The sequence below is a fragment of the Mycobacterium sp. 852014-52450_SCH5900713 genome (assembly GCF_001667075.1).
Lineage (GTDB): Bacteria > Actinomycetota > Actinomycetes > Mycobacteriales > Mycobacteriaceae > Mycobacterium.
Genome location: NZ_LZIL01000031.1, coordinates 1 through 115,343, shown reverse-complemented (window position 1 = coordinate 115,343; position 115,343 = coordinate 1). Strand labels below are relative to the sequence as shown.

The 115,343-nt window shown below is 69.4% G+C and carries 86 protein-coding genes, 1 pseudogene and 1 riboswitch (1 of these 88 running past the window's edge); of the genes and pseudogenes, 48 read left to right on the top strand and 39 right to left on the bottom strand.

Features of this window, described 5'->3' with window-relative positions; genetic code table 11:
* The 6 genes and pseudogenes from A5773_RS07085 to A5773_RS26745 form a co-directional block, all read right to left on the bottom strand.
* On the bottom strand, window positions 1-508 hold the 5' portion of the coding sequence (locus A5773_RS07085) for a pyridoxal phosphate-dependent aminotransferase (protein WP_066947575.1). It extends 782 nt beyond the left edge of the window; the window shows 508 of its 1,290 coding nt (coding positions 1-508); it begins with the start codon at window positions 506-508; its stop codon lies beyond the left edge, outside the window.
* A 32-nt stretch (window positions 509-540) separates the two neighbouring features.
* A complete protein-coding gene (locus A5773_RS07080; protein WP_067263871.1) occupies window positions 541-3,510 on the bottom strand; it encodes a (Fe-S)-binding protein in 2,970 nt (989 codons plus the stop codon).
* Window positions 3,511-3,694: 184 nt separating this feature from the next.
* Complete coding sequence (locus A5773_RS07075) at window positions 3,695-5,413, bottom strand: Hsp70 family protein (protein ID WP_067790292.1); 1,719 nt, start codon at window positions 5,411-5,413, stop codon at window positions 3,695-3,697.
* A gap of 55 nt (window positions 5,414-5,468) precedes the next feature.
* Window positions 5,469-5,987, bottom strand: a complete 519-nt coding sequence (locus A5773_RS07070; RefSeq protein WP_067263865.1) for a hypothetical protein — start codon at window positions 5,985-5,987, stop codon at window positions 5,469-5,471.
* Between the two features lie 46 nt (window positions 5,988-6,033).
* Window positions 6,034-6,918 carry an N-acetylmuramic acid 6-phosphate etherase gene (gene murQ, locus A5773_RS26750; RefSeq protein WP_067790320.1) on the bottom strand — a complete coding sequence of 295 codons (885 nt, stop codon included), beginning with the start codon at window positions 6,916-6,918 and terminating at the stop codon, window positions 6,034-6,036.
* A gap of 165 nt (window positions 6,919-7,083) precedes the next feature.
* Window positions 7,084-7,761, bottom strand: a pseudogene (locus A5773_RS26745) (BadF/BadG/BcrA/BcrD ATPase family protein); the annotation flags it as partial.
* Between the two features lie 47 nt (window positions 7,762-7,808).
* Here A5773_RS26745 and A5773_RS07060 point away from each other — a divergent pair.
* Window positions 7,809-8,339, top strand: coding sequence for a DUF488 family protein (locus A5773_RS07060; RefSeq protein ID WP_067790317.1), 531 nt, complete (start codon window positions 7,809-7,811; stop codon window positions 8,337-8,339).
* Between the two features lie 13 nt (window positions 8,340-8,352).
* On the opposite strand, the gene A5773_RS07055 is transcribed toward A5773_RS07060, so the two are convergent.
* From A5773_RS07055 to A5773_RS07040, 4 genes are all read right to left on the bottom strand, one after another.
* A complete protein-coding gene (locus A5773_RS07055; RefSeq protein WP_369817333.1) occupies window positions 8,353-8,901 on the bottom strand; it encodes a hypothetical protein in 549 nt (182 codons plus the stop codon).
* 149 nt (window positions 8,902-9,050) lie between these two features.
* Window positions 9,051-9,536 carry a (2Fe-2S)-binding protein gene (locus tag A5773_RS07050; RefSeq protein ID WP_067790286.1) on the bottom strand — a complete coding sequence of 162 codons (486 nt, stop codon included), beginning with the start codon at window positions 9,534-9,536 and terminating at the stop codon, window positions 9,051-9,053.
* Window positions 9,529-10,413 carry a xanthine dehydrogenase family protein subunit M gene (locus A5773_RS07045; RefSeq protein ID WP_067790283.1) on the bottom strand — a complete coding sequence of 295 codons (885 nt, stop codon included), beginning with the start codon at window positions 10,411-10,413 and terminating at the stop codon, window positions 9,529-9,531. Before A5773_RS07045 ends, A5773_RS07050 begins: the two co-directional genes overlap by 8 nt.
* Window positions 10,410-12,749 (bottom strand): xanthine dehydrogenase family protein molybdopterin-binding subunit, encoded by a 2,340-nt coding sequence (locus A5773_RS07040; RefSeq protein ID WP_066947706.1) that lies wholly within the window; start codon window positions 12,747-12,749, stop codon window positions 10,410-10,412. The genes A5773_RS07045 and A5773_RS07040 overlap by 4 nt, the downstream gene beginning before the upstream one ends.
* Before the next feature lie 69 nt (window positions 12,750-12,818).
* On the opposite strand from A5773_RS07040, the gene A5773_RS07035 reads away from it, so the two are divergent.
* The gene (locus A5773_RS07035) at window positions 12,819-13,379 is read left to right on the top strand and encodes an NTP transferase domain-containing protein (RefSeq protein WP_066947597.1); all 561 of its coding nucleotides are present in this window, start codon (window positions 12,819-12,821) and stop codon (window positions 13,377-13,379) included.
* Here A5773_RS07035 and A5773_RS07030 read toward each other — a convergent pair.
* The gene (locus A5773_RS07030; RefSeq protein ID WP_066947709.1) at window positions 13,376-14,824 is read right to left on the bottom strand and encodes an amino acid permease; all 1,449 of its coding nucleotides are present in this window, start codon (window positions 14,822-14,824) and stop codon (window positions 13,376-13,378) included. The two genes, A5773_RS07035 and A5773_RS07030, sit on opposite strands and share 4 nt — an antisense overlap.
* A gap of 283 nt (window positions 14,825-15,107) precedes the next feature.
* Between A5773_RS07030 and dnaK the strand changes: the two genes are divergently transcribed.
* From dnaK to A5773_RS07005, 5 genes are all read left to right on the top strand, one after another.
* A complete protein-coding gene (gene dnaK, locus A5773_RS07025) occupies window positions 15,108-16,967 on the top strand; it encodes a molecular chaperone DnaK (protein ID WP_066947600.1) in 1,860 nt (619 codons plus the stop codon).
* Window positions 16,964-17,611, top strand: coding sequence for a nucleotide exchange factor GrpE (gene grpE, locus A5773_RS07020; RefSeq protein ID WP_066947603.1), 648 nt, complete (start codon window positions 16,964-16,966; stop codon window positions 17,609-17,611). The genes dnaK and grpE overlap by 4 nt, the downstream gene beginning before the upstream one ends.
* 53 nt (window positions 17,612-17,664) lie before the next feature.
* Window positions 17,665-18,843 carry a molecular chaperone DnaJ gene (dnaJ, locus tag A5773_RS07015; RefSeq protein ID WP_066947606.1) on the top strand — a complete coding sequence of 393 codons (1,179 nt, stop codon included), beginning with the start codon at window positions 17,665-17,667 and terminating at the stop codon, window positions 18,841-18,843.
* On the top strand, window positions 18,843-19,226 hold the full coding sequence (locus A5773_RS07010; protein WP_067790280.1) for a heat shock protein transcriptional repressor HspR: 384 nt from the start codon (window positions 18,843-18,845) through the stop codon (window positions 19,224-19,226). The genes dnaJ and A5773_RS07010 overlap by 1 nt, the downstream gene beginning before the upstream one ends.
* Before the next feature lie 77 nt (window positions 19,227-19,303).
* Entirely contained in the window at window positions 19,304-21,868 is a 2,565-nt protein-coding gene (locus A5773_RS07005; RefSeq protein ID WP_067790277.1) for an AAA family ATPase, read from the top strand.
* Window positions 21,869-21,949: 81 nt separating this feature from the next.
* Here the strand turns inward: A5773_RS07005 and A5773_RS07000 are convergent, their stop codons facing one another.
* Window positions 21,950-22,852 carry an aldose 1-epimerase gene (locus A5773_RS07000; protein WP_066947614.1) on the bottom strand — a complete coding sequence of 301 codons (903 nt, stop codon included), beginning with the start codon at window positions 22,850-22,852 and terminating at the stop codon, window positions 21,950-21,952.
* A gap of 2 nt (window positions 22,853-22,854) precedes the next feature.
* Window positions 22,855-24,027 carry an FAD-binding oxidoreductase gene (locus tag A5773_RS06995; protein ID WP_066947617.1) on the bottom strand — a complete coding sequence of 391 codons (1,173 nt, stop codon included), beginning with the start codon at window positions 24,025-24,027 and terminating at the stop codon, window positions 22,855-22,857.
* 69 nt (window positions 24,028-24,096) lie between these two features.
* Here A5773_RS06995 and A5773_RS06990 point away from each other — a divergent pair, with 69 nt between their 5' ends.
* Window positions 24,097-24,750: a TetR family transcriptional regulator gene (locus A5773_RS06990; RefSeq protein WP_082948130.1), complete on the top strand. Its 654-nt coding sequence runs from the start codon at window positions 24,097-24,099 to the stop codon at window positions 24,748-24,750.
* A 5-nt stretch (window positions 24,751-24,755) separates the two neighbouring features.
* Here A5773_RS06990 and A5773_RS06985 read toward each other — a convergent pair whose 3' ends face one another.
* Window positions 24,756-25,181 carry a DUF3060 domain-containing protein gene (locus A5773_RS06985; protein WP_082948129.1) on the bottom strand — a complete coding sequence of 142 codons (426 nt, stop codon included), beginning with the start codon at window positions 25,179-25,181 and terminating at the stop codon, window positions 24,756-24,758.
* Window positions 25,182-25,306: 125 nt separating this feature from the next.
* On the opposite strand from A5773_RS06985, the gene clpB reads away from it, so the two are divergent.
* From clpB to A5773_RS06945, 8 genes are all read left to right on the top strand, one after another.
* Complete coding sequence (gene clpB / locus A5773_RS06980) at window positions 25,307-27,853, top strand: ATP-dependent chaperone ClpB (RefSeq protein ID WP_066947628.1); 2,547 nt, start codon at window positions 25,307-25,309, stop codon at window positions 27,851-27,853.
* Window positions 27,854-27,956: 103 nt separating this feature from the next.
* Window positions 27,957-28,817: a trehalose monomycolate transport factor TtfA gene (ttfA, locus tag A5773_RS06975; RefSeq protein WP_067790271.1), complete on the top strand. Its 861-nt coding sequence runs from the start codon at window positions 27,957-27,959 to the stop codon at window positions 28,815-28,817.
* A 54-nt stretch (window positions 28,818-28,871) separates the two neighbouring features.
* Window positions 28,872-29,645 carry an SDR family oxidoreductase gene (locus A5773_RS06970; protein ID WP_067790314.1) on the top strand — a complete coding sequence of 258 codons (774 nt, stop codon included), beginning with the start codon at window positions 28,872-28,874 and terminating at the stop codon, window positions 29,643-29,645.
* Window positions 29,632-30,177, top strand: a complete 546-nt coding sequence (pyrE, locus tag A5773_RS06965; RefSeq protein WP_067790267.1) for an orotate phosphoribosyltransferase — start codon at window positions 29,632-29,634, stop codon at window positions 30,175-30,177. Before A5773_RS06970 ends, pyrE begins: the two co-directional genes overlap by 14 nt.
* A 1-nt stretch (window position 30,178) precedes the next feature.
* Window positions 30,179-31,087 carry a hypothetical protein gene (locus tag A5773_RS06960; protein WP_067790264.1) on the top strand — a complete coding sequence of 303 codons (909 nt, stop codon included), beginning with the start codon at window positions 30,179-30,181 and terminating at the stop codon, window positions 31,085-31,087.
* On the top strand, window positions 31,084-31,728 hold the full coding sequence (locus A5773_RS06955; protein ID WP_067790311.1) for an RNA methyltransferase: 645 nt from the start codon (window positions 31,084-31,086) through the stop codon (window positions 31,726-31,728). Before A5773_RS06960 ends, A5773_RS06955 begins: the two co-directional genes overlap by 4 nt.
* Before the next feature lie 130 nt (window positions 31,729-31,858).
* Window positions 31,859-33,001, top strand: a complete 1,143-nt coding sequence (locus A5773_RS06950) for an XdhC family protein (RefSeq protein ID WP_082948128.1) — start codon at window positions 31,859-31,861, stop codon at window positions 32,999-33,001.
* 57 nt (window positions 33,002-33,058) lie between these two features.
* Window positions 33,059-33,706: an SRPBCC family protein gene (locus A5773_RS06945; RefSeq protein ID WP_067790261.1), complete on the top strand. Its 648-nt coding sequence runs from the start codon at window positions 33,059-33,061 to the stop codon at window positions 33,704-33,706.
* Here A5773_RS06945 and eutC read toward each other — a convergent pair.
* Complete coding sequence (gene eutC, locus A5773_RS06940) at window positions 33,703-34,482, bottom strand: ethanolamine ammonia-lyase subunit EutC (protein ID WP_067790258.1); 780 nt, start codon at window positions 34,480-34,482, stop codon at window positions 33,703-33,705. The two genes, A5773_RS06945 and eutC, sit on opposite strands and share 4 nt — an antisense overlap.
* The gene (locus A5773_RS06935; protein ID WP_067790255.1) at window positions 34,482-35,888 is read right to left on the bottom strand and encodes an ethanolamine ammonia-lyase subunit EutB; all 1,407 of its coding nucleotides are present in this window, start codon (window positions 35,886-35,888) and stop codon (window positions 34,482-34,484) included. Before A5773_RS06935 ends, eutC begins: the two co-directional genes overlap by 1 nt.
* A 27-nt stretch (window positions 35,889-35,915) precedes the next feature.
* On the opposite strand from A5773_RS06935, the gene A5773_RS06930 reads away from it, so the two are divergent.
* Window positions 35,916-37,037, top strand: coding sequence for a glycoside hydrolase family 76 protein (locus A5773_RS06930; protein ID WP_067790252.1), 1,122 nt, complete (start codon window positions 35,916-35,918; stop codon window positions 37,035-37,037).
* Window positions 37,034-38,983, top strand: coding sequence for an acetoacetate--CoA ligase (locus A5773_RS06925; protein WP_067790249.1), 1,950 nt, complete (start codon window positions 37,034-37,036; stop codon window positions 38,981-38,983). The genes A5773_RS06930 and A5773_RS06925 overlap by 4 nt, the downstream gene beginning before the upstream one ends.
* Here the strand turns inward: A5773_RS06925 and A5773_RS06920 are convergent.
* Window positions 38,942-39,649 (bottom strand): DedA family protein, encoded by a 708-nt coding sequence (locus tag A5773_RS06920; protein ID WP_067790246.1) that lies wholly within the window; start codon window positions 39,647-39,649, stop codon window positions 38,942-38,944. The genes A5773_RS06925 and A5773_RS06920 overlap by 42 nt on opposite strands.
* A 58-nt stretch (window positions 39,650-39,707) precedes the next feature.
* Between A5773_RS06920 and fbaA the strand changes: the two genes are divergently transcribed.
* Window positions 39,708-40,745, top strand: a complete 1,038-nt coding sequence (gene fbaA / locus A5773_RS06915) for a class II fructose-bisphosphate aldolase (RefSeq protein WP_067790243.1) — start codon at window positions 39,708-39,710, stop codon at window positions 40,743-40,745.
* 83 nt (window positions 40,746-40,828) lie between these two features.
* Here fbaA and A5773_RS06910 read toward each other — a convergent pair whose 3' ends face one another.
* Window positions 40,829-41,659: a hypothetical protein gene (locus A5773_RS06910; protein WP_067790240.1), complete on the bottom strand. Its 831-nt coding sequence runs from the start codon at window positions 41,657-41,659 to the stop codon at window positions 40,829-40,831.
* 123 nt (window positions 41,660-41,782) lie between these two features.
* Here A5773_RS06910 and A5773_RS06905 point away from each other — a divergent pair, with 123 nt between their 5' ends.
* Entirely contained in the window at window positions 41,783-42,196 is a 414-nt protein-coding gene (locus A5773_RS06905) for a DUF3151 domain-containing protein (RefSeq protein WP_067263832.1), read from the top strand.
* Here the strand turns inward: A5773_RS06905 and A5773_RS06900 are convergent.
* From A5773_RS06900 to A5773_RS06885, 4 genes are all read right to left on the bottom strand, one after another.
* Entirely contained in the window at window positions 42,193-43,089 is an 897-nt protein-coding gene (locus A5773_RS06900; protein ID WP_067263828.1) for a cation diffusion facilitator family transporter, read from the bottom strand. The two genes, A5773_RS06905 and A5773_RS06900, sit on opposite strands and share 4 nt — an antisense overlap.
* 40 nt (window positions 43,090-43,129) lie before the next feature.
* Complete coding sequence (locus A5773_RS06895) at window positions 43,130-43,903, bottom strand: site-2 protease family protein (RefSeq protein WP_067790237.1); 774 nt, start codon at window positions 43,901-43,903, stop codon at window positions 43,130-43,132.
* A gap of 9 nt (window positions 43,904-43,912) precedes the next feature.
* Window positions 43,913-44,443 (bottom strand): DUF1772 domain-containing protein, encoded by a 531-nt coding sequence (locus A5773_RS06890; RefSeq protein ID WP_066954651.1) that lies wholly within the window; start codon window positions 44,441-44,443, stop codon window positions 43,913-43,915.
* 76 nt (window positions 44,444-44,519) lie between these two features.
* Complete coding sequence (locus tag A5773_RS06885; protein WP_067790234.1) at window positions 44,520-45,152, bottom strand: peptidase M50; 633 nt, start codon at window positions 45,150-45,152, stop codon at window positions 44,520-44,522.
* Window positions 45,153-45,447: 295 nt separating this feature from the next.
* Between A5773_RS06885 and A5773_RS06880 the strand changes: the two genes are divergently transcribed.
* From A5773_RS06880 to A5773_RS06855, 6 genes are all read left to right on the top strand, one after another.
* Window positions 45,448-46,425, top strand: a complete 978-nt coding sequence (locus A5773_RS06880) for a histidine phosphatase family protein (protein ID WP_066954645.1) — start codon at window positions 45,448-45,450, stop codon at window positions 46,423-46,425.
* A gap of 254 nt (window positions 46,426-46,679) precedes the next feature.
* A complete protein-coding gene (locus tag A5773_RS06875) occupies window positions 46,680-47,978 on the top strand; it encodes an adenylosuccinate synthase (protein WP_066954642.1) in 1,299 nt (432 codons plus the stop codon).
* Window positions 47,975-48,613, top strand: coding sequence for a PaaI family thioesterase (locus tag A5773_RS06870; RefSeq protein WP_066954639.1), 639 nt, complete (start codon window positions 47,975-47,977; stop codon window positions 48,611-48,613). Before A5773_RS06875 ends, A5773_RS06870 begins: the two co-directional genes overlap by 4 nt.
* An 85-nt stretch (window positions 48,614-48,698) precedes the next feature.
* Complete coding sequence (gene purT, locus A5773_RS06865) at window positions 48,699-49,901, top strand: formate-dependent phosphoribosylglycinamide formyltransferase (RefSeq protein WP_067790231.1); 1,203 nt, start codon at window positions 48,699-48,701, stop codon at window positions 49,899-49,901.
* A 40-nt stretch (window positions 49,902-49,941) separates the two neighbouring features.
* The gene (locus A5773_RS06860) at window positions 49,942-50,373 is read left to right on the top strand and encodes a rhodanese-like domain-containing protein (protein ID WP_067263822.1); all 432 of its coding nucleotides are present in this window, start codon (window positions 49,942-49,944) and stop codon (window positions 50,371-50,373) included.
* Window positions 50,370-51,596 carry an O-succinylhomoserine sulfhydrylase gene (locus A5773_RS06855; RefSeq protein WP_067790228.1) on the top strand — a complete coding sequence of 409 codons (1,227 nt, stop codon included), beginning with the start codon at window positions 50,370-50,372 and terminating at the stop codon, window positions 51,594-51,596. Before A5773_RS06860 ends, A5773_RS06855 begins: the two co-directional genes overlap by 4 nt.
* Before the next feature lie 8 nt (window positions 51,597-51,604).
* Here A5773_RS06855 and A5773_RS06850 read toward each other — a convergent pair whose 3' ends face one another.
* The 6 genes from A5773_RS06850 to A5773_RS06825 form a co-directional block, all read right to left on the bottom strand.
* On the bottom strand, window positions 51,605-52,984 hold the full coding sequence (locus A5773_RS06850; RefSeq protein ID WP_067263815.1) for an NAD(P)/FAD-dependent oxidoreductase: 1,380 nt from the start codon (window positions 52,982-52,984) through the stop codon (window positions 51,605-51,607).
* 646 nt (window positions 52,985-53,630) lie between these two features.
* Window positions 53,631-54,233, bottom strand: a complete 603-nt coding sequence (locus tag A5773_RS06845; RefSeq protein WP_067263811.1) for a hypothetical protein — start codon at window positions 54,231-54,233, stop codon at window positions 53,631-53,633.
* A gap of 4 nt (window positions 54,234-54,237) precedes the next feature.
* The gene (locus tag A5773_RS06840) at window positions 54,238-54,900 is read right to left on the bottom strand and encodes a TetR/AcrR family transcriptional regulator (protein ID WP_067263808.1); all 663 of its coding nucleotides are present in this window, start codon (window positions 54,898-54,900) and stop codon (window positions 54,238-54,240) included.
* Window positions 54,900-56,048 carry an acyl-CoA dehydrogenase family protein gene (locus A5773_RS06835; protein ID WP_067263804.1) on the bottom strand — a complete coding sequence of 383 codons (1,149 nt, stop codon included), beginning with the start codon at window positions 56,046-56,048 and terminating at the stop codon, window positions 54,900-54,902. Before A5773_RS06835 ends, A5773_RS06840 begins: the two co-directional genes overlap by 1 nt.
* An 11-nt stretch (window positions 56,049-56,059) precedes the next feature.
* Complete coding sequence (locus A5773_RS06830; protein ID WP_067263801.1) at window positions 56,060-57,244, bottom strand: acyl-CoA dehydrogenase family protein; 1,185 nt, start codon at window positions 57,242-57,244, stop codon at window positions 56,060-56,062.
* Between the two features lie 15 nt (window positions 57,245-57,259).
* Window positions 57,260-58,006 (bottom strand): SDR family NAD(P)-dependent oxidoreductase, encoded by a 747-nt coding sequence (locus A5773_RS06825; RefSeq protein WP_067790225.1) that lies wholly within the window; start codon window positions 58,004-58,006, stop codon window positions 57,260-57,262.
* Window positions 58,007-58,075: 69 nt separating this feature from the next.
* Between A5773_RS06825 and A5773_RS06820 the strand changes: the two genes are divergently transcribed.
* The 11 genes from A5773_RS06820 (at window position 58,076) to A5773_RS06770 (ending at window position 80,472) form a co-directional block, all read left to right on the top strand.
* Window positions 58,076-58,438 (top strand): DUF3054 domain-containing protein, encoded by a 363-nt coding sequence (locus A5773_RS06820; protein ID WP_231989208.1) that lies wholly within the window; start codon window positions 58,076-58,078, stop codon window positions 58,436-58,438.
* Between the two features lie 5 nt (window positions 58,439-58,443).
* Window positions 58,444-59,316: an SAM-dependent methyltransferase gene (locus A5773_RS06815; RefSeq protein ID WP_067263794.1), complete on the top strand. Its 873-nt coding sequence runs from the start codon at window positions 58,444-58,446 to the stop codon at window positions 59,314-59,316.
* Between the two features lie 206 nt (window positions 59,317-59,522).
* Window positions 59,523-60,602: a polyprenyl synthetase family protein gene (locus A5773_RS06810; RefSeq protein ID WP_232001811.1), complete on the top strand. Its 1,080-nt coding sequence runs from the start codon at window positions 59,523-59,525 to the stop codon at window positions 60,600-60,602.
* Window positions 60,603-60,679: 77 nt separating this feature from the next.
* Window positions 60,680-62,902, top strand: coding sequence for an MMPL family transporter (locus A5773_RS06805; RefSeq protein ID WP_067263793.1), 2,223 nt, complete (start codon window positions 60,680-60,682; stop codon window positions 62,900-62,902).
* 4 nt (window positions 62,903-62,906) lie between these two features.
* Window positions 62,907-63,428 (top strand): GNAT family N-acetyltransferase, encoded by a 522-nt coding sequence (locus tag A5773_RS06800; protein ID WP_156659579.1) that lies wholly within the window; start codon window positions 62,907-62,909, stop codon window positions 63,426-63,428.
* 320 nt (window positions 63,429-63,748) lie between these two features.
* Window positions 63,749-64,792 carry an FtsX-like permease family protein gene (locus A5773_RS06795; protein ID WP_066954599.1) on the top strand — a complete coding sequence of 348 codons (1,044 nt, stop codon included), beginning with the start codon at window positions 63,749-63,751 and terminating at the stop codon, window positions 64,790-64,792.
* 2 nt (window positions 64,793-64,794) lie between these two features.
* Window positions 64,795-65,886: an ATP-binding cassette domain-containing protein gene (locus A5773_RS06790; protein ID WP_067263792.1), complete on the top strand. Its 1,092-nt coding sequence runs from the start codon at window positions 64,795-64,797 to the stop codon at window positions 65,884-65,886.
* Window positions 65,883-72,764, top strand: coding sequence for a type I polyketide synthase (locus tag A5773_RS06785; RefSeq protein WP_232001809.1), 6,882 nt, complete (start codon window positions 65,883-65,885; stop codon window positions 72,762-72,764). The genes A5773_RS06790 and A5773_RS06785 overlap by 4 nt, the downstream gene beginning before the upstream one ends.
* On the top strand, window positions 72,757-78,078 hold the full coding sequence (locus A5773_RS06780; RefSeq protein ID WP_067790222.1) for a non-ribosomal peptide synthetase: 5,322 nt from the start codon (window positions 72,757-72,759) through the stop codon (window positions 78,076-78,078). Before A5773_RS06785 ends, A5773_RS06780 begins: the two co-directional genes overlap by 8 nt.
* 4 nt (window positions 78,079-78,082) lie before the next feature.
* On the top strand, window positions 78,083-79,108 hold the full coding sequence (locus A5773_RS06775) for an NAD-dependent epimerase/dehydratase family protein (RefSeq protein WP_066954592.1): 1,026 nt from the start codon (window positions 78,083-78,085) through the stop codon (window positions 79,106-79,108).
* On the top strand, window positions 79,105-80,472 hold the full coding sequence (locus A5773_RS06770; RefSeq protein WP_066954589.1) for an FAD-binding oxidoreductase: 1,368 nt from the start codon (window positions 79,105-79,107) through the stop codon (window positions 80,470-80,472). Before A5773_RS06775 ends, A5773_RS06770 begins: the two co-directional genes overlap by 4 nt.
* On the opposite strand, the gene A5773_RS06765 is transcribed toward A5773_RS06770, so the two are convergent.
* The 3 genes from A5773_RS06765 to A5773_RS06755 form a co-directional block, all read right to left on the bottom strand.
* Window positions 80,469-80,807, bottom strand: a complete 339-nt coding sequence (locus tag A5773_RS06765) for a hemophore-related protein (RefSeq protein ID WP_066954586.1) — start codon at window positions 80,805-80,807, stop codon at window positions 80,469-80,471. The two genes, A5773_RS06770 and A5773_RS06765, sit on opposite strands and share 4 nt — an antisense overlap.
* Window positions 80,808-81,024: 217 nt before the next feature.
* The gene (locus tag A5773_RS06760) at window positions 81,025-81,381 is read right to left on the bottom strand and encodes a hemophore-related protein (RefSeq protein WP_066954583.1); all 357 of its coding nucleotides are present in this window, start codon (window positions 81,379-81,381) and stop codon (window positions 81,025-81,027) included.
* A gap of 239 nt (window positions 81,382-81,620) precedes the next feature.
* Window positions 81,621-83,063, bottom strand: a complete 1,443-nt coding sequence (locus A5773_RS06755; RefSeq protein ID WP_066954580.1) for an amidase family protein — start codon at window positions 83,061-83,063, stop codon at window positions 81,621-81,623.
* A 300-nt stretch (window positions 83,064-83,363) separates the two neighbouring features.
* Between A5773_RS06755 and A5773_RS06750 the strand changes: the two genes are divergently transcribed.
* Genes A5773_RS06750 through A5773_RS06740 form a run of 3 tightly spaced genes read left to right on the top strand, consistent with a single transcriptional unit; the run spans window position 83,364 to window position 98,296 of the window.
* Window positions 83,364-85,025: an acyl-CoA dehydrogenase family protein gene (locus tag A5773_RS06750; protein ID WP_066954577.1), complete on the top strand. Its 1,662-nt coding sequence runs from the start codon at window positions 83,364-83,366 to the stop codon at window positions 85,023-85,025.
* Entirely contained in the window at window positions 85,022-92,767 is a 7,746-nt protein-coding gene (locus A5773_RS06745) for a type I polyketide synthase (protein WP_067790219.1), read from the top strand. Before A5773_RS06750 ends, A5773_RS06745 begins: the two co-directional genes overlap by 4 nt.
* Before the next feature lie 12 nt (window positions 92,768-92,779).
* Entirely contained in the window at window positions 92,780-98,296 is a 5,517-nt protein-coding gene (locus A5773_RS06740; protein WP_067263786.1) for a biotin carboxylase N-terminal domain-containing protein, read from the top strand.
* Here A5773_RS06740 and A5773_RS06735 read toward each other — a convergent pair.
* Both A5773_RS06735 and A5773_RS06730 read right to left on the bottom strand, forming a co-directional pair.
* Entirely contained in the window at window positions 98,285-99,034 is a 750-nt protein-coding gene (locus tag A5773_RS06735; RefSeq protein WP_156659577.1) for a 4'-phosphopantetheinyl transferase superfamily protein, read from the bottom strand. The genes A5773_RS06740 and A5773_RS06735 overlap by 12 nt on opposite strands.
* A 22-nt stretch (window positions 99,035-99,056) precedes the next feature.
* The gene (locus tag A5773_RS06730) at window positions 99,057-99,809 is read right to left on the bottom strand and encodes an MBL fold metallo-hydrolase (protein ID WP_067263783.1); all 753 of its coding nucleotides are present in this window, start codon (window positions 99,807-99,809) and stop codon (window positions 99,057-99,059) included.
* 45 nt (window positions 99,810-99,854) lie between these two features.
* Here A5773_RS06730 and fgd point away from each other — a divergent pair, with 45 nt between their 5' ends.
* From fgd to A5773_RS06715, 3 genes are read left to right on the top strand one after another with little or no spacing between them, the layout of a single operon-like run.
* Window positions 99,855-100,868 carry a glucose-6-phosphate dehydrogenase (coenzyme-F420) gene (gene fgd / locus A5773_RS06725; protein WP_067263780.1) on the top strand — a complete coding sequence of 338 codons (1,014 nt, stop codon included), beginning with the start codon at window positions 99,855-99,857 and terminating at the stop codon, window positions 100,866-100,868.
* Between the two features lie 14 nt (window positions 100,869-100,882).
* A complete protein-coding gene (gene pta / locus A5773_RS06720; protein WP_066954559.1) occupies window positions 100,883-102,979 on the top strand; it encodes a phosphate acetyltransferase in 2,097 nt (698 codons plus the stop codon).
* Window positions 102,972-104,129, top strand: a complete 1,158-nt coding sequence (locus tag A5773_RS06715) for an acetate kinase (RefSeq protein WP_156659575.1) — start codon at window positions 102,972-102,974, stop codon at window positions 104,127-104,129. Before pta ends, A5773_RS06715 begins: the two co-directional genes overlap by 8 nt.
* Here the strand turns inward: A5773_RS06715 and A5773_RS06710 are convergent.
* The 5 genes from A5773_RS06710 to glnX form a co-directional block, all read right to left on the bottom strand.
* The gene (locus A5773_RS06710) at window positions 104,118-105,299 is read right to left on the bottom strand and encodes a DUF1501 domain-containing protein (protein ID WP_067790216.1); all 1,182 of its coding nucleotides are present in this window, start codon (window positions 105,297-105,299) and stop codon (window positions 104,118-104,120) included. The genes A5773_RS06715 and A5773_RS06710 overlap by 12 nt on opposite strands.
* A 12-nt stretch (window positions 105,300-105,311) precedes the next feature.
* Window positions 105,312-106,625, bottom strand: coding sequence for a DUF1800 domain-containing protein (locus A5773_RS06705; RefSeq protein WP_067790214.1), 1,314 nt, complete (start codon window positions 106,623-106,625; stop codon window positions 105,312-105,314).
* 75 nt (window positions 106,626-106,700) lie between these two features.
* Complete coding sequence (locus A5773_RS06700; protein ID WP_067790211.1) at window positions 106,701-108,980, bottom strand: serine/threonine-protein kinase PknG; 2,280 nt, start codon at window positions 108,978-108,980, stop codon at window positions 106,701-106,703.
* Window positions 108,980-109,951, bottom strand: a complete 972-nt coding sequence (locus tag A5773_RS06695) for a glutamate ABC transporter substrate-binding protein (RefSeq protein ID WP_067790208.1) — start codon at window positions 109,949-109,951, stop codon at window positions 108,980-108,982. Before A5773_RS06695 ends, A5773_RS06700 begins: the two co-directional genes overlap by 1 nt.
* On the bottom strand, window positions 109,948-111,267 hold the full coding sequence (glnX, locus tag A5773_RS06690) for a protein kinase G-activating protein GlnX (protein ID WP_066954545.1): 1,320 nt from the start codon (window positions 111,265-111,267) through the stop codon (window positions 109,948-109,950). Before glnX ends, A5773_RS06695 begins: the two co-directional genes overlap by 4 nt.
* A 134-nt stretch (window positions 111,268-111,401) precedes the next feature.
* Between glnX and A5773_RS06685 the strand changes: the two genes are divergently transcribed.
* Window positions 111,402-112,034, top strand: coding sequence for an NUDIX hydrolase (locus A5773_RS06685; RefSeq protein ID WP_067790205.1), 633 nt, complete (start codon window positions 111,402-111,404; stop codon window positions 112,032-112,034).
* On the opposite strand, the gene thiE is transcribed toward A5773_RS06685, so the two are convergent.
* Window positions 112,006-112,677, bottom strand: a complete 672-nt coding sequence (thiE, locus tag A5773_RS06680; protein ID WP_067790202.1) for a thiamine phosphate synthase — start codon at window positions 112,675-112,677, stop codon at window positions 112,006-112,008. The genes A5773_RS06685 and thiE overlap by 29 nt on opposite strands.
* Window positions 112,678-112,713: 36 nt before the next feature.
* Window positions 112,714-112,823: riboswitch (TPP riboswitch) on the top strand.
* A 1-nt stretch (window position 112,824) separates the two neighbouring features.
* On the opposite strand from thiE, the gene thiO reads away from it, so the two are divergent.
* The 4 genes from thiO to A5773_RS06660 all read left to right on the top strand — a co-directional run.
* Window positions 112,825-113,838 (top strand): glycine oxidase ThiO, encoded by a 1,014-nt coding sequence (thiO, locus tag A5773_RS06675; RefSeq protein WP_066954728.1) that lies wholly within the window; start codon window positions 112,825-112,827, stop codon window positions 113,836-113,838.
* Window positions 113,835-114,032: a sulfur carrier protein ThiS gene (gene thiS, locus A5773_RS06670; RefSeq protein WP_066954536.1), complete on the top strand. Its 198-nt coding sequence runs from the start codon at window positions 113,835-113,837 to the stop codon at window positions 114,030-114,032. The genes thiO and thiS overlap by 4 nt, the downstream gene beginning before the upstream one ends.
* The gene (locus A5773_RS06665; protein WP_067263770.1) at window positions 114,025-114,783 is read left to right on the top strand and encodes a thiazole synthase; all 759 of its coding nucleotides are present in this window, start codon (window positions 114,025-114,027) and stop codon (window positions 114,781-114,783) included. The genes thiS and A5773_RS06665 overlap by 8 nt, the downstream gene beginning before the upstream one ends.
* Window positions 114,780-115,343: GDSL-type esterase/lipase family protein (locus A5773_RS06660; RefSeq protein WP_232001808.1), on the top strand; the 564-nt coding region annotated here is incomplete at its 3' end. The genes A5773_RS06665 and A5773_RS06660, both read left to right, overlap by 4 nt.

Sequence of the window (115,343 nt, the reverse complement as noted above, 5' to 3'; positions counted from 1 at the left end):
GCACGGGCGTGCCGCCGGCCAACGACGTCGACGCCGTCCACAGCGGGTAGTCCGGCGACGGGATCAATACCTCGTCGCCGTTGTCGAGCAGGGCCTGCAGCGTCATCGTGATCAGCTCGGAGCACCCGTTGCCCAGGTAGACGTCGTCGACGTCGAAGCGGGGGAAGCCTTCGACCAACTCATAACGGGTGACCACCGCCCGGCGCGCGGGCAGGATGCCCTGCGAGTCGGAGTAGCCCTGCGCGTACGGCAGCGCCTGGATCATGTCGCGCATGATCACGTCGGGTGCCTCGAAGCCGAACGGCGCCGGGTTGCCGATGTTGAGCTTGAGGATGCGGTGCCCTTCGGCCTCCAGCCGCGCGGCGTGCTGGTGCACCGGGCCGCGGATCTCGTATAGGACGCCCTGGAGCTTGGACGACTGCGCGAAGACACGCTGCCGGTGGTGCGCGGACGCGTTCAGGGGCAGCTGGTGAGTGGTCACGTCATCAATGGTGCCACTTGTGTCCACCGAAATTTGCTGTCAAGCCGCAAAATCCCAGGTCAGCGCTTACCCGGTGGACGGGCCCCGCGCGCGATACCCAGCCCCTTCACCGGCGGGCCGGACGGTGCGTCTTCGCCGTCGGCCTCCTTTGCCGGCTCCGCTTTCGGCGCCGGCTCGGGCTCGGCTGCTTCGGGCTGGGCCTCGGCCTTGGGCGCCTCGGCGGCCGGCGCGGCCTTCTTGGCGCCGGGTCGTTTCGCGCCCGCGGCGATGCCCAGGCCCTTGACCGGCGCCGCGGGCGCCTTGTCCTCGGCCTTGCCTTCGTCGGCGGCCGCCTTGGGCTCGGCTTGTTCGGGCTGAGCCTCGGCCTTGGGTGCCTCGGCGGCCGGCGCGGCTTTCTTGGCGCCGGGTCGTTTGGCCCCGGCGGCGATGCCCAATCCCTTGGCTGGGGCGGCAGGCGCAGCAGGCGCCTCCGTCTTGGCTTCGGCCTGGGCCGGCGCCGCCTTCTTGGCGCCGGGCTTCTTGGCGCCGCCGGCGATGCCCAGCCCCTTGGCGGGCGCGGCGGGCGCTGCGGACGCGGAGGCCTCGGCCTTGCCGTCGGCGGCGGGCTCGGCCGCCTTCTTACCGGGCTTCTTGGCACCGCCGGCGATGCCCAGCCCCTTGACGGGCGCCGCGGGCGCGGCCTCGGACTTGGGGGCCGCCTCGGCGGGTGCCTCCTCGGATTCCTTGGCCGGTGCCTCGACGGTGGCGGTGGCCTTGGGCGCCTGAGCCGCCCGCTTCTCGGCCTCCTTGGCGGCCGTGCCCTTCTCCGGCAGCGTCGCCTTGTCGTACTCGAGGGACCCGAGCAGCACCTGGGCGACGTCGAGCACCTCGACCCCGCTGCGGCCGGCCTCTTCCTGCCGGTCGTTGACGCCGTCGGTGACCATCACCCGGCAGAACGGGCAGCCGGTCGCGATGGTGGCGGCCCCGGTGGCCAGTGCCTCGTCGACGCGTTCGTGGTTGATCCGCTTGCCGATGTGCTCTTCCATCCACATCCGCGCGCCGCCGGCGCCGCAGCAGAAGCTGCGCTCGGCGTGGCGCGGCATCTCGGTGAGCGTCGCACCCGCGGCCCCGATCAGCTCGCGCGGCGCCTCGTAGACCTTGTTGTGCCGGCCCAGGTAGCAGGGGTCGTGGTAGGTGATGTCTTGGGAGACGGGGGTCACCGGCACCAGCTTGTTGTCGCGGATCAGCCGGTTCAGCAGCTGGGTGTGGTGCAGCACCGAGTAGTTCGAACCCAGCTGCCGGTATTCGCGGCCCAGGGTGTTGAAGCAGTGCGGGCAGGTGACGACGATCTTGCGGTCGACGGTCTCCACGCCCTCGAACACCCCGTCCAGGGTCTCGACGGCCTGGGCGGCCAGCTGCTGGAAGAGGAACTCGTTGCCCGAGCGGCGCGCGGAGTCGCCGTTGCAGGTTTCGCCGGTGCCCAGCACCAGGTACTTCACCCCGGCGACGGCCAGCAGTTCCGCGACGGCCTTGGTGGTCTTCTTGGCCTTGTCGTCGTAGGCGCCGGCGCAGCCGACCCAGAACAGATACTCGAAGCCGTCGAAGCTGTCCACGTCCTCGCCGTAGACGGGAACGTCGAAGTCCACCTCGTCGATCCAGTTGGTCCGGTCGGACGCGTTCTGGCCCCACGGGTTGGACTTGGTTTCCAGGTTCTTGAACAGCACCGACAGTTCCGAGGGAAACTCCGATTCCATCATCACCTGGTAGCGGCGCATATCGATGATGTGGTCGACGTGCTCGATGTCCACCGGGCACTGCTCGACGCACGCGCCGCAGGACACGCAGGACCACAGCACGTCGGGGTCGATGACGCCGCCCTGCTCGGCGGTGCCGACCAGCGGCCGGGTGGCCTGCTCCGGGCCGGAGCCCATGACGCGGCCGAAGCCCGACTCGGGGACGTGGTGCGCCTCGGCGTGCTTCTCGCCGGCCAGTTCCTCGCCGATCCCGCCTTCCGGCGTGTTCTCGGCGGGCGATTCCTTATCTCCGAGGATGTAGGGCGCCTTGGCCATCCAGTGGTCGCGCAGGTCCATGATGACGAGCTTGGGAGACAGCGGCTTGCCGGTGTTCCAGGCCGGGCACTGCGACTGGCAGCGACCGCATTCGGTGCAGGTGGCGAAGTCCAGCATGGCCTTCCAGCTGAAGTCCTCGATCTTGCCGCGGCCGAACTCGGCGTCGTCGGGCGGGTTTTCGAAGTCGATCGGCTTGCCGTCGGCCTCGATCGGCAGCAGCGGGCCAAGCCCGTCGGGCAGCCGCTTGAAGATGACGTTGATCGGCGCCGTGAAGATGTGCAGGTGCTTGGAGTGCAGCACGATGATGAGGAAGCCCAGCATGACGGCGATGTGCAGCAGCAGGGCCGTGGTCTCGATGATCTCGTTGGCCGGCTGGCCGAGCGGGCGCAGGATCGCCCCGAAGAGCTGCGACAGGAAGGCGCCGTTGCCGTAGGGCAGCGTGCCGTTGTTGACCGCCGACCCGCGGACCAGGACGTAGGTCCAGATGACGTTGAAGATCATGAACAGCACCAGCCACGCGCCGCCGGTGTGTGAGCCGTAGAACCGTGACGAGCGGCCGATCTCGCGCGGGCTGCGCATGAGCCGGATGATGGCGAAGGTGGTGATGCCGAGGAAGACGGCGGTCGCGAAGAAGTCCTGCAGGAAGCCGAGCGCGTCCCAGCGCCCGATGATCGGGATGTGGAAGTTGTCCTGGAACAGCAGACCGTAGGCCTCGATGTAGACCGTGAGCAGGATGAAGAAGCCCCACATGGTGAAGAAGTGGGCCAGGCCGGGGATCGACCACTTGAGCAGGCGACGCTGCCCGAAGACCTCGGAGAGCTCGGCCCAGATTCGCTTGCCGGGCTCGTCGGTGTGCCCCGGAGCGGGCTTCCCGGACGTGATCAGCTTGAACAGCCACAGGACCCGTCGTCCGGCGAGCGCGGCCACGACCAGCGTCATGCCCATGCCCACGATGAGTCTGATCAGCATCTGCGTGGTCACAGAAGGTCTCCCCAATGCATCTTTGATTCAGCCTGCGAATTGTTTGCCTGCTTAGCCCTGCTCATAGTTACATCTCCGCAGCTTTCGCCGCGAGAAAGGCTGCCCTAACTTAGAAGTCCGCCGGCGTCCGTGGCCTGCGTTGTTGGCGAGCCCGGTGTGACCCTCATCGCCGTGACCGGCCGCGTCAGCCCCGCGGTACGAAGGGCGGCAGCAGCGGCCGGAACCGGGTCGTCGTGGGGGGTGCGGCCGTGGTGGTCGCCTGCGACGTCGTGGGCGGCGCGGTGGTAGTCGTCGGCGGGGCCGGCGTCGTCGTGGTGGTCGGCGGCGGCGTCGTGGTGGTGGTTGTCGTCGGTGGCTCGGTTGTCGTGGTGGTCGGCGGCTGCTCGGACGACGACGACGACGGCGGTGGCGGTGGCGGTGGGAGGACCGTCTCGGTGGTGCTGCCGTTCGGCTGGGTGATGGTCACGGTTTGCGACGTTTGCGGGGGAGCCGGCGTGTTCGGCGGGGTGGTGTTGACCGGGTGGGATTTGGGGCGGCCGAGGGTCAGGGCCAACACGATGGCTACCAGCACCGCCGCGGCTGCCCCCGCCACCAGCAGGACCAGCGCGGTGCGTTTGTACCAGGGCAGCGGGCCCTCTTCCGCGGCGTAGCGATCGCCGTCCGCGTAGCCCGAATCCGTTGCCTCCCGGGAGTACTCGCCCGTGGCGTCGCGCCCGGTGTAGGGCACCGGCTCGTCGCCGCCGTCGACGTCCTGGGACCAGGCCAGGGCGCCGTCCACATCGGTGGCCTGGGCGGCCGACGCGGCCTGGGTCATGTCGATCCCGGCGTTGCCGACCATCTCGGTCGGCGTTTCCACGACGGCGCCCGCGGCGGTCGGGACCCCGGCCGACGTCTGCTGTTCACCGAGCGCCGACGCTCCGATGGCCGCGCTGACCGCGGGCTGCGGTGGGGTGTGCACCGGCACCTGAAAACGCTCCGACAGCCGCGCGGCGAGCAGCGGGATGCCGGCGCCGCCGCCGACCGCCGCCACGGCGGCCAGCCTGCCCCTCGCAATCCCGTTGCGGCGCAGGGCTTCTTCCAGGGTGCCCAGGAACCGGTCCAGCGGTTCGGAGATCAGTTGCTCCAGCTCGGCGCGGGACAGCTGCGCGGTCGATCCCGGAGCAATCGCGACGGAGGCCGTCGCGGCGGTCGACAGTTGCTCCTTGGCGCGCCGGCATTCACCGAGCAGCCGGCTCTGCGAGCCGATCCGCACGGTGCTGCCCAGGTCGGCCATGGTGTCGTCGGAGGCTCGCAGGCTGCCGAGCACGAGCTGATCGATCGCGTCGCCGGACAAATCGGCGGATCGCACGGTCGGGCCGACGCGGGTGAAGTTGGACCCGGCGTCCATCAGGGTGACGCTGGTGCCGCTGGCGCCGAAATCGCACAGCGCGACGACCCCGGCGGACGGGAATCCCGGTCTGCCGCGCAGCGCCGCGAGCGCGGCGGTGGCGTCGGACACCAGCACCGGCGCCACGCCACCGCGGGCGAGATCGGGCTGGGCGAAGAATTCCTCCCGCAACGCGGTGAACTGGGCGTCGGACCAGTACGCGGGGACGGCAATGGTGATCGGGGTGCCGTAGCCGACGGTCCGCGCCATGGCCTCGATCGCCTCGACCGTCAGCACCTCCCCGAGGTACTTCGTCCCGTCGGCAGCCACCAGCGGGGACCGGTCGCCGACGCGCTCGACGAATCCGCGCAGCACCATCCCGTTTTCGGTCAGATTCGGGTTTTCCTCCGGCAGGCCAACTTCGGTCGGCCGGCGCTCGAAGAGCGTCAAAACGGCACTGCGGACCACCGGCGGCCTGCCCGCGCGGGCAGCCACCAGGTTGGCCGCCCCAATCGACAGCCCGAGCGACTCGCTCATGCCCCGCACCCCACTTCCGATCGCCCGGTGGTCCTCACCATAGCGGCCGACGGGGTCAGCGCAGGCCGGGCGGGACCGTGATCGCCGTGGGCACCCCCGGAATCGTGATCACCGAGGGCACCTGCGGCAGGTGATGCTTATGCGTTGGTTCCTGCTGACTCGGCTGGCGCGTGGGCTGCTGCGTCGGCTGCTGTGCCGGCGCCTCGCCGGCGCTGCTGGTGGTCGGCGTCGTGGTGGTGGTCGGCGCGGTCGTCGCCGTGGTGGTGGTCGTCGTGCTCGTGCGGCTGGTGCTCGGGGACGGGCTGGTGCCTTGTCCACCCTGCAGCAGCTCGGTGATGCCGTAGACGATCAGCGCGATCAGGATCGCGACGAACACCAGCCAGGCGATGAGCAGCGGGGGCTTGCGGTACCAGGGGGTGGGTTCGGCCTCCAGGCCGTCGAACGCTTCGGGCTGCTCGAACCCCCCGGGCGGGTTCGCCGGGGGTTCGCCGGTGGTCGGCTGCTCAGCGACGCCGTAGTCGGCATGCCGGGTCGCCTGTTCGTGGAAGTCGTCGGGTGGGCCGTTGCGTGCCACGGCACCGATGGTACTGACACCACCTGCCAGCCTCCTGAGCGCGCCTTCAGAACGTGTCGACCTTGCCGAGCGCGGCCCGGACGCGTCCCCGCGCCCGGTCGAGCCGGGCGGCGGCCTCGGCCGCGTCGACGCCGGCGAGCAACGCGACGATCGCGGTCTTGGCATGACCGCCCGCGGCGGCCAGTGCGGCGGCCGCGGTCTCCTCGTCGACGCCGGCCGCGTCGCGCACGATGCGCACCGCACGGCGGCGCAGCTTCGCGCTGGTCGGCCGCACGTCCACCATCCGCGGTCCGTACGCCTTGCCGAGCGCGATCATCACGCTCGTCGAGAGCGCGTTGAGCACGACCTTCTGCGCCGTTCCCGCGGTCAGCCGGGTGGACCCGGCGAGAACCTCAGGGCCGGTGAGCAATTCGATCACCACATCGGCAGATGCCGCGCCGCCGGGGTTGTTGACGATCGCGACGGTCAGCGCGCCCGCCGCGCGCGCGTGCTCGAGGGCCCCCAGCACATACGGCGTGCGGCCCGACGCCGTGATCCCAACGAGCGCGTCGGCGGCGGTCAGGTCGGCGAGATCGGTTGGCTCAAAGGCGTCTTCGGCACCCTCGATCGCCTCGGTCAGCGCCGCCGGGCCGCCGGCGATCACACCGCGCACGAGGTCGGTGTCGAACGTCGGCGCGCACTCGGCCGCGTCGAGCACACCGAGCCGCCCGGGAGTTCCGGCACCGGCGTAGACAAGGCGGCCCCCGTGCTCGAGCCGCGCGGCGATCGCTTCGGCCGCCGCCGCGATCCGCGGGACCGCCGCCGCCACGGCGGCGTGCGCCTCGCCTTCGGCGGCGACGAGCAGCGCGACGACCTCCCCGATGGGCCGCGCGTCCAGGTCATGCAGGTCCGGTCGCACGGCTTCGGTTACGAGCGCGTCGAGTCCTTGCACGCCAGCGGTTTTCGGTGCCGCCTGCACGCGGATCACCTGCGGTTCGTGGATCACCCCGAGCCGCAGCGCCCCGTCGAGCGCGTCGCCGACGGCGGGTACGAGGTCGAGCTTCTCCCGCAGCGCTTTGTACCCGGCCAGGCCGCCGACCATCGCGACCGGGAAGTCCCCGGCCGCGCGAGCGGTCGCGGCGAGCGCCTCGGCGGCCGCGCCGACGATCGCCAGCGCGGCGGCGTCGCCCTGCGCGGCAAGCACGTCGGGTGCGAAGGACGCGAGCGCGGCGGCGCCGGTGAGCTGCGCGGGCCAGGTCCGCGGCGCGCCGAAGCGGGCGCGGGCGGCGTCGAGCAGCGTGGTGGACGGGCCGCGGCCGTCGTGCGCGCGCAGCGCCGCGCGCAGCCCGGCGGCGCCGATCCACGCGCCGCCGCCCTCGTCGCCCAGCCACGGGCCCCAGCCGTCGGCGCGCCGCCACCGACCCTCCGCATCGATCGCGAGCGCCACGACGCCGGTGCCCGCGATCAGCACGACGCCCGGCTGTCCGTTCAGGGCGCCGGCGTGCGCGGTCACGGCGTCGCTGGTCACCGCGACGCGCTCCGCCCGAAGCGAGGTCAGCAGCGCGTCGCCCAGCGCGCGCGCCGCATCCGGAGCCGCCTCCGCCCCGGCGGCGCCGACGATCACCTCGTCAACTGCGCCGAACTGGCGTGCGACGTTCAGGATCGCCGCCTCCGCGGCCCGCACACCGCCCGGCGCCGCGAGCCCCGGCGCGCCCGGCCCCTCCGCCCTGCGGCCGCATGCCGAAGCCCGGCACGACGTCTTACCCAAGTCGACGGCGAGGATCACCGCACCCATCCTTTATCGGCCCGGGCCGGGTGTCGACTGCCGGGCAGACTGGTGTGGTGGAGCGGGCGTTGCTGACCGTGGGGCACGGGACAGCCGACCGTGAGCGGCTAGCGGAGTTGCTTGCCGGCGCCGGAGTTGCGCTGGTGGTGGACGTGCGGCGATATCCGGCCAGTCGGACGAATCCCGACGTGCGTCGGGAGGCCCTGGAAAGCTGGCTGCCCCAACACGGCATCGACTACCGGTGGGAGCCGCGCCTGGGCGGGCGGCGTCACATCGCGGCCGGAGAACCCGAGCCGGACAGCTGGTGGACGGTGGCCGCATTCCGGGCGTACGCCGCATACACCCGTACCCCGGAGTTCGACGCGGCGCTGGACGAGGTCCTGGCCGACGCCACCCGGCGCACCACCGCGGTGATGTGCAGCGAGAGCGTCTGGTGGCGCTGCCACCGGCGGCTGATCGCCGACGTGGCAGAGCTCGGTCGCGCAGTGCCGGTGCAACACCTCATGCCGGACGGCCGCCTGCGCCCTCACCGCCCCGCCGAAGGTGCTCGCCGCCGCCCCGACGGCCACCTGGTATGGGACGGCTGAGTTGCTCCGGCCTTTAGAACGTGTTGACCTTGTCGACGCTGACGAACATGCCGTGCCCGGTGCGGTCATTGGTGAAACGGGTGCCGTCGGCGGTGGCGTTGATCGTCCAGCCCGCGGCGTTGTAGGTCTTGTAGTCGATCTGGACGGCGGGGATGGCGCCCAGGTTTCCCAGCACCCACTGAACCTTGCCGCCGGAGTCCACGCTGACGCCGTTGGCGTGCTCGCCGTCCTGCATGGGCGAGTTGGTGAACGGCGCCTCGCAGCCGACGGTGGCCTTGTTGATCTGGCAGCGCGTGGTGCCCGACTTGGTTTCGATGAACACGTAACCGTTCTGGTCGGGCGGGAGCGGGATGGCGCCAGCCGGTGCGGTCGGGTTCGCCGGTGTCGTCGGCAGGCCGGGGGCCGGGCTGGCGGTGGGCGCCGTCGACGACGCGCTGGGCCTGGGGGTGGGGAACGTGGGCTCGACCGGCCCCGCCCCCGGCGCGGCGACGGGCCGCCCCGCGACGGTGGACGAACAGGCGTCGATCAGCACGGGACTGACCAGCACCGGCGCGATCAGCAGGGATCCACCGGCCAGGCCCCACCGTGCCCTTTGCGAAAACCGCACGCGCCACTCCCGATTATCAGCAATATCGGGAAATCAGATTACGCGCGAAGTGACGAAACCCCCGGTAACCGCGCACCTATCGATGCGGCCCCGATGGTGAAGCTTTACCGCTGCGTGACCGATTGTGTCTCGGCGGCGCGGCGGGCGGCCGCGACGATGCCCTGGTAGCCGGTGCACCGGCAGAAGTTGCCCGACAGGCCTTCCCGGATCTCGTGGTCGCTGGGGTCGGGGTTGTCGCGCAGCAGCGCGGTCAGCGACATCACGAAACCTGGCGTGCAGAAGCCGCATTGCAGCCCGTGGCACTCTCGCAGCGCCGATTGCACGGGCGACAGGGTGCCGTCCGGCGCGGCGACGCCCTCGACCGTCGTCACCTCGGACCCGTCGGCCTGCACCGCGAACATCAGGCACGAGCGCACGGCCTCGCCGTCGACCAGCACCGTGCACGCCCCGCACGCCCCGTGCTCGCAGCCCAGGTGCGTGCCGGTCAGCCCGCACTTGTCCCGCAGGAAGTCCGCCAGCGTCATCCGGGGTTCCACCCCGGCCGTGATTTCAGTTCCGTTGATGGACAGTTCGATTGGGTGTTCACGCATTGCTGGCCCCCAGGGCTTCGGCTATCGCTTTTGTCCACGCGCGCGCGGCCATGGTGGCGCCGACCTTCAACCGGTAGGACGCCGACCCTTGCAGGTCGTTGGGAATGTCGTCGAGCCCGCTCATCGCGGCCTCGCCGATCTCCTCGGGCACCAGCTCGCCGACCGGCCTGCCCACGGCGGCGGCCTCGGCCGCCGTCGCGCGCCGGACCTTGGACCCCATGCCCAGCAGCCCGATCGCGCAGCGCGACACCCGGTCGCGATCGTCGAGCTGGACGGCGACCAGGGCGCCGGCAATCGCGAAATCGCCGTGCCGGCGCGAGAATTCCTCGACGGCGAACCCGGACCTGCCGTCCCACACGGGGAACCGCACCCCGGTCAGCACCTCATCGGAATCCATGGTGGTCTCCCACACCCCGGCGAAGAAATCGGCGGCCGCGATCTCGCGCCGCCCGCGTGGCGACTGAACCTCCATCACCGCATCCAGGGTCAGGGCGACCGCCGGGTATTCGCCCGCGGCGTCGGCATGGGCGATCGACCCGCCGAGGGTGCCCCGGTTGCGGATCTGGAAATGCCCGACGAATGGCGTCACCCGGGTCAACAGCGGAACCGCTTGGCGCACTTGCTCGTCGGCGCCGACGGTGGTCTCGGTGGTGCCCGCGCCGATCCACATTTCTGAGCCCCTGCGCTCGATGCCCTGCAGCTCGGGCAGCCGGGAGATGTCGATCAGATGGTCGAAGTAGGCCAGCCGCATCGCCAGCATCGGCACCAGGCTCTGGCCGCCGGCAAGGATTTTCGCGTCGTCCCCCAACTCAGCCAGCAGTCCCACGGCGTCGTCGATGGTGTCGGGGCGGTGGTATTCGAACGCGGACGGTTTCACCGGTTCCCCCGTTCCAGCTGGGCGGCGATCGACGCCGGGCTGGCCGGCAGCCGGGTGATCGTCACACCCAGCGGTGCGAGCGCGTCGTTGATGGCGTTGATCACCGCCGGCACCGAGCCGATCGCCCCGCCCTCGCCGGCGCCCTTGTAGCCGCCGGGCCCCGGCCCGGGAATCTCGACGTGACCGAATTCGATCGGCGGCACCTCGGTGGCCGTGGGCAGCAGGTAGTCGACGAAAGTCGTTGCCAGCGGGTTGCCGTCGTCGTCGTAGACCATGTCCTCCATCAGTGCACCGCCGATGCCCTGCACCGTTCCGCCCGCGATCTGGCCCTCGACGACCGACGGGTTGATCATCGGCCCGACGTCCTCGCTGACGATGTAGCGCAGCAGCGTCACCTTGCCGGTCGCCACGTCCACCTCACAGGTGCAGGCGTGCGTCGCGTTGGACCAGTGGATGGGGTTGGTCGAATTGAACCGGGCGGTCGCCTCCAGGTTGGCCGACATTCCCGGCGGCAGCTGCTGCGGCGAGTAGTACGCCACGTAGGCCAGCTCGCCGAACGACACCGACTTGGCCGGCTCACCGCGGACGCTCGCCACCGAAAACCCAAGCTCCACTTCCGATTCCGCTACCTTGAGGTGGTGCGCGGCCAGCGCCACGATCTTCTCGCGCAGGATGGCGCCCGCCTCGCTGACCGCCCCCGCGGTCATCGGCGCGCTGCGGCTGCCCTGCGTGCCGGCCCCGTAGGGGGTGACCGCGGTGTCGCCCTGGATGGTGGCCACGTCGTCGATGTCGGCGCCCAGCGCATCGGCGGTCAGCTGAACGACGGTGGTCTCGATGCTGTTCCCGCTCGAGCCGCCGTTGACGTAAACGTTGATCTTGCCGGTCGGCTCCATACGGATGGTGGCGCCTTCGGTGGCCAGGTGGCCGGTAGCGGCGCCGGTCGGCTCGATGTAGGCCGAGAAGCCAAGGCCCAGGTAGCGGCCCCGCGCCAGCGCCTCGGCCTGCTCTTTGCGAAACCCTTCGTGGTCAAGGATTTTCACCGCCTGCTCGAAGGTTTCGATCGGGGCGACGTGGTCGTACGGCATGCCGTTGGGGTTGACGTACGGCATCTCGTCGCGGCGCAACAGGTTTCGGCGGCGCAGCTCCACCGGGTCGATGTTCATCTTGCGGGCGGCGATGTCGAGCAGGATCTCGCGCGCCAGCGTCTCGTACTGCCACGGGCCGCGATAGGCGGCCAGGCCGCTGGTGTTGGAGAACACCGTCTTGTAGTTGAAGCTGGCCTTGGGCACCCGGTAGGGGCCCGGGAAGAACATCCCGATGGCGGCCGTCGTCAGGACCGGATACGGCGTGGGGTAGGCGCCGATGTCCTGGACGAAGTCGATGTCCGCGGCCGCGATGTTGCCCTCGGCGTCGAAAGCCATGCGCGCGGTGCCGTCGACGTGCCGGGCCTGCCCGGCCGACATCAGGTTCTCGCGCCGGTCCTCGATCCACTTCAGCGCCGCCGGCACCTTGCGCGCGGCCAGCATGATGCACATGTCCTCGCGCATCGGGACGACCTTCTGGCCGAAGCCGCCGCCGGTGTCGCGCATGATGACCCGAACACGTTGCGCCGCAATGCCTAACAGGCGGGCGCAGAACGCCCGCAGTTCGTGTGGGGTCTGGGTGGACGCCCACATGGTGAGTTCTCCTGTGGCGGCTGTCCATTCGACGACCAGGCCGCGGGTCTCGATCGGCACCGGCGCGTAGATCTGCTGATAGATGCGCTCTTTGACGACGCACGGCGCGTCGGCGAACAGCTCTTCGTCGGGCGGGGCCCCGCCCATCCCGCCGGCGACGTTGTTCGGGTAGGCGTCGTGCACCAGCACATCGGAGTCCTGGGCCCGGGTGAAGTCGCTGACCGCGGGCAGCGGCTCGTAGTCCACGTCGACGAGTTCCAGCGCGTCCTCGGCGACATACCGGCTCTCGGCGACGATGAGCGCGACGGGGTCGCCGACGAACTTGGCCTCGCCCGCGGCCAGCGGCGGCCGCGGGGTGTCCGGCATGTCCTTGCCGGCGACGGCGTGCCACGCCTCTTTCACGTCCGGGTTGAGGTCGTCGGCGGTGAACACCGCGCGCACGCCGGGCAGCCCCAGCGCGGCCGAGGCGTCGATGCCGTTGATGCGCGCCCGCGCGAACGGGCTGCGCACGAAGCAGGCGTGCAGCATGCCGGGCCGCGCGATGTCGTCGACGAAGCTGCCGCGGCCGGTCAGCAGCCGGCCGTCCTCCACCCGCTGGACGCGGGTGCCGGCGTACCGGGGCGCCGGGGTGACGGCTCGCCCTTGCACGTCCTGACTCATCACGCTCCATCCGATGCCGTGCATAGCGAAGTTATCGCTTTGGGAGAAGTGCAATGTCATCATAGGAGAGTGGGGTTACCGGAGTCGACCTCTCCACCACACAGCGTCGGAGTCCTGCTGGCCGCGGGCGCCGGGCGGCGCTATGGCAAGCCGAAGGTGCTGGTCGAGGGCTGGCTGCAGACCGCGGTCGACGCCTTGCGCGCCGGGGGCTGCGCCGACGTCGTCGTCGTACTGGGCGCCGCCCAGGTCCCCGCCCCGGTCGGGGCTGTCGCGGTCACCGCGCCGCGGTGGCACGACGGGTTGAGCGCCTCGGTGCGCACCGGCCTGGAGCAGGCCGGCCGCGTGGGCGCGGATTACGCCGTGCTGCACGTCGTCGACACCCCCGACGTCGGTTCCACCGTGGTGGCGCGGGTGCTCGGCCGCGCGATCGCGTCCCCCAGCGGGCTGGCGCGCGCCGTGTTCGGTGACCGACCGGGCCACCCGGTGGTGATCGCGCGCCGGCACTGGCCCGAGGTCCTGTCGCACATCTCCGGTGATCGCGGCGCCGGGGCGTACCTGCGCACCCGGCACGACGTCGAGGTCGTCGACTGCGTGGACCTCGCCGGCGGTCAGGACATCGACGAGCCTTAGATCGCGGCGGATGGGTCGGCGGCCGGCAGCGCGGCGTCTTGGGCGGCGGCCCGCACGCGATGGCGGACCAGATACCAGCCGCCGATCAGCCCCGGAATCCCGAGGGCCATCGCGCCGAGCAACCACGGGCCTTGGACCTTGTCCAACAGCATCAGGACCAGGACGCCGGCCAGGAAGGCCAGCGTCAGGTAGCCGCTGTAGGGCGCCAGCGGCATCCGGAAGTGCGGCCGTTGCAATGTTCCGGCGCGCGACAGCCGGTAGAACCGCAGCTGGCTCGCCACGATCGTGCCCCAGGCCACCACCACGCCGACGGCGGCGATGTGAAGCACGATTTCGAACGCCTGGCTCGGTTTGACGGCGTTGAGCACGATGCCCAAGAGGCCGACAACGGCGGTGAGGAGGATTCCGCCGTAGGGCACGCCGTTCTTCGTCATGGGTGCGGTGAACTTCGGGCCGCTGCCGTTGATCGCCATCGACCGCAGGATGCGGCCGGTGGAGTAGAGCCCGGCATTCAGGCTGGACAGCGCCGCGGTCAGGACGACGAGGTTCATCACGCTGCCCGCCCCGCCGAACCCGACCTTCGAGAAGAACGTCACGAACGGGCTCACGTGGTCCCGGTAGGCGGTGTGTGGCAGCAGCAGGGCCAGCAGGATCGTCGACCCGATGTAGAAGATGGCGATGCGAAACACCACCGAGTTGATCGCGCGCGGCATGATCTTGTGCGGGTTCGCGGTCTCGCCGGCCGCGATGCCGACGAGTTCGACGGCGGCGTAGGCGAAGACCACCCCCGAGGTGACGAGCACCAGGGGCAGCAGGCCGGCCGGCAGGAGGCCGCCATGGCTCTCCCACAGCGCCACGCCGGGATCGTGACCGTCGACCTTGAAGCGGCCGACCAGGAAGACGATGCCGACGACGAGGAACGTCACCAGGGCGAGCACCTTGATCAGCGAGGCCCAGAATTCCAGCTCGCCGAACAGCTTGACCGAGATCAGGTTCATCGCCAGCACCATGACCAACGCGATCAACGCCAGCGTCCACTGCGGGACGGCCTGAAACGCCGTCCAGTAGTGGCAGTAATGCGCGATCGCGGTGGTGTCCACGATCCCGGTCATCGCCCAGTTGACGAAGTACAGCCAGCCCGCGGCGAAAGCGGCCTTCTCGCCGAAGAATTCCCGGGCATAGGACACGAAGGATCCCGACGAAGGGCGGTACAGCACGAGTTCGCCGAGGGCGCGCAGGATCAAGAACACGAAGATGCCGCAGATCCCGTACACCAGGAACAGCCCCGGCCCCGCCGACGCGAGCCTTCCGCCGGCGCCCAGGAAAAGACCCGTTCCGATGGCCCCGCCCAGGCCGATCATCTGTACCTGGCGGTTCGTGAGCCCCTTGTGATAGCCCGCGTCTTCGCGGGTGAGCCGCGCGGCGGCGCTGTCGAGCTGTGCCATCAAGCTCCTGCCGGGGGTGGCTCCAGGGAAGCTCAGGTTAACCCATCGGCGAGCCGCCGGCCTCGCTGTGCGGCTGCCGGTCCTTCGAGGGCCGTTGGTCGCCGCGCACTTTTTCGGTGCCCCGGGAACAAGACGGCGAGGTGCGCCGTTAGCATGATCAAGAAGTTGAGCGAACCAGACTCAATGCTGGGTTGACACCGCGGTGTCGCCAAGAGCAGTCTTGAGCGGGGTTCACTCAGCATAGTGGCACCAAGAAGGCTCTACTCAATCAGGAGGAATCACTATGGCTCGTGCGGTCGGTATCGACCTCGGGACCACCAACTCCGTCGTCGCAGTTCTCGAGGGCGGTGACCCCGTCGTCGTCGCCAACTCCGAGGGCTCACGGACGACCCCGTCCATCGTCGCGTTCGCGCGCAACGGCGAGGTGCTCGTCGGCCAGCCCGCCAAGAACCAGGCGGTGACGAACGTCGACCGCACCATCCGTTCGGTCAAGCGGCACATGGGCACCGACTGGTCCATCGAGATCGACGACAAGAAATACACCGCGCAGGAGATCAGCGCGCGTGTGCTGATGAAGTTGAAGCGCGACGCGGAGGCGTACCTCGGTGAGGACATCACCGACGCCGTCATCACCGTTCCGGCGTACTTCAACGATGCCCAGCGCCAGGCGACCAAGGAAGCCGGCCAGATCGCCGGCCTGAACGTGCTGCGCATCGTCAACGAGCCGACCGCGGCCGCGCTGGCCTACGGCCTGGACAAGGGCGAGAAGGAACAGACCATCCTTGTCTTCGACCTCGGTGGCGGCACGTTCGACGTCTCGCTGCTCGAGATCGGCGAGGGCGTGGTCGAGGTCCGTGCCACCAGCGGTGACAACCACCTCGGTGGCGACGACTGGGACGACCGGGTCGTCGAGTGGCTCGTCGACAAGTTCAAGGGCACCAGCGGCATCGACCTGACCAAGGACAAGATGGCGATGCAGCGGCTGCGTGAGGCCGCCGAGAAGGCCAAGATCGAGCTCTCGAGTTCGCAGGGCACCTCGATCAACCTGCCCTACATCACCGTCGACGCGGACAAGAACCCGCTATTCCTCGACGAGCAGCTGACCCGCGCCGAATTCCAGCGCATCACACAGGATCTGCTGGACCGCACCCGTCAGCCGTTCCAGTCGGTGATCAAGGACGCCGGCATCTCGGTCTCCGAGATCGACCACGTGGTGCTGGTGGGTGGTTCCACCCGCATGCCCGCGGTGTCCGAGCTGGTCAAGGAGATGACCGGCGGCAAGGAGCCCAACAAGGGCGTCAACCCCGATGAAGTTGTGGCGGTGGGAGCGGCTCTTCAGGCAGGTGTGTTGAAGGGTGAAGTGAAAGATGTTCTGCTGCTTGACGTTACGCCGCTGAGCCTGGGCATCGAGACCAAGGGTGGCGTGATGACCAAGCTCATCGAGCGCAACACCACGATCCCCACCAAGCGGTCGGAGACCTTCACCACGGCCGACGACAACCAGCCGTCGGTGCAGATCCAGGTCTATCAGGGTGAGCGCGAAATCGCTTCGCACAACAAGCTGCTCGGCTCCTTCGAGCTGACCGGCATCCCGCCGGCTCCGCGCGGCGTCCCGCAGATCGAGGTCACCTTCGACATCGACGCCAACGGCATCGTGCACGTCACGGCCAAGGACAAGGGCACCGGCAAGGAGAACACGATCAAGATCCAGGAGGGCTCCGGCCTGTCCAAGGAGGAGATCGACCGGATGATCAAGGACGCCGAGGCGCACGCCGAGGAGGACCGCCAGCGTCGCGAGGAGGCCGACGTTCGCAACCAGGCCGAATCGCTGGTCTACCAGACGGAGAAGTTCGTCAAGGAGCAGCGCGAAGCCGAGGGCGGGTCGAAGGTTCCCGAGGAGACGCTGTCCAAGGTCGACGGCGCCATCGCCGAGGCCAAGACGGCCCTGGGCGGCACCGACATCGCCGCGATCAAGGCGGCGATGGAGAAGCTGGGCCAGGAGTCCCAGGCGCTCGGACAGGCGATCTACGAGGCCACCCAGGCCGCGGGCGGCGCGGAGGCCGGTGCAACCGGCGGACCGTCGGGCTCGGCCGACGACGTCGTGGACGCGGAGGTGGTCGACGATGACCGGGAGTCCAAGTGACGGACGGAAATCAGGAACCGGTAACGGTCACCGACAAGCGGCGGATCGACCCCGAAACGGGTGAGGTGCGCCACGCCCCTCCCGGCCCAGAGCCGGGAGGGGGCACGTCGTCCTCCGGGGATTTTGCGGGCGAAAGCCCCGAGGAGGCCGGCAAGGCCGCCGAATTGCTGGGCGACCTGCAACGGGTCCAGGCCGACTTCGCCAACTACCGCAAGCGTGCGCTGCGCGACCAGCAGGCCGCCGCGGACCGCGCCAAGGCCGCCGTCGTCAGCCAATTGCTGGGCGTGCTCGACGATCTCGAGCGGGCGCGCAAGCACGGCGACCTGGAGTCCGGCCCGCTGAAGTCGGTGGCCGACAAGCTGGACAGCGCCCTGACCGGACTCGGTCTGGTGGCGTTCGGCGAGGAAGGCGAGGACTTCGACCCGGTGTTGCACGAAGCCGTGCAGCACGAGGGTGACGGCGGCGACGGCTCCAAGCCGGTGATCGGCACGGTCATGCGGCAGGGTTACAAGCTGGGCGAGCAGGTCCTGCGGCACGCTCTGGTGGGTGTCATTGACACAGTCGCAGACACGGTGCCGGACGACGGCGCCGCAGCGGCGGGGCCGGCCGAATCGGACGATAACCCCGGCGCATCCGGTGAATAGACCACACAATCAGCACAACAACAGAACAGAAAGGTGGAAGGGGGTGACGCGACATGGCCCAGCGAGAATGGGTCGAAAAGGACTTCTATAAGGAGCTGGGCGTCTCCTCTGACGCCAGTCCCGAAGAGATCAAACGCGCTTACCGGAAGCTGGCGCGCGACCTGCATCCGGACGCCAACCCCGACAATCCCGCCGCCGGCGAGCGATTCAAGGCGGTGTCGGAAGCGCACAACGTGTTGTCGGATCCGGCGAAGCGCAAGGAGTACGACGAAACCCGCCGCCTGTTCGCAGGCGGCGGATTCGGCGGCCGCCGGTTCGACACCGGTGGTTTCGGCGGCTTCGGTGCTGGCGGTGACGGCGCCGAGTTCAACCTCAACGACCTGTTCGACGCCGCCGGCCGAAGCGGTGGCGCCAACATCGGTGACCTGTTCGGCGGCTTGTTCGGGCGCGGCGCAAGCGCCCGTCCCAGCCGGCCGCGCCGCGGCAACGACTTGGAGACCGAGACGCAGCTGGACTTCGTCGAGGCCGCCAAGGGCGTGGCGATGCCGCTGCGGCTGACCAGCCCGGCGCCGTGCACGAACTGCCATGGCAGCGGCGCACGTCCGGGCACCAGCCCGAAGGTGTGCCCCACCTGCAACGGTTCCGGCGTGATCAACCGAAACCAGGGCGCGTTCGGCTTCTCCGAACCCTGCACCGATTGCCGGGGCAGCGGCTCGATCATCGAGCACCCCTGTGACGAGTGCAAGGGCACCGGGGTCACCACCCGCACCCGCACCATCAACGTGCGCATCCCGCCCGGCGTCGAGGACGGGCAGCGCATCAGGCTGCCGGGGCAGGGCGAGGCCGGGCTGCGCGGGGCCCCGTCGGGCGATCTGTACGTGACCGTACATGTGCGGCCGGACAAGGTATTTGGGCGCGACGGTGACGACCTCACCGTGACCGTTCCCGTCAGCTTCGCCGAATTGGCCTTGGGCTCTACGATTTCGGTGCCCACGCTGGACGGCAAGGTGGGCGTGCGGGTACCCAAGGGGACCTCCGACGGCCGCATCCTTCGGGTGCGTGGGCGTGGTGTCCCCAAGCGCAGCGGCGGTAACGGGGACCTGCTCGTCACGGTGAAGGTCGCCGTGCCGCCGAACCTGGAGGGCGCGGCCGCCGAGGCGCTGGAGGCTTACGCGGCCGCCGAGCGTGCCAGCGGGTTTGACCCACGCGCGGGATGGGCGGGTAATCGCTGATGGCCAAGAATTCACGAGACGAGTCTCGGACGTTCCTGATCTCGGTCGCCGCCGAGCTGGCCGGCATGCACGCCCAGACCCTGCGTACCTACGATCGCCTCGGCCTGGTCAGCCCGCAACGCACTTCCGGTGGGGGACGGCGTTATTCGGAGCACGACGTCAACCTCCTGCGCGAGGTGCAGCGGCTGTCCCAGGACGAGGGCGTCAACCTCGCCGGCATCAAGCGCATCATCGAGCTGACCAATCACGTCGAGGCGCTGCAGGCGCGTGTGCAGGAACTCACCGAGGAGCTGGCACAGCTGCGCGCCGGCCAGCGCCGCGATCTGGCGGTGGTGCCCAAGAGCACCGCGGTGGTGGTGTGGCAGCCGCGCAGAGGGCGTTAGCCGCTCGTCCATGTAACAGTCAAGGAACTCTGGCACATGCTCCGCTTCGCGGTGCTTTTTGATGTCAGAATCGGGTAGTGACGATCGACGCCGACATCATCGCTTGGGCGCTGCAGCGCCCTGCCTGGCAACAGGAAGTGCTGGTAGCGCTCGCAAACGGTCAAAGCTATACCGATCAGGAGATCGAACGGCTCGTAGACGCGATCCTTGGAGGCGACAAGGCCGCGCCGAGCCAAGAGGCGAAGAGCATCGCACCGAAGCCCGATGCCACCGAGCAGGTATCTCTGCGAGCCATCACCGACGTCGCCGGCGTCAACGCCTTGATCCCTGGTCAGACACTGCGGTTCGGAACGACGGGGCTCACGATCATTTACGGAGACAACGGCAGCGGCAAGTCAGGCTATGCGCGGTTGATAAAGGCGCTGGTTGGTGCGCGCCACTCATCTGACGTCCTGCCAGACGTCTTCCGAGCGGGTGCGCCTGAACCGAAGGCGGTCCTCCAGTACACCGTCGGCAATGCCGACATGGCACACGGCTTCCCGTCGCCCTCGCCGCCCGAACTGCGGCGGATGCGCTTCTACGACGAGCACTGCGGTGACGACTACCTGACCAAGGAGTCCACGATCTCGTATCGGCCATCGTCACTTTCGCTACTCGACGGACTCATCGCGGTGTGCGATCGCGTCCGGTCGGTGATCGCCGACCTGATTAAGTCGTTGGAATCGGGCGCGTTAAACCTAGGCATCGCTTCCGATACCGCCGCCGGGGCATTCGCGGCGAAGCTCTCGGCGAAGACAACTGACACCGCCATCGACGACGCCACAGCCGACATACCGGATGCCAAGCGCCTGGCCGCGGCGCTGCAGAAGGAAGCGCAACTCAATGCGAGCAATCCGCAAAAGGAGAAGGCGCGGTTGGAAGGACTCGCCGCGACGTGTGCCGCAGTGGCTAAGACGGCCGGGCAGCTGGTGGCCGCGTTGACTCCCGAGAAAACCGCCGGCCGCGCTGCCCTCGGCACCGCTGCGAGAATGGCGCGCAACGCAGCGACGATCGCCGCGGCGAACACCTTCGAAGATGTACCACTCGACGGCGTCGGGTCGGACACGTGGCGACTGCTCTGGCAATCGGCCCGCAACTACTCGGTCACCGAAGCGTATCCATCGCAAGACTTTCCAGTCACAGCCGACGGCGCGCACTGCGTCCTGTGCCAGCAGACCCTCGACGAACCGGCCCGAGACCGACTTGGTCGCTTTGAGCAGTACATGACCGACACCACCGAACGCGATGCGCGAAGCGCCCAGGCTTCGTTTGCCACCTCAGTCGATGAGGTCCGAGCGCTGGTGTTCGCCTCTGCCGAGCTGGCCGCACAGGTCGGAACGGTCAAGGCTCACGACGCAACGTTGGGCGCCGACGTCGAGACCTTGCTCGGCGCACTCGGCCCGTACCGCGACCGCGTGCTCGACTACCTTACCCAGGCTGGCCCGGACGCTGGACCACTACCGGCCACCGCAGTGATCTCCAGGCTCGACGAAATGGCAGTTCAGCTAAAGGCCCAGGCTGCGGGCACCGATACCGCACAGTTCGCACAGGAACTCGCTGCAGCCACCAAAGAACGAGCCGAGCTCCAAGCCACTACTCGGCTGTGCGAAGCCAAACAGCAGCTAAAAGACGAGGTTGACCGTCTCAAGAAGATCGCAGCTCTCAAGACTGCGCGCAGCGCCGCCGACACCAACGCCATCACCCAGAAAGCCTCAGCGCTCACCCGCCAGTATGCGACAAAAGTCATTCTCGACGAGTTCACACGCGAAACCGAACGCCTGCATCTGCGCCGCGTCACGCTCGACGATCTCGGCGGCCGCAAAGGGCAACTCACCCAGCGTCCAGCACTGCTAGGCGCGGTTCGAAGCGCCGCAGCACACCACGTGCTCAGCGAGGGCGAACAGACCGCGCTCGGCCTGGCCGGCTTCTTCACCGAGGCCAAGTTCGACAATTCGAAATCGGCGATCATCTTCGACGATCCAGTGACCTCCTTAGATCACGTACGGCGGGACAAGGTCGCCCAGCGTCTTGCGCAACTCGCAAAGGACCGGCAAGTCGTCGTATTCACCCACGACGTCGCCTTCGTCGGCGACCTGAGCGCGGCAGCTGACAGCGAGGGTGTGCCGGTGGCTGGAAGGTGCGTCGAACGCCAGGGATTGGAACCGGGCGTCTGCCTGGACTTCCTGCCGTGGAAAGCCAAAGACTTCGCGCAGCGAATCGACCACCTGCGCACCGAGCTGACCAAGCTGACCAAGGAGCGGCCGAGCCTGGTCCAGGACGACTACGAAGAACGCGTTGCTTCCTGGGCCGGCAAGCTCTCGGAGGCGTGGGAGCGCTGCGTCACCAGCGAGATCCTCTACCAAGTCTTCGATCGAGGGCGGGCGCATGTGCAAATGCAGAAATTTCGCGTGCTCGCGCAGGTGACCGAGGTCGACGATCAGCAACTGCAAGAAGGCTACGGAGAGACATCGAAGTGGGCGCGCCGCCACGATAAGGCGGAGGAAACCAACTACGTGGCACCCGAGCCCGGCGACCTCGAAGGCGCACTCAACCGGCTTGTCGATTGGCAGAAGCGAACGAAGAAGTACCGCAACAGCAGCTAAGTTGAGTAGCCGCCCGTTTTGCGCTGTCGACTGCAACGCCGTGGGCGGCAGCTACCGCAGTGACTCGCGTGGTCACTGTGATCAGACCCGGATCGAAAACTGGGTGACCGCGGGCTCGCCCGGCCGCGCGCAGCGATAGCCGCCGCGGCGCAACGCGTCGGTCGGCGCGGTCATCGGCTCGAAGCACACGATGCGTTTCGCGGGGTCGTCCCCGGTGGGCGCGAAGATCTGCGTCGCGGGATACCCCCGTTCGAAGTGGACCTCCACGCGCCGCCCGCCCCCCGAGACCGCGAACACCGCGCCGTCGGGCACCTGGTCGTAGGCGTCGTCAAAAGCCTTGTCCCCCAAGGGCTCCGCGAGCGCTGCCGGGAGCTCGGATTCGCCGGTGGGCAGCCCGAGGTCGTCGAGCCGCAGATGCCGCAGCGGCGGCGTCTCGATCACCCACTCGGCGCGCGGCGCGTCGGGGATTTGTAGGTAGGGGTGAAAACCGAAGCACAGCGGGACGGCGCGGGCGCCGGTGGCGGTCACCGTGGTGCGCACCGTCAGCGTCCGCTCGGCCAGCCGCACCGCCAGCGTCAGCACATGCGGATACGGGAAGCTGGCCAGCAATTGCGGGTCGGCGGCGAAATCCAACTCGGCGGTCAACTCGTTGGCCGACTCGGCGGTCACCCGCCAGCCCGGGTAGGCGGCCAGCACGCCATGGATCGGCAACCCGTTCGGATCGGCACGGACACGGTTTTCACCCGGCGTCAGCGTCGCCGTCACGCCTTCGGCCGTATAGGTGTTCTCGCCCAACCGATTCGCCCACGGGTACAGGATCGGGATGCCCATCGTCTTGCCCGCCGCCACGTAGGCGTCCAGCCCGCGCCGTTGCCCGAGCAGCTCCACGCCGGCATCGCTCAGCGAGGTGCCGATCATGCCCGCCTCGGGCACGAACTCCGCGGCCACCGGCGACGCCGGGTCGCGCAGGGTGACGACGCGCATGCTTACCTCCACAGTGGGTCGTGCTGGATATGTTCCGGCGGAGCGCCTTTGGCGATCAGGGCGGCCTTGGTGGCCCGCACCATCGCCGGCCCGCCGCAGATCAGGATCTGCCGGTCGCCCCACCCGCCGTATTTGGTCACCACGTCGGGGAGCCGGCCGGTCTGCCGCACATGCAGGCCGCGTGGCGGCGTGCAGTCGGGATAGTCGGCGGCCCATGCCGGGTCGGCGCTGTACTCCGACACCGGCGACACCGACAGCCATGGATTGTGGGACGCCACCTGCCACAGGGTGGGCAGGTCATAGAGCTCGCAGCGGTAGCGGGCGCCGAAGAACAGGTGCACCCGCGGGTTCACCGCGTACCGGCTCAGGTCCATGATCAGCGCCCGCAGCGGTGCCAGCCCGGTGCTACCGGCGACCATCAGCACGTCGCCGCCGTCCCGGTCGACCCGCAGACCGCCGTGCGGACTGGACAGCCGCCACCGGTCGCCGGGCCGGGTCTCGTTGACGATGGCGGTACTGACCAAGCCGCCGGGCACCACGCGGATGTGGAACTCGATGCCGCCGCCGGGATCCGCCGGGATGGCGGGCGACAGGTACCGCCAGCGGCGCGGGCACTGCGGGACGTGGACGTTGACGTACTGGCCGGCGTGATAGTCCATCGGGCGGTCGAGCTGCAGCCGGACCACCGCAAGGTCGCGGGAGACTCGCATGTGTTCGATGACCGTGCCGTCCCACCAGGCGGGCCCCTCCTCGGCGTCCGCGGCGCCGCGCATCACCCCGACGATCAGGTTGAGCGACTGGTCGGCCGCCTCGTCGACGGAGTCGGTCCAGGCATCGCCGAGATGGGTGCGCAACGTCGACAACAACGCGCGCTGCAACGTGTCGTAATGCTGGGGCAGCACACCGTATTTGCGGTGGTCCCGACCGAGCTGAGCCAGGAAGGCGACCGGTTCCTGGGCGCGCTGGGCGACGAGTTCGCCGTACACCCAGTGCAGGGCGTGGGCGAAAGCGATCCGCTGCCCGCCCATTTCGGGCGGGAACAGGTCGCGTACCGACACGTCCATGCCGAACCAGTGGGTGTAGAACCGGCGGACGAGTTCGTTGCCGGGGCCCGACTCCTGCTGCGCGAAGGCGTCGCGCAGCACCCGCAACGCTTCGGTGTCCTCGAGCCCCACGGGGCCCGATTCTAGGCGCGCCGGCCGTCGGGATATTTTCAACAATTAATGAAATGATACCGTCGTCGTATGCCGTCACCTGCTGCTTCCCCATCCGATGCGCGAAAGCGCAGGGGCCGCCGCCAGGGCGAGCCCGTGTCGAAGGATGTGGTGCTCCGCGCGGCCAAGCAGCGATTCGCCGCCCAGGGCTACGAGAAGACGACGCTGCGTGAGATCGGCGAGGACGCCCACGTGGACGCCGCGATGGTGCTGTACCTGTTCGGGTCCAAGGCCGAGCTGTTCCGTGAGTCGATGCGGCTGGTCCTGGATGGCGGCGTGCTGGTCGCCGCGATGACCGGCGGCTCGCGCGCCGACATCGGCGCCCGGTTGGTGCGGGCCTACCTGCAGATCTGGGACGAGCCGGAGACCGGGCCGACCATGGTCGCCATGATGCACTCGGCGATGCTGAATTCCGACGCGCACGAGGCCTTCCGCGATTTCATGCGCGGTTACGTGATGGCGGCCATCTCCGGCGTCCTGGGTGAGGGTCCGGACACCTTGCTGCGGGCCAACCTCGCCGGCACCAACCTGGTCGGCACCGCGCTGTTCCGCTATGTGATGAAGGTGGGCCCGCTGGCCGATCTCGGCACCGACGAGGTGGTCGCGCTGATCGCGCCCAGCGTGCAGCGCTATCTGACCGCGGACGTGGACGAGCTGGACCTGCCGGCCGGCTATCGCCCGTGACCGGCTCAGCCCTGCTTGACGGTGTTGGTCGTCCCGGCGTTGACGACGTTCGGTGACCCCCAGTGGAAGGTGACCGCGTTGCCGGTCCCGGAGGTGCTGACCGCGTCCGCGCTGTCGACCGCGACGCGGTTGCCGTGGCCGGAGACACTGACGCTGGTGCAGTGCCCGGTGACGGTGACGGTGTTGGTCTGGCCGCTGACTGACAGGTAGCCGCCCTGGCAGCGGATGGTCTTCGACGTGCCGGTGCCGTTGACCTGCAACGTGCCCGACTCCGGGACGGTCGCCGACGGTCCGGCCCCGCCGAGGTCGGTGCGGAACCCGGCTACGGCGAGTCCCGCCAGCGACAGCCCGGCGACCACGATGGCCAGCCGGAACGCGCCGCGGACGCGGCCCGCCTCGGCCCGCTCCTGGTGCGGTTCGGTCTGCGTCATCGCCAGGTGGGTACCCCGCGCACCATATCGTCCAAAACTCGTTAGACTTGAGCGGAACACACTCAACCTTGACGGCGTTGAACAACGCGACAAGCATTTTCCCTACTTATGCGAACGGAGGCGTCGTGGACTCTTTCAACCCGACAACCAAGACGCAAGCGGCCCTGACCTCGGCGCTTCAGGCGGCCTCGGCCGCCGGCAACCCCGAGATCCGCCCCGCGCACCTGCTGATGGCCCTGCTCACGCAGGCCGACGGCATCGCGGGACCGCTGTTGGAGGCTGTCGGCGTCCAGCCCGCGACAATTCGAACCGAGGCCGAGCACCTGGTCGAACGGCTGCCGCAGGCCAGCGGCGCCAGCTCGCAGCCGCAGCTGTCGCGCGAATCGCTGGCCGCCATCACCACCGCCCAGCACCTGGCCGTGGAGATGGACGACGAGTACGTCTCGACCGAGCACCTGCTGGTCGGTCTGGCCACCGGTGATTCCGACGTCGCGAAGCTGTTGACCGGCCACGGCGCGTCGCCGCAGGCCCTGCGCGACGGCTTCGTCAAGGTCCGCGGCAGCGCCCGCGTCACCAGCCCCGAGCCCGAGGCCACCTATCAGGCGCTGGAGAAGTACTCGACCGACCTGACCGCCCGCGCCCGGGAAGGCAAGCTCGACCCGGTCATCGGGCGGGACAACGAGATCCGCCGCGTGGTGCAGGTGCTGTCGCGGCGCACCAAGAACAACCCGGTGCTCATCGGTGAGCCCGGCGTCGGCAAGACCGCGATCGTCGAGGGCCTGGCCCAGCGGATCGTGGCGGGCGACGTGCCGGAGAGCCTGCGCGACAAGACCGTCATCAGCCTGGACCTCGGCTCGATGGTGGCCGGCGCCAAGTACCGCGGCGAGTTCGAGGAGCGGCTGAAGGCCGTCCTCGACGACATCAAGAACTCCGCCGGGCAGATCATCACGTTCATCGACGAGCTGCACACGATCGTCGGGGCGGGCGCGACCGGCGAGGGCGCCATGGACGCCGGCAACATGATCAAGCCGATGCTGGCCCGGGGCGAGCTGCGGCTGGTCGGCGCCACCACGCTCGACGAGTACCGCAAGTACATCGAAAAGGACGCCGCGCTGGAGCGGCGCTTCCAGCAGGTGCTGGTCGGCGAGCCGTCGGTGGAGGACACCGTCGGCATCCTGCGCGGGCTCAAGGACCGCTACGAGGTGCACCACGGTGTGCGCATCACCGACTCGGCCCTGGTCGCCGCGGCCACTTTGAGCGACCGCTACATCACCGCCCGCTTCCTGCCGGACAAGGCCATCGACCTGGTCGACGAGGCCGCGTCGCGCTTGAAGATGGAGATCGACTCGCGGCCCGTCGAGATCGACGAGGTCGAGCGCCTGGTGCGCCGCCTCGAGATCGAGGAGATGGCGCTGGCCAAGGAAGAGGACGAGGCGTCCAAGGAGCGGCTGGAGAAGCTGCGCTCCGAGCTGGCCGACCAGAAGGAGAAGCTGGCCGAGCTGACCACCCGCTGGCAGAACGAGAAGAGCGCGATCGACGCGGTCCGCGAGCTCAAGGAGCAGTTGGACACGCTGCGCGGGGAGTCCGAGCGCGCCGAGCGCGACGGCGACCTGGCCAAGGCCGCCGAGCTGCGCTACGGGCGGATTCCCGAGGTGGAGAAGAAACTCGACGCCGCACTGCCGCACGCCGAGGCGCGCGAGAACGTGATGCTCAAGGAGGAGGTCGGACCCGACGACATCGCCGACGTGGTGTCGGCGTGGACCGGCATCCCGGCCGGGCGGATGCTCGAGGGCGAGACCGCCAAGCTGCTGCGCATGGAAGACGAGCTGGGCAAGCGCGTCATCGGCCAGAAGAAGGCGGTGACCGCGGTTTCCGACGCGGTGCGCCGCAGCCGGGCCGGCGTCGCCGACCCCAACCGGCCGACCGGGTCGTTCATGTTCCTCGGGCCGACCGGTGTCGGTAAGACCGAGCTGGCCAAGGCGTTGGCGGAGTTCCTGTTCGACGACGAACGCGCGATGGTCCGCATCGACATGAGCGAGTACGGCGAGAAGCACTCGGTCGCACGGCTCGTCGGCGCCCCTCCGGGTTACATCGGCTACGACCAGGGTGGTCAGCTGACCGAGGCGGTGCGGCGGCGGCCGTACACGGTGATCCTGTTCGACGAGATCGAAAAGGCGCACCCGGACGTGTTCGACGTGCTGCTGCAGGTGCTCGACGAGGGCCGGCTCACCGACGGGCAGGGCCGCACGGTCGACTTCCGCAACACCATCCTGATCCTGACGTCCAACCTCGGGTCGGGCGGCAGCGAGGAGCAGGTGATGGCCGCGGTGCGCTCGGCGTTCAAGCCCGAGTTCATCAACCGGCTCGACGACGTGATCATCTTCCACGGCCTCGAGCCCGGCGAGCTGGTGTCGATCGTCGACATCCAACTGGCCCAGCTGCAGAAGCGGCTGGCGCAGCGCCGCCTCACGCTGGAGGTGTCGCTGCCGGCCAAGCAGTGGCTGGCCCAGCGCGGGTTCGACCCGGTCTACGGCGCCCGGCCGCTGCGCCGGTTGGTGCAGCAGGCCATCGGCGACCAGCTGGCCAAGCTGTTGCTGGCCGGCGACGTGCACGACGGCGACACCGTTCCGGTGAACGTCAGCCCGGACGGCGATTCGCTGATCCTGGGCTGACCCCGGGGGGACCGTCCCATTGGTGGCGAGCCGCCACGCTGTAATTGGGTTGTGACCAGCCGGACTTCTTTATTCCGGCGGAAATGCAGATACCCTGTGTGGGATGGTCCCCCTTTGGTTCACGCTGTCCGCGCTGTGCTTCGTCGGCGCGGGGGTGTTGCTGTACGTCGACCTCGATCGACGCCGCGGACGCAGCAGGCGCCGCAGGTCGTGGGCGCGGTCGCACGGGTTCGACTACGAGCGTGAATCGGCCGACATCCTCAAGCGCTGGAAGCGCGGTGTGATCTCGACCGTGGGCGACATCGCCGCCGAGAACGTGGTGCTGGGCCAGATCCGCGGCGAGGCCGTGTACATCTTCGACCTCGAGGAAGTCGCCACCGTGATCGCGCTGCACCGCAAGGTGGGCACCAACGTCGTGGTGGACCTGCGGCTCAAGGGACTGAAAGAGCCCCGGGAGAGCGACATTTGGCTGCTCGGTGCGATCGGCCCGCGGATGGTGTACTCCACCAACCTGGACGCCGCCCGGCGCGCCTGCGACCGCCGCATGGTCACCTTCGCGCACACCGCACCGGATTGCGCCGAGATCATGTGGAACGAGCAGAACTGGACGCTGGTCGCCCTGCCGATCACCAGCACCCGCACCCAGTGGGACGAGGGGCTGCGCACCGTGCGGCAGTTCAACGACCTGCTGCGGGTGTTGCCGCCGCTGCCGGAGGAAACCCAGCAGGAGGCGGGCGTGCCCGCGGGGCCGCGCAACGCGTCGCCGAGCCGCCCGCTGGCCCCGGCCGGCCGCGCGGAGTTGCCGCCCCGGCGCGCGCAGCAGGACGTCACGGGGCTGCTGGGCGACGCTCCCGCTCGCCGGCCGGCCGAGCCGATCCGCCGGGAGCAGCGCGGCTCGGACGCCGTTCGCCGCCCGCCGCCGGCCGGGCGCAACGGCCACCAGGCCACCAACTATCAGCACTGACGGCGCGCCGGGCGCCGGGTGGGCGGCGCGGCCGCCGTCATTAGGATGTCGCTCATGCCTCGTCCTGTCGCCCTGATCACCGGGCCCACGTCTGGGATCGGCGCCGGCTTCGCGCGACGCTATGCGAGCGACGGCTACGACCTGGTCCTGGTCGCCCGCGACGTCGACCGGCTGCACGAACTGGCGCGCGAGCTGGAGGGCCGGGCCGGCAACGTCGAGGTGCTGCCCGCCGACCTGGCCGACGCCGCCGGTCGCGCCAAGGTCTGCGAACGCCTGGCCCAGGGCGTCCGCGTCCTGGTGAACAACGCGGGCTTCGGCACCTCGGGCGACTTCTGGGCCACCGACCCCGCGCTGCTGCAATCGCAGCTCGACGTCAACGTCACCGCGGTCATGCACCTCACCCGCGCGGCCCTGCCGGCCATGCTCGACGCGGGCGCCGGCACCGTCATCAACATCGCCAGCGTCGCCGGCCTGGTGCCGGGACGCGGGTCGACCTACTCGGCGTCCAAGGCGTGGGTGATCTCGTTCAGCGAGGGCCTGTCCGTAGGCCTGCAGGGCACCGGCGTGGGAGTGCACGCCGTGTGTCCGGGCTACGTGCGCACGGAATTTCACGCCCGGGCCGGGATCGAGATGGCCAAGTCGCCGTCATTCATGTGGCTCGAGGTCGACGACGTGGTGAACCAGAGCCTGGCCGATATCGCCCGCGGCAAGGTGATCAGCATCCCTGGCCTGCAATACAAGGCGATCATCGCCGCCGAGCGGATGATCCCGCGGACGCTGATGCGGGCCGTGACCAAGCGGATCGGTGGTGGCAGTGGCCGGACCTGAGTCGTTGCGCGCGGAGCTGGCCGAGCTGGTCCGCCGGCTGTCGGTGGTGCATGGCCGGGTCACCCTGTCGTCCGGCAAGGAGGCCGACTACTACGTCGACCTGCGCCGCGCCACCCTGCACCACCGGGCCTCCGCCCTGATCGGGACGCTGATGCGCGACCTCACCAGCGCCTGGGACTACGACGTGGTCGGCGGGCTGACTCTGGGCGCCGACCCGGTCGCCACGGCCGTCATGCACGCGCCGGGCCGCCCGATCGACGCGTTCGTGGTGCGCAAGTCCGCGAAAACCCATGGGCTGCAACGCCTTATCGAGGGATCCGAGGTCGCCGGTAAGCGGGTGCTGGTCGTCGAGGACACCAGCACCACGGGCGCGTCGGCGCTCACGGCGGTGCGCGCCGTCCAAGAGGCGGGCGGGCAGGTGGTCGGCGTGGCGACGGTCGTGGACCGGTCCACCGGCGCCGCCGAGGCGATCCAGGCCGAGGGCCTGCCCTATCGCAGCGTGCTGGGCCTTGCCGATCTGGGGCTGGGCTAGGTTGCAGCGCCGTGCGCACCTCCTCGCGATAGCGGCCTGCGCGCTGGCCCTGCTGACGGGCTGCTCGGGGTCCAGCCAACCTGTTCGCCCCTACGGCGCCCAGGGCGCGCGGCTCGGGGAGTCGCTTTCGCTGCTGGGCTGGAACATGGCGGTGTCGAACCTGCGCTGGGACGGCGACTACGTGCTCATCGACGTGGACGCCTCCGCGGCCGACCCGCACGCGCCCCGTGCCAAAGCCGAGGACATCCGGTTCGGCCTCTACGGCGCGCTGTCGCATCCGATCGAGTCGACCGGACTGGGCAGCTGCGACCGGGCGACGGCCAAAGTGCCCGACGTCCACTCGCCGCTGTCGGCGCCCGGTGAGCGGCTGACCGGCACGGTTTGCCTTGGGCCACTGAAGGATCGGAGTCAGGTCCGCGGTGTGTACAGCTACTCGCCGCGCGACCGGATCCCGAACACCTCGGCGGCCTACCCGGCCGCCTTCCCGGTGGGGCTGATGCCCACCAACGCCAACGACACCGGCCTGGCGGTCAAGACCACCAGCCTGTCGGCCTGGCGCGCCGACGGCGCCCCGGTGACCAAGGCGCAGCTCGGCGACCCCGCGGCGTTCAACGGCAACGGCTACATGCTGCTGGGCCTGGAGGCCGACGGGCTGGCGGCCCGGTACCGCGACGACTCGGCCAACCGCGGAGGTCCGCTGATGCTGCTCGCTTCGCCGACGCTGCCCGGCGCCGGTCTGAACCCGGCCTGCGCGGCGTACGGGTCGTCGGTGCTGATCCTGCCCGACGCCTCGCTGGACGCGGTGCACGTCAGCGCGTCGCTGTGCACCCAGGGCGAGATCACCGAGGCGTTGCTCTACGCGACGGTGGCCGTCGACGGCACCCACGCCGGTGTGTGGACGCCGCGATGACCGATGCGGGGCCGACCGAGTGGGGCGCGCCGGGCGGCGGGGTCGGGCCCTGGGCGGGCGACCTGCCCGACGACCCGCGTTATGACCCAGTCCTGTTGCGCGAGGGCGACACTCGCAACGTCGTCGACGCGTACCGGTACTGGACGCGGGAGGCGATCATCGCCGACATCGATCGGCGGCGGCACCCGCTGCACGTGGCGATCGAGAACTTCGGGTACGACGCCAACATCGGCTCGGTGGTGCGCACCGCCAACTCCTTCGCGGTGCACACCGTGCACATCGTGGGCCGGCGGCGCTGGAATCGCCGCGGCGCCATGGTGACCGACCGCTATCAGCGGCTGTGCCACCACGACAGCACCGCCGAACTGCTGGACTTCGCCGTGCGGGCGGGGCTGACGGTGGTCGCGGTGGACAACGTGCCGGGGGCGGTCCGTCTGGAGGAGGCCGAGCTGCCGCGGGAGTGCCTGCTGGTGTTCGGTCAGGAGGGGCCGGGCATCACCGACGACATCCGGGCGGGCGCGGCCACGACGGTGTCGATCGCCCAGTTCGGCTCGACCCGCAGCATCAATGCCGGCGTGGCCGCCGGGATCGCGATGCACGCCTGGATTCGACAGCACGCGGACCTGTCCCGGGCTTGGTAGCGGCCGCCCGCGTCGGGTGTGCGCTCACGGCGGGGATTCCTTGGGGGTCGCCGCCTTCCGCGCACCCTCAACGCCAGCGATTTGCACCCGAAGTCAAGCCGGGTCATGGCTGCCCGCCTACGTTGGACGGGTGCGTGACGTGCTTGCCGAGCTGATGTCGATCTGGCGCGCCGGCGACACCGCGGGGCTGGGCACGGTGGTGCGCACCTTCCGGTCCGCGCCGCGGCCGCCGGGAGCCTCGATGGTGGTGGCCCCGGACGGCTCGGTCACCGGGTCGGTGTCGGGTGGCTGCGTGGAGGGCGCGGTGTACGAGCTCGCGACCGAGGCCACGAAAACCGGGGCCGCGCGGCTGGAACGCTACGGCGTCAGCGATGACGACGCCTTCGCGGTCGGCCTGACGTGCGGCGGCGTCATCGACGTCTTCGTCGAGCCGGTCTCGCGCGCGTCGTTTCCCGAACTCGGCGCGGTGGCCGACGACATCGCCGAGCGCCGCGCGGTGGCGACTGCGACCGTGATCGCGCACCCGGACCCGTCCTGGGTGGGCCGGCGGGTGGTCATCCGGCCCGACGGGATGGCGGGGTCGCTGGGTTCGGCCCGCGCCGACTCCGCCGTCGCCGACGACGCGCGCGGCCTGCTCGCGCTGGGGCGCAGCGAGGTCCTCAAGTACGGGCCCGACGGGCAGCGGCTCGGCGACGGCATGGAGGTCTTCGTGGCCAGCTACGCGCCGCCGCCGCGGATGCTGGTGTTCGGCGCGATCGACTTCGCGGCCGCGCTGGCCCGGCAGGGCTCGTTCCTCGGCTACCGCGTCACCGTGTGCGACGCCCGCCCGGTGTTCGCCACCCGGGCGCGCTTCCCGACGGCCGACGAGGTCGTCGTCGACTGGCCCCACCGCTATCTGACCGCCCAGGCCGAGGCGGGCGCCGTCGACCGCCACACGGTGATCTGCGTGCTCACCCACGACCCGAAGTTCGACGTGCCTGTGCTCGAAGTTGCGCTGCGCCTGCCCGAGGTCGGCTACGTCGGGGCGATGGGGTCGCGGCGCACCCACGACGACCGCCTGAACCGGCTCAAAGCCGCCGGCCTGACCGACGCCGAGCTGGGCCGGCTCTCCAGCCCCATAGGGCTGGACCTGGGCGCGCGCACCCCGCAGGAGACCGCGGTCTCGATCGCCGCCGACATCATCGCCAAGCGCTGGGGCGGCGGTGGCCGCCCGCTGGCCCAGATCGCCGGGCGCATCCACCACGATGCCGGGGACCCGACTCTACTTCCGTAGTGTCGCCCGTAGGCTAGTGATCGACGCCGTCGCCGCCGCCCACGAGAGGACCCTCGCATGAAGATCGCCAACCGGTTCACCGTCAGCGCCCCCATCGACCGGGCCTGGGACGTGCTGAGCGACCTCGAACAGGTGATCCCGCTGATGCCCGGGGCGGCGCTGACCGGCCACGAGGCCGACGACTACCTCGGCAAGGTCAAGGTGAAGGTCGGACCGGTCACCAGCGAGTTCAGCGGCAAGGTGCGTTTCGTCGAGCACGACCGCGGCCAGTACCGGGCGGTCATCGACGCCAAGGGCAAGGAGACGCGGGGGACCGGCAACGCGGCCGCGACGGTCACCGCCCAGCTCTACGAGGACGGCGAGCGCACCGGCGTTACCGTCGACACCGACCTCAAGATCGCGGGCAAGCTGGCCCAGTTCGGCAGCGGCATGCTGCAGCAGGTGTCGGAGAAGCTGCTGGGCCAGTTCGTGGAATCGCTCGAAGCCGAACTGGCCGCGCAGAGTGTGGCGGCGCCGGCCACGCCGGAGGGTCCCCCGCAGGTCGGACCCGTCCCCGAGCCGCGGCACGCGGCCCCCGCCGCGGAGCCCGCACCGATCGACCTGCTCGAGCTGGCCGGCGGCGACCAGGTGAAGAAGTACGCCCCGCTGGTGCTGGCCGTGCTCGCCGCGCTGGTGCTGGGTTGGCTGCTCGGCCGCCGGCGTTAGGACGGCCGATCTATTTCTGCCGGCGCGGGCGGCGACTGGGTTAGGCCGGTTGCCGCTCGCGTTGTGTCTTTGAGGGCGACGCCGGAGCGGCCGAGTTCGCGGGCCCCGGCCACCAGCGCGGCGGCGACGGCCGCGGCCGTCGGGTAGTCGAGGCCGTCGGGCGGATGGATGTTGGAGATGCAGTTGCGGTCGGCGTCGGTGAGCCCCGGCCTCGGTCGGTGCGTCAAGTAGATGCCCAGGCTGTCGGCGACCGACAGGCCCGGGCGCTCACCGATGAGCACGAGAACCGTTGCGACGCCGAGGGCTTGACCGATGTGGTCGCCGAGCGCGACGCGCGCCTGGGTCGCGATGACCGGCGGCGCAATCCGGTAGCGGCCGTCGAATTCGCGAACCAGCGCGTCGACCATGCCCGCCGCATGGTCGGTCAGGGCGCGCGGTGAGAGCCCGTCGGCGAGGACAAAACCGATGTCCGCCTTGGTCTTTCGCAGACCCGACAGGTCGGCCGGGCTGCGGCCGAGGTCGGGCCGGCGCAGGTACTCGCCGCGCGAGGTCGCCCGGCTGCACACCCGCAGCGGCTCGTCGATGCCTTTGACGTTCAAGTCGCGCAACCGCGCGACGAGGCCCTCGACGTCGAGTGGCTCGTGGACGGCGTCGCGGGCCGCGGCATGTGCGGCCTGAAATTCCAGCACGCGCCGGGTCGGCAGCGAGTTGCCCGCCCGCCCGAGCCCGATGCGCGCCTGCGTGGTGGCGCGCAGGGGCGCCCAGATGTCGTCCATCAGCCGGCCGCCAGCGCCCGCAGCGGCGACGTCGCGAGGTCGACGGGCAGGATCCGGCCGTCGGCGTCGACCATGCCCAGGCCGGCCAACCAAGCTTCGAATTCGGGTGCGGGCCGCAGCCCCAACGCTTTTCGCACGTACAGCACATCGTGAAAGGACAGGCTTTGGTAGCCGAGCATGACGTCGTCGGCGCCGGGAACCGTGATGACGAACGCGGTGCCCGCCGCGCCGAGCAGGGTCAGCAGCGTGTCCATGTCGTCCTGGTCGGCCTCGGCATGGTTGGTATAGCAGACGTCGACGCCCATCGGCAGGCCGAGCAGTTTCCCGCAGAAGTTGTCTTCCAGCCCGGCGCGGATGATCTGCTTGCCGTCGTAGAGGTACTCGGGTCCGATGAATCCGACGACGGTGTCGATCAACAGCGGCTGCAGTGCCCGGGCCACCGCGTAGGCCCGCGCCTCCAGCGTCTGCTGATCGACCGGCTTGTCACCCACACCCAGGTGGGCACCGGCCGACAGGGCCGCACCTTGCCCCGTCTCCAGATACATGACGTTGTCGCCGAGGGTGCCGCGGCGCAGCGATCGGGCGGCCTCGTTGGCCTCCATGAGCATGCCGATGGAGGTCCCGAACGAGGAATTGGCGCCCTCGGTGCCCGCGATCGACTGGAAAACCAGGTCGACGGGCGCGCCCCGGTCGATCAGCTCCATCGTGGTCGTGACGTGGCACAGGACGCAGGATTGGACGGGGATCGCGAACCGCTGGCGAATGTCGTCGAGCAGGTGCAGCAGCTCCGACGCCGCGTGCGGCGAGTCGGTCGCCGGGTTGATGCCGATCACGGCGTCACCGCAGCCCATCAGCAGGCCGTCGAGCAGCGCCGCCGCGATCCCGCGCGGGTCGTCGGTGGGATGGTTGGGCTGCAACCGGGTCGCGAGCGTGCCCGGCAAACCGATCGTGGTCCGGAAGGCCGCGGTGGTCGTCGCCGCGGCGGCCACCAGGATCAGGTCCTGGTTGCGCATGATCTTCGACACCGCGGCAACCATTTCCGGTGTCAGCCCGGGGGATATCGCCGCGATCCGCGCCGCGCCGTCGTCACGCGACGCCGCATCCAGCAGCCAGTCGCGCAAGCCACCCACGGTCAGGTCCGCGATCGGTCCGAACGCATCGCGGTCGTGGCCGTCGATGATGAGCCGGGTGACCTCGTCGGTCTCATACGGCACGACCACATCGGTGAGGAACGTCGCCAGCGGTATGTCGGCCAGCACCCATGCTGCCGCCGCCCGTTCCGCATCGGAGCCGGCGGCGCAACCCGCGAGCTGGTCGCCGGAGCGCAACGGCGTCGCCTTCGCCATCACGTCGACCAGGCCGGAGAAGGTGTGCGTGGTCCCCGAAATGGTTTGCCGGTAGCGCATATTTCAGTATGAGGCAGGATCGGCGGTATGGATCAGCTATGGGCCAACCGGGCGGCCAGCTCCGAAGCCGCTGTCGCGCAACGACACCTGAAACGGCTGTGGGGGCTGCCCGGGACCCAGCTGGGGGTGGTGGCCTGGCCGGCGACGCGGCGGGACCGGATGTTCGGCACCTGGCACTACTGGTGGCAGGCGCACCTGCTGGATTGCCTGGTCGACGCGCAGCTGCGCGACCCGCAACCCGAACGGCACACCAGGATCAACCGGCAGGTCCGGTCGCACCGGCTGCGCAACAACTTTCGCTGGACCAACAGCTACTACGACGACATGGCCTGGCTGGCGCTGGCGCTGGAACGCGCGGCCCGGATAGCCGGCGTCGAACGCCACCGCGCCCTGCCCAAGCTGGCCGAGCAATTCCTCGACGCGTGGGTGCCCGAGGACGGCGGCGGGATCCCGTGGCGAAAGCAGGACCAGTTCTTCAACGCCCCGGCCAACGGCCCGGCGGGGATCTTCTTGGCCCGCTATTCCGACCGGATGCGGCGCGCCCAGCAGATGGCCGACTGGATCGACGAAACCCTGATCGACCCGGAGACGCACCTGGTGTTCGACGGCGTCAAAGCCGGCTCCCTGGTCCGCGCCCAGTACACCTATTGCCAGGGCGTGGTGCTCGGCCTGGAAACGGAACTCGCGGCACGCACCCATGACGATCGGCACGCGCCCAGGGTGCACCGGCTGGTCGCCGCCGTCACCGAACACATGGCGCCCACGGGCGTGCTGGCCGGCGCCGCGGGCGGGGCCGGCGGCCTGTTCTCCGGCGTCACCGCGCGCTACCTCGCGTTGGTCGCCACCTCCCTGCCGGGTGATTCGGCCGACGACGCCGCGGCCCGCGACACCGCCCGGCGGATCGTGCTGGCCAGCGCGAAGTCGGCTTGGGACTACCGCCAAACGGTGGACGGGCTGCCGCTGTTCGGCCCGTTCTGGGACCGCGACGCGCAGCTGCCCAGCCAGGCCGCCGGGGAGGCGCAGTTCGTGGACGGCGCGGTGAACAGTTCCGACGTGGCCGAACGGGACCTTTCGGTGCAGCTGTCGGGGTGGATGCTGATGGAGGCCGCCTGTAACGTCACCGCCGTGACCGCAGGGAGTGCGACGTGACCGAGCCCGGCAGCTGGATTCCCGACGAGGCCACGCTGGCCCAGGCAAACCTCACCCACTTCATGACGTGGCTCGCCGAGACGGGCCGCGGCCACTACGGCGACTACCACGCGCTGCGGCGCAAGTCCGTCGAGGACATCGAGTGGTTCTGGGACGCCGTCTGGCATTACTTCGACATTGAGGCGGACAGCCCGCCCCGCGCGGTGCTGAGCAACCGTGCCATGCCCGGCGCCGAGTGGTTCCCCGGCGCCACGCTCAACTACGCCACCGAGATCTTCCGGCACGCCACCGACGAGCGGCCCGCCATGATCGTCGTCGGCGAGGACGGCGCGTGCGAATGGTCGTGGGCGCGGCTGCGGCGGGAGACCGGCGCGTTCGCCGCCTACCTGCGCGGCCTCGGGGTGCGGCCCGGGGACGCCGTCGTCGGCTACCTGCCCAACGTCGCCGAGGCCGCCGTCGCCGCCCTGGCCGCCGCCGCCGTGGGCGCGAGCTGGGCGGTGTGCAACCAGGACGTGGCCGTCGACGGCGTGATAGCGCGCCTGGGCCAGGTCGAGCCTGCCGTGCTGGTGGCCACCGACGGGTCGGTGTACGACGGCAAGCGCATCGACCGGCGCGCGGAGCTGGACACGATCCGGGCGGCGATGCCCAGCCTGCGGGCCACCGTGGTGGTGCCGCGGCTCGGGCTCGCGGCCGACGGCGACAGCGTCGCGTGGGCGACGGCGGTGGAATCGGATGCCGAGCTGGACATCACACCGGTGCCGTTCGCGCACCCGCTGTGGGTGATGTTCTCGTCCGGCACCACCGGCAAGCCGAAGGGCATCGTGCACGGTCACGGCGGCGTGGTGCTCGAGCACCTCAAATACCTGAGCCTGCAACTGGAGCTGCACGCCGGCGAGCGCTTCCTGTGGTACTCCTCGACGAGCTGGATGATGTGGAACCTGCAGCTGTCCGGGCTGCTGGCCGACACCACGATCGTGCTCTACGACGGCAGCCCAACGCATTTGGGCACCGACGGCCTCTTTCGGGTCGCCGCCGAGGCGCAAGTCAACGTGCTCGGCGCCGGGGCGGGCTACCTGCTGGCCTGCGCGAAGAAGGAGCTCAAGCCGGGGGCGACGTACCCGCTGGACGGTTTGCGCGCCGTCGGTTCCACCGGTTCACCGCTGCCGGCGTCCGGATTCCGTTGGGTCCAAGAGGGACTCGGCCGGTCGGTGCCGGTGATCTCGATGAGCGGCGGCACCGACGTCTGCACCGCGTTCATCGGCGGCTGCGCGATCCTGCCGGTGGTGGCCGGTGAGCTGTCGTGCATCTGCCTGGGCGCGGCCATCGAATCCTGGGTCGGGCCAAACCATCCGGTCATCGGTGAAGAGGGCGAGCTGGTGATCACCGAGCCGATGCCCTCGATGCCGGTGTTCTTCTGGAACGACGACGACGGCAGCCGGTACCGGGCCGCCTACTTCGAGAAGTACCCCGGGGTGTGGTGTCACGGCGACTGGATCACCATCACCGATCGGGGATCCGTTGTGGTGCATGGCCGTTCGGACGCCACCCTGAACCGGCTGGGCGTGCGGATGGGCAGCGCCGAGATTTACACCGCCGTGGAGGGCATGCCCGAGGTGGGTGACTGCCTGGTGGTCGGGGTCGAGCAGGACGACGGCGGCTACTGGATGCCGCTGTTCGTGACCCTGGCCGACGGCGCCGAACTCGACGACGGGCTTCGGTCGCGGATCGTGGCGGCCATTCGCCAGCACGCCTCCCCGCGCCACGTGCCGGACGACATCCTGGCGGTCCACGGCATACCGCGGACGCTGACCGGCAAACGGCTGGAAATCCCGATCAAGCGGATCCTGCTGGGCGCCGCGCCGGGCGAGGCCGTGCAGCAGAGCTCGATCGACCGACCGGAGCTGCTAGACGCTTTCGTTGCGTACCGCAGGAGTCGGGTGTCCTGAGTCGGGCTCCCCGGCCGTCGGCCCCCGCCGGCGGGCCCGGTAGCTTCGCCAGGCCGCGATGAACGCCGGCGTCAGCGAGATCACCAGGATCACCAGCAGGATCTTCTGCAGGTTGTGGTGCACGAACGGCACGTTGCCCAGGAAGTAGCCCGCCAGCGTCACCCCGCCGCCCCACAGGATGCCGCCGACGATGTCGAAGCCCAGGAACACCGGGTAGCGCATGTAGGACACCCCGGCGACCGGCGGGACGAACGTTCGGACGAATGGCGCGAACCGCGCCAGGATGATCGCCCACGGCCCGTATTTCTCGAAGAAGGCGTGCGACTCCGTCACGTAGTGCTTCTTGAAGAACCGGGAGTCTTCCTTCTTGAACAGGGCCGGCCCGATCCGCCGGCCGATGAAATATCCGGTCTGATCGCCCAGGATCGCCACCAGGGCGACGGCCGGGGCCAGCACCCAGATGCTGGCCGGTGGGTTCGCACCCGCGGCCAACAGGCCGCCGGTGAACAACAGCGATTCGCCGGGCAGCAGCGGAAACAGCAGGCCGGTCTCGATGAAGACGATGACCAGGATGCCGGGCAGCACCGCGGATCCGAAGACTCCGTCGGCGCCCAACCAGTACATCGGGTCGAAGATGTGCGGCAGGGCCGTCACGGTGGTGCTCACGATGCTTCAACATACCGGTGTTGCGATACTGGATGGGTCCAGTCGCCAGGAGGAGCCCATGCCCATCGCCACCCCCGAGGTCTACGCCGAGATGCTGGGACGTGCCAAGGAGAACTCGTACGCCTTCCCGGCCATCAACTGCACCTCCTCCGAGACGGTCAACGCCGCGATCAAGGGCTTCGCCGACGCCGGCAGCGACGGCATCATCCAGTTCTCCACGGGCGGTGCGGAATTCGCCTCCGGGTTGGGGGTCAAGGACATGGTGACCGGCGCGGTGGCGCTGGCCGAGTTCACCCGCGTCGTGGCGGCCAAGTACCCGATCAACGTCGCGCTGCACACCGACCACTGCCCCAAGGACAAGCTGGACAGCTACGTGCGGCCGCTGCTCGCGATATCGGCCGAACGGGTGGCCGCGGGTCAGGACCCGCTGTTTCAGTCGCACATGTGGGACGGCTCGGCCGTGCCGATCGACGAGAACCTGGTCATCGCGCAGGAACTGCTCAAGGAGGCCGCGGCCGCGAAGATCATCCTGGAGATCGAGATCGGCGTGGTGGGCGGCGAGGAGGACGGCGTCGCCCACGAGATCAACGACAAGCTGTACACCACGCCGGACGACTTCGAGAAGACCATCGACGCCCTGGGCCACGGCGAGCACGGCAAGTACCTGCTGGCCGCGACGTTCGGCAATGTGCACGGCGTCTACAAGCCGGGCAACGTCAAGCTGCGCCCCGACATTTTGGCGCAAGGGCAGCAGGTCGCCGCGGCCAAGCTCGGGTTGCCCGACGGCGCCAAGCCCTTCGACTTCGTCTTCCACGGCGGGTCGGGCTCGCTCAAGTCCGAGATCGAGGAGTCGCTGCGCTACGGCGTGGTGAAGATGAACGTCGACACCGACACCCAGTACGCGTTCACCCGCCCGATCGCCGGCCACATGTTCAGCAACTACGACGGCGTGCTGAAGGTCGACGGCGAGGTGGGCGCCAAGAAGGTCTACGACCCGCGCAGCTACCTCAAGAAGGGCGAGGCCTCGATGACCGAGCGCGTGGTGGAGGCCTGCGACGACCTGCACTGCGCCGGAAAGTCCGTGGGCTCGAGCTAGCCCGCCGGCCTCGCGAGTGTGAAGCTAGCCCGCCGGCCTCGCGAGTGTGAAGCTAGCCGCACACTCGGCGGGTACGAACGGGGCTAGCCGCTGGGGGACTGGCAGATCTTCCACTGCTCGTCGCGGTACTGCAGGTCCAGGCTGCGGGTCGACCGCAGCGAGGGCTCATACGCCATGAACGTGGTGACGTTGGCCTCGGCGTGCTGGCCGTTGACCACCACCTGGTCGATGCTGGCGATCACCGGATACTGCTTGGCCGCCGAGACCCGGCGGTAGGTCTCGTCCCACGAGTGCTCGTCGTAGTCCGCGTACCCGTCGCGGGTGGTGCCGCAGGTGATGGTGCGCAGCGTGGTCAGGTCGCCCTTTTGAATCGCGGTGTCGAAGCTCTGGATCGTGGTCCGAACCCGGTCTTCCTGCGACACCTTTGTGTGTTTGCCGCGGGTGAGCAGCACCGTGCCCAGGATCGCGATCGCGGCCAGGGCCAGCACGATCAGGACCAGCGCCAGCACCCAGCCCCAGTTGAACTGCCGGGACGTGCGGAGCCTTCCCCCCAGCCGGGGCGGGATCGATTGCGGCACAGCCGGTTTGGCGGGCTGACCGAACTGTGCCGTCTGGCCTTCCGGCGGTGTGTGGAACACCTCGGTGGCGGGCTCCGGGGTGGTGGCGATCACCGTGGTCTCTTTCGCGTCGAAACCTGGCGCGGTGAAGCGGCGCTCGCGCTGCTGGCCGTCCGCGTCCTCCTGGGGATCCGCCGGGTTGCCGCCGGAATCGGGTCTGATCACCACGGTCTCGGTCTCGGAGTCGCTCGGTACCAGCGGGACGCTCTCGGTCGCGTCCTCGCCTGATTGCGCGGCCCATTCGTGCCCGGGCGGATTCGGCGCGCCGCCGCGGTCGGGCTCGGGTGGCTGGGGCATGAGTACGGCTGTCCTCCGCTATCGGGTGGGGTAGTTGGAGAGCTTAGCGACCCGCCCCCCTCGATGGGGCGATGGTCGAGGTCCGCCACCCCGGTGAAACGGGGCAGCTGCAGAATAGGAGCCATGACACCGCCGCGAGACCTTCTGGGACCTGACCCGACGCTGCTGCCGGGCGATCCCGACGCCGAGGCGGAACTGCTCGCCGGCGAGAAGGCCGGGATCGTCGCCGCCGCGCACCCGTCGGCGTCGGTGGCCTGGGCGGCACTGGCGGAGCAGGCGCTGGCCGACGACCAGGCCATCACCGCCTATGCGTACGCCCGGACCGGCTATCACCGCGGCCTGGACCAGCTGCGGCGCAACGGCTGGAAGGGTTTCGGTCCGGTCCCGTATGCGCACGAGGCGAACCGCGGCTTCCTGCGGTGCGTGGCGGCGCTGGCGCGGGCCGCCGACACGATCGGCGAGCCCGACGAGTACCTGCGCTGCCTGGACCTGCTCGACGATTGCGACCCCGAGGCGCGCCCGGCGCTGGGCCTCTAGAAGGTTTCCGAACACCCCGCGTCGCCCGGGGTGTCGATCTGGACGGTCGCGTGCTGCAGCCCGCGGGCCGACAGCACCGCACGCGCGTCGTGGAGCACCCGGGTGGAGTCGCCGGTGCTTCGCAAGTGCGCGGTGCACATGTCCTTGCCGGGCGACAGCGTCCAGACGTGCAGGTCGTGCACCTCGCACACGCCGTCGACGGCGCCCAGCGCCGAGCGCAGCTCCTCCACGTCGATGTGGGTCGGCGACGATTCGGAGAGGATCCGCAACGCGTCGCGGGCCAGCGAGATCGCCCGCGGCAGCACCCACAGCGCGACCAGCACGGCGACCACCACGTCGGCATACGGCCAGCGCGTCGTCACGGTCACCACACCGGCGATCAGCACGCCCAGGCTGCCGACGCTGTCGGCGACCACCTCCATGTAGGCGCCCTTGACGGCCAGGCTCTGCCCCGAGTGCGACCGCAGGAGCAGCGCGACCACCAGGTTGGCGAGCAGCCCGGCCAGTGCGACCACGATCATCGGCACCCCGGGGACCGACGGGGTTTCCCTGAGCCGCTGGAGGGCTTCCCAGAGGATGAACAGCGCGACCCCCATCAGCAGCCCCGCGTTGGCGACCGCCGTGAACACCTCGGCCCGGTGCCAGCCGTACGTGCGCGACGGTGACGAGCTGCCCCGCCGGGCCAGCGTCACGGCGGCCAGGCCCATGAAGACGGCGACGACGTCGGTCAGCATGTGGCCCGCGTCGGCCAGCAGCGCGATCGAGTTGATCAGCAACGAGGTGGTCAACTCGATGACGAAAAACGCCGCCAGAATTGCGGCGGCGGCGATCATGCGGGGAATCAACCGGGACCCGTCGGTCTCGGCGGGACTGTGATTGTGACCGGCGCCCATGCCGTGCAATATATGCGGATCCACGCATATATGGCAAGTGTCAGAACCAGCGGCTCCAGAAGCGGGTCAGCGCGTTGCCCGCCGACACCAGCCACGTCGGCACGCCGGAGAACTCGAACAGCCAGAGCACCATCTGAAAGAACCAATGGCTGGCGGCCAGGAGCAGGAACAGCAGAATGAAAAAGCCGTACTGCTTGGCCGGCGCCACCGCGCGCTGCGTCTCCGGACTCAGGTGCGGCTCCAGGGCGTCGTAGCCGTCCAGGCCCGGGATGGGCAGCAGGTTGAGCACCACCGCGGTCAGCTGCAGAAAGCCCAGGAACGCCACCCCCGCCCACAGCACCTGGTGGAAGGGGTCGTAAAACAATCGCGTCAGCGCCAGCAGCAGCACCGCCAGCACCAGATTGGCGGCCGGCCCCGCGAGGCTGACCAGGCTGCGCCGGCTCGGCGGCATGAACCAGGTCCGCACGTACACCGCGGCGCCCGGCAGGCCGATCCCGCCCAGCGCGATGACCACCACCGGCAGCAGGAGCGACAGCGCGGGATGGCTGTAGCGCCGCGGATCCAGCGTCAGGTACCCGCGCACGGCTGCGTCGTGGTCGCCGAATCGCCAGGCGGTCACGGCGTGGCCGAATTCGTGCAGGCACAGCGACACCAACCAGCCGGCGATCACGAAGGTGAACACCCCGAAATACGCCAGCGGCCGCACAGTGCTGCCGGCCAGCCAGGCCAGCACGCCGCCGGCCGCCGTCAGGCCGACGAGGGCCAGGAAGATGGGGCTGGGTCGGACCGATTCGCGCCGGGCGGGCAGGCTCACCGGTCGAAACTAGCGGACCGCCAGCCGGCCGTTGCGTTCGGTGATCATCGCGCCCGCCCGGTTCGCGGCCAACAACGCGCCAGCCGCGGTCGCGACGCGAATCACGTTGAGCCGATACCACCTCCCGATGAGCGCGTCCCGTTCGGCCGGTGGAGGTTGCGTATCGGCGAACATCACCCGGAGATTCACCGTCCGGATCAGGTAGCCGCTGATGGCCATACCGGCAAGCGAGCAACTCGCCGTCAGCGCCAGCCAGCACCTGGCGCCTTCGATTTCCCAACCCGTGCTCACGGCCGCGGCAGTCGCTGCCAACGTGATGGGCGCGACGGGGGCGTAGTAACGCAGCGGGCTGCCGGGCGCGAGGACCGATGGTGAGCCCCGCCCGGAACCAGGGGCTGTGTCCCGCCGCTCGGCGGCGAGCCGCTCCGGGATCTTGACGACCGCTTCGTAGATGTTGCCGAACAGCCAGTGCGCGTTGCCGAGCTGGGCCAGATCCAGCAGCCGGGCAGTTCTTTTGAGCCGGCGGCTTGTTGTTGCCATCGGGTTCCCCTTCATTGACCAGAGATCTCACGACATTGACATCCCGCAGGCCCGAAACGTGACCGGGCGCCGAAAACTAGCGGACCGCCAGCCAGCCTTCGACGTTGCGGTAGAACGTCGACCGGCGCGCCGGGCGGGGCGCGAGCACGCCGTCGCGCACCACGGTGACGCCGGTGCTCCCCAGCTGGACGGCGCGGCCGGGGACCCAGCGGCGCCAGCCCGTCGCCACGCGGGCGCGCAGGCCCGGGACGGCCAGCGTCGGCTCGACGTCGACGGCGGGGGCGTCACCGTCGAACAACACGGTGTCGTCGACGACGGCCTCGCCGCGCAGGCGGCGACCCTCGGCCGGCAGCCAGCCGGCCCGCCCGACGATCACCGACCCGGTCTCGTCGCGGACCAGGGTCACGCGCCGCGCGGCCCCCCGCCGGGCGCGCCGCGCCGCGCGCCGCCCGACGGGCAGGCGGTAGATCCGGGTCGCGTGGGTGCGGCGGCGCGGCAGGTAGGCCACCTCGATGTCGAGCCGGCCGGCGCGCAGCAGCCCGGTCAGCACGGCGGCCAGGTCGGCGTCGGCGCCCACCACGACGACCCGCCGGTAGGGGCCGATCGCGGCATCGATGTCGGCCGAGTGAACCGGCACGCCGGTCAGCGGCCGCGGTACGCGCCGATCGCCGAACACCAACACCGCTACCGCAGGATCATCTCGCGTCACGGGCCGTCCAAGTGAGCAGTTCCAATATGCTTGTCGTTCAACGTCTCTCGTCCGATGGGCGCCCAGACCGTCTGTGCACGCAACGATCTCACCATAACGGCGCAGTCACAACATGGTTTCGGACTGCGAAAATCGTTGCGCCACCGCCTGGTAACAACCGGATACTTTACTCCTGCCACGGTGTCAGCCCACGGGTGGCTGGAGAACGGAGAGCTGCCATTCGCCGACTCATCGCCGTCTTCTCAACCGCGCGAACCGCGCTGCTCGTGTCGGTTACCGGCTCCGCGCGCCGACATTGCTGACGAATCAACTCCGCCGTGTCGGTGCCGTAGCGTTCTCGGCTGTCCTGCTGTGCGTCGGGCCGGCGACTGCCTCCGCCGACGAATCGATCGTGATCGACTTGGTGCGGCACGGCCAGTCGCAGGCCAATGCGGCGGGCGTGATCGACACGTCGGTGCCCGGAGCGGTACTCACTGCGCTCGGCCAGCAGCAGGCGCAGAACATCGCCACGGCGCTCGCCGCGAAGGGCTCGGTGGCCGGGATCTTCGCGTCGCAGTTGATCAGGACGCAGCAGACCGCGGCGCCGTTGGCGTCCATGCTGGGAATGAATGTTCAGACATTGCCCGGGCTCAACGAGATCGACGCCGGCGCTTTCAACGGCCTACCCCAGTTCAGCCTCGCGGGGCTGGTCTACCTGCTTGGCCCGGTGGCGTGGCTGCTGGGGCTGCGCATCGTGCCGATGCTGGCTCCGGGCTCCACCGACGCCAACGGGTTCGAATTCGACAAACGCTTCAACGGCGCGCTGCAAACGATGTACGGCAATGCGGTGACCGACGCGAGTCGCTTCAACGACTCCCTGCAATTGATGTACGGCAATGCCATGGCCAACCCGGTTCGATCCGTGGGCGGCAGGATCACCGAAGTGGCCGTCTCCAGCGAGTTTGCGATCGGCGTCGGGACGATGATGAGTGTCAAAAACCCCGATCCGCTGCTCTTGCTCTTCGATCCGCTGCCCAACGCCGGCGTGGTCGAGATCCAGGGCAATCCGCACGATGGCTGGACGCTGGTCAGTTGGAACGGAAAGCCGGTGTGGCCGGGTTGGGCGGCCAAGAGGCCCGGTCGTGACAGAAAGGGCTTGTGCCTGATGTTGGACGCACCGACCCAAGGCGGTGTATGTGCGGCCAAACCGCCCGAGGCGTCAAGTGCTCCGCCTGCCGCCGCACGGGGGGAGATGCCGCTCAGCGAGCGGCTGCCCGCGGCGCAGGGCGGATGAGCAGCGACCCTCCCCGACACGAGTCGGGATCAAATGGGACTTGGCACAAGTCCGTCGTTACCAGACGTTTAGGATCGCCACGTGAACGCGCCAAGCAACGACGCGTCCGGCTACGCGCACGGTCCCGTACGGGTTAACCGAGGCGCTGGTGCAGGTCGGCAGCTCGAGCGAACGGGCGATGCCGAAAACCGCGGCGGCGCTGCGAGATACGGCGCCTTGCCAGTAGAGCCACAGTAAGCAGGCGGGAGCAAGTCATGCCGGCAATCGTCCTCATCGGCGCCCAATGGGGTGACGAGGGCAAAGGTAAAGCCACTGACCTGCTCGGTGGACGCGTGCAGTGGGTGGTGCGCTATCAGGGGGGCAACAACGCCGGGCACACCGTCGTCTTGCCCAGCGGCGAGAACTTCGCGCTGCACCTGATCCCGTCGGGAGTGCTGACCCCCGGCGTCACCAACGTCATCGGCAACGGTGTGGTGGTCGACCCCGGCGTGCTGCTCGACGAGCTCAAAGGCCTCGAGGATCGCGGGGTGGACACCACCAAGCTGTTGATCTCGGCCGACGCGCACCTGCTGTTGCCCTACCACGTGGCCATCGACAAGGTCACCGAGCGCTACATGGGCAACAAGAAGATCGGCACCACGGGCCGCGGCATCGGGCCCTGCTACCAGGACAAGATCGCCCGCCAGGGGATCCGGGTCGCCGACGTGCTCGACCCCGACCAGCTGACCCACAAGATCGAGGCCGCGCTGGAACTGAAGAACCAGATCCTGGTCAAGATCTACAACCGCAAGGCCCTGGACCCGCACCAGGTCGTCGAGGCGCTGCTGGAACAGGCGGAGGGGTTCCGCCATCGCATCCGCGATACCCGCCGGCTGCTCAACGCCGCGCTCGAGACCGGCGAGACGGTCCTGCTGGAGGGCTCCCAGGGCACCCTGCTCGACGTCGACCACGGCACGTATCCCTATGTGACGTCGTCGAACCCGACCGCCGGCGGCGCCGCCGTCGGGTCCGGCATCGGGCCCACCCGCATCACCACCGTGCTGGGGATCCTCAAGGCCTACACCACCCGCGTGGGTTCCGGGCCGTTCCCCACCGAGCTGTTCGACGAGAACGGCGAATACCTGTCCAAGACCGGCGGCGAGTTCGGGGTGACCACCGGGCGGCGGCGGCGCTGCGGCTGGTTCGACGCCGTCATCGCCCGCTACGCCACGCGGGTCAACGGCATCACCGACTTCTTCCTGACCAAACTCGACGTGCTCTCCAGCCTGGAAACGGTGCCGATCTGCGTCGGGTATCGCATCAACGGCGAGCGCACCACCGACATGCCGATGACGCAGACCGACCTGGCCCGCGCCGAGCCGATCTACGAGGAGTTGCCGGGTTGGTGGGAGGACATCTCGGACGCCCGCGAATTCGACGACCTGCCCGCCAAGGCGCGTGACTACGTGCTGCGGCTGGAAGAGCTTGCCGGGGCCCATGTTTCGTGCATCGGCGTGGGTCCGGGCCGCGAACAGACGATCGTGCGCCGCGACGTCCTGGCGGCCCGCCCGTGACGGAGCCGGATCCCAAAGAACTCGATCCCGAATACGAACACCACGGCGGCTTTCCCGAATACGGCCCCGCCAGTCCCGGCCCGGGATTCGGCCGGTTCGTCGCGGCCATGCGCCAGCTGCAGGACCTGGCCGTGTCCGCCGATCCCGGCGATGCCCTGTGGGACGACGCGGCCGACCGCGCCGCGGCCCTGGTGCAGCTGCTGGGCCCGTTCCAGGCCGACGAGGGCAAGGCGCCGGCCGGGCGGACGCCAAACCTGCCCGGCATGGGCAGCCTGCTGCTGCCGCCCTGGACGTTGACGAAATACGCGCCGGACGGGGTCGAGATGACGGGCTACTTCAGCCGGTTTCACGTCGGCGGAAATCACGCCGTGCACGGCGGTGTGCTCCCGCTGCTGTTCGACCACATGTTCGGCATGGTGTCGCACGCCGCGGGGCGGCCGATCAGCCGGACGGCCTTCCTGCATGTCGACTACCGCAAGGTCACCCCAATCGACGCGCCGCTGGTCGTGCGCGGCCGCGTCACGAGCACCGAGGGCCGCAAGGCGTTCGTGGGCGCGGAACTGCTCGACGGCGACGGGGCGGTGCTGGCCGAGGCCAACGGGCTGATGGTGCGGTTGCTTCCCGGTCAGCCCTAGCCTGGCGACGATGCGGCGCGGCATGCGCCGTGGAGGAGCCGGGCAGTCAGCCCTAGCCCCCGCGCGACCGACCTATCCTTGAGCGGTGACTGACGGCCCCACCGAAGGACAAGACGACAGGACCACCGCGCTCGCCGTGCCCTCGCAAGCGCCGACCACGGAAGCCGACGCCAGGCCGCGCGTGGTGGTGCTGGGTTCGGGTGAGCTCAGCCGGGAATTGTCGATCGCGCTGGGGCGCCTCGGCGCGCGGGTGATCGTCGTCGGTGAGCGCGCGGACGGTCTGGCCGATGAGTCGCTGGTGGTCGCGATGACCGACGCAGAGGAGCTAACGAACGCGGTGCGGGGGCTGCACGCGGACGTCGTCGTGGCCGCCACCGACGCCGTCGCGCCCCGGGCGCTCGAGGGCCTCGAGGCCGGGGGCACCCAGCTGGTGCCCAGCGCGCGCGCCGTGGGGCTCGCCGCCGACCGGGAGGGCCTGCGCCGGTCGGCCGCCGACGAGCTGGGGCTGCCCACGGCGCCGTTCTGGTTCGTCGGCTCGGTCGGCGAACTCGAGGCGGTCGGGGCCCACGCCGGTTACCCGCTGCTGGTGAAGCCGGTGCACGCGGCCGCCGGACGGGCACAGTCGGTGGCGTCGGGCCCCGACGACATCGCGGCGGCCTGGCTGCGTGCGACGGGAGGCCAGGGGGACCAGCACCGCGTGCTGGCCGAAACCGTGGTGGAGGTCGAGTTTTACGTCACCCTGCTGGCCGTCCGCAGCGAAGGGCCCGGGGGACCGGCGATCGAATTCTGCTCGCCCATCGGCCATCGCGGTGGACATACCGACGCGCTGGAATCGTGGCAACCGCAGCAGATGAGCGCGGCGGCGATGGATGCCGCCAAATCGATTGCGGCGCGGATCGTCAAGGCGCTCGGCGGCCGCGGCGTGTTCGGCGTCGAGTTGATGATCAACGGCGACGAGGTGTACTTCGCCGACGTCACGCCCTTCCCCGCCACCAGCGCGTGGGCGACGGTGCCCAGCCAGCGGCTCTCGGCGTTCGAGCTGCAGGCCCGCACCGTTCTGGGCCTACCGGTGGACACCATGATGATTTCGCCGGGCGCGGCCCACCGGGTCGAGCCCGCCGACGCGCCGGCCGCCGCGCTGGCCCGGGCGCTGAGCGTGCCGGAGAGCGACCTTCGAATCGTCGGTCGCGGATTCCAGGCGTTGGCGACGGCGCCGGAGGTGGCGACGGCGCGCGACCGCGCCCGCGAGGTTGCCAGCCGACTGGCCGCGCGCAAGCCCGCGCACTGAGTTATCCCGCGCCAAGGTGACCTCGTTACGATTCGAGGTCATGAGCACAGAGCGCGCGGGCTACGCCGGAGACATCACCCCCCAGCAGGCATGGGAACTGCTCAGCGAGAACCCCAACGCTGTGCTGGTCGACGTGCGCACCGACGACGAATGGCGGTTCGTCGGGGTGCCCGACCTGTCCAGCCTGGGCCGCGAGGTGGTGTTCATCGAGTGGAACACCTCTGATGGCAGGTACAACGCCAACTTCGCCGACGAACTGCGCGACCGGGTGCCGGAAACCGACGCCGAACGCCCGGTCGTCTTCCTGTGTCGCTCGGGCAACCGCTCCATCGGCGCCGCCGAGGTCGCCACCCGGACCGGCATCACGCCGGCCTACAACGTGCTGGACGGCTTCGAGGGCCACCCGAACGCCCAGGGGCTGCGCGGCGAATCGGGCTGGCGCGCCATCGGATTGCCCTGGAAGCAGCTATGACCCACCCCGCGGGGGATTCCGTCCGGGCCCCCAAGGCGCTGCCCGACGGCGTCAGCCAGGCCACCATCGGCGTGCGGGGCGGGCTGTTGCGCTCCGGGTTCGACGAGACGGCCGAGGCGATGTTCCTGACATCCGGCTACGTCTATGAATCGGCGGCCGTCGCGGAGAAGTCGTTCACCGGCGAGGTGGACCACTTCGTGTACTCGCGGTACGGGAACCCAACCGTGACGATGTTCGAGGAGCGGTTGCGCCTGATCGAGGGCGCCCCCGCGGCGTTCGCCACCGCGAGCGGAATGGCGGCGGTGTTCACCTCGCTGGGCGCGCTGCTGGGCGCCGGGGACCGGCTGGTCGCAGCGCGCAGCCTGTTCGGGTCGTGTTTCGTGGTGTGCAACGAGATCCTGCCGCGCTGGGGCGTCGAGACCGTCTTCGTGGACGGCGACGACCTCGCGCAGTGGGAGGAGGCGCTGTCCGTCCCCACCGCGGCGGTGTTCTTCGAGACGCCGTCGAACCCGATGCAGTCGCTGGTGGACATCGCCGCGGTGGTCGAGCTCGCCCATGCCGCGGGGGCAAAAGTGGTGTTGGACAATGTCTTTGCCACGCCGCTGCTGCAGCAGGGCATTCCCCTCGGGGTTGACGTGGTGGTGTACTCGGGCACCAAGCACATCGACGGTCAGGGCCGGGTGCTGGGCGGCGCCATCCTCGGCGACAAGGAGTACATCGACGGCCCGGTGCAGAAGCTGATGCGACACACCGGACCGGCGCTGAGCGCGTTCAACGCCTGGGTGTTGATGAAAGGCCTTGAGACGCTGGCGATCCGGGTCGAGCACTGCAACTCGTCGGCGCATCGGATCGCGGAGTTTCTGGAGACCCATCCGGCGGTGAGCTGGGTTCGCTACCCGTATCTGCCGTCGCACCCGCAGTACGACCTGGCCAAGCGCCAGATGTCGGGCGGCGGCACGGTGATCACCTTCGCGCTCGACTGCCCCGAAAGCGCCGCCAAGCAACGGGCCTTCGAGGTGCTGGACAAGCTGCGCTTGATCGACATCTCCAACAACCTGGGCGACGCCAAATCCCTTGTCACACACCCCGCCACCACCACCCACCGGGCGATGGGCCCGGAGGGCCGTGCCGCGATCGGCCTGGGCGACGGCGTGGTCCGGATCTCGGTCGGGCTGGAGGGCACCGACGACCTGATCGCCGACATCGACCAGGCTTTGAGCTAGTTGAAGAGCTAACCGGCTTGTTTCTCGGCGGCGTCGATGCGTTCGGCCGCCGCCAGTGTCCCCTCTTGCGCCTGCCGCTCCACCCAGTCCACCACCGGCCGGGCGTACATCATCTGGCTGGTGATGGCCATCTGGCCACGGGTGCGGCCCAGGAAGGAGATCCCCCAGGCGAACATGGCGGCGATGCGGTTGCGGTGGCCGATCAGGTAGTAGAGGTGCAGCAGTAGCCACGCCAACCAGGCGATGAAGCCGCCGAACTCCAGCTTGCCCACCTTCGCGACGGCGCTGTACCGCGAGATCAGGGCCATGCTGCCCTTGTCGAAGTACTTGAAGGGCTTGCGGTTGGCCGGATCGTCGTGGCCCTTCACCGCCTGCTTGATCAGATTGGTGACGTAGTGCGCGCCCTGGATCGCGCCCTGGGCCATGCCCGGTACGCCGGGGACGGACATCAGGTCGCCGACGACGAACACGTACGGATGCCCCTTGACGGTGAGGTCGGGCTCGACGATGACCCGTCCGGCGCGGTCGGTCTCGGTTCCGTCGGACTGCTCGGCGACCATTTTGCCCAGCGCGCTGGCCTGCACGCCCGCAGCCCACACCTTGCACGCGCATTCGATGCGGCGCTCGCTGCCGTCGGCGTCTTTGACGGTGATGCCCATGTAGTCCACCGCGGTCACCATCGCGTTGAGCTGGATCTCGACGTCCATCTTCTGCAGCCGGCGTTGCGCCTTGAGGCCCAGGTTCTCACCCATCGGCGGCAACACCGCGGGCGCCGCGTCGAGCAGGATGACCCGGCATTCGCTGGGCGTGATCGTCCGGAAAGCCCCGGCCAGGGTGCGCTCGGCGAGCTGGACGATCTCGCCGGCCAGCTCCACTCCGGTCGGCCCGGCGCCGACCACCACGAATGTCAGGCGGCGTTGCCGCTCGTCCGGATCGGTGGCGACTTCGGCGGCCTCGAACGCGCCGAGGATGCGGGCCCGCAGCTCGAGGGCGTCGTCGACGCTCTTCATGCCGGGCGCGAACGCGGCGTACTCGTCGTGGCCGAAATAGGACTGCTGCGCGCCGGCGGCCACGATGAGGCTGTCGAAGGGCGTCACCGTCTCCATGCCCATCAGGTGCGACGTCACGGTCTTGGCCGTCAGGTCGATGCCGCTGACCTCGCCCCACAGCACCCGGACGTTCTTCTGGCGGCGCAGGATGAGCCGGGTGGTCGGGGCGATGTCGCCTTCGGACAGGATGCCGGTGGCCACCTGGTAGAGCAGCGGCTGGAACAGGTGAGTGGTCGTCCTCGAGATCAACGTGACGTCAACGTCAGCCCGTTTGAGGGCCTTGGCCGCGTTCAAACCGCCGAATCCGCTTCCGATGATGACGACGTGATGACGCGACATGCTCACCCCTTATTGGCCTCGTCGTTCTGGTCGCACGCTGCTGCCAGCGCATGTCCACCGTACGACTAGGACCCCTCGGACGTCACGGCAAGGCACAGATCGGGACGGGAGCCCGCAGATCCGGCTGTGGCACAGCACAATCCGGATGAACTCACCCGCTACGGCAAGGGACCGCCCGCCGCCGGGGTGGACGATCCCTTGCCGAGGTCGCGGATAGGGCCTGCGGTTACTGGCAGGTCAGGCCCGGACCGCAATCGATGGTTATCGGCGTCGTGCAAGCCGAAGCCGCGCAGACGGTGACCCCGAGCATCGCTGCGAGAATGATTTTGCCGGTCAATCGTGACATAACACCAACCCCGTTCATGGATGGACAATTTCTTGTTTGCCCGATTGCCCGATCACCCGATGGCGGAAGTCTACGGCGTCTTCGCCGTTGCGACAGTCGATTTCGAAAACCCGGCGCGCCGACCTTTTCGGCGGGAACTCGCCATTCGGGTGAAATGTATTGAATTCATTCGGCGGAAACTTATGACGGGATTAATGGCCGCGGAGATATCCGAGAATGGTAACCCTAGCCTTAGTCCGGCCGGGGTCGGCCGGGCCTGCGGCCGAAACCGCCACTCGTACAACCTATTCGCCCAGCCGGCTAGAACGGCCATCCGTTGGAGTTGTCCTTGAATTTCCCGTTGACCGCGGTGCAGAAGTCGTCGGCGGTGCCGGCGAGCAGGATGTAATACGTCTCGCCGCGGCGGCTCTCGTAGGTGTTGGGGGTGCTCCAGCCGCTGTTGCAGAGCGAGCTCTGCGTGCCGGCCGTGGCCCTGCGCCAATTCGTCTTGGCGCAGCCATCCACGTTGGGCGTCGCGCTCTTGGCCGCGACCACCATCGCCCCTCCCCATTGCCCATCGCTGCGCCGGAAGGCGCGCGCCCCGAACCCGGCGTTGTTCGCCTGGCATGCCAGCGCGCGGCGCATCAGCGAGAAGGGAGCGGCCAGTTGAGGATTGGCGCTCCCGGCGGCGGCCGTGATGAATTGCACCGCGTCCGAGCCGTCGACCTCCTGCACGTTGGGAGTGCCGAAGCTGAACAGCTGCTGCGCGATCCCGGCGTTGCCGCCGCCACCGATGATCGGGGCGGCGCCGCTCGACGTCATCGGGGGCAGCGCGACCGTGGGGTCGGCGCCGGCCGTCGGCGCCACGACGACGGCGCCCAGCGCGAACGCGGCGGCCATGTTCCGGAGCGCGGTGAGTCTCATGGCTTCATTCCAGCACGTGTGCGTAATCGGCGCGACGGTCGTCGCGCACCAATGCGCGGAGCAGGTGGCGGGTCTGCAGCCGGATGTACTCGTCGCGGGTGTAGGCATGGCCGAAATGCCAGTGCTTGAGCGCCCAGCCGTGGGCGAGCAGCATGATGTCGAACACCGTGAGGTCGACGTCGACATCGCGGAAGACGCCCGCGGCGATACCGGTTTCGATGACCGCGCGCAGCGGTGCGGCGGTCGCGATTTCGAGTTCCTTGATCCTGGCCCGGTCGGCCGGCGCCAGCGTCCGGCTCTCCCGATACGTCAGCACCACGCCGTCGAGGTTGTCGTCCACGATCTGGATGTAGCGGCCGATCCCCGCGGCCAGTTGGTCCACGACGTCGTCGCCGGCGGCGGCCATCACGGGCGCCAGCTGGTCGCGGAACCCGTCGAGGATCCGCACGATCGTGGCCAGCAGCAGGTCCTCCTTGCCGCCGAAATATGTGTAGATGAGGCCGACGCTGACCTTGGCCTCGGCGGCCAGATCCTGCATGGACATCCGGTGGAAGCCGCGTGTTCCCATGACCTTGACCGCGGCGTCGAGCAGCTGGCGGCGCCGCGCGCTGGCCCGGGCCGCGCGGACGGCCTCCTCGACGGGCAGGGCGCCGTAGTCGACCGCCATCAGATGCCGAGATCCTTGGCGACGATCGTCTTCATGATCTCGTTGGTGCCGCCGTAGATGGTCTGGATGCGGGCGTCGACGAACGCGCGCGCCACGGCGTACTCGCGCATGTAGCCGTAACCGCCGTGCAGCTGCAGGCAGCGGTCGGCCGTGCGCACCTGCAGGTCGGTGGTCCACCATTTCAGCCGGGCGGCCCGCGCGGCCGTCAGCTCGCCGGTCAGGTGCTGGGCCAGGCAGTCGTCGAGATAGGTTCGGGCGACGTCGATTTCGGTCGCCACCTCGGCGAGCACGAATTGGCTGTGCTGGAAGCCGGCGATCGGCGTGCCGAACGCCTTGCGCCCGCGCACGTACTCCAGCGTCTCGGCCAGGATGCTTTCCGCGGCGGCCACCGCCCCCACCCCCAGCGCGAGCCGCTCCTGCGGCAGGTTCTGCATCAGCTGATAGAAGCCGGCGCCCTCCTCGCCGAGCAGGTTGGCCACCGGCACCCGCATATCGGTGAACGTCAGCTCGCTGGTGTCCTGGGCGTGCAGGCCGATCTTGTCCAGGTTGCGGCCGCGGGAGAAACCCGGGGTGTCCGCGTCGACCACCAGCAGCGACAGGCCGTTGTGCCGATCGGGGGACGTCCGCACCGCGACGACGAACAGGTCTCCGCACTGGCCGTTGGAGATGAACGTCTTGGCGCCGTTGACGACGTAGTGGTCGCCATCCCGGACCGCCGCGGTGCGGATCCCGGCCAGGTCGCTGCCGGTGCCGGGCTCGGTCATCGCGATGCCGAGCACCGTCTCGCCGGTGACCACGCCGGGCAGCCAGCGCCGTTGTTGCTCGGGCGTGGTCAGGTCGGTGAGATAGGGCAGCACCACGTCGTTCTGCAGGGTGAACGCGATGGCCTCTGCCGCCGCGCCGGCCCGCTGCAGTTCGTCGATGACGATCGCGTTGTAGCGAAAGTCGTCGACCCCCGGGCCGCCGAGCTGCTCTGGCACCGAAAAGCCAAGCAGTCCAAGCTTTCCCGCTTCAATGAACAGCGAGCGGTCCCACTGTCCCCGCGTTTCGGCCCGCTCGTGCGCCGGGACCACCACCCGCTGCACGAACTCACCGACGAGCGCCCGGAACTGCCGGTGTTCTTCGGTGTACTCCAGACGTGCGGCCATGTCTTCCCTTGTTACCGGAAGGCGTCGCTACCGGTGAACGCCTGGCCCAGGACAAGCTGATGCATCTCGGGGGTGCCTTCGTAGGTAAGCACCGACTCCAGGTTGACCATGTGCCGGATCACCGGGTACTCGAGCGATATGCCGTTGCCGCCCAGAATCGTTCGAGCGGTCCGGCAGATCTTGATGGCCTCCCGGGTGTTGTTCAGCTTGCCGAAGCTGACCTGCTCGGGACGCAGCCCGACGCTGTCCTTGAGTCGGCCCAATTGCAGCGACAACAGCTGACCCTTGTGCAACTCGACCGCCATGTCGACGAGCTTTGCCTGGGTCAACTGGAATCCGGCGATCGGCCGCCCGAATTGGGTGCGCTGCGTGGCGTAGTCCAGCGCGGCCTGCCAGGCCGACCGCGCCGCGCCCATGGCACCCCAGATGATTCCGTAGCGCGCCTCGGACAAGCAGGACAGCGGCCCCCGCAGGCCTTTCGCCTCGGGCAGCATCGCCTCGGCCGGCACCCGCACGTCGTCGAGCACCAGCTCGCTGGTGATCGATGCCCGCAGCGACAGCTTGTGGTGGATGGTGTTGGCGGTGAATCCCGCTGTCCTGGTGGGCACTAGGAAGCCACGGATTCCCTCGTCGGTGACCGCCCACACCACAGCGACGTCGGCGACCGAGCCGTTGGTGATCCACAGCTTTCGGCCATTGAGCACCCAATCCGAACCGTCGCGTCGCGCACGGGTTTTCATCGCGGCCGGATCGGATCCCACGTCGGGTTCGGTCAGCCCGAAACACCCCAGCAGTTCGCCGGTCGCCATACCGGGCAGCCACTCGTGCTTTTGCTCCTCGGACCCGAAGTTCCAGATCGCGAACATTGCCAGCGATCCCTGCACCGAGACCATCGACCGCAGGCCGGAGTCGGCGGCCTCCAGCTCCACGCACGCCAGGCCGTAGTGCACGGCGGAGGCGCCGCCGCACCCGTACCCCTCCAGGTGCATCCCCAGCAGGCCGAGCTGCCCGAATCCTTTGGCGAGTTCGCGCACCGGCAGGTCGCCGATCTCGAACCACTCCGCGACGTAGGGAAGGACATGCTCGGCGCAGAACTCTCTGACGGTGGCGCGCACCGCGAGCTCGTCGTCGGACAGTGAGGCGTCCAGGCCCAGCGGATCGTCTCGGTCGAAGGCCGGCGGCTTCTTGTTAGTCATGAACCCACCCTGCCACTAACCGGCCATCGTCAGGCCGCCGCTGACGCTGATCACCTGTCCGGTGATGAACGACGCGGCGGGCGACGCGAAGAACAGCGCGGCCGCGGCGACCTCCTCGGGTCGCGCCAGGCGGCGAAACGGGATGGCCTTGACCAGCGCTTCTTTCAGCTTCTCGGGCTGAGCGTGGAATAGGGGTGTGTCGGTAGGGCCCGGGCACACGCAGTTGACCGTGATCTGATGGCGGGCCATCTCCCGGGCCAGCGACTTGGTCAGCGCGATCACCCCGCCCTTGGCGCCGGCGTAGATGGATTCCCCGGCGCTGCCGACCCGGCCCGCGTCGCTGGCCACGTTGACGACGCGCCCGCGGGCGTGCGTCTCGATCATTCCCGGCAGGAACGCGGCGCACACGTGCACCGGTCCCAGGTAGTTGATCGCCACCACCTTGGCCGCGAATTCCGGTGTGGCGTTGAGGAATTGATCGGTGCGATCCCATCCCGCGGCGTTGATGACGATATCGGGCACGCCGGCTTCGCCGTGTGTCGCGTCCCGCAGCGCGTCCACCTGGGCCGGGTCGGCGACGTCCACCGGCAGCGCCGTGATCAGCCTGGGGTCTTGCTTCGCGGTGGCCGCGCCGGCGGCCTCGTCGAGGTCGGCGGCGATCACCCGGTCGCCCTGCGCGGCGAACGCCAGCGCGATCGCCTTGCCGATGCCCGAACCGGCGCCCGTCACCACGGCCAGGCGCCGCTGTGAATGTGCATTCATTTGCGACGAATCTAGGTTCAGCGCGGCGGCAGGGTCAAGGGGCGGCGGCCTGCCCGGTACTCTCGCTGCATGCGACGGCTCCTGTGGCTGGCCATGGATGTCATCGGTGTGCTGGCGTTCTGCGCCGCCGGGCGTCGCAGCCACGACGAAGGACTCAACCTCGCCGGCGTCGCGACGACCGCCTGGCCGTTTCTCACCGGAACCGTCGTGGGCTGGCTGGCATCCCGCGCCTGGCGGCGCCCGACCGAGGTGGTGCCGACCGGGGTGGTCGTCTGGCTGTGCACCGTCGTCGTCGGCATGGTGTTGCGCAAGGCCAGTTCCGCCGGCGTTGCGGTGAGTTTCGTGGTGGTGGCGGCGTCGGTCACCGCGTTGTTGTTGCTCGGCTGGCGGGCGGTCGTCGGGCTGACGCTGCGGCGCCGGTCCGGCGGGTAAAGGCCATGGCAGCGACAGCGGGCGTGGCGGTGACCGCGGCATTCGGTGCCGCCGCGCGGGCCGTCGCCACCAACAAGGGGACGCTGGACGATCCGTTTGCCGAACCGTTGGTGCGGGCCGCCGGCGTCGACCACTTCGTGCGGGTGATCGACGACGACCTGTTCGGCGCGGACGACGCCGACGGTTCGAGATTCCTGGACGTCTGTGCGGCGCACACCCGGTTCGTCGACGAGTTCGTCGCCGACGCGGGGAGGGCTGGCCTTCGCCAGGTGGTGATCCTGGCATCGGGTCTCGACACCCGCCCATACCGGCTGTGGTGGCCGCCGGGGACAACCGTTTACGAGATCGACCGGCCCGAGGTGCTCGACTTCAAATCCGAAGCGCTGCGCGGATTGGGCGCCGAACTGACGGCGAGCCGGCGCGCCGTGGGCGTCGCTCTGCACCAGGATTGGCCGGCCGCGCTGCGGCGGGTCGGCTTTGACGCCACCGCACCCGCGGTGTGGATCGCCGAGCAGCTGCTGATCGGGTATCTGACTCCCGCCGTGCAGGACCGCGTGCTGCAGGGCGTCACCGCGATGAGCGCCGCCGGCAGCCGGTTCGCCGCCGACCACATGCCCATCTGGACACCGTTACAGCTGGAGGCGGAAAGGACGTTCGTCGATGGCTTGCGCCAGAACGGGGTGAACGTCGACCTGGCCAGCCTGACCCATCCGGGGCAATACCATTACGTCCCGGAGTATTTGACCGCCCACGGTTGGGAGACGGTGCAGCGCAACGTCACCGAGCTGCTGGGGGTGGTGGGACGGCCGGTAAGGCGGCGCCACCGACCCGGGGACACGGAGTTCGTACCCGAATACCTCACCGCCACGCGGGCATAACCACAGGTCGCCTGCTCTTTAAGTCAGTTAACGTTTAATTAACTTAAATTGGTGGGTCGAATCCTTGAACCCGATGCGCCCTAACGTCGTACCCGCTTTATGAGCTGCGATGAGAGGGGCATGAAACGTTGAGCTTGCGTGTTTCGAACCGTCTTCCTGGCGTGCTTTCGCAACCGACGGTCCGCGCCGAACCGCACGCCCCCGCGCTGGTGCCCGCGAGCGGCGCTCCGGGAGGCGAAGAGTGGCGCGCGGGGTTGCGGACCGCAGTGCTGGGCACCGTCGCGGAGTTTGTCTCGGCCCGCCGCGCCACCGACCTCGCCGGCGCGGGCCTCGACACGGTCGGCGACATACTGGCGCAGTTCCTGTCGAACGGAAAATGTCTACGGTCGACCTTCATGTATCTCGGGTGGCTGTGTGGCGCCCCGCCGAGCGGAGCCGCGCTGACGGCCGCGGCGAGTCTGGAGTTACTGCACGCCTTCGCGCTGATCCAGGACGACGTCATGGACCGTTCGGCGCGACGACGGGGCCGTCCGGCGGCGCACGTGCAACTGGCCCAGTGGCACCGCGAACGCGAACCAGCCTCGTGCGCGGAGAAATTCGGCGAGTCGGCGGCCGTTCTACTGGGCGATATCTGCCTCATTTGGGCGGAGCAGATGCTGCGCGAAAGCGGTATCCAAGCCCGCCGCCTGCAGCGCGTGTGGCCACGCTACGACGCCATGCGGACCGAATTGGCGATAGGTCAATTCGCCGATCTCGCGGCCGATCTCCGCAGCTTCCCGACGCTCGATGCGGTGCTGGACGTGGCGCGGCGCAAATCGGGCAACTACACGGTGCGCCGTCCGCTGGAATTGGGCGCGGCCATGGCCGGCTGCGGCGACCGAACGCTGGCCCGGCTTGGCCGCTACGGCGGCGCCGTCGGCGAGGCGTTTCAACTCCGCGACGACGTATTGGGCGTCTTCGGCTCGCCGGCGGCGACTGGGAAGCCAAGCGGGGGAGACCTGCTCGAGCGCAAAGCGACCAGCCTCATCGTGGCCGCTTACCAGCTGGCCGACGCACCTACCCGCCGCCTTCTCGTCGAGCTCATGAACCTCGACGAACTCGATGACGCCGCGCTGCGGCGTTGGAAGCGATTGATCGCCGCAACGGGGGCCGTGGAAATGATCGAACAGATGATCAGCCGGCGGGTTGCATCCGCACTCGATGACGTTTACGGCATGGAGATCAACGAAGCCGTTTGCAGCGCTTTGGCCGAGATGGCGGTCGCGTGCGTGCAGCGCCGCGAATAGCGAACCACGCCGGGGGCCAGAGGAGTTGACCCAGAACGATCGGGGGGATCGACAGCTAATCATCCCGGAGGACGCGCATGCTATCGCGACTGGCCCTGATCGCCATCACCGCTCCGCGACGAGTGATCGCAAGCGCGATGTTCCTGGCGGTCCTCGCCGCCGTCTTCGGTATCCCGGCCGCTGCGACTCTGCCCGGCGGTGGATTTCTGGACCAGACGGCCGAATCCGCGCGCGCCACAGCGGTTCTGGCCGAGAAGTTCCATCAAGGCGACATGGAGATGACGCTGCTGGTGCACTCGCAGAGCGGCGTCACCCAAGGACCCGCTCGGACGGTGGGCGTGGACATCGTCCGGCAGCTGGCCCAGTCGCCGTTCGTCGCGCAGGTGGCGTCGCCGTGGAATGCGCCCCAGCCGGGGTTGGTCAGCGGCGACGGCAAGTCCGCGCTGATCGTGGCCGCCCTCACCGGCGGGGAAAGCAGCGCGCCCAAGCATGCCCGGGAGCTCGCGGAGCGGCTGGTGCGCGATCGCGACGGCGTGATCGTGCAGGCCGGAGGCATGGCGATCATCTATGAAGAGCTCAACCGGCAGACCCAAAATGACCTGTTGCGAATGGAATCCGTTGCGATCCCGTTGAGTTTCGCCGCGCTGGTATGGGTATTCGGCGGCCTGCTGGCCGCGGCCCTGCCGATTCTCGTCGGCGGCTTCGCAATCCTGGGTTCCCTCGCGGTGTTGCGCGCGGTCGCTTTGGTCGCCGACGTTTCCATCTTCGCGGTGAACGTGGCGGTGGCATTGGCTCTGGCGTTGGGCATCGACTACACGCTGCTGATCATCAGCCGTTATCGCGACGAACTGGCCGGCGGGCTCCCCCCCGCCGAAGCCCTCCCGCGCACCATGGCCACGGCAGGACGCACCGTGCTGTTCTCCGCCCTGACGGTGGCCCTCGCACTGGCCGCATTGGTGATATTCCCGATGTATTTCCTGAGGTCGTTCGCCTACGCCGGCGTCGCGGTGGTGGCGTTCGCGGCCCTTGCCGCGATGGTGATCGCGCCCGCGGTGATCGTGTTACTCGGCGACCGGCTTGACGCACTCAATGTTTGGCACCTGGGCCGCAAACTCTTTCGGCGCCCCCAAGCACCGCCGGCGACCATCGAGCACACCTTTTGGTACCGGACGGCCAAGCTGGCCATGCGTCACGCGGTCCCGATCGGCTTGGCGATCATCGCCCTTCTGCTCGCCTTGGGCGCGCCGTTCCTCGGCATCAAATGGGGCTATCCCGACGATCGGGTGCTCCCGGCGTCATCGTCGGCGCGCGCCGTCAGCGACCGGATCCGGCACGACTTCGGTGCCGATTCCGAGATCAGGGTCGTCATCCCCCGCACGGACGGCCTGACGACGCGAGAGCTTGACGAGTACGCCGCACGGCTGTCGCTTGTACCCGACGTCTCGGCGGTGTCGGCACCCACCGGAACCTTCATCGCCGGTGAGCGCAACGGGCCGCCGTCGGCACCCGCCGGAATGGCAGACGGCAGTGCCTATTTGACGGTGGCCAGCAGCGCGCCGTTGTATTCGCCGGCGTCCGGCGCGCAGTTGGATCGCTTGCATGCGATCCCGTTGGCCGGCGCCCGTCACGTCGAGCTGGCCGGGATGGCACAGATGAATCGCGACTCGGTCAACGCGATTACGTCGCGATTGCCCTTGCTGTTCGGTTTCGTCGCTTGCGTCATGCTGGTGTTGCTCTTCCTGCTCACGGGCAGCGTGGTGCTACCCGTCAAAGCCGTGCTGCTCAACATGCTGTCGTTGACGGCCGGATTCGGCGCGTTGGTGTGGATCTTCCAGGACGGGCATCTGGGTGCGTTGGGCACCACCCCGACCGGCACGCTGGTGGCCAACATCCCGGTGTTGATGTTCTGCATCGCATTTGGATTGTCCATGGACTACGAGGTTTTCCTGCTGTCCCGCATCCGCGAGTACTGGATGGCCTCGGACCGCACGCGTGTCGACAACGACGAGAGCATCGCGCTGGGCGTCGCGCGAACGGGCCGGATCATCACGGCGGCAGCCCTGTTGATGTCGATCTCGTTCGCAGCCCTCACCTCCGCGGAGGTTTCCTTCATGCGGATGTTCGGCGTCGGTCTGACTCTTGCCGTCTTGGTCGACGCAACCTTGGTGCGCATGCTGCTCGTCCCGGCCTTCATGCACGTGTTCGGCGGTCTGAACTGGTGGGCGCCCGCGCCGCTGGCGCGGCTCCGCCGGCGGGAGGATGCCCGAGTGGAATGTGTCGCGGTCAGAGGCGTTGGATGATCACGTGGTGCACGAATCAAGCCCGCCGGCCGGTCGTCACCAGTTGCGGTTCGTGTCGGCGACCCACGACGAACCGCTGGCGCGGCCCCTGCTGGCCGAGCTGGCCGACGAGTACGCGCAGCGTTACGGCGGCACGCCCAGCACGCACCTGTCCTGGTTGCCGGTGCCGAAGGCCGAGCTGGCCTCGCCGGACGGCGGATTGCTGATCGGGGTGCTCGACGGCGTGCCCGTCACCGGCGGGGCATTCCGGCGTTATGACGCCGAAACCGCCGAGCTGAAGCGGATCTGGACCGACCGCGCTCATCGGCGCCGCGGGTACGCGCGAGTGTTGTTGGCGGCGCTGGAGGCGGAGACCGCCGCGCGCGGGTACCGGCGGCTCTACCTGATCACCGGCAACCGCCAACCCGAGGCCGAGGCGCTGTACGAGGCGACCGGGTACACCCGGGTGCCCGCCGACCCGCTGCCGTCCTGGGGGCCGTTCGTCCCGATCGCATTCGAGAAGTGGCTGGTTCCCGACGGTCAGTGAGGCCGCAGAATATCTTTGCGTCTCGGCTGTTATTGGGCGCGCGCCTAATTGCAAGGACCGTATTCGGTCATTGGGTTCTCAGTCACATTTCCCCGCCCGATCGCGCGCCCGCGAATTTGCCGCTTGAGCGCCCCTGAACTGCGGGTATCGCTCAACTACATCGAATCCGGGCCGCCATAAAAGCGGGGCGTAGGTCCGTCCGATCAAGGCCCTTCGGCTCTACGCGACTTGCCTCGTCCCGGGCGACGCTTGGTGGGAAAGAAAAGGGAGGTCAAGCCGTGTGGGCTATTGGTGGCTTGCAAGAGCGGTTGCGCGCGCCGATGTTGATCACCGCCATACGGGACATGCAATGGCGGCAGCGACGCTTCATCATCGCGGCCGTCGGCACCGGAATGGTGTTCGCGATGACCCTCATCATCACGGGGCTGATGATCGGGACCCGGGTCGAGGCCCAGCGCCTGGCCGACTCGATAGGCATCGACCACTACCTCATCAAGGCGGGCGCGGTCGGACCTTTCATTGGTTCATCGAGGTTCCCGCAGGCCGAACTCGAGGACGTCGCCCAGCTTCCCGGCGTCGAATCGGCGATCCCGGTGGTCTACGGCAACACGATCCTGCAAGACCGGCGCCTACCGGAAAACCTGAACGTCTACGGCCTGCCCGAACAGGGGATGCCGCCGATCGTGGCGGGGCGGGCACCGTCGAATCCTGACGAGGTCGCCATGTCGACCACACTGAAGCGATCCATCGGGGACAAGGTCGAGGTGGGATCGCAGGTGCTGCGGATCGTCGGGCTGGTCAACAAGTCCACCACGCTCGCAGGTCAACCCAATGCGTTTGTGACCGTCGCGACGGCGCAGCGGTTGATGTTTTCCGCGCAGCACGTGATTTCGGCTATCGGCTTGCGCGGCGTACCCGCGCAAGTGCCCGCCGGCTATCGCGTCGTGGACCGCGCCGCCGCGGTCGATGACATGATTCGCCCGCTGCATATGGCTCGGCTGGCGATGTCGTACCTGGTGATCCTGCTGTGGGCGGTGGCCGCGTCGATCGTGGGATCGCTGATCTACCTGTCCGCATTGGAGCGCACCCGAGACTTCGCGGTGTTCAAAGCCCTCGGTGTCACCACCCAGTCGGTGCTCGCCGGGCTCATGCTGCAGGCGGTGCTCGTCGCGTTGGTTGCGGCGATGCTGGGCGGGCTGCTGGCCGTGCTCCTCGGCCCGCTGTTTCCGATGCTCGTGGTGGTGACCCCCTCGGCCTTCCTGTCGCTGGTGGGGACCGCGGTGGGGGTCGGCCTGTTGGCGAGTTTGGTGGGATTGCGGCGCGCGGTCGCGATCGACCCGGTAATGGCGTTTGGGGCCGGATAGTCATGGGTGATTTGCGCATCAAGGATCTCGTCGTCGAATACTCGAACGGCGGGGAGCCGAACCGCGTCATCGACGGTCTGAATCTGGAGGTTGCGTCGGGATCGCTGGTGATTCTGTTGGGCCCCAGCGGATGTGGGAAGACCACGCTGCTGTCGTGCATCGGCGGCATCCTCAGCCCGACCAGCGGACGCGTCCAGGTCGGTGACACCGACGTCACGACGCTGGACCGCCGCAGGCTGACCACGTACCGGCGCCGCACCGTGGGCATCGTCTTTCAGTCGTTCAACCTGGTGGCAAGCCTTTCCGCGGTGGAGAACGTCGCGGTGCCACTCTGGGCGGCGGGCTGGTCGCGGCGGGCGGCGCGCGAGCGCGCCAAGGAATTGCTGGCCCGCGCCGGGCTGCAGGACCGCATGACGCACCGGCCCGGTGACCTCAGCGGCGGCGAGCGCGAACGGGTGGCGGTGGCCCGCGCGATCGCGCTGGACCCACCGCTGATCCTGGCCGACGAACCCACGGCCCACCTGGACTATGCCCGCGCGGAAGGGGTCCTGCGGCTGCTGAGGGAGTTGGCGAGCGGCGAGCGCATTGTCGTGGTCGCCACCCATGACACCCGGATCCTGCCGTTCGCCGACCGCGTGGTCAGGCTGATGCCGGATGTGCAACTGACCGACTCCGAGCCCGAAACGCTGCATCTGGCAAGCGGTTCGGTGCTGTTCGAGCAGGGCAGCATGGGGGACCTGATCTACGTCGTCACCGACGGCGAACTGGAAGTCATGCGCGAATCGGGTGACGGGACCGGGGAACTGGTCAAGGTCGCCTCGCCCGGCGAGTACGTCGGCGAGCTCGGGCCGTTGTTCCGGATGGCCCGCTCGGCGACGGTACGCGCACGCACCGACGCGGTCGTCACCGGCTACACGGTGGAGCAATTCCGCGTACTACTCGAGACCTACACCGAGGGCACCCTTGCCCGATCGAAAATGGCTCCGGGCCAAGGAAATACCAACCACAACCACTCACTCCTTGATGGAGCGACGCAGATGTCACGGTTCGGCGAAGAAGTAGCAGCCCCGGGACCGACAGAGGGAACGAGATGAGCACCGCCGACAGGCAGCACGCCGAGCACGCAGACGACCACGCCGAATCAGCCTCGGAAACAGGGCATGACGCGTCGTCACTCATGGCGCCGACGCTGGTCGGACAGTTGCGGTACCGGGCCGAAAGCTATCGGGACAGGGTCGCGTTCACCTACTCTCGCGATGGCGAGGAGACCGAAGTCAGCCAGCTGACCTATGCCGAGCTGGATGCCAGGGCAAAGCGGATCGCAGCCAACCTGCAGCGCCACGGCGCCGCGGGCGAGCGCGTCCTGGTCCTGTGCCCCCCGGGTCTGGATTTCATCGCCGGCCTGTTCGGGTGCCTCTACGCGGGGGCGATCGCCGTACCGGTGCATCCGCCGGCGCGCGAGCACCTGGTTCCGCGCGTCGCCTCGATCGTCGCGGATGCCAAACCGCGCTTCGCTCTGTCGAACTCAGAGATGCAAGCGCGAATCAAGGCGACGGTGGACGGTCTGGTCAAGGGACGTCCGCTGCAGTGGTTCGTCACCGACACGGGGGGCGACGAGGCGCAGTGGGTTCCACCCGGGATCGACTCCAGCACAATCGCGATGATCCAGTACACCTCGGGCTCCACGGCCGCACCGAAAGGCGTTGTGCTGTCGCATGGCAACCTCGCCCACAATCTGGAGACCATCCGCCAGTCGTGGAAGTCGGGATTCGACCGGGAGGCAACCGGTGTGTTCTGGCTGCCGCCCTACCACGACATGGGCCTCATCGGCGGCGTCCTCGAGACCATTTATGTCGGCGGTACCTCCGTCCTCATGCCGCCGAACGCGTTCATCAAGCGCCCGATGCGGTGGTTGGAAGCGATATCCCGGCACCGCGCCAAGATCACCGCCGCCCCCAACTTCGCCTATGACCTGTGCATCGAACTCAGTACCCCTGAGGAGCGTGCCGCCCTCGACCTGTCCAACTGGTCGACGGCCATGTGCGGTGCCGAGCCGGTGCGTCCCTCGACCATGCAGGGCTTCGCGGAGGCGTTCGCCCCGGCGGGTTTTCGGCCCGAGGCGTTCGCGCCGGTCTATGGGCTGGCGGAGGCGACGCTGCTGGTGTCCGGCGGGTCGGACTCCCCGGTCCCGGTGGTTCTGCACATAGATCGCGCGGCGCTGGGTGAACGCCGGGTCGTCGAGATCGCGACGGAAGACCCGAGCGCGTTGACGTTGGTCGGTTGCGGCCGGCCGCCGGGCGGTCAGGAGGTCATCATCGTCGATCCCGAGACCCGGCGGCCCTGCGGGGCCGACGAGGTCGGCGAGATCTGGGTCGCCGGGCCGAGCGTGGCGCAGGGTTACTGGGGGAAGCCCGAAGTGACGGAAGAGGCGTTGCGCGCGCATCTTTCGGACAGCGGCCGGGGCCCGTTCCTTCGCACCGGGGACCTCGGGTTCTTCCGCTCCGGTGAGTTGTTCGTGACGGGTCGCGTCAAGGATCTCATCATCATTCGCGGCACCAACCACTATCCCGAGGACATCGAGCTCACCGTGCAGGCCTGTCACCCGGCACTGATGCGCGGCCGGGGCGCGGTCTTTTCGGTCGCGGCCGGACCGGACGCCCCCGAACGGGTTGTGGTCGTGCAGGAGGTGAGCGGCTATCATCTCGGCGACGCCGACCTCAACCAGATCGTCGACACCATCCGGACGGCGATCACCGAACACCATGAGATTCAGGCGGACGCCGTTGTTCTGGTGGACCCGTTGCGGATTCCCACCACGTCCAGCGGCAAGATCCAGCGGTCCGCATGCCGGCAGCAATTCCTCGACGGCCAGTTCGAGCCGGTCGCCGAATGGCGCGCACCGCTGCCCGACACCCACCCCGCGGCCGCCGCGCCGGAACACGCCGGGCGCACCGTCGCGGAGATCCAGGAATGGTTGATCGCCCAGCTCGCTCGTGAACTCGGCATTCCCGCGACGGATATCGACCCATCCCGGCCGTTCGCCTACTACGGCCTCGATTCGGTCCGTGCCATCAGGCTGACCGGCGCTCTGGAAACCTGGCTCGGATGCGAACTTTCGCCCACCATCGCCTACGAACACCCGACGATCGAGCTGCTCGCCCGCCATCTGGGCGGCAAGGGCACCGCGGTCGACCGCACCGCCGAAACCGTCGGTGAGACCAGCCCGCCCGCCGCGGACGAGCCGATCGCCATCATCGGCATCGGGTGCCGTTTTCCGGGCGCCGACGGGCCGGCGGCATTCTGGCGCGAGTTGTCGGAAGGCGTGGACGCGATCAGCGAGGTCCCGTCGGACCGCTGGGACGCCGATGCCTTCTACGACCCCGATCCGTCCGTGCCGGGCACCTCGGTCACTCGACGGGCCGGCTTCCTGCCCGAGGTCGACGAGTTCGACTTCGGATTCTTCGGCATCTCGCCTCGGGAATCGGCGCAGATGGATCCGCAGCAGCGGCTGATCCTCGAGGTGGCTTGGGAGGCATTGGAAGACGCCGGGCAGGTGCCGGAGCGGCTTGCCGGCAGTGACACCGGCGTGTTCGTCGGCATCGCGACCACCGACTACGCGAACCTCCGCGGCAACCAGATGCAGCTCGTCGACGCCTACACGGGCACCGGAAACGCGTTGAGCATCGCCGCCAACCGGCTCTCCTACTTCTACGACTTCCACGGGCCGAGCATGGCGATCGACACCGCCTGCTCGTCGTCGTTGGTCGCGGTCCACCTCGCGTGCCGCAGCCTGCGCGACGGCGAGTGCGGGGTGGCGCTGGCCGGAGGAGTGAACGTCATCCTGTCGCCGGCGCTGATGATCAACTTCAGCAAGGCCAAGGTGATGGCGCCCGACGGCCGCTGCAAGACCTTCGATGCCGGCGCGGACGGGTACGTACGGGGTGAAGGCGCCGGAATGGTCGTCCTGAAACCGCTCAGCCGGGCGCTGGCCGACAACGACCCGATCTATGCCGTGATCCGGGGCACCGCCATCAACCAGGACGGCCGGACCAACGGGCTGATCGCACCCAACCGGCGAGCGCAGGAAGCCGTGGTGGCCGCGGCCTACCGCCGCGCCGGCCTTTCTCCGGGCACCGCCCAGTACGTCGAGGCGCACGGCACCGGAACATTCCTGGGCGACGCGATGGAGGCGAACGCGCTGGGCACGGTACTGGCGGACGGCCGTCCGCCGGGCAGCCAGTGCCTGGTCGGCTCGGTCAAGACCAACATCGGGCACCTGGAGGCGGCGGCCGGAGTGGCCGGGCTGATCAAGGTGGCATTGGCCTTGCAGCACAAGGAGATTCCGCCGAGCCTGAACTTCGCCGAACCCAACCCGGAGATCCCCTTCGACAGCCTGCCGGTGCGGGTGGCGACAACGCTGACCCCGTGGCCGAAAAACGGTGGGCGGGCGGTCGCAAGTATCAGCTCGTTCGGCATGGGCGGCACCAACGCGCACGCCGTGCTGACCGAGGCCCCGCAGGCGCGGGCCGCCACGGCCGAGCGCGGCACGGCACCGGATCGAGCCGAGTTGCTGCCGATCTCCGCGCGGTCCCCCGAGGCCCTGGTCGCACTGGCCGAACGGTACGAGTCGGCGCTGGCGTCCGGGGTGGCGCTCGCCGACCTCTGCTATACGGCCGGCGTCCGTCGCGGCCACTACGAGCATCGGTTGTCCGTCGTCGCCGACTCGCCCGCCGCGATGTCGGAGGCGCTCGACGCCTACCGGCACGGGCAGTCACGGCAGGGGTTCGCCGTCGGACAGTGCCGTACCGGCCAGCGACCCAGGGTGGTCTTCGCCTTCCCCGGGCAGGGCTCACAGTGGCACGGCATGGGGCGGCGACTGCAGGCCGAGGAGCCCGTGTTCCGCGACGCCTTGGCGGCCTGCGACCGCGCGCTCATGCCCCACCTGGGACATTCCATCGTCGAGCTGCTGGCCAAGGACGAGGAAATCACCGACATCAGCCTGATCCAGCCCGCGATCTTCGCCATGCAGGTCGCGCTGGCCGCCCTATGGCGCTCCTGGGGGGTCGAGCCGACCGCGGTGGTCGGGCACAGCATGGGTGAGGTCGCGGCGGCGCACGTCGCCGGTGCGCTGAGCCTCGAAGACGCCGCACGGGTGATCCGCTTCCGCGCACTGATGCTCCGAACCGTGCGCGGCCGCGGGACCATGATGGCCGCGGAACTCAGCCCCGCCGAAGCGCAGGAGCTCATCGCCGGCCAGGAAAGCAAGGTCTCGATCGCCGCCAGCAACAGCTACCGATCGACGGTCTTGTCCGGGGATCAAAAGGTTTTGGCAAAGCTGATGGAGGTGCTGCAGCAGCGTGACCGGTTCTGCCGATGGGTCGACGTCGATGTGGCCGCCCACAGCCCGCAGATGGATCCGTTGGTTCCCGCTCTGCGCGGCGGGCTCGTCGGACTGCGGCCGACCGCGCCGGCGATACCCATCTACTCGACGGTGACCGGCGACCTGCTCACCGACCGCCTGGCCGACCCCGACTATTGGGCGGAGAACCTACGCTCGCCCGTGCATTTCTCCCCCGCACTGCGCCGGTTGCTGGAGGGCGGCCATGACGCGGTCGTCGAGATCAGCCCGCACCCGGTCCTGCTGAACTCCATCCGGGAGGACGCCCAGGACCTGGGGGTCAGTTGCGCCGCGTTGCCGTCGATGCGGCGTGACGACGGGGGACGGGCAACCGCGCTGACGTCGCTCGGCACCCTCTACACCCTCGGTCAGCCGGTCACCTGGGAGGCGATCTACCCCCCGGGCAGCCACTACGTGACGGCACCGACGTACCCGTGGCAGCGTGTGCATTCCTGGCTGGACGTCGGGGCGATCACCCCGAACGGCACCGGCCCGCTGCCGCAGGCCCCGGGCGCGACCGAGGCCGCGGGCTTGCGCGACCGGATGTATCGGCTGCGCTGGCAGCCCGCCTCCAGTCCGGCGGACCGGGACGGGTCGAGCCGGCCGGACGAGGCCGGCAGTTGGCTCATCCTGAGCGACGGCGCGAACACCGCGGACACCCTGCGGAAGCACCTCGAATCGCATGCTCAGCGGTGCGTGCTCGTCGAGCCGGCACCGAACGGCGACTTCGAGCGTCTCACCCCGGACAGTTACCGCCTTGACCCGACGCATCCCGATCACTTCAAACAGCTGCTGGAAGACGCCTTCACTGACGACCGGCCACCGTGCCGGGGGGTGGTGCACCTGTGGGACCTGCTCGCCGCACCGCCGGCCGAGACCTCACTCGAATCCCTGGATTCGGCAACAACTTTGGGCCCGGTGAGCGTCGTGCATCTGGTGCAGGCACTAGCGCGGGCCGGTTGGTCGCCGTCGCCACGGCTGTGGCTGGTGACGCGGGGAACGCAGGTGACCGATACCTCGGCGCCCGAAGCCGAGCCCGTGTCGATCGCGCAGGCTCCGGTGTGGGGGATGGCCCGCACGATCGACCACGAGCAACCGGAACTCCGTTGCACCTGTGTCGACCTGTCCGCCGGTGGCGGGGCGGAAGAGGCCCAACAAGAGGTCCAAGCCCTGTTCCGCGAGATGTGGGCCGACGACCGCGATGGCGACGTGGCACTGCGGGGCGACCGCCGCTATGTCGAACGACTGACCCGCTACGACGAGCCGGAACCCTCCGAGACCACGTCCTTCAAGCAAGACGCCACCTATCTCGTCACCGGCGGCCTCGGTGCGCTGGGACTCGTGGTGGCCAAGTGGATGGCCGAGCACGGCGCCCGGCACCTGGTCCTGATGGGACGTGGCGGCGCCTCGGAGGAGGCGCAGCAGACGCTGGACGCGCTGCGCGCGGCCGGCACCGAGGTGACCATCGCAAAGGGCGACGTCGCGAAAGCCGACGACGTCACGGCCATGCTGGAATCGATCGCCGAATCGATGCCGCCGCTGCGTGGGGTGGTGCATGCGGCCGGGATCGCCGACGACGCCATCCTGCTATGCCTCGACGAGGCGAAGCTGCGCAAGGTCATGGCGCCCAAGGTTCAGGGCGCCTGGAACCTGCACGCGCTGACCAAAGACGCCGACCTGGACCTCTTCGTGCTGTTCTCGTCGGCCTCGTCCCTGCTGGGTCCCCCCGGGGCGGCCAACTACGCGGCCGCGAACGCCTTCCTGGACGCGCTGGCGTGGCACCGACGTACCGAAGGCCGGCCGGCGTTGAGCGTGAACTGGGGGCCATGGGCCGGGCTCGGCTTCTTCACCCGGTCCGAGCTGCAAGACTACTTCGCCCAATACGGCGTGGCGGCCATGTCCGCGGCCGACAGCCTCCGGGCGCTGTCGTCGTTGCTGGAGCGGTCGGCCACGCAGGCCGTGGTTCTCGACATCGACTGGGCGGTTTGGCAACCCGACCTGCAGCCGCCGCTGCTCGCGGACCTTGGAATCGCGCCCTCGGCCGACAAGCCGGAGGCCGAGCCCGCAACCGGGCCGGGAGCCGGACTCTACGACGCACTGCAGGGCGCGACGCCGGAGGAGCGCCAACGGCTGCTGGAGACCTATCTGTCCGAGCTCGTCGCCGGCAAACTCGGTCTGGCACCGGCGAACCTGGACAAACAGACACCGCTGAACACCCTCGGCGTCGACTCGCTCATCACGCTGGAGCTGCGCATGCAGGTCGAACGCGACCTGGGCCTCGTGGTGCCGGTCACCCGACTGCTGGAGGGTCCCAGCGTGGCCAGCCTCGCCGAGTGGCTGCGCGAACATCTGCCGGAGCAAGCGGCCGGCGCACCCGCGACGCACGAGGTGGTGCCGCGGCTGGCCACTCCGGAGCCAACGGTCCACCGGCAAGCCGACGGCGCGCCGTCGGGCGGCATCGACCTGCTGACCCAGGTGCCGGAGCTTTCCGACGACGCCGTGGACGAACTGCTCCAAAAGGTCTTGGCCGAAAGAGGGGCCGAGCTTGCCGCGAAGGACGCCGGCGATGACTGACAAGCCCATCAACGTCGCCGGTCTGTCTCCGGAGAAAAAGCGGGCACTGCTCGCTCAGCTGCTGATGCAGAAGGCCGAGGAGTCGGCCTCGGTGCATCCGCAGTCGTACGGCCAGCGATCGATGTGGTTCATTCACAAACTCGCACCGGCCAGCGCCGCCTACAACGTGACGTACGCCGGCCGAATCAGGGGTGAGCTCGACGTCGCGGCGCTGGAACGCGCGGCCCAGGCGCTCGTAGACCGGCATCCGGCGCTACGGACCACGTACGCCGAGCGCGACGGACAACCGGTCCAGCTCGTGCATCCGCAATGGCCGGTGCGCATCGCCCGGCACCGCCTCGGCCCCGGTGAGCCCGACGTCGACGAGTGGATCCGGCGCGAGACCAACCGTCCTTTCGACCTGTACACCGGCCCGGTGCTGCGGCTGACGCTGCTCGAGCGCACACCCGACGAACATGTGTTGCTCTTGGGTTTGCACCACATCGCCGTCGACTTCTGGTCCATCGACATCATTCTCGACGAGCTGCGCTTGCTGTACGCCGCCGAGCACGGCGCGACCCCGCCTCCGCCACCCGCGGAAAGCTTCGTCGAATATGCCGACCAGCAGGCCCTGATGCTCGCGGGCGCCGAGGGCGAGGACCTCTGGGCCTACTGGCGTGACCAGTTGGCCGGCGAACTGCCGGTCCTGCAATTGCCCACCGACCGGCCGCGGCCCGCCGTCCAGACCTACCCGGGCACCGTGCGCCGGTTCACCGTCGACCCCGCGGTGACGGCCGGGATCATTCAACTGGGCCGCAAGGTGGGCGCGACGCCCTACATGACACTGCTGGCGGCCTACGCCGCGTTGCTGCACCGCTACAGCGGCCAGGGTCACCTGGTGATCGGCTCCCCGTTCGCCTGCCGTGACCGGGTCGCGCTTGAGGGCCTGGTCGGCTACCTCACTAACCCGGTCGCCCTGCGGGCCGACCTGCACGACGATCCGACGTTCATGACCCTGCTCGGCCGCGTCAAGGACACCGTGCAGGGTGCCCTCGAACACCAGGACTATCCCTTCGCGCTGCTCGTCGAGCGGCTTCGGCCGCCGCGCGACCCGAGCCGCACGCCGCTGTTCGGAGTCTCGTTCGCCTGGGAACAGACGCGCCGCTTCACCGACGACGCCGGCCCGGAACCCGGGGGGCTGCCGCTCGAGACCCTCCATGTCGGGCAGGGCGGCGCGCCGTTCGACCTGATGATGGAGGTCGGCGAACACGACGGAAAGCTTTCCGGCGTACTGCAATACAACACCGACCTCTTCGACGCCGCGACCATCGAGCGGCTGGCCGGGCACTTCGCCACCCTGCTCGGCGGCATCGGCACCGACCCCGCCCGGCCGGTCTCGCAGCTGCCGCTGCTCACCGAGGCGGAGCGCCGCCAGCAGGCCGCCTGGAATCAGACCGAGGTCACCTACGACGGCCCGGCCTGCCTGCACGAGATGGTCGCCGCCACGGTCGTGCGCACCCCGGACGCCGTCGCGGTGACGTGTGAGGACCGCGACGTGACCTATGCGGAACTCGACCGCCGGGCCAACGGTCTCGCCCACCGGCTGCGCGAGCTCGGCGTGGGGCCCGAGACGGTCGTGCCCGTCCTGCTGGACCGCTCCGAGGATCTGGTGGTGGCCGTGCTGGGCGTCCTCAAGGCCGGCGGCGCCTTCATGCCGCTCGACTCCGCGCAGCCCGCACAGCGGATGGCCGCGATGCTGGACGACGTACCGGACGCGCCGGTCTGCGTCACCCACCGGAGCAAACTGGAGCACCTGCCGCCCGGCTTCACCGGTCACCGGCTCTGCCTGGACGATCCGTCGGCGCCGTCGGGCGAGGACGCCGCCCCGGTCTGCGAGACGACGTCGGCAAACCTCGCATACGTCATCCACACTTCCGGTTCCACGGGTAAGCCGAAGGGAACGCTCAACACCCACGCCGGGATTCGTAACCGGCTGCTGTGGATGCAGGACGCCTACCGGCTGACCGCCGACGACCGGGTGCTGCACAAGACGCCGGTGAGCTTCGACCCGTCCGTCTGGGAACTGTTCTGGCCCTTGATCGTCGGGGCCCGGGTGGTCATCGCCAAGCCCGAGGGGCATAAGGATGCCGCGTATCTGGTTCGGACCATCGTCGAACAGCGCGTCACCACAATGCATTTCGTGCCGTCGATGATGCGCCGCTTCCTCGCCGAGCCCGGGGTGGCCGCGTGCACCGCACTGCGCCGGGTGATCTGCAGTGGCGAGGCGCTGCCGTACGACCTGCGCGACCACTTCATGGCCACGCTGGACGCCGAGCTCTACAACCTCTATGGGCCCACCGAGGCGGCGATCGACGTCACCGCATTCCACTGCGAGCGAGGCGAATCCGGCACGCTGGTGCCGATCGGGCGACCGATCGCCAACATCCGCGCCTACATCCTGGACGCGCACCTGCAACCGGTGCCGATCGGTGTGCCCGGCGAACTGTACATCGGCGGGGTGGGGCTCGGCCGCGGCTACCTCAACCGGCCGGATCTGACGGGCGCCATCTTCGTGGCCGACCCGTTCGGCGGCGATACCGCACACCCCGGCCAGCGGCTCTACCGCACCGGCGACCTGACCAGGTATCTGCCGGACGGCAACATCGACTACCTGGGACGCATCGACTTTCAGGTGAAGATCCACGGCTTCCGGATCGAGCCCGGCGAGATAGAGGCCGCGCTGGCCCAACACCCCGCGGTGGCCGAGAACGCGGTGGTGATCAGAACCGACAGCCGCGGGAACCCCATCCTCGTCGCGCATGTCGTGCCGGCCGGCGGCGCGGCTCCGTCGACCGCGGAGTTGCGCCGGTTCCTGCTTGACCTGCTTCCCGCCGCCATGATGCCCGCGGTCTTCGAGGTGACAGACTCGCTGCCGCTCACGTCGAGCGGAAAGGTGGATCGCAAAGCCTTGATCGCGGCCGACAGGGCATCGGGGCCGCAGGAGCCGGCATTCGTCGCTCCGCGCACCCCCACCGAGAAGTTGCTGGCCGAAATCTGGTGCGCCGTACTGGATCTCGAGCGTGTCGGCGTCAACGACGACTTCTTCGCTCTCGGTGGTGCCTCGACCCAAAGCCTGGAGGTCGCGGTGCGGGCGAATGCGGCAGGCCTGCCGCTGCGGCCGGAGTCGATGTTCGTCTACGGCACCATCGCCGAGCTCGCCGCCGAATACGGTCCGCTCGCCGGCGATGCAACGGGTCACCCCGAAGCCCCCACCGAGGCCGTCGTCACGGCGCCGGCACCGGAGCAATCGGTGCAGGCCACACCCGAGGAGAAGCGAAACACGGTGATCGAAAGCATCGGCGTGTACCTTCCCGCGCGGACCGTGTCGACGAAGACGGTTATGGCCGAGTGCACCAACGAGATTCGCATACCGCTGGAACGTCTGACCGGCATCAAGAACCGGCGGGTGGTCGGCGAGGACGAGTTCTCGATCGACCTCGCCAGGAAGGCGGCCGAAGATTGCCTGTCGCGGTCCAGCTATCGGCGCGAGGAGATCGACCTAATCATCGCCTGCAACATCTCCCGGCGTGACGGACTCGGGCACCGGTTCAGCTTCGAGCCCAGCACCGCCACGCGGCTCCGCGACCAATGCGGCCTTGGCAATGCGCTGGCCTTCGACATCAGCAACGCGTGCGCCGGAATGTTCACCGGCATTACCGTCGCCGACGCATTCCTGCAGACCGGGCTGATTCGGAACGCCCTGGTGGTCAGCGGCGAATACATCAGTCACCTGTGCGAGACCGCCCAGAAGGAAATCGAGGGGCCGATGGATCCGCGGATCGCGTGCCTGACCCTCGGCGACGCCGGTGCGGCGGTGGTCCTCGAGCGCGGGCCGAACAACAAGGTCGGCTTCCACGACATCGATATGGCCACCCTGAGTCGCTACAGCAAGCTGTGCATCGCGAAGGTGACCGACGGCCCGCACGGCGGTGCCATCATGTTCACCGACTCCGTTACTCAGACCGCGATCGCGGTCAAGCACGCGGTGCCCTACGTCGCCGGGGTAATGCAGCGACACGGCTGGCGGCCGGAGACCACCGACCACCTGGTGATGCACCAGACGTCCGAGGCCTCGCTCAACGACGCGGTCGTCGCCATCAACCAGATGTTCGGGGACGGCGCGGCCAACCGGGGCAACACCATCTACAACATCGCCGAGCGCGGGAACACCGCCACCACGACCCACATCGTCGCCCTGAACGACTACATCCTGAGCAATCGGATCAATTCCGGTGACAATGTGGTCTTTTCGATCACCGGCTCCGGACAGACCGTCGGCGCAGCGCTGTACACCTTCGACGACCTGCCCGACCGGATGCGCCGGGGTGCCGGCGGCGGCCACGCCCCCGGCATGGCGACCGACGGCAACCACAAAGCCGCTCCGGCGATGCCCCGCGTGCGCATCGACGGCGTCGGCCTCGCTCCGGCCGAGCAACCGGCTTCCCCCAGCTCGATCCAGCTCGCGGTCCAGGCCGCAGAGGCGTGCCTCGAACGCAGCGGCCTGGATCGGAGCTCGCTGGGGCTGATCATCAATTCCGGCATCTACCGCGACGAGTTCCTCAGCGAGCCGGCAGTCGCCGCGCTCGTCGCCGGCGAACTGGACATCAACGGGGAGGTGGACTCCCCGGACGGGCCCAAGACCTTCGCCTTCGACGTCCTCAACGGCGCCGTCGGCTTCCTCAACGCCTGCCAGGTCGCCGCGGGGATGATCGGGGCGGGAAAGGTGGAGCACGCAATGGTGATGGCCTCGGAGATCGAAAACAACGGCCCCGACAGCGGCTATCCGCAACGCGGCATCAGCCAGACGGGCTCGGCGGTCCTGCTGCGCAGGAGCGACGGCCCGGAAGGCTTCGGCCGCTTCGTGTTCCAGCACCACCCGGAGTACAGCGGGGCCCTGGCCACCTACACCCAGCAGCGCGACGGGCGGGCCGGGTTACAGATCGAGCGTGACCCCAACCTCGCCGCGATCTACCTGAGTTGTATTCCCGCCGCTGCCAAGGAACTTCTGGCCCTCGAGGGACTCAACCCCACCGACATCGCGGCGGTGCTCCCGCCGTATCTGTCCCCGGAGGCGCTCGACGAACTGGCCGCCCAGATCGGCATCCGGAGATCGAGGTTCGTCGAGCTCGCCGCGGACAGCGACCCGTTCACGTCGTCCGTGCCGTACGGGCTGGAGCAAGCCCGGCGGCAGGGGCTGGCGCGACCGGGCGACGTCGCGTTGATACTCACCGTCGGCTCGGGCGTCGAGGTCGGCTGCACGACCTACCGTTTCTGATCCCATGCGCGCATTCGTCACCGGAGGGACCGGGTTCGTGGGGTCGAACCTGGTGGCCGCCTTGGTCAAACGAGGGATCGATGTCCGCGTGCTGCGGCGGTCGACGTCGTCGCTGGCTGCATTGGCCGGCCTGGACTGCGAGACGTGCGTCGGCGACGTGCTGGACGAGATGGACACCCTCACCGCCGCGATGGCCGGCTGCGACTGGGTGTTCCACACCGCCGCGATCTCCGACTACTGGCGCTACCGCGGGCAAAATCTCCTCTACCGCACCAACATTGGCGGTACCCGCAACATGTTGGGCGCCGCCCTGCGCTCGGGTGTAAAACGGTTCGTCCTCACCAGTTCCCTCGCCGCGCTCGGGGTGCCGGAGCCCGGACACCTGCTCACCGAGTCCGACCGCTTCAACCTGCGTCCGCGCCAGTTTCCATACGGCTACAGCAAGCACCTCGCCGAATCCGAGCTGCGCCTCGCCGTCGCCGCCGGCCTTGCGGCCGTGGCGGTCAATCCGTCGGTCGTCATCGGGCCGGGCGACCTCAACGGCACGGAGAGTGCGATGTTCGTCCAGGCCGCACGGGGACGGCTGCGGGTCGCCGCACCCGGGGGCACCAACTTTGTGGCGGTCGGCGACGTGGTGGCGGGCCACATCGCCGCCGCAGAGCGGGGACGCGCCGGTGAGCACTACATCCTGGCCGGCGAAAACCTCAGCTTCCGTGAGGCTTTCGCGACCGTCAACGACATAGCCGGCCGGCCCGGGCCGCGGGTCGTGCTCCCCGCGTGGACCATACCGGTGGCCGCGGCCGCCGTGGGCGCGGCCCGCTTCGTGGTCGGCCCACGACTGCCCGTCGGGGGCAAGCAGATGCGGCTGTCGTCCGTTGGCATCTACGCCGACGGCAGCAAGTCCCGCACCGAATTGGGCGTCCCCTATACGCCGTTTCGGACGGCCGCCCAGAGTGCCTACGACTGGTACCTGGAAAACCACTACCTGCCGGAACAACCCGCGGATTCCCGGGCACGCATACGGAGATGACACGCGCGATCGACGCGATACCGGGCTTCACCGGCCACATAGTCCACCCCGGCAGCGACGACTACGACTCGGCGCGGCAGGTTTTCAACGCCCTCGTCGACAAGCGGCCCGCCGTCGTGCTGCGCTGCCGCTCCCGCGCGGACATCGTCGCCGCCGTCCGCTACGCCGTCGGCTCCGGAGCCGAGATCGCGGTGCGGTGCAGCGGGCACAGCGTCGCCGGACACTCCTCGACCGACGGCGGCATCCTCATCGACCTCTCCCTCATGCGCGGCGTCGTCGTCGACGCCGAGCACCGGATCGCGGTCGTCCAGCCCGGCGCAACCTGGCGCGACATCGACCGGGTCACCGGCCGCCACGGTCTGGCCTGCCCCGGCGGGGTGGTGTCCACGACGGGTGTGGGCGGCTTCACGCTCGGCGGCGGGGTCGGCTGGTTGGCCCGCGCATACGGCCTGACCTGTGACAATCTGACCGCAGCGGAGCTCGTGCTGGCCAACGGGGAGGTGCTGTACGTCAGCGGGGCACAGAACGCGGAGGTCCTGTGGGGACTGCGGGGCGGCGGCGGCAACTTCGGGGTGGTCGCACACTTCGTGCTCGATCTGCACCCGGTCGATCAGGTCATCGGGGGCATGCGAGCCTACGACGACACCGACGCCGAGGCCGTGCTGAAACACTTTCGCGCCCAGATGAACAACGCCGACGACCACCTCGCGTCCCTCGTCGACTTCGGCACCGATGAGGGCTCGGGGCGCCGGCTGGTCACGATACTGAGCTGCTCGACGAGACCCGACGAGATCGGTCGGGCCGCCGTCGGCGCGCTCGCGCAGGTCGCCGGGGCGGCCACCGAACCGGTGATGGCGCTGCAACGCGAAGTCGCCTATCCCACTTGGCAACAGGCCCTCGACCACACGGCCCCGTTCGGGCGGCTGAACTATTGGAAGTCGACTTTTCTCACGGAGCTATCCGACGACGCGATCCGGCGGATCGCGATGCTCGGGCGGACGCGCCCCGCGCCGCAGACGCACGTGCACCTGATCCGGCTCGGCGGCGTTGCGAGCCGCGTTCCGCCGCAGGCGACCGCCTTTTCGACCCGCAACTATCCCTACATCGTGCACCTGATCACCACGTGGACGGACCCCGCCGACACCGAACGGTGCAAACTGTGGACGGATGAAGCGTACGAAACGCTGCGCCCCCTCGGTCCGACCGGCGTGTACCTCAATTTCGTGGGCGACGAAGGGCCGCTGCGCATCCGGGCGAGCTTCGGTGAAGCAACCTACCGCCGACTCGCCAAGCTGAAGGCTCGCCTCGATCCGGACAACCGCTTCGCGCTGAACCAGAACGTCGAGCCCGCAGCGGACAGCTAGTAGTTGCCGCAGGAGTTGGCCAACGGCACGACAATGCCGTGGAACGGGGCGGCGTCGGGGTTGTTTCCCATGTCCTGCAGCAACTGCCGGCGCTTGGGCCGCGGCGCAGCGACGAGATCGTGCAACCAGGCCTGGGCCTCCGGGGAAGCGTTGAATTGCGCCGCGGGACCCGGGAACTCCGCATTCAGCGCCGCCACCACCTGCTGGTAGTTGCACGGGCTGTTGACGGCCGGAGTGATGTCGGGGTCGGCGGATGCGACTCCGATTCCATTGGTGAACGGCAATGCCAGTCCACAAAGTACGACGGCCAATTTGGCCAACGACGGAGTGATCATTGTTTACCCCCCTTTACTGAGGCGTCGATGCCGGTCTCGGCGACATCTGAAGGAGCTCGCCTCTTTCGGTCAGTAGTTGATTCGTTACAACTACAGCCTCACCCCGCGCACGCCGTTCGACAACCCGCCAATCGGCCCAAATTCCGAGGCCCTTCGGCCCTTGGTCCAACCTGGCCCGGGCCGGCCAATGCGCCTGGTGCGGCCCGGGCCCGGGTGCTCAGTACTTGTTGCAGATTTTCGCGACGTTCTTCATCGTTTGGAGGTACGGCTGCGCGTCGGGCATGCCCTGGATCTGCGCAGCCAATTGCCGGCGCTGATCGGGCGGCGAATCGACGAACTGATGCAAGAAGCCCTGCGCAATCGGTGATCCGTTGAATTTCGCGGCATCGTCCGGATATTGCGTGTTGAGCGCCGCCGTCGCCTGATCGTACGTACAGGTCGAGTTGATGACCCGTTCCAGATCGGGATCGGGAGCGGGAGCGGGATCCGCGGACGCGATGCCGGCTCCAGTGGCGAGGGATAACGCCAGACCACCAGTCGCGACTGCCAATCTGGTCCACGAAGACGTGACCATGTGAATAACCTTTCAACGGGAAGCACCGCGATAAATGCGGCGATGATTATGTCAGCCTAGCGCCTGTTTCGGGGTACGGGTCCCTTCCGGGCTCTGGAGTATCTAAGAATTCATTAGCGGCGAAATAAGACGTCTTTCGTCATGCAATTCCACGCATTGTCCGCCGGTCAAATCGCATGCAGCGCAACATAAATAAGGCCCGCGCAGCCCACCGACGCACGATCTTTGGGGAGCCAACCCTAAGCCGGTGTGCGATACCGCGCAGCCGGTGGGCGGTGCTGTGCCCACGGGCGCACCGACTCCAGTTGCGCGGCAAGCGAAATGAGCGTCAACCCATCGTTGGGCCGCCCCACCAGATGGACCGCTTCGGGCAGCCCGTTCGGCGAGATTCCGACCGGGACCGACATGGCCGGTTGCCCGGTGTAGTTCTGCGTCGGGGTGAATGGCATGAACCCCAACACCCGCGCCATCGCGCGAGTCGGTCCCAGCCCCTCGAGGTGCCCGACGGGCACCGGCGGCTTACCCAATACCGGCGTCAAGAGCACGTCGAAATCGGCGACGGGCCGCAGCCCGCGCTCGCTCATTCGGTCGCGGGCGGCCAGCGCGCGGCGCGCCAGCCAGTCGGGGATCAGCCGGGCGGTACGTCCCTCGGCCTGAATCCGCCGCTCCAACAGCTCGGGTGTGGGCAGCCGCTCGATTTCATCGGCGAGGCCGTGCATCATCAGCGCGAACACCGAAAGGACGGCGGCCGGCGGATAGACCGGATCGCGCTCGACGACTTCGTGGCCGAGCGAGCGCAGCAGCTCGGCGGTCTCCAATACCGGTCGGCGCACTTCGTCGCTGACCGGCACCGGGATGACCGGTTTGAAGGACATGGCGATCCGCAGGCGCCGTGGCTCGCGCGACACCGCCTCGATGAGTGTCGGCGGCGGTGTCGCAGAGACGATTTCGTCGTTGGGCTCCAGGCCTGCCATCGCGTCGTGCAGCAGCGCCGCGTCGGCCACACTGCGGGCCAGTGCACCGATGTGATGCAGCCCGTGGAATCGGTAGGCCCGCTCCGGCGATTGCTTGGTGCTGATCCACCCGCGCTGACCCTTCAGGCCCACCACTCCGCAGCACGCGGCCGGGATGCGAACCGACCCGCCGCCGTCGGTGCCCAGCGCGCCGGGCACCATGCCGGCCGCCACTGCCGCCGCCGAACCGCCGCTGGAACCTCCGGTTGTCCGTTCCAGGTGCCAAGGATTGCGGGTAACACCCCAGGTGGGGGACTCGCACATCGGGACGGCGCCGAACTCGGGCAGATTCGTCTTGCCGATGATCACCGCCCCGGCTTCCCGAAGGCGCCGCACGGCGGCGCTGTCGCGGCTCACCGGGCCGGTGTCGATCGCGGTGCCGCACATCGACGACACTCCCGCCACATCGGTGTCGTCTTTGACCGCGATCGGCACGCCCGCCAGCGGCAGCACCTCGCCTGCGGCCAGCCGGCGTTCGACCTGCGCCGCTTCTGCCAGCGCCTGCTCGGCGAGCACGACCCGAAACGCATTTAAAATCGGATCGAGTTGAGCGATCCGCTCCAAGTGGAACTCCACCAGCTCTCGCGGCGAAACCTCGCGATCGCGCACCAGCTGCGCCAGCCGCGCCACCCCGGCAAAGCCCAGGCCCTGATCATCAACGGCGGTCATGCACGCCCTTTCGCGCCAACCCCCCGTCGGACTAAATACCCCGCCGAGTGTACGCACACCTTGACCGATGCCGCCGAGAACGAATTCATGCAGGCCAGCGAGGACTTGTCTCCTGCGGCAATAGGACTTTCGGCTCTCGTCCGCGATACCCGGAGGGTCAAAGAATGACTAGAAGCAGCGGTGGGAGGGGAGTCACTGCCTGCCAGGGAGGACATTTTCAATGGAAAAGTCCATGTCGTCCGCCGCGTTTGGCACGTGGCGCTTGATCGTCATGGCCAGTTGGGGGCCGGGGGCAAAGCGATGACCACCGACGTCGGCCTGGACCGCGACAGCCTCGAAATGATGCTGGCCTCACTCGATGATTTTCTCGCCGAGGCCCTGCCGGACGCTCGCCGGTTGGACCTCGACCACGACGACGTCTGCCCGGAGGAAACCGTTCGCGCGATGTGCGGTGAAGACCTCGGCGTGCAGCTGGTCTTCATCCCGGAGGAGTACGGCGGATTCGGCGGCGGGGCGTTCGACTCCTACCGTGTCTGCGAACGACTCGCCCGGTTCGACATCGGCGTAGCCACCGCCGTGCTGGCCACGTTCCTCGGCAGCGACCCGATCGTCGTCGGCGCGACCGCGCAGCAGCGCAAGGAGTGGCTGGGGCGCATCGCCGAACGGGGCATTCTATTCGCTTACGCCGCAACGGAACCCGAGGCGGGAAGCGACCTGGCCGCGATGAACACCACCGCCACACCGGTGGAAACCGACGGTCAGGTGACCGGCTACCGGCTCAACGGGCGCAAACAGTGGATCAGCAACGGCTCCATCGCGGATGCCTACTCCGTCCTGGCCCTGGCGCCGGGCGGACCGTCCTGGTTCGTCGTGGAGAAGGGCACCCCCGGCTTCTCGTCGGCGCCCCCGGAGGACAAGCACGGCATCCGGTTGTCCGACACCGCAGCGCTATTCCTCGATGACGTGCTGGTCCCGGCGGAGCACTTGGTGGGCCGGGAGGAGGGCCACGGACTTGCCCAGGCCCAACAGGTTTTCGGCTACACGCGGGTGATGGTCGCCGCATTCGGGCTCGGTGGCGGCTGGTCGGCCCTGGACCGGGCGATCACCTACTCCACCGAGCGGGTGCAGGGCGGCGCGCCGCTCTCGAACAAGCAAGGCTTTACCCACAAGCTGATCGTGCCGCATGCGGTGCGGCTGGAGGCGGCACGCGCGTTCATCGAGGAAACCGCGACCCGGATCGACAGCGGCGAGGGCGCCGGCGGCGCGCTCAACACCGAGGGCGCGATCGCCAAATACCTGGCCACCGAGGCCGGTAACGCGGCCGCCGAGGCCGCGATCCAGGCACACGGCGGATACGGCTACACCCGTCCGTACCTGGTGGAGAAGATCAAGCGCGACGTCCGGATCACCACGATCTACGAGGGCACCTCGGAGATCATGGAGATGACGATCGCGCGCGGCCGCTGGCAGCAGCACCTCAAGACGTCCGGCGCCTATTACCGCGACGCGGCTCGCGCACTTGACGATGTCCCCGGTGAATGTGGCGGGCCCACGGCGGCGCTGGCGCTGGAATGCCTTGCCGCCGTGCTGGAATCGTGCCGCGTCGGCCGGCTAACGCGCAGCCAGCACGTGTTGTTGCGGCTGGGCGAACTGATCAGCTACGCCGAGTGCGCGGGCGCACTGGCCCGCCGCGCCGCCGCGGCGGCAACCGGTGCGTTGCCGGAGAAATCGGACACCCGCTTCGACGCGGCCGCGCTGGCCGCCATCAGCCGGGTTTTCGCGCGCGACGCGGCGCTGAAGGTCGCCGAGGAGGGCTCACGGTGGGTGACCGGCGCCGGGACCGGGTCCGACCTCGCCGTCGCGCTGCCGCTCGACCGGGTGCGGGCCGCCCAGGCCGGCCTGCTGGATGACATGGACCGGGTGGGGGACGCGCTGTATCGAAGAGAGGCCGGATCATCATGACGACCACGCAACAGGAGCCGATCGCAGTGGTCGGCGTCAGCGCGATCATGCCCGACGCGCCCGACGCCGCCACCTTCTGGGCCAACATCAAGGCCGGCCGCTACAGCATCAGCGACGTGCCGCCCGAGCGCTGGGATCCGGAGCTTTACTACGACCCCGACCCCCACGCGCCCGACAAGACCTACTCCCGAATCGGTGGGTGGGTCCGCGACTTCACGTGGGAGCCGCTGGCGTGGCGGCTACCCATCCCACCGGCGGTCAGCGCGCAGATGGACGACGGTCAGAAGTGGGTGGTGGCGGCCGCCCGTTCCGCCCTGCTCGAAGCCGGGTGGCCCGACTGGACGGTGGACCCCGAACGAGTGGCGGTCATCATCGGCAGCGCCATCGGCGGCGACAAGCAGCACCGGACCAACCTGCGGATCCAGTTTCCGGCGATGATTCAAAAGTTATGCACCGCACCGTCATTCGCGGCGCTGCCGGAACCGGTGCGCGACGCCGTGCTCGCCGAGACCCGGGCCTCGTTCCTGGGTGGAATCTCCGAAATCACCGAGGACACCATGCCCGGCGAGCTCGCGAACGTGGCAGCGGGCCGGGTGGCGAACCTGTTCAACTTCCGCGGCCCCAACTTCACCACCGACGCGGCTTGCGCCTCGGGACTGGCCGCCATGTCGGCCGCCGTGCGGGGATTGCAGGCCGGCGACTTCGATGCCGCCGTGACCGGCGGCCTCGACCGCAACATGGACCCGGCGGGGTTCGTGAAGTTCTGCAAGATCGGTGCGCTGTCGGCGACCGGCACCCGCCCATTCGACGCGGGCGCCGACGGCTTCGTAATGGGTGAGGGCGCAGCGCTGTTCGTCCTCAAGCGGTTGTCCGACGCGGAACGCGACGGCGACCGGATCTACGCGGTGCTGCTCGGCATCGCCGGCTCCAGTGACGGTCGTGGCAAGGGCATCACCGCGCCCAATCCGGTGGGCCAGCGGCTCGCGGTGGAGCGCGCCTGGGCGGTGTCCGGCCTCGATCCGGCGGCGGCAACCTGCGTCGAGGCACACGGGACGTCCACCCGGGTGGGTGACGCCACCGAACTGGCCAGCCTCGCAGACGTTTTCGGTAAGGCCGGCGCGCAGCCCGGTTCGATCGCGCTGGGCTCGGTCAAGTCCAACATCGGCCACCTCAAGGGCGCGGCCGGTGCCGCCGGCCTGTTCAAGACGGTGCTCAGCCTGCACGACAAGGTGCTGGTGCCCAGCCTGCATTTCGAGCAGCCGAACCCCAACGTGGACTGGAATGACATCCCGTTCCGGGTCAACACCGAACTGAGCGAATGGCCGGCACCGGACAACGGGGTGCGGTGCGCCGGGGTCAGCTCTTTCGGGTTCGGCGGCACCAATTTCCATGCCGTGCTCGAGGAGTATGTGCCCGGTCGGCATCGCCCGCCGGGGGAGGCCCGCTCCTACCCGGGCGCGACCATCGAGCAGCGCTCCGCGCCGGCGACGGACGCACCCGTCGCGGCGAAGGCCCCGCTGCGGGGCGCGGCGGTGGTCGGCGGCGCGGATGACTCCGACGTCGCCGCACAGCTGGACCGGCTTGCCGCACGGGCGTCGGCCGGCCAGGCCCCCGCGGTGGCCCCACCGGACCCCACCCTGGCGAGCGCGCCCGTTCGGGTTGCCATCGACTATGCCGACGCGGCCGACCTCGCCACCAAGGCGACGAAGGCAGCCGGCGCGCTGCGGCACGGTGACCCGGCCGTGTGGCGGATGCTGCGGGTGCAGGGCGTCTTCGCCGGCCGCGGCGCACCGGGCAAGGTCGCGTTCCTCTATACCGGTCAGGGCTCGCAATACGTCAACATGCTTTCCGACCTGCGCGCCCGGGAGCCGATCGTCCAAGCGATGTTCGACGAAGCCGACCGCGTCACCAGACATCTGCTGGACAAGCCGCTCACCGACTACATCTTCACCGACAGCACCGATGAGGCTGTTGCGCAACGGCTCTCGCAGCAACTCATGCAAACCGAGATCACCCAGCCGGCCGTCCTGGCCACGGATCTCGCCCTGGCCCGGCTGCTCGATGCCTACGGCGTGCGGCCGGACATGGTGATCGGCCACAGCCTGGGCGAATACGGCGCCTTGATGGCCGCCGACGCGCTGTCGCTGGACGCCGCCCTGGAAGCCGCCAGCGTCCGCGGCCGGGCGATGGCCGACCTGCCCGGTCCCGACAACGGTGCGATGGCGGCCGTGACCGGTCCGCTGTCCGAGATCGAGCGGATCGTCGGGGCCACCGACGGCTACGTCGTCGTCGCCAACATCAACAGCACCAATCAGGCTGTCATCGGCGGCGCCACCGACGCCGTCGAGCGTGCCGTCGCCGCACTGCAGGCCGCCGGCATGAGCGCCTCCCGCCTCCCGGTCAGCCACGCGTTCCACACCGCGATCGTCGCGCCGGTCAGCGAACCACTGAAGACCGCCCTGCGCCGGCTCGGCATGAGCGCGCCCCGGCTGCCGGTGGTGTCCAACGTGACCGGTGACTTCTATCCGGCGGACGCCGACCTCGACACCGTGCTGGACCTGCTCTCCCGTCAGGTGGCCTCGCCGGTGCGGTTCGTCGACGGACTGCGCACGTTGTACGACGCGGGCGCCCGCGTCTTCGTCGAGGTTGGCCCGAAGAAGGCGCTGCACGGCTTCGTCGAAGACGTGCTCGGTGACGATGTGTTGGCGCTCTTCACCAATCACCCGAAAACCGGCGATGTCGCCTCGTTCAACCGGGCGCTGTGCGGGCTGTATGCCGCCGGGCTGGGATTCGGCTCGCCTGCCGCGGCGGGTACGGCCACCGCCGCCGTGGCGAGCGCCCCGCAAGCCGCAATGCCGGATGGGAGATCCGCGATGATCAGCGAAGCACCGGTGGTGATCACCGGTGCGGCGCTTGGGCTGCCCGGTGTCGAGCGCGTTTTCGACGACGAAAACGTCGCCCGGATCCTCGACGGTCAACAGTTCATCGACACCATCCCGCACCGGCTCCGCCGGTCGATGCTCGACCGGCACATCACCCGCCTGGTCAAGCGGGAATCGGGCGACCCCACGTTCGAGACGATCGACAACGAGGCCGACGTCATCAAACTGGCCGGGCGCAGCGCACCGCTGGACGTGGTCGCCGAGTTCGCGGTCGACACCGCCCGCGATGCCGCGCTGGACTCGACCACCAAGCTGGCGATCGGGGCGGGCTTCGACGCGCTGCGCGACGCCGGAATCCCGCTGGTCATGCACTACAAGACCACGACGCTGGGCACCCAGCTGCCCGACCGGTGGGGGCTGCCCGACTCGATGCGCGACGACACCGGCGTCATCTTCGCCTCCGCGTTCCCGGGTTACGACAACTTCGCCCGCGACCTCGAGCACTACTACGTCGACCGGAGCAACCGGGAGCATCTCCTCGCACTGGAGGCGGTGCGCGCCCGGATGAGCGGCGACGAACCGGCCGTGACGGAGGTCGACCGGCGCATCCACGAGCTGCGTCACGCGTGCGAGTCCAACCCGTACCGGTTCGACCGCCGGTTCATCTTCCGCTGCCTGGCGATGGGCCATTCACAATTCGCCGAGATCATCGGCGCGCGCGGGCCCAACACGCAGGTCAATGCCGCATGCGCGAGCACCACGCAGGCGACCTCGCTCGCCGAGGACTGGATCCGGGTCGGCCGCTGCCGCCGGGTGATCGTCGTCTCCGCCGACGACGCCAGCTCCGACGCCCTGCTGCCCTGGCTGGGGTCCGGCTTCCTGGCGTCCGGCGCCGCCGCCACCGACGACATCGTCGAGGAGGCCGCCACTCCGTTCGACCGGCGGCGGCACGGCATGATTCTCGGCATGGGCGCGGCCGCCTTCGTGGTGGAGTCCGCCGAGTCCGCCGCCGAACGCGGGCTGCAACCCATCTGCGAGGTCCTCGGCACCGTCACCGCCAACAGCGCCTTCCATGGCACCAGGCTCGACGTCGAGCACATCGGCGGCGTCATGGAACACCTGGTTGCCCAGGCCGAAGCTCGCGGCGTGGACCGCCACGCCATCGCGCCGAACACCGTGTTCGTCTCACACGAGACATACACGCCGGCCCGCGGGGGCAGCGCCGCGGCCGAAATCAATGCCCTGCGAAGGGTTTTCGGGTCTGACGCAGACGCCGTGGTCATCACCAACACCAAGGGCTTCACCGGGCACGCGATGGGCGCCGGCATCGAGGACATCGTGGCGATCAAGTCGCTGGAGACCGGGCTGGTTCCCCCCGTCCCGAACTTCAAGGAACCCGACCCGGAGCTGGGCCGGCTGAACCTGTCGGTGGGCGGAAGCTATCCGGTGCAATACGCGCTCCGGTTGGGCGCCGGGTTCGGTTCACAGATCGCGATGACGCTACTGCGCTGGACCCCGGTTCCCGACGGCCGTCACCGGCCCCCGGACGAACTCGGTTACGAGTACCGGATCATCGACCGCACCGCCTGGCGGCGCTGGCTCGCGCAGGTGTCGGGCAGGCCCGATGCCGACCTGGAGATCGTGCAGCACCGGCTGCGGATCGTGGACACCGGAGCGCCGGTGCCGGCCCCGCGGGTTCCGGTAGCCGCCGAGGTGCCCGCCCCGGCGCAGGAACCGGCCGTGCTGTCGGCGCCGGAACCGGCCGTGCTGTCGGCGGCGGTGCCCGCGGGGGACGAGGTCATCGATGTGGTGGTGGGCACGGTGGCGGAGTTGACCGGCTATCCGCGTGAATTGTTGGATCTGGACTTGGATTTGGAGGCCGATCTTGGGGTGGACACGGTCAAGCAGGCCGAGATTTTCGCTGCGATTCGGGAGCACTACGGGGTGGCTCGTGATGAGAACCTCAAGCTTCGTGATTTTCCCACGCTGAACCATGTGATCGCCTGGATCCGCGACAAGGCCGGTGTGGCGGCTCCTCCCGCCGAGGCGTCGGCCCCGGCGCCGGCCCCGGTGGCGGCCGCCCCGGCGGTCCCGGCTGGGGACGACGTCATCGATGTGGTGGTGGGCACGGTGGCCGAGTTGACCGGCTATCCGCGTGAATTGTTGGATCTGGACTTGGATTTGGAGGCCGATCTTGGGGTGGACACGGTCAAGCAGGCCGAGATTTTCGCTGCGATCCGGGGGCACTACGGGGTGGCTCGTGATGAGAACCTCAAGCTTCGTGATTTTCCGACGCTGAACCATGTGATCGCCTGGATCCGCGACAAGGCGGAGGCGCAGGCCCACCCAAAAGCGCCCGCTGAGGCAGCGCAGGCGGCGCAAAGCGCCGTCGCGGTGCCGCCGACCATCGAGGGCGACGTTGCCGCCACCGACCGGATCACCCGACGGGTGCCCGTACCCGCGCTGCGACCCGAGCTCGCGGCCTGCGTGCCCACCGGAGTCACGCTCGGCAAGGGCACGCGCGTCGCCGTCATGGGCGACGAAGGCGGCGTCGCCGATGCGCTGACTGCCCGGCTGACCCGGCTCGGCGTCGACGTGGTCGCGCTGCGGCCCGACGACGACGTCAGCGCCGTCCTGAGCGACGAGGTCGACGGCGTCTACTGGCTGGCGGCCCTCGACGACGAGGGCCCGCTGGAGCGCTTGGACCTCGCCGGCTGGCGAGAAGCGTTGCGGCGCCGGGTGCGCAACCTCTACACCACCATGCGGCACCTGTACGAGCGCAGCCCGTTCCTGGTCGTGGCCACCCGGCTGGGTGGATACCACGGCTACGACGCGACCGGGGCGACCTGCCCCCTGGGTGGCGCGGTCACCGGGTTCGCCAAGGCGTACCGGCGCGAGCGCCCCGAGGCGCTGGTGAAGGCCGTCGACTTCCCGGTCAACCGCAAGACCGCGGCGCTGGCCGACGCGCTGATCGATGAGACCCTGCGCGACCCCGGTTGCGTCGAGGTCGGTCACGCCGATGGCCGCCGCTGGGGCGTCGGGCTCGCGGAGCGACCGTTCTCCGCCGAGGCGAGCGAGCCTCTCGGCCCCGACCCGGTGTTCCTCGTCACCGGGGCCGCCGGCAGCATCGTGTCGGCGATCACCGCCGATCTCGCCGCGGCCTGGCGGGGCACCTTCCACCTGCTGGACCTCACTCCGGAACCCGACCCGGCAGACCCCGACCTGCGCCGGTACACCGAAGACCGCGACGGGTTAAAGGTCGAACTGGCGGATCGGATGCGCGCGCGGGGCGAGCGCCCGACACCGGTCCTGATCGAGCGGGAACTGGCCCGCCTGGAGCGCCTGCAGGCCGCGCTGGCCGCAATTCGTGCCGTCGAGGCCGCCGGTGGTTCGGCGCGCTACCACAGCGTCGACCTCACCGACGCGGCCGCGGTGGACGAAGTGATGGCGCAGGTGCGGGAGGCCAGCGGCCGCGTCGACGTCCTGCTGCACGCCGCCGGGGTCGAGGTCAGCCACGGGCTCCCCGACAAGGAGCCCGCCGAGTTCGACCTGGTGCTCGGGGTCAAGGGTGACGGGTTGTTCAACGTGCTGCATGCCGACCTTCCGCTGGGCGCCGTCGTGGCGTTCAGCTCGGTCGCCGGCCGGTTCGGCAACATGGGCCAGACCGACTACAGCGCCGCCAACGACCTGCAGTGCAAGATCCTGAGCAATTTGCGCCGCACCCGTCCGGAGGTAAGGACGCTGGCGATCGACTGGACCGCCTGGGGCGGCATCGGCATGGCCACCCGCGGATCGATCCCGAAGATCATGGCGGCCGCCGGGGTCGAGATGCTGCCGCCCGAGGCGGGGGTGGCGTGGATCAGGCGCGAACTGGGCGCCGGCCTGACCGACGGCGAGGTCGTCGTCGCCGGGGCGCTCGGTGGGCTCACCGCCGAACCGCACGACACCGGCGGCGTCAACCCGGCCTCGCTGACGCCGGACGGTCCGATGATCGGCGAGGTCGTCCGCGCCAGTGTGCACGACGGGCTGGTGCTGCACACCACCCTCGACCCGGCCACCCGGCCGTTCCTGGATCACCACCGCATCGAGGGCACACCGGTGCTGCCCGGCGTGATGGGCATGGAGACCTTCGCCGAAGCCGCGCGGCTGCTGGCGCCCGACCTGCACGTCGCCGCCATCGAGAACGTCGACTTCCGGGCCCCGCTCAAGTTCTATCGGGACGAGCCGCGCACCCTGACGGTGACGGCCCTGGTACGCCCCGACGGGGACGACCTCGTCGCCGAATGCCGGCTGTCGGCCGAACGCACACTGCCCGGCAGCGACCAGCCGCAGCGCACCGTGCACTTCACCGGCTCGGTGCGGCTGACGGCCGAGCCGGCGACCCTCGCCGACGGCGGCGCTGCTGGCGGTGGCGAAGTGCCCGCCCTGAGCCCGGAGCAGGTCTACCGGCTCTACTTCCACGGCCCGGCCTATCGGGTGGTCGGTTCGGCGTGGAGGTGCGACGACGGCGCGGCCGCCCGATTCGCCGCCGAGCTGCCACCGCAAACCGGCGAGCCGGTGCTGATCGGGCCGCGACTCGTCGAGCTGTGCTTCCAGACCGTGGGGCTGTTCGAGGCCGGCACCGAGGGTGTCCTGGCCCTGCCGCTGCATGTCGATGCGCTGCACCTGAACGGGACCCCGACCGAAGGGGCCGGGCTCGTAGCGACCGCGCGGCCGGACGGGCGCGGCGGTTTCGTCTGCACCGTCCGCGACGACGAAGGCAGGCCGGTGCTGCGGCTCGACGGATACCGCACCGTGCCGTTGCCGCAGCCACCGCCCGCGGACGTCGTCGCCCCGATCCGCGCTGTCATGCGCGGCTGAGGGAAGTTCGCTATGGACAACGAGATTCGCCGGCTGGCGATCGTCAACCGCGGTGAACCCGCGGTTCGCGCGCTGACCGCGGTGGCCGAACTCAATCAGGCCGGGGACCAACCGCCCATCCGGACCATCGTGTTCTATACGGACGCCGACGCCGACGCCTGGTATGTGCGCCAGGCCGACGAGGCCGTGCTGCTGGGAACCGCGACCTTCGCCGACCCGGCCGACGGCACCCGCCGGTCGCGCTACCTCGACCAGCCGGCGGTGATGGCGGCGCTGCGCGAGAGTGCGGCCGACGCCGTGTGGGTCGGGTGGGGATTCCTCGCCGAGCACGCGTCTTTCGCGCAGGCGTGCGAGGAGGCCGGCATCGTCTTCGTCGGGCCGGGCAGCGCCACCATCCGGCGGCTCGGGGACAAGGTGGCCGCCAAACGGCTCGCCGAGCAGGTGGACGTCCCGGTGGTGTGCTGGAGCGGCGGGCCGGTCGACGACGTGGCCCACGCCAGCGCACTCGCGACCACGCTCGGCTATCCGCTTCTGGTCAAGGCGGCCGCCGGCGGAGGCGGCCGCGGGATCCGAACGGTTTACAGCCCCGCCGAACTCGCCGCGGCACTGCCCTCGGCGCGGGCCGAGGCGCAGCTGGCGTTCGGTGACCCGACGGTGTTTTTGGAGAAGCTCGTGCCGGCCGCCCGTCACGTCGAAGTACAGGTGATCGCCGACCACTACGGCACCGTGTGGGCGGCAGGGGTCCGCGACTGCACCTTGCAGCGCCGCAGGCAGAAGGTGCTGGAGGAATCGGCGTCAACGGTGCTCGACGCCGAGGGGGAGCGGGCGATCCGCGAAGCGGCGGTACGCCTGGCCGCCGCGGCGGGCTACCGCAACGCCGGCACGGTGGAGTTCCTGGTCGACCCGGGCACCGGGGACTTCCTGTTCATGGAGGTCAACACCCGGCTGCAGGTCGAGCACCCGGTGACGGAGGTGACCACCGGGCTGGACCTGGTGAAACTGCAGCTGCACGTGGCTCGGGGCGGGCGGCTGGTCGGCGCGCCGCCGCAGGTGTTCGGGCATGCGATCGAGGCCCGGGTATGCGCCGAGGATCCCGAGGAGGCGTTCACCCCTGCGCCGGGTCGGTTGACCTGCCTGCGCCTGCCGACCGGCAACGGGATCCGCGTCGACGCGGGCGTGCGTGAAGGGGACCGGATCCCGCCCGACTTCGACTCGATGATCGCCAAGATCGTCGCCTGGGGAAGTGACCGCACCGAGGCCCTCGCCCGGCTGCGTCGTGCACTGCTCGACACCACGATCGTGGTGGAAGGTGGCACCACCAACCGCTCGTTCCTGCTGAGCTTGCTCAATCGACCGGAGGTGCGCGACGGGTGTTTCGACAACCACTGGCTGGACCGGCTGACCGCGGAGGGGGCGCACCTGCCCGCCCCGGACCCGGTCGCCCTGCTGGTCGCCGCCGTGGAGTCGTACGACCTTGAAGAGGCCGCCGAGCGGGCCGCGTTCCACGCCCGCGCCGCCCGCGGCGGTGCCGAAACCTCGGCAGAGGTGGGACACCGATGCCGCCTGCGTTACCGGGGCCAGCGATACATCGTGGACGTTTACCGCACCGGTGCCCGTACCTACCGCGTCACCGGCGCCGGCACCGCGGACGTCACGGTCTCCGACCGCGACGGCTACGAGCGGCGGGTGGTGGTCGGCGGCGTGGCGCACCGGGTGCTGTCGGTGGTGGAAGGTGCCACCCTGCGCGTCGAGATCGACGGCGTCGCGCACACCGTGTCGCGCGACGACGGGGGCCTGGTGCGCAGCCCCGGGCCCGCGTTCGTGGTCTCGGTCCTCGTCGAGCCCGGTGACCAGGTCGTCGAGGGCGACCGGCTCGCCGTGCTGGAGAGCATGAAGATGGAAACCACTCTCACAGCGCCGTTCGCCGGCACCGTCGCCTCGGTCGAAGCCGGCGCGAACGTGCAGGTGGAAGCGGGAGCGCCGGTGGTCCGCATCGCGACGTCCGACGCCCGTCAGCGCGTCGGCGCGGCCGCTGTCGACTTCACCGGCCTGCGCGTCGCGGAGCCACCCGGAACGCCGGCGTGCGAGCGCGTGTACGGCGCGCTGCGCTCCTACCTGCTCGGCTACGACCTGGATCCCACCTCGGTTCAGGCCATGCTGAGCCGGCAGCGCCGGCTGGGCGAGATCGCGACGCCCACCGACACCGACCTGTTGCGTTGCGAGGACAGCTTGCTGGACCTGTTCATCGACGTCGGGTCGCTGTACCGGCCGCGCGGCGAGGTCGAGCCCGAGGAGGCGCTCGTCGACGGCAGTACTCGGGAGTACCTGCTGTCGTTCCTGCAGTGGCTGGACGCGGACCGGGCCGGGCTGCCGGACTCGTATCGGCGCCGGCTGGAGCACGCGCTATCGCGGTACGGGGTGCGTGGGCTGGAACGCACGCCCGAGCTCGAGGAAGCCGTTGTCTGGATGTTCCGCTCATTTCGCCGGGTCGGCGAGCTGGCCGGGGCGGTGACCGCCATCCTCGAGCGCCGACTCCGCCACCGTGCCGAGCTGGCGAAGGTGGCCGACCCCGAGATGCGGTCCCGGCTTGACCGGCTGGCGGCCATGCAGGGTCGCCAGCGCAACGTCGCGGACCTGGCTCGCGATGTGCGGTTCCACTACTTCGACGAGCCGCTGCTGGCGGCGACCGTCACCCACGAGTACTCCCGTGTGCAGCGCGATCTCGATGCGCTGCGGGACGAACCCGACGGCGCCGGCCGGTCCCGCCGGATCGACCGCCTCGTCGCATGCCCGCAGCCGCTGCGTGCCGAGCTGCTGCGGCGATGGCGTTCCAGCCGCGACCCGGGGCTGCACCGGGTGTTGGCGGAGGTGTACATCCGCCGGTTCTACCGGATCCGGCGACTGCGCAACGTGGCCGTCGGTGAACATGACGGATGGATGTTGGGCAGTGCGGACTACAACTTCGAGAGCAAGCACGTTCACCTGGTCACGGCGTACGCGCCCTGGGCAGAACTGCCCGAGCTGTCCGCGGCGATCGCCGGGCAGTTGCGGACCGCCGACCCCGATCGGCAGGTCGTGGTGGATTTGGAGCTGTGGCGGCACGGCGAGGCGGCGGATATCGACACCGTCATCGCGGAAGCCGAAAAGCTGCTCGCCGGATGCCATTTCGGGCGCCTGTTGTGGCGCCTGGATCTGACCGTGACAACCCTCGACGGGGCCGCGCCGGAGCGCTTCCGCACCCACCACGTGACCTACCGGCAGCGGGACGGTCAATTCGTCGAGGACGCGCTTTATCGCAATCTGCATCCGATGTTGGCCAAGCGGCTCGAGTTGTGGCGGCTGGCGAACTTCGAACTGCGGCGGCTGCGCTCGGCCGAAGACGTGTACGTGTTCCACGCGGTGGCCCACGACAATCCCACCGATCACCGGCTTTTCGCGCTCGCAGAAGTGCGTGACCTGACGCCGGTGCGGGCCGCGGGCGGCGCGGTGCGATACCCGCGCCTGGAGCTGATGGGTCTGCTGGCTCTATCGGCGATGCAGGAAGCGCTGACCACGTTCGAGGCGCGCAACCGGCCGGCCACCAACCGGATGGTGCTCTACGTGCGGCCCCCGTGGGAGGTTTCCCGCGCGGCGTGGGACGAACTGGCCGGATCGTTGGCACCGCTGGCGGTCGGCGCCGGGCTGGAGAAGGTGGTGCTGCGTGTGCGCTACCCCGACGGTCGCGATGCCGTGCTCGACCTGGAGGGCTTAGACGGGGGCATGACGATACGCGAACGCCCGCCGGACAAGCAGCCCGTCCGCCCGTTGACGGCGTATCAGCAGAAGCTATTGCGCGCCAATCGCTTTGGTGCTCCCTATCCGTACGAGATCGTGCGGATGCTCACGCCTCCGCCCGGGGCCGTATCCCGGTTTCCCGCCGGGCGGTTCGTCGAGCACGACCTGGACGAGCAGGGCAGCCTGGCACCGGTGTCGCGGCCGTACGGGAACAACAGCGCCAACATCGTCGTCGGCCTGCTCGGCAACGACACCGAGAAAATCCCGGAGGGCATGACCCGGGTGGCGCTGTTCGGCGATCCGACCCGCGGACTGGGCAACCTGGCCGAGCCGGAATGCCGGCGCATCATCGCTGCGCTGGATCTGGCCGAGCGGATGCGGGTGCCGGTCGAGTGGTTCGCGCTGTCTTCCGGGGCGAAGATCGCGATGGACAGCGGCACGGAGAACATGGACTGGATCGCCGCCGTCCTGCGCCGTCTCATCGAGTTCACCCAGTCCGGCGGGGAGGTGAACATCGTTGTCACCGGGGTGAACGTGGGCGCGCAGCCGTACTGGAACGGCGAGTCGACGATGCTGATGCACACGCGGGGCATCCTGGTGATGACGCCGGCCAGCGCGATGGTGCTGACCGGTAAACAGGCACTGGACTTTTCCGGCGGGGTGTCCGCCGAAGACAACTTCGGTATCGGCGGTTTCGACCGCATCATGGGACCCAACGGACAGGGCCAGTATTGGGCTCCCACGCTGGCCGACGCCTGCGACATCCTGCTGCGCCATTACGAGTACACCTACGTGCTGCCCGGCGAGCGGTGGCCGCGCCGGCGCACCACCACCGACCCGGTGGACCGTGACGTGCGATCCGCGCCGCACTCCGGATGCGACATGGCAACGGTTGGCGAAATCTTCTCCGCCGAACACAATCCCGAGCGGAAGAAACCGTTCGACATGCGCTCGGTGATGCGGGCCGCGGCCGACGCCGACTCCGCGCCGCTGGAACGCTGGAGTCATTGGCGCGGCGCGGAGACCGCGATCGTGTGGGACGCCCACATCGGCGGAATCCCGGTGTGCCTGCTCGGAATCGAGTCGCACACCGTGCCCCGGCGCGGATTCGTGCCCGCGGGCGGCCCCACCTCGTGGTCGTCGGGAACGCTGTTTCCCCAGTCGTCCCGCAAGCTCGCCCGCGCGATCAACGCGGCCAGCGGCAACCGCCCGGTCGTCGTGCTGGCTAACCTGTCCGGTTTCGACGGCTCGCCGGAATCCATGCGGCGCTGGCAACTGGAATACGGGGCCGAAATCGGCCGCGCGGTGACGAATTTCCGCGGGCCGATCGTCTTCGTCGTGGTGTCCCGCTACCACGGCGGCGCGTTCGTGGTCTTTTCGACGAAACTCAACGACCGGCTGGAGATCGCCGCCGTCGAGGGCTCATTCGCCTCCGTGATCGGCGGTGCACCGGCGGCCGCGACCGTCTTTGTCCGGGACGTCGAGGCGCGCACCGATTCCGATCCGCGAGTCCGCGAGGCCACCGAAACAGCCCGCGACGCAATGGGTTCCGATGCCGCGAGCGCGCGGGCCCACCTCGCCGAGCTCACGGCGGCGGTCCACGCCGAGAAGCTCAGCGAAGTGGCCGACGAGTTCGATCGCGTGCACACGGTCGAGCGCGCGCTGGCGGTCGGCTCGGTCAACCACATCATCACCGCCCGCGGGCTGCGGCCCTACCTCGTCGACGCGCTAGACCGGGGAATGTCAACCCTGTAGCGGCCGGTCGAGCCAAGAATGCCGCGGTTGGGCCGCCGCCAGCACGCCGGGATCGCCAAGGGCGGCAGGCGGTTCGGCCGCCGCCGCGATCACCTCAGTGGCCACCGTGAGCACGAAACGACCGTCTCGCCGCCACCAGCCCGGAAATACCGTCCCCTCCGCGGCGCGCACCGTCAGCTCGCCCCAGCCGTCACCGCGCGGGGCCGCCAGCGCCACCTCCAGGGAGCGGGTGTCCCGGCGCAGTCCGGTGCGCAACACCTTGAGCGCGCTTTCTTTCGCGGACCAGATCAGGTTCGCCGCCATGTCTCGCTCTTCGCCGGCGGCGCGCGAGGCAACGAGTTCCTGCTCGGTCGCGGTGAGGAAGTCGAGAACGAAGCCCGGTGTGCGTGGCTCCACCAGCTCCAGGTCGCAGCCGACCGGCGACTCCGCGCCCTCGCCCGCCGCCGGGCGCGCCACGCAGACCGCCCAACCCGCGCGGTCGGTGATCGACACCTCCAACTCGAGCGTGGTTCCCTCGACGCACACGTATGGGGCGCCGCTGGGCGCGTTGCGGATCTCGATGCCGGCGAGGGCCGCCGGGTCGGTGGGCCGGCCGCTCACCGCGGCGACGGCGTGCTTGGCGACCAGCCGCCGGAGCAGATATTCGCTGCGCCGCTTGGTAAACCGCAGCGCGGCCAGGCTGGCCGCCTCCGCCGGCGTCAGCCATTGTTCACCGGCGGGCAGGTCGTCCTCGCCCATAGCGAGCCAGCGGACTTCCACCTCATCCCCCGCGGGCAAGCGCGGTCGCCCGATCGGTGGCTTCGCGGATCGGACCGCGCCACAAGTCGCCGTGGCCGGGCGCCAGCGTCTCTGTCTCCAGGAGGGCCAGCGCGGCCAGGCTGCGGACGCAATCGTCCTGGCTGTGGCTGAACACCGCCGGCAGCAGCTGCGGCCCACAGCGACGCAGCAACGGATGGCCGGTGATCAGCGCGTCGCCACTGGCCAGCACACCGTCGACTAGATACGAGCAGTGCCCGCCGGTGTGTCCCGGGGTGGGAATTGCCATCGGGCGGCCCGGCAGACCGGCGGCCACCTCGGCGGTCAGCGGCCGGGTGGACGGGATGCCGTCTCGGATCAGGCCGCCGCTGCGCACCACGTGCAGGCCCCACACCGCCCATCGGGGGCGCCAAATGCGAAGTGCGACGTCGAAAATCGAGACCTGCTCCAGGTACTCGCGCTTCGCGTGCCCTACTTCGTCCGCGTGGCAGTACACCTTCGTGCCGTAGGTGTTGGCGAACCAGATCGCCGAGCCCAGGTGGTCGATGTGTGCGTGTGTCAGCAGGATGGCGCGCACGTCGCCGGCGTCGTAGCCCAGTTCCCGCAGCGAAGCGAGCACGTCGTCGCGGTCCCCGGGATAGCCGGCGTCGATCAGCATCACGCCGGTGTCGTCGGCGACCACCGTCCAGTTCACGGCGTGGCCCTGAGCGAGGTACACCGTGTCGGTGACTTGAACGAGAGTCGGCGCCGGTCCCATGCCCGCGAGTTTAGGAGCGATCGCCACGAGGAGTAGAAATGACCCGTGGCTGAACTGAAACTTGGATACAAAGCGTCCGCCGAACAATTCGCACCTCGTGAGCTCGTCGAACTGGCCGTCGCCGCCGAAGGCCACGGCATGGACAGCGCGACCGTCAGCGACCATTTCCAGCCGTGGCGGCACGAGGGCGGGCACGCGCCGTTCTCGCTGGCCTGGATGACGGCGGTCGGGGAGCGTACCGAACGGATCGTGCTGGGCACGTCGGTGCTCACCCCGACGTTCCGATACAACCCCGCGGTGATCGCGCAGGCGTTCGCCACCATGGCCTGCCTGTACCCGAACCGGATCTTCCTGGGCGTCGGCACCGGAGAGGCGTTGAACGAGATCGCCACCGGCTACGAGGGCGACTGGCCGGAGTTCAAGGAGCGCTTCGCGCGGCTGCGCGAATCGGTGCGGTTGATGCGGGAGTTGTGGCGCGGTGACCGCGTCGACTTCGACGGCGAGTACTACCGCCTCAAGGGCGCCTCGATCTACGACGTGCCGGAGGGTGGCGTGCCCATCTACATCGCCGCCGGCGGCCCGGCGGTGGCCAAATACGCGGGTCGCGCCGGCGACGGCTTCATCTGCACGTCCGGCAAGGGCGAAGAGCTATACAAGGACAAGCTCATCCCCGCCGTCAAGGAAGGCGCCGCCGCCGCGGAACGCAACGTCGACGACGTCGACAAGATGATAGAGATCAAGATCTCCTACGACCCGGATCCCGAGCTGGCGCTGGAGAACACGCGGTTCTGGGCGCCGCTGTCGTTGACCGCCGAGCAGAAACACAGCATCGAAGACCCGATCGAGATGGAGAAGGCGGCCGACGCGCTGCCGATCGAGCAGGTCGCCAAGCGCTGGATCGTGGCGTCGGACCCCGACGAGGCCGTCGAGAAGGTGGCCCAGTACGTGGGATGGGGCCTGAACCACTTGGTGTTCCACGCGCCCGGCCACGACCAGCGTCGCTTCCTGGAGCTGTTCGAGAAGGACCTCGCGCCCAGGCTGCGCAGGCTGGCCTCATAGGGCGGGCATTCAGCGTGCCCGAGGCCTCCCGGCGGCCGGATTCCCAACCCTCCGCGATCTACATCGCGGCGCCCGAGGGGGACACCGGTAAGTCGACGATCGCGCTGGGAATCATGCACCACCTCGCCGCGACCGTGGCCAGGGTCGGGGTGTTCCGGCCGATCACCCGGTTCGGTGAAGACCGCGACTACATCCTCGAGCTGCTGCTGGCGCACAGCACCGCGGGCCTGCCCTACGAGCGGTGCGTGGGCGTGACCTATCAGGAGTTGCACGCCGACCGCGACGCCGCGCTCACCGACATCGTCGACCGGTACCACGCGATGGCCGAAGCGTGCGACGCGGTGGTGATCGTCGGCAGCGACTACACCGACGTCGCTAGCCCCGCCGAGCTTTCCGTCAACGCGCGCATCGCGGTCAATCTCGGCGCACCGGTGCTGCTGGTGGTGCGGGCCAAGGGGCGCACCGCCGAGGACGTCGTGCATGTCGTGCAGGCGTGTCTGGACGAGTTGGCCGCCCAGCACGCCCACACCGCGGCGGTGGTGGCCAACCGCTGCGAGCCGTCGCAGGTGAGCGCCGTCGCGGAGGCGCTGCACGCGGTCATCCCGCAGAGTTACGTGCTGCCGAACGAGCCGCTGCTGCCCGCTCCCGCGGTCTCAGACCTGCAGAAGGCGGTGAACGGAACCCTGGTCAGTGGTGACACCGCGCTGATGGGACGTGAAGTGCTGGGCGTGATGGTCGCGGGTATGACCGCCGATCACGTGCTGGAACGGCTGGCCGACGGGGTGGCTGTCATCACCCCCGGCGACCGCTCGGACGTGGTGCTGGCGGTCGCCAGCGCCCATGCGGCCGAAGGCTTTCCGTCGCTGTCATGCATGGTGCTCAACGGCGGGTTCGAGCTGCATCCGTCGATCAGCGCGCTGGTGGCCGGACTGCGGCTCCGGCTGCCCATCATCACCACCACGCTGGGCACCTACGATACGGCCAGCGCCGCGGCCTCGGCCCGCGGCCGCGTGACGGCCACCTCGCAGCGCAAGATCGACACGGCGCTGGAGCTGATGGACCGCTACGTCGATATCGGGGATATGTTGGCGCAGCTCGCCATTCCGATTCCGACCGTGACCACCCCGCAGATGTTCACCCACCGGCTGCACCTGCTGGCGCGCGCGGATCGCAAGCGGATCGTGCTGCCCGAAGGCGACGACGACCGTATCCTCAAGTCGGCCGGCCGCCTGCTGCAGCGCCAGATCGCCGACTTGACGATCTTGGGCGATGAAGCCGGAATCCGTTTGCGTTCAGCGGAACTCGGCGTGGAACTCGGCGACACGAAGGTGATCGATCCCCGCACCAGCGAATTGCGCTATCAGTTCGCCGACCAGTACGCCGAGTTGCGCAAGGCCAAGGGGATCACGGTCGAGCACGCTCGCGAGATCATGTGCGACGCCACGTATTTCGGCACCATGATGGTGCACAACGGCATGGTCGACGGGATGGTGTCCGGCGCCGCCCACACCACCGCGCACACCGTCCGGCCGGCCTTCGAAATCATCAAGACCATCCCCGACGTCTCCACCGTCTCCAGCGTTTTCTTCATGTGCCTGCCCGACCGGGTGCTGGCTTACGGTGACTGTGCGATCGTCCCCAACCCGACGCCGGAACAGCTGGCCGACATCGCCATCTCTTCGTCGCGTACCGCCGCGCAATTCGGCATCGAGCCGCGGGTGGCCATGCTGTCCTATTCCACCGGCGACTCCGGTGCCGGAGCCGATGTGGACAAGGTAAGGGCAGCAACGGAATTAGTGCGCTCCCGGGCTCCCGACCTGCCCGTCGAGGGTCCGATCCAGTACGACGCCGCGATCGAGCCATCGGTCGCGGCCGCCAAGCTGCGCGACTCGCCGGTGGCCGGCCGCGCCACCGTGCTGATCTTTCCCGACCTCAACACCGGCAACAACACCTACAAGGCGGTGCAGCGCAGCGCGGGGGCGATCGCGATAGGGCCGGTGCTGCAAGGCTTACGCAAGCCGGTGAACGACCTGTCCCGGGGTGCGTTGGTCGAAGACATCGTGAACACGGTTGCCATCACCGCGATTCAGGCGCAGGGTGCCCGTGGTTAACGCCGACCGGACTGTGCTGGTGATCAACTCCGGCTCGTCCTCGCTGAAGTACCAATTGGTCGAACCCGACTCCGGCAAGGCCCGGGCGACGGGCAACGTGGAACGGATCGGGGAGGAGTCGTCCCCGGTGCGCGACCACGACGCGGCGCTGCGGCAAGCGTTCGACGCGCTATCCGAGCAGGGCGTCGACCTACGCGATTGCGATTTGGTGGCGGTGGGCCACCGGGTCGTGCACGGTGGCCAGACGTTCTATAAGCCCACACCGGTGGACGACGCGGTGCTCGCCAAGCTGGACGAACTGTCGGAACTGGCGCCGCTGCACAATCCCCCCGCGGTCAAAGGGATCGAGGTGGCGCGCAAGCTGCTTCCGGACGTTCCGCACATCGCGGTCTTCGACACGGCGTTCTTCCATGACATGCCGCCCGCGGCCGCGACCTATGCGATCGACCGCGGCCTGGCCGAACGCTGGCGGATCCGCCGCTATGGGTTTCACGGCACGTCGCACCGGTATGTCAGCGAGCAGGCCGCCGCCTTCTTGGGCCGGCCCCTGCGCGGCCTGAAACAGATTGTGCTGCATCTGGGTAACGGTTGCTCCGCCTCGGCGATCGCCGGCACCCGGCCCCTCGACACGTCGATGGGCCTGACGCCGCTGGAGGGCCTGGTGATGGGCACCCGCAGCGGTGACATCGACCCCAGCATCGTCAGTTATCTCTGCCACACGGCGAAGATGGGCGTCGACGAGGTCGAATCCATGCTCAACCAGCGGTCGGGGATGCTGGGCCTGTCCGGCGAGCGCGACTTCCGTCGGCTGCGCACCATGATCGAATCGGGCGACGGCGCAGCCCAATTGGCCTACAGCGTGTTCACTCACCGGCTGCGCAAGTACATCGGCGCCTACCTCGCGGTGCTCGGACACACCGATGCCATCACCTTCACCGCCGGCATCGGGGAAAACGACGCGGCGGTGCGCCGCGACGCGCTGGCCGGGCTGGAGGAGTTGGGCATCGTGCTCGACGAGCGCCGCAACCTCGGCGGCGGGAAGGGCCCCCGGCAGATCTCAGCCGAGGCGTCGCCGATCGCCGTGCTGGTGATACCCACCAACGAAGAACTCGCCATCGCCCGCGAGTGCGTTGGCGCACTAAGCGGTTAGGAAGCCGAGGCTCTTGCGTCCGGCGCCGACGGATGGCGTGGGATCGGTCCCGACAGTTCGCGCGAGCAGCTCGTGGTACACGTCGCGAAAGTCGGTGCGGTACTTCAGGTCCCCGTTGTCGAGGTCGGTCAGGCTGGGTTCTTCGCCGTAGAACCCGCCCCGCACGGGAGCGCCCGCGACGAAGACGGGGCCGGCGGTGCCGTGATCGGTGCCTTGCGAGGCGTTGGCGCGCACCCGGCGCCCGAACTCCGAATAGGCCATCACGACGACGTTCGAGCCGGCCACCTGCCGCAGGAAAGAGGTGACCGCCTCGTCGAACGTCCCGAGCAGGCGCTGCTGCGTGTCGCGCTCGGCCGCGTGGGTGTCGAAGCCGCCCAATTGCACCGTGTACACCCGGGTCGGCACACGGGCCCGCACTGCCCCGGCCACCATGCTCAGCTGCGTGGACAGCGAATTGCGCTGGTGTCCATCAGCTTTCACGGACGCGAAGGTCTTGCTGGTGGTGCGTGTGGCGCGGTACGACTTGCACACGGCGGCCATTGCGGGCGTGTCATCAGGGTCGTCGATTCCGAGCGCGCCCAGCAGCGCGTCGAGCCCCTGTCTGCCGGGCGCCGGGGTGGTGGAAAGCGCGGCAGCAGTGAACTTTTCACCGACAGCCAGCGGGGGCAGGACGGGCCCGATGTTGACCGCGCGCAGCGGGTCGTCACCGGTAGCGTCCAGCCAGCGGCCGATCCAGCCCGTCGACACGGGCTCGGCCGGTGACGCCGTCTGCCAGATGTCCATGGACCGGAAGTGGCTGTGGTCGGGCCGCGGATAGCCCACACCCCGCACGATCGCCAGTTGCCGCCGGTCCCACAGCTGGGCCAGGCCCTTCAGCGCGGGGTTGAGTGCCAGCGCATCGTCGAGGTGCAGGACGTCACCCGGGGCGTAGGCCAGCTCCGGCCGGGCATCGTGGTACGCGTTGTCCGCGTAGGGGATCAACGTGTTGATCCCGTCGTTGCCCCCGTAGAGCGTGACCAGGACCAGCACGCCCGCGCCGTCGGGGAGCGGCCGGTCCTGGGCCGCGCGCATCAGGTCGGGCCAACTGACGGCCACCGCCGTCGACAACAGGCCGGCCGCGCCGACGCCGGCGCTGGCGGCCAGGAATCTGCGGCGGTTCATCTCGGGCATCGTCGGATCTCGCTAGGAAGTCAGGTATTCGGGTGTGTTGACGGCGGCCGCCACCAATTGCGGTGGGGTGCGCACCAGGGGCCGCAGCGCGCCGGCGGTGCGATCGGACCAGTCTCCGACACCGATCAAGTAGCCGACCGCGTCGATGCGGTCACGGGGGGCGGCGCTTTCGATGCCGGACAGGTCGCCGGCGTGCGCGAGCCGGCCAGCGGCCCGCAGCCGGGCCTCGGCGCTGGCGGTGGACAGCCATACTTGGCCCTGTGGCCAGCCGCCGACGCTCGGCGGATAGAACGGCCGCTGCCCGAGCGCCCGCAATGTCGCGTCGGCGGTCTTGCGGATGGCCGGGTCGATGGGCACCCGCAGCGCGCGCATCACGCCGACGAGCCATTCGACCGGGCTGTTGACGACGGTTCCGCGGCCGCCGATGAATTCGTCGTCGGTGAGAATTGCCCGGGTCAGCGCTCGCAGGTCCCGGCCGGGGCCGTAGGCGGAGACCAGCCTGTCCAGCGCGCGGCGTGACGGCGGGTCGTCGGAGGCCAATTGCCGCCACAGCCGTCCCGCGACGTACTCCACCGATTTCGGCTGCGCCAGCACGGTGTCGCAGAATCCGGCGGCGTCGAAGTTGCTTGTCTGCCCGAACAACGTCTTGGCCGTGCCGTCGTGGCGTCTGGATGCCATCGAGGTGCGGCCGTCGGCATCGATCACCCACCCCGTCAGCGCGCGGGCGCCGTTGCGCACGTCGTCCTCCGTGTAGCCGTTGCCGTGGCCCAGGGCGAACAGCTCCATGAACTCCCGCGCAAGGTTCTCATTGGGGGCCTTCGCGGTGCTGCTCTGCCCGTCCAGCCAGCGCAACATCGCGGCGTCGGTGAGCATCGCGTAAGCCAGGGTCCGGAAGTCGCCCAGCGACAGGGTGCGCAGCTTCTGGTTCTGCGCGGCCATGTACGGGGCGACTCGAACCTTCTGCGCCGAGGTGGCAAAGTGGTTGTGCCACAGCAGGGTCAGCTTTTCGTGAAACGGCTGCCGCACGCTGACCATGCGGCGCAGCCACCAGTCGGACAGCGCGGCCTGCTGTTCGGACAGCTGCTGGTTGTACTTCTTGCGGGCCGCCGGCGCGGCGCCCTTCCCGGGCGGCGCGGGCGGCTGCAAAGCGGGCATCGGGGTGGCGACCGCACCCTGGTCCGCGTCGGGATTCGCGGCCAGCACGGCGTCGACGTAGCCCGGCCAGTCTGTGGTGAGCGCGGCGTCTACCTCGGGTCCGGTCGTCCCGAACCCGGCCCGCCGCAGCCCGCGGGCCGCGGTGATCCATGCGGTGGACTGCCCTGGCATGAGTCAACTTTGCGGTATGTACCTATGTTTTCCCTGTGTAGGGCTGCACACGACGTGAAGGGGAGAGCCGCCGATCTAGAACGTGCTCGTGGGCCGGACTTTGTTCGCCATGTCCACCAGCGCGTAGCGGTGGCGCTGGGTGGGCGCAACCCGGGCCAGGTTACGCAGCGCGGCCTCGACGCCCAGCCGCAGCCCGTGCTCGGTGAACGGGAAGCCGAGGATGTGGTTGGTGCTGGCCTTATTGTCCTCCAGCCAGTCCATCGCGCAGCCCAGCACCAACGCGCGGATCTGCAGCACGCGCGGTTCCGTTGGCGGCAGCGCCTCCACGCGCCGGGCGGCGTCGCGGATGTCCTCCTCGCTGATCTCGCTCTTCGTCCGCCCGGACAGCAGGGTGACCGCGCTGGTGAGGCGCGCGGTGGTGAAATGCCTTGAGGTGGGCGGCACCTCGTCCAGGGTGCGCACCGCGGCGGCTCGATCACCCTCGGTGGAAAGCCATCGGGCCAACCCGAAAGCCGCCGAGATCACCCCGTCGTTGGTCTTCCACACCGTCTGGTAGTACTTCTGCACGTCGACGTCGCCCGCCAGTTCGGCCGTCGCGGCCAACGCCAGCTTGGGCGCCAGCTCGCCGGGGAAGGTGTCCAGCACCTCGGTGAAATGCCTTGTGGCGGAGTCATAGTCACCGGTTAGGAGCTCGGCGACGGCCTTGTACCAGACCAATCGCCATTGCCAGCCCACCCGCTCGGCGAGGTCGTCCAGCTTCCTGGTGGCCTTGGCCACGTCGCCCAGGTCCAGCAGCGCGCGGACTTCCATCAGCGGCAATTCGGTCGATTCGGAGACCTCGACGCCGTCGGCGTCCAGCGTTCCGTGCCGCGCCGCGCGCAACGAGTCCAGGGTCTGCACCGGCTGGGAGAGCACCGTCGCCTGCAGGACAGGAGCGGCGACGTCGGCCGGATCGACCAGCGGCACCTGCAGCGCGGTCACGATCTCGCGGGCCGTCAGCCGCTCCGAATGGACCTGGCCGTCCAGGTAGACGTCGGTGTGCGCGACGAGCAGGTCCACCCCGAACGTCGAGCGGCTCGGGGAAAAGACCGTCGACAGGCCGGGCCGCGGTATCCCGGTGTCCTGGGCGACCACCTCGCGCAGCACGCCCATCAGCTGGGCGGACATCTCCTCGGTGCTGCCGAACCGGCGCCGCGGGTCGGGATCGGTGGCCCGGCGCAGCAATCGGCGGAACGAGTCGTAGGTGGTGAGCACGGGGTCGTCCTCGGGCAGGCCGTCGACGTAGCGGCCGTTGCGGGTCGGCAGGTTCACCGTCAGCGCGGCGAGGGTGCGCCCCACCGTGTAGATGTCGGTCGCGATCGTCGGGCCGGTCCGCACGATCTCGGGCGCCTGGAAGCCCGGCGTGCCGTAGAGGTAGCCGAACGAATTGACCCGCGACACCGCGCCCAGGTCGATCAGCTTGAGTTGCTCCTCGGTGAGCATGATGTTCTCCGGCTTGAGGTCGTTGTAGACCAAGCCGATGGAGTGCAGATAGGTCAGCGCCGGCAGGATCTCCAGCAGGTAGGCGATGGCCTCGGCGACGGGGAGCTTCTTGTCCTTGCTGTGCTTGAGCGGCTGCCCGCCGATGTACTCCATGACGATGTAGCCGACCGGATTGCCGCTGCGGTCTTTGTGCTCGACGAAGTTGAAGATCTGCACGATCTGCGGGTGCACCACCTCGGCGAGGAACTGCCGTTCGGCCATCGCGATCGCCTGCGCCTCGGCGTCACCCGAGTGCACCAGGCCCTTGAGGACCACCGGGCGGTCGTTGACGTTGTGGTCGACCGCGAGATACACCCACCCCAGGCCGCCGTGCGCGATGCAACCCTTCACCTCGTACTGGTGGGCGACGATGTCTCCCGGATTTAGTTGTGGCAGAAACGAATACGCACTGCCGCAGGCGGGGCACCAGCCTTCCGACGTCCCCTTGCTCTTTTTGCCGGAGCGGCCGACGGGCTTTCCACAGTTCCAGCAGAACCGCTTGGCCTCCGGCACCACCGGGCTGGTCATCAGGGCCTCGAGCGGGTCGATGTCGCGAACCCGGGGGATCTCGACCAGTCCGCCGCCGAGGTGTCTGACCGGCGGCAGCACCCGAGTCCCGATCGTCAGCCGGTCGTGCGCGTCACTGTCCAGGGTGCCCAGCGAGATGTGCGGAAAGTCATCGTCATCGTCATCGAAATCGGGACGGAACAACGCCTGGGTGGCCTGGATGCGCCCCGTCGTCGGGCCGCCGCCCTGCGTGTCCGGCGGTTGGGTGCCCGGGCTCACGTCATCGGACCCGGATTCCGGCTGTTCGGTGTTCTCTGACTCGGTCATCAGTCCAAGTACCTCGGCGTGGGTGGGGCGGGTGCCGGCCCCAGCACGGTTAACCACTTGCGGTACAACGTGTTCCACGTGCCGTCCCGGCGGATCCGCTCCAGCGTGCCGTTGACGAACCGCACCAGTGGGATGTTGGTGAGGTTGACCCCGATGCCGTAGGGCTGGGTCGCCATGTTCGGGCCGACGATGTGCAGGTAGGGGTCCTCTTCGACCAGCCCGGCCAGGATCGAGTCGTCGGTGCTGACGGCGTCGATCTCGCGCTGCTGCATCGCCACCAGGCAGTCGGCCCAGTTGACCACCGACACGACGATCGGGGGCGGGTCGATCTGGCGGATCCGGTGCAGCGAGGTCGTGCCCTTGGCCACGCAGACCCGTTTGCCGGACAGGTCGCCCACCTTGGTGATGGGGGAATCGCGCGGGGCCAGGATGCGCTGGTTGGCGTCGAGGTAGACGGTCGAGAAGTTCACCTGCTTGCGCCGGTCGCAGGTGATCGTCATGGTTTTGACCACCACGTCGACCTCGGAGTTCTGCAGCGCGGTGACGCGTTCGTCGGACGACAGGATGCGGTATTCGACGTGCGACGGGGCGCCGAAGATGTCGCGCGCGATCTCACCGGCGATGTCGACGTCGAAACCGGTGATCTCGCCCGTGATCGGGTCGCGGAAGCTGAACAGGTTGCTGCCGATGTCGAGCCCGACGATCAGCCGGCCGCGGGCCCGGATGTCGGCGACCGCGGCGTCGGCCTGGGCCTTGGTGGGGAAGGGCCGCAGGCTCGCCATCAGGTCGCAGCCCTGGGCCGGATCGTCCGCCGGCAGCGGCGGCTCCGGCGGCAGTTGTTGCATGCCGACCGGGGTGGGCGGCGGCAGCGTCGGCACGTTGGCCACCGTCAGCGATTCGGTGTGCCCGCATCCGGCCAGCACGACCGCCGTCGCGAGGACGGCGCCCGCCCGGGCCAGCCGCGTCCTCATCGGTACTCTCTCAGCCGCGGCCACAGGCCGAGCGCCACCGCGATGGCGGCCCCGAGGCTGAGCACCACGCCGCCGACCTGGGCGCCGGACAGCCCGCTGCGCGCGTTGAGGACGTCGTTGCGCAGGTGGGTGCGGCTCTGGTCGATGGCCTTCACCAGCTGGTCCTCGAGCTTGTCGAACGCCGGGGTGGAGTCGTCCTCGCTGCTGCCCAGGGCCACCTGGGTGGCCGCCCGGTAGTTGCCCACCGAGATATAGGAGCTGATCCGGTCGTTCGCCTGCCGCCAGCGCAACAGCAGCTGGTTGGCGCCTTCCAGGTCGGGTTTGTCGACGGCGTCGCTGCGGGCCATGTACTGGTCGAGCTGTTGGTGCATGGAGTCGATCCGCTGATAGAACGACTGCTTGCGCTTCTCCTCGTCCCCGCGGCGGATCAGCGATAGCGTCTCGTCGGCCCGTGCCTGCTGGGCGGTGATCGCGACGTTGGTCACGATCCGCAGCGAGTCGGCGGCCGTGTTCTTGGCGCTACGGCTGGCGGCCGTGGAGATGGTCAGCGCTGTTCCGACCCATACCACCATGACGAGGATAGCGAGGCCGCCCACGACCAGGCCGGGGTTGATTCGGCGCCGGGTGCGCCTGGCCAGCCATCGGTGAGCGAAGGCGCCGAAGACCGCGGTGGCGCTGACCACCAGGATGACCGGCGCCGGGATCTGAGTGGAAGCGGTGGTTTCCGCGTCCACCCGTTCGGACGTGGCCTGATACAGCTGGGCCGCGTCCGGCAGGATCGTCGACTGCATCAGGCCCGAGGCCTCCGACAGATACGACGACCCGACGGGGTTGCCCTCGCGATTGTTGGTGCGCGCGATTTCGATCAGGCCGGTGTAGACGGCCAGTTCGGCGTTGATCCGGCCCAGCAGCTGCACCAGCGGTTCGTCGGTGAGCCCGCTCGACGCGCGAGTCACCGCGACCGACGCGTCGGTGATGGCCTGCTCGTAGCGCTGCCGGACCGGCGGCGGCTCGGCTTCGGCGATGAAGGCGGTGGCCGCCGCAGCGTCGGCCACCGACAGGGTGGTGTACAGCCGCCCGGCGGCGAACGACAGCGGCTCGGTGTGGTTGAGCACCGTGGTCAGCACCTGCTGCCGGTGGTTGATGGTGGTCGAGGTGGCGAACGCGCAGATACCGCCGAGCACCGCCAGGACGATCCCGATGCTCAGGATGCGGCCGGGCGTGGTGGAGATGAACCACCAGCGCGGATGGGCTGGTTCGGCCGGCGACCGCGATCCCTGCGGCTCTGTCGACGGGTGCGCCAGCTCGACCGTCACGTGTTATCAGCCCTCAACTTTCGCGGCCACTGGAACGCTGCACCAACCTCTATAAGCGAATTCTAAGAGAATCTTGCGGCGGATGGGTGGAGGCAGACCAATTGACCAGGCGATCACGTGCATATCCTGAACTCGTGCAGGGCGACGGTGACGGTTGGGTGGTCTCCCACAGCGGCGCCCATTACTGGGGCCGCTTCGGCGCGGCCGGTCTGCTGCTGCGGGCCCCGCGGCCGGACGGGACCCCCGCCGTGCTGCTGCAGCATCGCGCGGTGTGGAGCCATCAGGGCGGAACCTGGGGCCTGCCGGGCGGTGCCCGCGACAGCCACGAGACCCCGGAGGAGACCGCGGTCCGCGAGGCGCACGAGGAGGCCGGCCTGCACGGCGAGCTCCTGACCGTGCGGTCGACGGTGGTCACGGCCGAGGTCGGCGGGCTCGGCGGCGCGCGTTGGACCTACACCACCGTGATCGCCGACGCGACCGAGTTGCTGCACACCGTGCCCAACGGTGAAAGCGCCGAGATGCGCTGGGTCGCCGAGGACGAGGTGGCCGAGCTGCCGCTGCATCCGGGCTTCGCCGCGAGTTGGCACCGGCTGCGCACGGCCACGGCCCTGGTGCCCCTGGGCCACGCCGACGAACGACGGCGGCACCTGCCCCGCACCATCGAGGTCGAGGACGGCGTCTTCGTCTGGTGCATGCCGGGGGACGCCGACGAGGAGCCGTCGCACCTCAGTCGGCGGATCAGCTCGCTGCTGCAAGCGCCGAACTGAGCCGCTGCGCCGCGGCCCGCGGGTCGGCGGCCGCCGTGATCGCGCGCACCACCACGATCCGACGGGCGCCGGCGCCGAGCACCTCGGGCAGTCGCCGCTCGTCGATGCCTCCGATCGCGAACCACGGCTTCTCGCCGCCGACATCGGCGGCCGCCCGCACCAGCCCCAGGCCCGGCGCCTCGCGGCCCGGTTTGGTCGGGGTGGGCCAGCACGGGCCGACGCAGAAATAGTCCGCCGCGCCCTCGGCGGCCGCGGCGGCCTGGCCGGAGTCATGGCTGGACAGCCCGAGCAGCATGTCGGGCCCGATGATTTCCCGGGCGGTCTCCAGCGGCAGGTCGCCCTGCCCCAGGTGCAGCACGTCGGCGCCCGCCGCGCGGGCGATGTCCGCCCGGTCGTTGACCGCGAACAGGGCGCCGTGCTGGCGGGCCGCCTCGGCCAGGATCTCGCACGCCGCCAGCTCGTCGCGCGCCTCGAGGGCCCCGAACCGCTGCTCACCGGGCGACCCCTTGTCGCGCAGCTGGATGATGTCGACCCCGCCGGCCAGCGCGGCGTCGGCGAACTCGGCCAAATCGCCGCGCTCCCGGCGCGCGTCGGTGCACAGATATAACCGCGCGGATGCCAGGCGGATAACTCGCTGATGCACACCGCGACGCTAGCGCGCTAGCGTGGGAGCCGAAGAACATACAGACACGGGAGTCCCGGGAACGGGGTCTGAGAGTGGGCGCGCCTGCCCTTACCGTCACACCTGATCCGGGTCATGCCGGCGAAGGGAGGCCCCAGGATGGACAGGATGCCATCAGACCCCGGGTCGCTGGCAGTCATCGGCGGCGGCGTCATCGGGCTGGCGGTCGCGCGCCGCGCCGCCCAGGCCGGCTGGTCGGTCCGGGTGCACCGCACTTCCGACAAGGGCGCGTCGTGGGTCGCCGGCGGCATGCTGGCCCCGCACAGCGAGGGCTGGCCCGGTGAGGAGCGGCTGCTGCAGCTGGGGCTGGAGTCGCTGCGGCTCTGGCGCGAGGGCGGTTTCCTGGACGGGCTCCCGGCGCAGGTGGTCACCGCCCGCGAGTCGCTGGTGGTCGCCGTCGACCGGGCAGACGTCGCCGACCTGCGCACCGTCGCCGACTGGCTGTCCGCGCAGGGGCATCCGGTGGTCTGGGAGTCGGCCGCCCGGGATCTGGAACCACTGCTGGCGCAAGGCATCCGGCACGGCTTTCGGGCCCCCACCGAGCTGGCGGTGGACAACCGCGCGGTGCTGGACGCCCTATCCGCGGAATGCGAGCGCCTGGGGGTGCGGTGGGCGCCGCCGGCGCACGACCTAACGGTCGACGGCGACGCGGTCGTGATCGCCAACGGCATCGACGCCCCCGCGTTGTGGCCCGGCCTGCCGGTGCGCCCGGTCAAGGGCGAGGTGTTGCGCCTGCGCTGGCGACGGGGGTGTATGCCCGTGCCGCAGCGCGTCATTCGGGCCCGCGTGCACGGGCGGCAGGTGTACCTGGTTCCACGTGCGGACGGGGTGGTCGTCGGCGCCACCCAGTACGAACACGGGCGCGACACCGCCCCGGTGGTCTCCGGAGTGCGGGACCTGCTCGACGACGCTTGTGCGGTGTTGCCCGCGCTCGGCGAATACGAGCTGGCCGAGTGCGCCGCCGGGCTGCGCCCGATGACACCGGACAACCTGCCCCTGGTGCAACGCCTGGACGAGCGAACCCTGGTGGCCGGCGGCCACGGCCGATCCGGATTCCTGCTTGCGCCGTGGACCGCGGAACAGATCGTCTCTCAACTGGCCCCGGTCGGAGCCCCGTCATGATCGTGGTGGTCAATGAGCAGCAGGTCGACGTCGACGAGCAGACCACGGTGGCCGCGCTGCTGCAGTCGCTGGGCTACCCGGACCGGGGCGTCGCGGTGGCGATGGGCGACGCCGTGCTACCGCGATCCAACTGGACGACAACGCTTTTCGACGGCGCGCGGCTCGAGGTGGTGACGGCGGTGCAAGGTGGCTGAAGCAAAGCTCACGATCGGCGATCGCAGCTTCGCCTCGCGGCTCATCATGGGGACCGGGGGAGCGACCAGCCTGGCCGCGCTGGAGGAGGCGCTGGTCGCGTCGGGCACCGAGTTGACCACCGTCGCGATGCGGCGGGTCGACGCGGAGGGCGGGACGGGGCTGCTGGACCTGCTCAACCGGCTCGGCATCACGCCGCTGCCCAATACCGCGGGCTGCCGCGGCGCGGCCGAGGCGGTGCTCACCGCGCAGCTGGCCCGCGAAGCGCTGAACACCAACTGGGTCAAGCTGGAGGTGATCGCCGACGAACGCACCCTGCTGCCCGACGCGGTCGAACTGGTCCGCGCCGCAGAGCAATTGGTCGACGACGGGTTCGTCGTACTGCCCTACACCAATGACGACCCGGTGTTGGCGCGTCGGCTCGAAGACGCCGGATGCGCGGCGGTGATGCCGCTGGGTTCGCCGATCGGCACCGGGCTTGGCATCACCAACCCGCACAACATCGAGATGATCGTCGCCCGGGCCGGCGTTCCGGTGGTGCTCGACGCCGGCATCGGCACCGCCAGCGACGCCGCGCTGGCGATGGAGTTGGGTTGCGATGCCGTGCTTTTGGCCACCGCGGTGACCCGCGCCGCCGATCCGGCGACGATGGCGGCCGCGATGGCCGCCGCCGTCACCGCCGGCTATCTGGCCCGGCGGGCGGGCCGAATTCCCAAGCGCTTCTGGGCCCAGGCGTCCAGCCCCGAACGATGAAACGCTATGTCGCGCTGGGCAGTTCGATGGCCGCCGGCCCCGGCATCGGGCCCCGTGCCGCGGATGCCCCCTGGGGCTCCGGCCGCTCGGCGCGCAACTATGCGCACCTGGTCGCGCAGCGATGCGACCTCGATCTGGTAGACGTCACCTTTTCCGGCGCGACCACCGCCCACGTGCTTGCCGACCACCAGCGCGGCGCGCCGCCCCAGATCACCGCGCTGAACGGCTCGGAAGGCCTGGTGACCATCACGATCGGCGGCAACGACGTCGGCTACATCCCGCTGCTGATGGCCGCCTCCTTGCCGCGAGCCGTCCGGCGCCTGCCGTTGCTCGGTCGGCGCCTTTCCCTGCTGCTGGACCGGGACGCGCGGAATCAGGCCCTGGACGCGGTGTTCGAGTCGTTGTGCGCGGTCGGTCTCGCGGGGGGGGGGGGGGGCCCCCCGGCCCCCCCGCCCGTGGGCACCAGAAACAACACGCAAAGAAACGCCCGCCCGAACCCCCCCCCCCCCACCCCCCCCCCCGCCCCCCCCCCCCCCCCCCCCAGACCGCAGTGCAAGTTG

What these genes read in the sequence shown, in the direction of transcription:
- A5773_RS06750 (WP_066954577.1), top strand. Translation starts at nt 83,364, where the DNA reads ATGACCACCGACGTCGGCCTGGACCGCGACAGCCTCGAAATGATGCTG.
- A5773_RS07040 (WP_066947706.1), bottom strand. Translation starts at nt 12,749, where the DNA reads ATGAGTCAGGACGTGCAAGGGCGAGCCGTCACCCCGGCGCCCCGGTAC.
- thiS (WP_066954536.1), top strand. Translation starts at nt 113,835, where the DNA reads ATGATCGTGGTGGTCAATGAGCAGCAGGTCGACGTCGACGAGCAGACC.
- A5773_RS06700 (WP_067790211.1), bottom strand. Translation starts at nt 108,980, where the DNA reads ATGACCGAGTCAGAGAACACCGAACAGCCGGAATCCGGGTCCGATGAC.
- A5773_RS06765 (WP_066954586.1), bottom strand. Translation starts at nt 80,807, where the DNA reads ATGATCACTCCGTCGTTGGCCAAATTGGCCGTCGTACTTTGTGGACTG.
- A5773_RS06790 (WP_067263792.1), top strand. Translation starts at nt 64,795, where the DNA reads ATGGGTGATTTGCGCATCAAGGATCTCGTCGTCGAATACTCGAACGGC.
- thiO (WP_066954728.1), top strand. Translation starts at nt 112,825, where the DNA reads ATGCCATCAGACCCCGGGTCGCTGGCAGTCATCGGCGGCGGCGTCATC.
- A5773_RS06935 (WP_067790255.1), bottom strand. Translation starts at nt 35,888, where the DNA reads ATGCGCTACCGGCAAACCATTTCGGGGACCACGCACACCTTCTCCGGC.
- fbaA (WP_067790243.1), top strand. Translation starts at nt 39,708, where the DNA reads ATGCCCATCGCCACCCCCGAGGTCTACGCCGAGATGCTGGGACGTGCC.
- A5773_RS06910 (WP_067790240.1), bottom strand. Translation starts at nt 41,659, where the DNA reads ATGCCCCAGCCACCCGAGCCCGACCGCGGCGGCGCGCCGAATCCGCCC.
- A5773_RS06770 (WP_066954589.1), top strand. Translation starts at nt 79,105, where the DNA reads ATGACACGCGCGATCGACGCGATACCGGGCTTCACCGGCCACATAGTC.
- A5773_RS07010 (WP_067790280.1), top strand. Translation starts at nt 18,843, where the DNA reads ATGGCCAAGAATTCACGAGACGAGTCTCGGACGTTCCTGATCTCGGTC.
- A5773_RS07075 (WP_067790292.1), bottom strand. Translation starts at nt 5,413, where the DNA reads ATGAGCGAGTCGCTCGGGCTGTCGATTGGGGCGGCCAACCTGGTGGCT.
- A5773_RS06780 (WP_067790222.1), top strand. Translation starts at nt 72,757, where the DNA reads ATGACTGACAAGCCCATCAACGTCGCCGGTCTGTCTCCGGAGAAAAAG.
- A5773_RS06835 (WP_067263804.1), bottom strand. Translation starts at nt 56,048, where the DNA reads ATGGCCGCACGTCTGGAGTACACCGAAGAACACCGGCAGTTCCGGGCG.
- dnaJ (WP_066947606.1), top strand. Translation starts at nt 17,665, where the DNA reads ATGGCCCAGCGAGAATGGGTCGAAAAGGACTTCTATAAGGAGCTGGGC.
- A5773_RS06860 (WP_067263822.1), top strand. Translation starts at nt 49,942, where the DNA reads ATGAGCACAGAGCGCGCGGGCTACGCCGGAGACATCACCCCCCAGCAG.
- A5773_RS06955 (WP_067790311.1), top strand. Translation starts at nt 31,084, where the DNA reads ATGACCGATGCGGGGCCGACCGAGTGGGGCGCGCCGGGCGGCGGGGTC.
- A5773_RS07000 (WP_066947614.1), bottom strand. Translation starts at nt 22,852, where the DNA reads ATGCGCGTCGTCACCCTGCGCGACCCGGCGTCGCCGGTGGCCGCGGAG.
- A5773_RS06705 (WP_067790214.1), bottom strand. Translation starts at nt 106,625, where the DNA reads ATGCCAGGGCAGTCCACCGCATGGATCACCGCGGCCCGCGGGCTGCGG.
- A5773_RS06845 (WP_067263811.1), bottom strand. Translation starts at nt 54,233, where the DNA reads ATGAGACTCACCGCGCTCCGGAACATGGCCGCCGCGTTCGCGCTGGGC.
- A5773_RS06990 (WP_082948130.1), top strand. Translation starts at nt 24,097, where the DNA reads ATGCCGTCACCTGCTGCTTCCCCATCCGATGCGCGAAAGCGCAGGGGC.
- A5773_RS06755 (WP_066954580.1), bottom strand. Translation starts at nt 83,063, where the DNA reads ATGACCGCCGTTGATGATCAGGGCCTGGGCTTTGCCGGGGTGGCGCGG.
- A5773_RS06775 (WP_066954592.1), top strand. Translation starts at nt 78,083, where the DNA reads ATGCGCGCATTCGTCACCGGAGGGACCGGGTTCGTGGGGTCGAACCTG.
- ttfA (WP_067790271.1), top strand. Translation starts at nt 27,957, where the DNA reads ATGGTCCCCCTTTGGTTCACGCTGTCCGCGCTGTGCTTCGTCGGCGCG.
- A5773_RS07030 (WP_066947709.1), bottom strand. Translation starts at nt 14,824, where the DNA reads ATGGCACAGCTCGACAGCGCCGCCGCGCGGCTCACCCGCGAAGACGCG.
- A5773_RS06825 (WP_067790225.1), bottom strand. Translation starts at nt 58,006, where the DNA reads ATGAATGCACATTCACAGCGGCGCCTGGCCGTGGTGACGGGCGCCGGT.
- A5773_RS06740 (WP_067263786.1), top strand. Translation starts at nt 92,780, where the DNA reads ATGGACAACGAGATTCGCCGGCTGGCGATCGTCAACCGCGGTGAACCC.
- eutC (WP_067790258.1), bottom strand. Translation starts at nt 34,482, where the DNA reads ATGGACGACATCTGGGCGCCCCTGCGCGCCACCACGCAGGCGCGCATC.
- A5773_RS06875 (WP_066954642.1), top strand. Translation starts at nt 46,680, where the DNA reads ATGCCGGCAATCGTCCTCATCGGCGCCCAATGGGGTGACGAGGGCAAA.
- A5773_RS07050 (WP_067790286.1), bottom strand. Translation starts at nt 9,536, where the DNA reads ATGCGTGAACACCCAATCGAACTGTCCATCAACGGAACTGAAATCACG.
- A5773_RS06795 (WP_066954599.1), top strand. Translation starts at nt 63,749, where the DNA reads ATGTTGATCACCGCCATACGGGACATGCAATGGCGGCAGCGACGCTTC.
- A5773_RS06735 (WP_156659577.1), bottom strand. Translation starts at nt 99,034, where the DNA reads ATGGGCGAGGACGACCTGCCCGCCGGTGAACAATGGCTGACGCCGGCG.
- A5773_RS06695 (WP_067790208.1), bottom strand. Translation starts at nt 109,951, where the DNA reads ATGAGGACGCGGCTGGCCCGGGCGGGCGCCGTCCTCGCGACGGCGGTC.
- A5773_RS06850 (WP_067263815.1), bottom strand. Translation starts at nt 52,984, where the DNA reads ATGTCGCGTCATCACGTCGTCATCATCGGAAGCGGATTCGGCGGTTTG.
- A5773_RS06710 (WP_067790216.1), bottom strand. Translation starts at nt 105,299, where the DNA reads ATGCCCGAGATGAACCGCCGCAGATTCCTGGCCGCCAGCGCCGGCGTC.
- A5773_RS06760 (WP_066954583.1), bottom strand. Translation starts at nt 81,381, where the DNA reads ATGGTCACGTCTTCGTGGACCAGATTGGCAGTCGCGACTGGTGGTCTG.
- dnaK (WP_066947600.1), top strand. Translation starts at nt 15,108, where the DNA reads ATGGCTCGTGCGGTCGGTATCGACCTCGGGACCACCAACTCCGTCGTC.
- A5773_RS06785 (WP_232001809.1), top strand. Translation starts at nt 65,883, where the DNA reads ATGAGCACCGCCGACAGGCAGCACGCCGAGCACGCAGACGACCACGCC.
- A5773_RS06745 (WP_067790219.1), top strand. Translation starts at nt 85,022, where the DNA reads ATGACGACCACGCAACAGGAGCCGATCGCAGTGGTCGGCGTCAGCGCG.
- A5773_RS06830 (WP_067263801.1), bottom strand. Translation starts at nt 57,244, where the DNA reads ATGACTAACAAGAAGCCGCCGGCCTTCGACCGAGACGATCCGCTGGGC.
- A5773_RS06855 (WP_067790228.1), top strand. Translation starts at nt 50,370, where the DNA reads ATGACCCACCCCGCGGGGGATTCCGTCCGGGCCCCCAAGGCGCTGCCC.
- A5773_RS06945 (WP_067790261.1), top strand. Translation starts at nt 33,059, where the DNA reads ATGAAGATCGCCAACCGGTTCACCGTCAGCGCCCCCATCGACCGGGCC.
- A5773_RS06730 (WP_067263783.1), bottom strand. Translation starts at nt 99,809, where the DNA reads ATGGGACCGGCGCCGACTCTCGTTCAAGTCACCGACACGGTGTACCTC.
- A5773_RS06820 (WP_231989208.1), top strand. Translation starts at nt 58,076, where the DNA reads ATGCGACGGCTCCTGTGGCTGGCCATGGATGTCATCGGTGTGCTGGCG.
- A5773_RS06815 (WP_067263794.1), top strand. Translation starts at nt 58,444, where the DNA reads ATGGCAGCGACAGCGGGCGTGGCGGTGACCGCGGCATTCGGTGCCGCC.
- A5773_RS06900 (WP_067263828.1), bottom strand. Translation starts at nt 43,089, where the DNA reads ATGGGCGCCGGTCACAATCACAGTCCCGCCGAGACCGACGGGTCCCGG.
- A5773_RS06840 (WP_067263808.1), bottom strand. Translation starts at nt 54,900, where the DNA reads ATGGCGGTCGACTACGGCGCCCTGCCCGTCGAGGAGGCCGTCCGCGCG.
- A5773_RS06905 (WP_067263832.1), top strand. Translation starts at nt 41,783, where the DNA reads ATGACACCGCCGCGAGACCTTCTGGGACCTGACCCGACGCTGCTGCCG.
- A5773_RS06805 (WP_067263793.1), top strand. Translation starts at nt 60,680, where the DNA reads ATGCTATCGCGACTGGCCCTGATCGCCATCACCGCTCCGCGACGAGTG.
- A5773_RS06970 (WP_067790314.1), top strand. Translation starts at nt 28,872, where the DNA reads ATGCCTCGTCCTGTCGCCCTGATCACCGGGCCCACGTCTGGGATCGGC.
- A5773_RS06890 (WP_066954651.1), bottom strand. Translation starts at nt 44,443, where the DNA reads ATGGCAACAACAAGCCGCCGGCTCAAAAGAACTGCCCGGCTGCTGGAT.
- A5773_RS06985 (WP_082948129.1), bottom strand. Translation starts at nt 25,181, where the DNA reads ATGACGCAGACCGAACCGCACCAGGAGCGGGCCGAGGCGGGCCGCGTC.
- A5773_RS06930 (WP_067790252.1), top strand. Translation starts at nt 35,916, where the DNA reads ATGGATCAGCTATGGGCCAACCGGGCGGCCAGCTCCGAAGCCGCTGTC.